Source organism: Nonomuraea sp. NPDC049421 (assembly GCF_040677005.1).
Classification (GTDB): Bacteria; Actinomycetota; Actinomycetes; order Streptosporangiales; family Streptosporangiaceae; genus Nonomuraea; species Nonomuraea salmonea.
This window is the reverse complement of the sequence record NZ_JBFAQA010000007.1, coordinates 1-113,166: the sequence shown is the minus strand read 5'-3', so window position 1 is coordinate 113,166 and position 113,166 is coordinate 1. Positions and strand designations below refer to the sequence as shown.

Genomic DNA, 113,166 nt, shown 5'->3' with positions numbered 1-113,166 from the left:
ACCACCTGGAAGTTCCCCGTCGCGGCCTCGAACCTGCTCAGGTCCTTGATGGACTGCAGCAGCACCGGCTGGCTGCGGTCGATGGTCCGCTCGCCCAGCGGGTCGAGCCACGACCAGGCCAACCGCCCGGCCACCACCAGCAGCACGGCCACGACCAGCAGGCCCGCCGCGAGCCGCCACCACCGGCGCCGACCCGTGGCCACCGCGGGCGGCGTCGTCTGGGAAGTCGTCATGCGAGCATGACTACCCGCTGGGCGATCATCAGTGCCCGCCCTATGGTGACAACTTGGCTCCTTTTAGGAGACGTCCCCGGTGTTGGCCACCGCGCTCACCCCGCCCGCGCCGGGCGTCTGCGGCGCTGACCTGGCGGAACCGCCGGGCGTCGGGTAGACGGGGTAGACGTGGCTCGACTCCGGGGTCGGGCGCACCGACGGGGTCATGCCCGCTTGCGCGGGGCCGCCGCCGAAGTGGGTGCTCGACAGCCGGCAGCCCTGGAAGTCGGTGTAGAACATGCGCAGCCACTCGCGGCGCTGCGGCTCGCTCAGCGAGGAGAACCACTGGGTCGCATATTGGTGCTCGGGCAGCGGGGTGCCCGGCAGCGGCTCGCCGCGCAGCCAGGCCGTGACGATCTGGCGGTAGCCCTCGGCGACCGTGGTGGGGCAGCGGGGCGCCAGCGACTCGACGTACTCGTACGCCGCCTCCTCGGCGAACCCCGCCGACAGGTCGGGCACGTGCACGGGGGCCAGCCCGTTGGCCGGCTTGAGCGCGTCGTCCAGCGGGCGCTGCTCCACCCGCGTGAACGCGGCGGGCGTGCCCGCGAGCCGTGAGGCGATCTGCGTGAACGCCGCCCCCAGCTCGGTCAGCCCCGCCCGCATGCCGGGATGCACGCACACGGTGATGGGCCACTCCTGGCAGCTGTAGGCGATGTCCACCGCCGCGGCCGGCTTCGCCTGGGTCAGCACCCGTGAGACGCCCATGCCGGCCGCGAGCACGGCGAGCAGCGCGCACGCCAGCACCATGGCCTGCCTGGTCACCAGCGCAGCCCAGCCGAGCAGCAGCGCGGCGGTGAGGCCGAGCAGCCAGATCGTCTGGTCGAAGAACGGCGCCCCGCTGAGCCCCTGGAACAGGTCGTACGGCTCGCCGGTGCCCGGCGCGAGCTTGTCGGCCCACCCGCGGTCGTCGGCCAGCCACGAGAACACCCCGTAGCAGGCCAGCCCCGCGATCGGCGGCGTGTACGGCTTCGGCACCACCCATCCGGCCACCCACCCGATCACCGAGTAGAGCGCCAGCCCCGCCATGCCCATGCCGAGCCCCGACAGGCTGAGCCGGCCGGCCTGGTCGGTGAGCACCGTCTTGACGGCGAGCACCAGCACCGTGGCCCCGAACGAGCCCAGCACCACCATCACGATCGCCAGCGGCGCCTTGAGCGCCCGCCACGTCGTGAGCGAGCGCCCGCGCAGCGCGCGGCGCTTGCGCAGCGCCACCCAGGCGGCGAAGGCCGCGGCGACGGGCCCGGTCAGCCGGAGCGAGCCGATGACCGCGGCCACGATGTTCTCCCACGCGTCCACACCCGGGATCAGGACGTTCCACGCCGCGATCAGGCCGACAGCAAGCAGGACGGCAACCGTGACGGCCGCGCTGTGCTTCAGCTCCTCCCGTGAAACGCCCGCGTGCTCACGCACCCTTGTCCCCGTTGACGTTCATCAAGCACCCCCCGTGCCCCTAGGCGATGCGGCCGCCGCGCGGTCCTGGCCCGTCCCCACAGGCCGTGGACTTGGCGTCCGCGTCACCATACGTACGAGAACCATAACTGAGCGTGATGATTGACGTCCGGATTCTTGGTCAAGCAAAGAGAGCTGTCGCTGAGCGTAATCAGACGAACCGGGATGACCGGCGCGCTACCGTATCGCTGTGTCGCAGCCGAAGCCGCTCAACCTGCCGTTCGACCCCATCGACCGCGCCGCGGAGAGCTGGCGCGCTCACTTCGGACCTTCCTCCGCCATGGCCGCCGTTACCTCGATCATGAGAGCGCATCAGATCCTGCTGTCGCAACTTGACTCGCTCCTGAAGCCATACGACTTGACCTTCGCCAGATACGAGGCGCTGGTGCTGTTGACCTTCAGCAGGACGGGCGCGCTCCCGCTGTCCAGGATCGGCGAACGTCTCATGGTTCATCCCACGAGCGTGACGAACACGGTGGACAGGCTGGAGAAGTCCGGGTTCGTGACGCGCCGCCCCAACCCCCGCGACGGGCGCGGCGTGCTCGCCGAGATCACCGAGGCCGGCCGCGACGTCGTGCGCCGCGCCACCGCCGACCTCATGGCCGCCGAGTTCGGCCTGTCGATGTACGCCGAGGACGAACTCCACCGGATGTTCGACCAGTTGCGCACGCTACGGGTGGCGGCGGGTGACTTCCCGGCTTCGTCCATGCGGCAAGATGAAGGGCATGGCGGACTTCTCTAAGCCCGGGTCACTCTACGGAGCGATAGACCTGGGCGCGCGCAAGCAGGCTCTTGAGGCGCAGGCCCGGCGGGAGGCGGCAGGTCCCCAGGCGGCGTCGGCCTCAGTCGTCGATGTGACCGAGGAGACGTTCACGGCCGATGTCATCGAGCGCTCGATGACCGTGCCGGTCGTCCTCGACCTCTGGTCGCCGCGGGCTCCTGGCAGTGCCCAGCTCAGCCCGGTGCTGGAGAAGGTCGTCGGCGACCTGGGCGGCAAGGCCGTCCTGGCGAAGGTCAACGTCGATGCCAGCCCGCAGATCGCCCAGGCGCTGCGCGTGCAGGCCGTGCCGACCGTGCTGGCGATCTTCCAGGGCCAGGCCGTGACCGGCTTCCAGCAGGTGCTGCCCGAGCAGGAGGTGCGGCGCTGGCTGGACGAGCTGATGGGTGCGGTCGAGCAGTTCTACCAGGCCAACCCCGGCGCCAGGCCGCCGGAGGCCGAGGGCGGCGAGCCCGAGGCGCAGGCCGGCCCGCCGGCCGACCCCGACCTGGTGGCGGCCGAGCAGGCCATCGACGCGGCCGACTACGACGCGGCGATCGCGGCCTACGAGCGGCTGCTGGCCCGCGCGCCCGGCGACGAGGACGCGAAGATGGGGCTGGCGGGGGTCAGCCTGATCAAGCGCACCGCCGAGGCCGACCCCGCCGAGGTGCAGCGGCGCCTGCAGGACCCCGACGACCTCGACGCCCAGCTCATGGCCGCCGACCTCGAGATGCTGTCCGGCTCGGTCGACGAGGCGTTCAACCGCGTCATCGCCGTGGTCAAGCGCACCTCGGGCGACGACCGCGACCGGGCGAGAAAGCATTTGCTGGGGCTTTTCGACGCCTTGCCGGCCGAAGACCCATCTTTGGCGAAGGCGCGTAGGGCGTTGGCGAGCGCCCTGTTCTAACCTGGGGATATGCGGGTCGTCACCATATCGGCGACATACGGCACGGCCGGCAACCAGATCGGCCCGGCCGTGGCCGAGCGGCTCGGCGTGCCCTTCGTCGACCGGGCCATCCCCAGCGCGGTGGCCCAGCAGCTCGGCTGCACGCTGGAGGAGGCGCTGGCCCACGACGACCGCGCCGAGCACGGCCTCGGCCGGCTGTTCTCCGGGGCCATGCGGCTGCCCACGGTGACGTTCGGCGGCGTCGACATGTACGTCCCGGGCGCGATGCCGCTCGCGCCCGAGGAGTTCGTCCGCCACACCGAGCGGCTGCTCAAGGAGATGGCCGGCGACCAGGGCGGCGTGTTCCTCGGCCGGGCGGGCGCGGTGGTGCTGGCCGACCATCCCGGCGCCCTCCACGTCCGGCTCGACGCGCCGCTCAAGCGACGCGTCAGGCAGACGGCCACGCTCGCCGAGCTGAGCGAGCGCGAGGCGCAGCGCGTCATCGAGGACAACGACCGGGCGAGGACCGCGTACGTACGCCACTTCTACCGCGTCGACCCGGCCGATCCGTGCCAATATCACCTGGTTCTCGACAGCACCACCATTCCCGTGACAACGTGCGTCGAGCTGATCGTCCTGGCCGCCGAGGCACTGGGTTGACCGAAAGCCCCCTAACATGGGAGGCATTCTTGGTCAGTCCCGAAGGAGCGATTGACGTGGCGACCGTCCCGAGTGTGTCGTACTCCATCACCGTGCGGCTCGAGGTGCCCGCAGGCGGCAAGGCCGTCAGCCTGCTCACCCACGCCGTAGAGTCGGCGGGGGGCGTCGTCACCGCCCTCGACGTCACCAACGCGGGGCACGAGAAGCTCCGCATCGACGTGACCTGCGCGGCCAGGGACACCGACCACGCCCAGGCCATCGTCGACCAGCTCGAGGCCGTCGAGGGCGTCGTCATCCACAAGGTGTCCGACCGCACGTTCCTCATGCATCTCGGTGGCAAGATCGAGATGAAGTCGAAGGTGCCGCTGCGCAACCGCGACGAGCTGTCCATGGCGTACACGCCGGGGGTGGCGCGCGTGTCGATGGCGATCGCGCGCAACAAGGAGGACGCGCGGCGCCTGACCATCAAGCGCAACACCGTGGCCGTCGTCACCGACGGCTCGGCCGTGCTGGGCCTCGGCAACATCGGGCCCGAGGCGGCGCTGCCGGTCATGGAGGGCAAGGCGGCGCTGTTCAAGCGCTTCGCCGGCATCGACGCCTGGCCGATCTGCCTCGACACCCAGGACGTCGACGAGATCGTCCGCACCGTGCAGGTCATCGCGCCCGGGTTCGGCGGCATCAACCTCGAGGACATCGGGGCGCCGCGCTGCTTCGAGGTGGAGCGCCGGCTGCGCGAGCTGCTCGACATCCCGGTCTTCCACGACGACCAGCACGGCACCGCCATCTGCGTGCTCGCGGCGCTCACCAACGCGCTGCGGGTGGTCGACAAGAGCATCGAGACCGTCAAGATCACCATGGCGGGCGCGGGCGCGGCGGGCAACGCCGTGCTGCGGCTGCTGCTGGCGGCCGGCGCCCGCAACGTCGTCGTCTGCGACTACCTCGGCGCCGTCCACAAGGGGCGCGACGACCTCGACGAGTCGCTGCGCTGGATCGCCGACCACACCAACGCCGAGGGCTACGCCGGCGACCTGCGCGGCGCGGTCAAGGGCGCCGACGTGTTCGTGGGCGTGTCCGCGCCCGGCATCCTCAACGGCGACGACATCGCCGCGATGGCCGACGACCCGGTCGTGTTCGCGCTGGCCAACCCCGAGCCCGAGGTCTCGCCCGACGAGGCCCGCGAACACGCCGCCGTGGTCGCCACCGGCCGCTCCGACTACCCCAACCAGATCAACAACGTGCTGGCCTTCCCCGGGGTGTTCCGCGGGCTGCTCGACGCGCAGGCCACCGAGGTGACGCAGGAGATGCTGCTGGCCGCCGCAGGCGCGCTCGCCGCCGTCGTCACCCCCGAGGAGCTGGGGCCCAACTACATCATCCCCAGCGTCTTCCACCCCGACGTCGCCACCGCCGTGGCGGCCGCCGTCCGCGAGTCGGCCGGTGGCCGCGCCCGCGGCTTCACCGAGGCCTGACCTCCCGGGGCGGGGCGCTCAGGTGACCGCCCCGCGAGCGTTTCTCTCCACCAGCCCGACCCGCCCACCGAACCTGGGCCGGTCGGGCTGTTGGCTTGCCGCACCGTTGTGGTGAGGTCAAGGGGAAGGCGACGGCGGCCTGCGGGCAACAACAGGTGACCGACGTCCCGCCGACCACGAGGCCGCGCAATGAATGAGCCGCACCTGGCCGGCCCCCCGGACACCGCCTCACCGTCGCACGACGACGCAGCGGCGATCGAAGGTTCCCGGCAGGACGCTGGACTCCTGGCTGATCATGGACTCGGGCTGGAGCGACGCCAAGCCCGCCCGTCCCGGCTAGGGCCGTCCCATGGCGGTCAGGAGGTCGGGATGGCGGTGGTCAGGGCGGGCATCAGGCGGTAGCTCTCCTGGAAGACCAGGTTGTGTGCGTCGGCGGCGGCGATCGCGCGGAGCAGGTCGAGCTGCCCCGCCGCGTCGGACTCTTCGAAGACGTTCAGCGGCCAGTCGCCGACCGTGTTGCCGCGCAGGTGCGGGTGGTGGAAGTCGCAGCCGAAGTGGGCGACGACCGCGATCGGCTGCTCGCCCGTGGCGCGCTGTTCCGGCCAGGTGAGCGACCACATCGCGTTGAGCCCGCCCTCCCTCGACCGGGTGACGCCGCTCGCGACCACCTCCCCGGTGCCGAGCAGCAGATCGGCGTTCGCCTCGTCGAGCACCCTGCGCGCCACCGGGTCGAGCAGCTCGACGGCTCGGGCGAAGAGGCGTTCCTTGTCGTCCCGCGTGACGGCCTGGCCGTGCACCCCGTCGCGCAGGTCCGTGAAGTGCCTGATCAGGGCTTCGTTCATCGGTGTACGCATGCCCACCCCCTGCCCCGTCCGAGCCCTGCGCCACCTCTGCCCAGGTGCAAATGGTGGTGGGCCGGCCCCGATCGTGACCTCACCCCAGCAGGACGGCGATCCGCTCGCGCACCTCGGCCGTGTCGAGGCCGCGGACGGTCAGGGTCGTGCGGCGGCGTACGACGTCGTCCACCGTGGCCGCCCACTCGTGGTCACGGGCGTAGACCGCCTGCGCCCAGATGTCGGGCCCGTCGGGGTGGATGCGCTCGCCGAGCGCCGGGTCCTCGCGGATGAGCCTGGCCAGGTCGAACGCGATCGAGCCGTAGTGGGTGGCGAGGTGCCTGGCCACCAGCGGGTCCATGCGGGCGTCGCGGTCGCGGTCGGTCCACAGCCGCAGCGCCACCGCGTCGGGGCTGGCCAGGCCGGGCAGCGGCACCGCGGGCAGGATGTCGGCCAGGTCGTCGCCGAGCGGCCGGCCGGGGAGGTGGGCGAGGGTGTCGAGCACGTGCTTGCCGATGTGCCGGTACGTCGTCCACTTGCCGCCCGCCACCGACAGCATGCCGCCGGAGCCCCTGCTCAGCACGGTCTCCCGCTTGGCGGCGGTGACCTCCTTCGGCCCGCCGGGCAGCACCCGCAGGCCGGCGAAGGCGTAGGTGATGTCCTCGCGCCTGAGCTGGGCGTCGCGTACGGAATGGCCCGCCTCGTCGAGGATCTGCGCGATGTCGGCCTCGGTCGGGCGCACGTCGGCGGGGTCGCCCTCGTACGCCTCGTCCGTCGTGCCGAGCAGCAGGTGGTCCTCCCACGGGATGGCGAACGACACCCGGTACTTGTCGATCGGCGTGGTCAGCGCCGCCTTCCACGGCTCGTGCCGGCGCAGCACCAGGTGGGCGCCCTTGGACAGCCGGATGCTCGGCGCGGCGCCCGGGTCCTCCATGCGCCGCAGGTGGTCGACCCACGGCCCGGTGGCGTTGAGCACGAGCCTGGCCGACACCCCGAACTCGGCGCCGTCGAGCCGGTCGCGCAGTTCGGCGCCCGTCACGGTGCCGCCCGTCTTGCGCAGGCCGACGACCTCGGCGTGGTTGAGCACGGTGGCGCCCGCGTCGACGGCCGCGCGTACGGTCATGACGGCCACGCGGGAGTCGTTCATCTGGTGGTCGCCGTAGACGGCGGCGCCCCGCAGCCCCTCGCCGCGCAGCGCCGGCACCTTGGCGAGGGCCTGGTGCGGCGTGATCACCTTGCCCATGCCGTCGCCGAACACCGACAGCGCCGAGTACAGGAACACGCCCGCGCCCAGCTTGGCCGCGCCGTGCGGCCCGCCCTTGTAGATGGGCACCAGGAAGGTCAGCGGCTTGACCAGGTGCGGCGCGATGTCGGCGGCCAGGGCCCGGCGCTCGCGGTGGTTCTCGGCCACCAGCTTGACGTTGCCGGTCTGCAGGTAGCGCAGGCCGCCGTGGACGAGCTTGGACGAGGCGCTGGAGGTCGCGCCGGCGAAGTCGCCCGCGTCCACCATCGCCACCCGCAGCCCGGCCTGCGCGGCCATCCAGGTCACCGAGGTGCCGAGGATGCCGCCGCCGATCACCAGCAGGTCGAAGGTGGTGGTGGAGAGCTCCTGCCGGACCTGCGCCCGGTCGGTGCCGATCGTGGTCGTCATGCGGTCTCCTCCTGCTCGACCCAGTCGAGGGTCCTCGCCACGGCCTTCTTCCAGTTGCGGTATTCGCGCTCGCGGACCTCCTCGTCGATGGCCGGCCGCCACTCGGCCGCCTTGTGCCAGTTGGCGCGCAGGCTGTCGAGGTCGGGCCAGTAGCCGGTGGCCAGCCCGGCGGCGTACGCGGCGCCGAGCGCGGTCGTCTCCGACACCATCGGCCTGATCACCGGCACCGTCAGCACGTCGGCCAGCGTCTGCATGAGCAGGTTGTCGGCCGTCATGCCGCCGTCGGCGCGCAGCGTCGTCAGGTCGAGCCCGGAGTCGGCGTTCATGGCGTCCACGACCTCGCGGGTCTGCCACGCGGTGGCCTCCAGCACGGCCCGCGCGATGTGCCCCTTCGTCACGAACCCGGTCAGCCCCGCGATCACGCCGCGCGCGTCGGAGCGCCAGTGCGGCGCGAACAGCCCCGAGAAGGCCGGGACGAAGTAGCAGCCGCCGTTGTCGTCCACGGTCTTGGCGAGGGTCTCGATCTCGGCCGCGCTGGAGATCAGGCCCAGGTTGTCGCGCAGCCACTGCACCAGCGAGCCGGTGACCGCGATGGCGCCCTCCAGCGCGTACGTGGCCGGGCCTTCGCCGATCTGGTAGCCCACGGTGGTCAGCAGGCCGTGCTTGGAGACGACCGGCTCGTTGCCGGTGTTCATCAGCAGGAAGCTGCCCGAGCCGTAGGTGCTCTTCACCTCGCCGGGGGAGAAGCAGGTCTGGCCGAACAGCGCCGCCTGCTGGTCGCCCAGCGCCGACGCCACCGGCACACCCGCCTCCGTGTGCCCGTAGACCTCGGCCGACGGCCGGATCTCCGGCAGCATCGCGCGCGGCACGCCGAGCGCGGCCAGCAGCTCGTCGTCCCAGGACAGGGTGTGGATGTTCATCAGCATCGTGCGGCTGGCGTTGGTCACGTCGGTGATGTGGCGGCCGGTGAGGTTCCACAGCAGCCAGCTGTCCATCGTGCCGAACAGCACCTCGCCGCGCTCGGCGCGCTCGCGCAGATCGTACGCGTCGAGCAGCCAGCGGATCTTGGGCCCGGAGAAGTAGGTGTGCAGCGGCAGCCCGGCGCGCTCCCTGAACAGCGGCTCCTGCTCGGCCAGCGACCGGGTGAGCGCGTCGGTGCGGGTGTCCTGCCAGACCACGGCGGGGCAGACCGGGCGGCCGGTGGCGCGCTCCCACAGCACGGTGGTCTCGCGCTGGTTGGTGATGCCGAGCGCGGCGATCTGCCCGTCGTCGATGCCGGCCCCGGTCACCGCCTCGGTCAGCACGCCGCGTACGGACTGCCAGATCTCGTCGGCGTCGTGCTCGACCCAGCCGGGGCGGGGGAAGATCTGACGGTGCTCGCGCTGGGCGACGGAGATGATGTGGCCGCCCTGGTCGAAGACGATGCACCGGCTGGACGTGGTGCCCTGGTCGATGGCTGCGATGTACTGGGATCCAGGCACGGGGTTCCTCGCTAGTGCTGCTGGTTCGACATTGTCGAACGGTCTGCGGAACGAATGCTATGTGGTCGCTGGTAGCTGTTCAAGTGTCATCTGGCCAGGTCACGGCTTATCGCCCGGGCCGCGTCGCGGACGTAGGAGACGAACTCCATGTGCAGCTCGCCGCCGGGCGCCAGCCGCTCGACGGCGCCGCGGATGCCGATCGCGCCCACGACGATGCCGCGCGGGTCCTTGATGGGCGCGGCGATGGCCACCTCGCCCTCGGTCAGCTCCTCCATCTCGCACGCCCAGCCGCGCGACCTGACCCCGTCGAGCTCCGCCGCCAGCGCGGCGGGATCGGCCAGCGTGTGCTTGGTGTAGGGCTCCAGAGGGGCCGCGGGCGGCTCGTCGTACGGGTCGTAGGCGAGCAGCACCTTGCCGAGCGCGCTGGCGTGCACCGGCAGGTACGTGCCCACCTGGAGGGTCTGCATGCTGTCGTCGGGCCTGAAGACGTGGTGGATGACCAGGACGTGGTCCTCGTGCAGGGTGCCGATCCAGGCGCTCTCCCTGCTGCGGCCGGCCAGCGCGTCGGCCCAGTTGATCGACCTGCCGCGCAGCTCGTTGACGTCGAGGTAGCTGCTGCCGAGGTGGAGCAGCGTGGCCCCGAGGCGGTACTTTCCCGTCGCCTGGTCCTGCTCGACGAACCCGACGCGCACCAGAGTCCGCAGGATGCCGTGTAGCGTCCCCTTCGGCAGGCCCAGGGCTCTGGCCAGTTCGGCGACCCCGAGCTGTCTCGGGCCGGAGGCGAGCAGCCGCAGGATCGCGGCGGCTCGTTCGACGGACTGAATCGTCTCTCCCACAGGAGCGACACTAGCGCAGTTCCGTTCGGTAATGCCGAACGAGCTGCTAATGAAACAAGAGTTTCGATAATATGGTCGGCTACACGGCGAGGAGACTCGATGGACCAACCCTCCCGTTCCGCGGGAACCGTACGGCCGGGTGGCCGTACCGCGCGGGTGCGCGCCGCCGTCCTGGAGGCCACACAGGACGCGCTGGTCGAGCACGGCTTCCACGCGTTGACCATGGATCAGATCGCGGCCAGGGCGGGCGTCGGCAAGACCACCGTCTACCGGCGCTGGGGAAGCCCCGCCGGCCTCGTGACCGATCTCATGAACGAGTTCGCCAACCAGTCCTCGCCGCACGCCGACACCGGAAGCATCGAGGGCGACCTGCGGGCCAACGCGCTGATGGTGATGGAGGCGCTCAACGACCCGCGGCTCGGTGTCACGCTCCAGGCCGTCATCGCCGCGGCCACCAGCGACGAGCAGGCGGCGCTCGCGCTGCGCACCTTCTATCTGCGCCGCATCGACGAGTGGGCCACCGTCGTGGAGCTCGCCGTCGCCAGGGGCGAGCTGCCCCAGGGCACCCATGCGGAGGAGCTCATCAGAGCCGTCTCCGCGCCGCTCTACTACCGGCTGGTCGTCACGCGCGAGCCGGTCACGCGGGAGGTCGCGGAGGCGTCCGTGGCCCGCGCGCTGGCCGCCGCCAGGGCCGGGGCCTTCGTGACCGCAGGAGACCGCTCTCCCTAGCAGGAGACCGTTCTTCCTAGGACGAGCGCGGCCAGATCGAGCCGTACCACCACAGGATCCCGCCCATCACCACCATGCCGCCCGCCGTCGCGAGCTTGGCCAGGAGATCGGTGGGCGGGCCCGTGAACGGGAGTTGCTTGCGGTGGTGACCCCACGGGCAGTCGTTCTCCAGCCGGGTGGAGTCGATCAGCGTCTCGGGGGTGTTGTCGCTCACCGAGAACGCCTCGATCTCGGCGCCGCTGCCCCTTGTCACCCGTACGTGCCGGACGATCGTCTTGCGCGCCGGGATCGAGCCGCTGGCCACGCTGACCCCGTCGGACTTCAGGTCGAACCTGGCCAGCTGACGGGTCTGGTTGTGCAGGCGTACGGTGGCGCGGCCGGTGCGGCAGGCCACGCCGTCCACCGTCATCGTGAACGGGTCACCGGTGTCGGACCCCGGCCAGGCGTAGGCGGGCAGCGTCAGGAAGAGTAGGAAAGCCCCCAAAGGGAGGCAGACCAGGACGAGACGAGTACCGATGCGCATGTGCTCCCCCCGAATGTGATCTTCGCTACCTAAAGTTCCCAAGCGTGTACGAAAAGTAACATGGGGGGCTCGGGGGAGCGCGCACCCCACCGGAGCCTTCATGATGGAGGTATGGCGGAAGCGATCTACGTCGGCGGTTTGTTGGTGGCGACGCCGCTTCTCGACGACCCCAACTTCCGGCGTAGCGTCGTGCTCATCCTCGAACACGACCACGACGGCGGCACACTGGGCGTCGTGCTCAACAGGCCGAGCGACATCTCGGTGACCCAGGTCCTGCCGGTCTGGGATCCGCTGGTGACCGGGCCGCCGGTGCTGTTCGAGGGCGGGCCCGTACAGACCGACAGCGCGCTTGCGCTCGCCGCCGTGCCGAGCGGCGAGGAGCCGCTGGGCTGGCGCCGGCTGCACGCCGGCACCGACGCGGTGGCCAGGCTGGGCACGGTCGACCTCGACGCGCCCCCCGAGATCCTCCAGGGCGAGATCGCGCAGATGCGCATCTTCGCCGGTTACGCGGGCTGGACGTCGGGACAGCTGGAGAGCGAGATCGCCGAAGGAGCCTGGTACGTCGTCGACTCCGAGGCCGGCGACACCTTCCACGCCGACCCGTCCTCCCTGTGGCGCCAGGTGCTGCGCCGCCAGCGCGGGGAGCTGGCGTTCGTGGCGACCTGCCCCGATGACCCGACGATGAACTGACGACCCGACGATGAACCGAGGCCGGGTCAGGGCTGCTGGTCCCACCCCGGACGCAGGCAGCGCTCGGTCAGCTCCAGCGTCTGCGCCACGCGCTCCTTGATCTCCGCCATCGGGGCGTCGCGGCGCGGGCACTCGAACCCGACCCGCATGGTGGACATCGCGAACGCCACGATCAGGTGAGCGAGCTGGTCCTCGTCGGGGTCGGTGCCGCGGCGGGCGGCGACCTTCCCGGCCAGCCGCCGCTCGGTCTCGGCGCCTCTGGCCGCCGAGAGGCCGACCAGGTGCGGGTGCGACTCGAACAATCTGCGAAGCTTGAGGAACCTCTCCGCGTCCTCGGGCGTTGACTCATCCAGGTCGGCGAGCAAGGCGCGCAGGCCCTGCATGAGCGAGGCGAACGGCGGCTCGTCGTGCGGGCGCTCGGCCAGGGCGTCGAGCATGATCTCCTCGCCGTGGTCGTGAAACCACAGCACCAGGTGATCCTTGCTGGTGAAGTAGCGGAAAAAGGTGCGGGGGGAGATCTCGACGGCCCCCGCGATCTGCTCCACGGTGGTCGATTCGTATCCTTGTTCGAGGAAGAGATCGATCGCCGCGTCGAGGATCGCCAGGCGCGTCTTCTCCTTCTTGCGTTCCCGCAGACCCACGGTCGTCATCTCCTCGACACAAAGCTGTCATAGTGTGCCATAAGTCATAGTCCGCCGACTTTAAGTCAGTTGTGAAGTGTCACCCTGTGCCATAGATTACCGGAGGCTTAGGACTTTTCTGCCCCGGTGTGGGGCGATCTGTGGAAATAGGGGGACTTAATGGCTCACGCGAAGGCGGTCGACGCACCGTCATCGCCCGGCCCGGCCGGCACGGGGACCGGGGGCAACCCGTGGCTCGTTCTGCTGGCGGTCAGTCTGGGCGTCATCATGGTGATGCTCGACGGCACGGTCGTCGGCATCGCCAACCCGGTCATCCAGACGGACCTCAAGGCGTCGCTCTCTGACCTGCAGTGGGTGACCAGCGGGTATCTGCTGGCGCTCGCGGTCTTCTTGATCACCGCCGGCAAGCTCGGTGACCTGTTCGGGCACAAGCGCGTCTTTCTCATCGGTGTGGGGGGCTTCGCCGTCTCGTCGGTGGGCATCGGCTTCAGCGCCGAGCTCGCCGACGTCGTTCCCGGCGTCACGCCCATCGGCGCGCTGATCGGCCTGCGCGTGTTGCAGGGCCTGTTCGGCGCCCTGCTGCAGCCCGCCGCCCTGGCGCTGCTGCGCAGCGCGTTCCCCGGGCCGAAGCTGAACCAGGCGATGGGTGCCTGGGGCGCCATCATCGGCCTGTCCAGCGCGGCCGGCCCGATCGTGGGCGGCCTGCTCGTCGGCGGTGGCAACTGGGAGTCGGTCTTCTTCATCAACGCCCCCGTGGGCGTCATCGCGCTGGTCATGGGCATCCTTCTGATCAAGGAGAACCGCGCCAAGAGCCTGGCCAGGATCGACTGGCTCGGCGTGGTGCTGCTGTCCGGCGCGATGTTCTCGCTGGTGTGGATGATCATCAAGGCCCCCGACTGGGGCTGGGGCGACAGCACGACGCTGACCTTCCTCGCCGTGTTCGTCGTGCTCATCGGCCTGTTCATCTTCTGGCAGAGCCGTGCGAGCCAGCCGCTGGTGCCGCTGTCGCTGTTCGCCAACCCGTCCATCTCCATCGGCACGTTCCTGATGATGATGGTCGCCTTCGCGATGTTCGGCGCGATGTTCTTCCTGGGCTTCTTCTTCCAGGGCGTGCACGGGCTCGAGCCGCTGGACGCCGGCCTGCGCATGCTGCCGATGAGCGCGGGCATGATCGTCGCATCGCCGCTGGCCGGCATGATGCTGAGCAGGTTCGGCCCGAAGATCACCATGGCGGGCGGCCTGCTGATCACCGCGTTCGCGATGTTCCTCATGTCGCGGCTCGGCATCGACGCCTCGTTCATCGAGAGCGGCATCCCGTTCGTGCTGCTGGCCTTCGGCCTCTCGCCGGTCTTCGTGGGCGCCACCGAGATCATCGTCGGCAACGCTCCCGTCGGGCTGAGCGGCGTCGCCGGTGGCGTGCAGCAGTCGGCCATGCAGGTCGGCGGCGCGCTCGGCACCGCGATCCTGGGCGCCGTGATGGCCTCCGAGATCTCCAGCAGGATGCCCGGCTACCTCGGCCCGATCGCCCAGCAGATCCCGCCGGAGCAGATGACGGCGCTGGAGAAGGCCGCCGCCTTCGGTGCGGCGCCGCCCGGGCTGCCCGAGCCCATCGTCAGCGCCGTGCACAACTCCTTCATGGACGGCATGCACCTCGCCTTCGTGGTGAGCACCTGCATCGCGGTGCTGACCGCCGCGCTGACGATGTTCGTCAGGGCCGGCAGGAAGACCGAGGGCGCTCCCGTCCACATGGGCTGATCGCTTCTCACGTACGGCCTCCGTCCCTCACGGGCGGGGGCCGTCGCGCTGTTCGGGGTCCTGGGCGGGCATAAACTCGATGGGGTGAGCACGAAGATCCTTCCAGAGCAGGAGACCACTCCGCGGACGTCGCACGGCGACGGCGATCACGAGCGGTTCGCCCACTACGCGGACAAGCACAAGATCACCGAGAGCATGGTGACCGGCACGCCCATTCGCGCCCTGTGCGGCAAGATCTGGGTGCCCAGCCGCGACCCCAAGAAATATCCGGTCTGCCCGGAGTGCAAGGAGATCTACGAAGGTCTGCCTCCCGGCGGCGGCGAGGGCGACGACAAGCAGTGAGTGTTGCTGTGCGCTAATCCCCACGCGGAGGGTTACGGTCTGTAGCCAGATCGTCTCAAGCCGTGGGGGATATGCATGGTCCGGCGCGCGACCGCCGTCTCGTTGGCATGCCTGCTCGCCGCCGGGCTCATCCCGCCGCTTCCTGACGGATCGGCACCGGGCGCCGGCGCCGCGCTGAGGTCGGGAGCCGCGCCGGCGGATCGATGCGCGGGGCAAGAACACACCGAGCAGCACCCCAGGCACCACGCGAGGCAGCACGCCCAGCACCAAGCTGATCGACATCCGGTGCCCGGTCCTGCCCGTACGCCCGTGCCGCGCTCGCCCAAGCCTGAGGACGTCGCCAAGGTCGTCGGCGAGCTCGGCCGCCGCCTGGCCGGGGTCACCCCGCCGACCCACTTCACCGTGCCCACGCGCGTGCACGTGATCGCCTCTGGCCCTGACCGCCAGGTCTCAGAAGAGACGGTCAAGGCTCAGATCGAGGTGCTCAACGCCGCGTACGCCGGCAGGTTCGGCGGCGTCGACACCGGCGTGCGCTTCCGCCTCGACGACATCTCGGTCCGGCGCAGCGCGACCTGGTTCACCGACCCCGTCGGCAACGAGAAGGTCATGAAGAAGGCCCTGCACGAGGGCGGGGCCGACACGCTCAACCTCTACATCGCCCAGCTCAGCGAGCTCATGCTGGGCTTCGCCAGCTACCCCTACTGGTACGCCGGCGCCCCCGCGCTCGACGGCGTCGTGATCGACTGGCGCAGCCTGCCGGGCGGCGCGATGACCAACTACAACCAGGGCTTCACCGGCGTGCACGAGATCGGCCACTGGCTCGGCCTGTTCCACACGTTCGAGAACGGCTGCCGCGAGCCCGGCGACGGCATCGACGACACGCCGGCCGAGGCCAGGCCCACCGAGGCGTGCCCGCAGGACAAGGACACCTGCGCCGACCGGCCGGGCAAGGACCCGGCGCACAACTTCATGGACTACGCCCACGACCGCTGCATGTGGGAGTTCACCGCAGGCCAGGCGCACCGGATGCACGAGATGTGGGCCGCGTTCCGGGCCTCGTCCGCGGCCTGAACGGGGCGAACTACGATGTCCGGGTGACAGCACCAAAAGCACTCGACACTCCCACAAAACCGCCCGGCATCTTCGACACCGCGTACCGGGCGGCCACGTTAGGGATCCTCCTGGTGGTCACGCTGATCGCCTTCGAGGGCATGTCGGTCGGTGTGGTGATGCCGTCGATCGCCAAGGAGCTGAACGCCCTCGACCTCTACGGCATCAGCTTCTCCGCCTTCCTCATCGCCAGCCTGTTCATGAACGTCGTCTCCGGCCTCTGGTCCGACAAGCGCGGCTACCCGGCGCCGTTCCTGGCCGGGGTGGTGCTGTTCGCGGCCGGCATGGGGCTGGCCGGCGCCGCGTCGTCCGCGGAGATGTTCCTGCTGGCGCGGGTCGTGCAGGGGCTCGGCGGCGGCTCCGCGATCGTCGCCCTGTACGTGATGATCGCCCGCGTCTACCCCATGGACGTGCGGCCCAAGGCGTTCGCCGCGCTGTCGGCCGCCTGGGTCGTGCCCGCCATGGTGGGGCCGTCCGTGGCCGGGTTCGTCGGCGACACGTGGGGCTGGCGTTACGTCTTCTACGGCATCGTCCCGCTGGTCATCCCCGCGCTGGTGATGCTCGTGCCGGCGCTGCGGCTGGGCTCGGCCCACGAGGCCCAGCTCGGCACCGGGCCGCGCTCCAAGCCGGTGGCGATGACGCTGGCCGCCACCTCGACCGCCGGCGGCGCCGGGCTGCTGCTGTACGGCGTGGACGGGCTGCACCGCGACGTCCTGCCCGCCGCGGTGGCGAGCGTGGCCGGGCTGGCGCTGCTCGTCATCGGGCTCTACCGGCTGCTGCCGCCTGGCTCGCTGCTGCTGCGGCGCGGGCTGCCGACGACCGTCCTCATGCGCGGGTTCTTCTCGGCCTCGTTCTTCGGGGTCAACTCCTTCATCCCGCTGGCCCTGCAGGAGGTGAAAGGGTTCGATACCACCGCGGCCGGCATCGCGCTCACCACGGGCGCGCTGGGCTGGTCGGCCGGGGCGTACCTGCAGAGCAGGCAGTCGGCCGACCCGCACAGGCGGATCAGGCTGGGCGCGGGCTGCGTCACCGCGGGCATCCTGGTCAGCCTGCTGTCCGTGCTGCCGGGCGTCACGGGGTGGATCGCCGTACCGGCGTGGATCCTGGCCGGGCTCGGCATGGGCTACGGCATCACCACGACCAACGTCACCGCGCTCAAGCAGTCGCCGGTGAACGAGCAGGGCGCGAACTCGGCCTCGCTGTCGGTCTCCGACCAGCTCGGCTCGGCGCTGTCCGTCGGGATCGGCGGCGCGCTGGTGAACGTGATCGGTCACGCGCCGCAGGAGATCGCCACCGGGTTCCTCGTCATCTCGGGCCTCATGGCGGCCATCGCGCTCAGCGGGACGCTGCTCGCCGGTCGTACGCGCTGAAATTCCGTCCCTCCCGTCACACCGGTCACAGTTCGCCTGTCACCGGTCGCTGGGAGTGATAGGACAGCGGGCGAGGAGGTGACATGGACGATGATCGCCGGGTCTGGCCCCCGCAGCCGGGGCCCAGGCACCGCCGCCCGCCGTCGCCTCCTCCCGACCCGGCCCCGCCCGACGACGTCCCGCCGCCGCGCCCCAAGCGGACGCGGCCGCCGTACCAGGACCAGCAGCGCCAGGTCGAACGACAGCGCGCCGAGCAACACCAGGACCAGCGGCGCCAGGTCGAAGGCCGGCGCGCCGAGCAACACTGGGCGGAGGCCCGCCCCGCCGCGCCCCTGTCCGAGCCGCCGGGCGCCTGGGGGCGCCGCGACGAGCCGCCCGACGACGCGGAGTGGGGCCGCTCCGACGGCTCAGGGTGGGCCCGCACCGAAGACCGGCAGCGGCGGCATCCACTCGACCTGGAGCCGGACGAGTCGTTCTGGAACGAGGACGACCCGGACGACGCGGACGAGCCGTCGTGGAGCGCGCGCATCCGCGGCGCCGCGGGCGGCGCCGCCCGTGACGCCGCCCGCGACGACTCCGACGACCTGCCGCCGTCGGCGCACCTCTACGGCGCTCCCACCGCCCCCAGACAGCGCGCGGGAGGCGTCCGGAGCGGCACGGGGGCGCCGTGGAAGGTGCCGCGGAAGGTGGCCGCCGTGCTGACGGCCCTGGCGGCCGCGGCGGCGCTCGTGGCGGCGGCCACGGTCACCGCCCTGCGCTTCGTCGCCGAGGAGCCCGAGCCAGGCCGCCTGAGCGACCCGCGGGCCGGCGTGACGGCGACACTCCCCGAGGGCTGGCGGACGGACCCGGTGCCCCCGGTCACGGGCTTCACCTCGGTCGCCCGCGACGACGCCGGCGGGCTCGTGATGGCCCGGCCGATGGAGGGGCCGATCGAGGACGCGAAGAAGGCCACGGCCCAGGCCACCGAGCTCTACTCCAAGCTGCTGCTCAAGGGCGACCGCGTGACGGTCGTGGACGACCGCCGCACCCAGGACGGCCACACCCGGGCACTGCGCGCCGAATACCGCGACGTGGTCAACCGGCCGGCGTACCTGCGCGTGATGCTCGTCACTCGCCAGGGCAAGCCGGTGCTGCTCCTCGGGCTGCTCCAGCCCGAGGAGGAAAGCCGCAGGCAGGCACTCGACACGGTGCTGACGAGCCTCCGATAAGCCGCATAGCACGTGAGGAGAACGTTGGCCAGAATCCTCGGCTCACGGCACGTCTTGTCGGTGGGCCCGATTACCCTTGGGTCACTGTGAGAGAGCGAAGCACACCAACCTCAGAGGTGATGCGGTGAGCACCTTCGCCGCGTCCCACCTTTCGCCTTCCTATCCAGACCGCGCCGCATGGGGCACCGCTCCCAAGCTCAGGGCCTGGCAGCAGGAGGCGTTCGACCTCTACTTCAGGCGCGAGCCGCGTGACTTCCTCACCGTGGCGACGCCGGGCGCCGGCAAGACCACCTACGCCCTGCGCATCGCCAGCGAGCTGCTCGCCAACGGGGTGATCAAGGCCATCACCATCGTGACGCCCACCGAGCACCTCAAGCGCCAGTGGGCCGACGCGGCGGGCAAGGTGGGCATCGCCATCGATCCCGAGTTCAAGAACAGCCAGGGCACCACCTCGCGCGACTACACCGGGGTGGCGGTGACCTACGCGCAGGTCGCCATGCATCCCGCGCTCCACAGGGCGCGCACCGAGGCCCGCAGGACGCTCATCATCTTCGATGAGATCCACCACGCCGGCGACGCCAAGTCGTGGGGCGACGGCGTGCGCGAGGCGTTCGAGCCCGCCACCCGGCGGCTGCAGCTCACCGGCACGCCGTTCAGGTCCGACGACAACCCCATCCCGTTCGTCGCCTACGAGGAGGACGGCGAGGGCGTCAAGCGCAGCGTCTCCGACTACTCCTACGGCTACGGCCCCGCGCTCGCCGACGGCGTCGTCCGTCCCGTGATCTTCCTCGCCTACTCCGGCGAGATGAAGTGGCGCACCCGCGCCGGCGACGAGATCGCCGCGACGCTCGGCACCCCGCTCACCAAAGACCAGCTCTCCCAGGCGTGGCGGGCCGCGCTCGACCCCAAGGGCGACTGGATCCGCCAGGTCATGCAGGCCGCCGACCGCCGGCTCACCGAGGTGCGCAGGGGCGTGCCCGACGCGGGCGGCCTGGTCATCGCCACCGACCACGAGACGGCCCGCGCCTACGCCCGCCACCTGCGCAACATCACCGGCGAGGGCGCCACGGTCGTGCTGTCCGACGACCCCGGCGCGTCGAAGAAGATCAAGCAGTTCGCGGCCTCCGAGGACCGCTGGCTGGTCGCCGTCCGCATGGTGTCCGAGGGGGTCGACATCCCGCGCCTGTGCGTGGGCGTCTATGCCACCTCCACCTCGACCCCGCTCTTCTTCGCCCAGGCCGTGGGCCGCTTCGTGCGTGCCCGCAAGCGCGGCGAGACCGCGTCCGTCTTCCTCCCCTCGGTGCCGACCCTCATGGGGCTGGCCAACGAGATGGAGGCCGAGCGCGACCACGTGCTCAACAAGCGGCCACCCGAGGACGGCCTCGACGACACCCTGCTCGACCAGGCCAACCGGCAGAAGGACAACCCCGACGTCCTCGGCGACGAGCTGCCGTTCGAGACCATGGAGACGTCGGCGACGTTCGACCGGGTGCTGTTCGACGGCGGCGAGTTCGGCACGGGCGCCGAGATCGGCTCCGCCGAGGAGGAGGACTTCCTCGGCCTGCCCGGCCTGCTCGAGCCCGACCAGGTGGCCACGCTGCTGCGTAAGCGGCAGTCCGACCAGCAGGCGGCCAGGCGCAAGCAGCAGACCGCCGAGCCCCGGCAGGAGCTCGCGCCCCACGAGCAGATCGCCGAGCTGCGGCGCGAGCTCAACGGCCTCGTCGGCGCCTGGAACCACCGCACCGGCCAGCCCCACGGGGTGATCCACAACGAGCTGCGGCGGGCGTGCGGCGGGCCGCCGATCGCGCAGGCGACGGTGGAGCAGATCCAGGAGCGCATCGCCATGATCCGCCGCTGGGCCACCCAGCGCCGCTGACCCCTCACGGCCGGCGGGCGCGCCCGCCGGCCGAGGCGCAGGTCAGCGAGGGTGGGGATGGCCGTCACGGTACGTGACTATGCGCATTTGGTCACAGAGCACTGGCCTTCTGTTAGAAGCTCGACGGAACCGGCAACAACCACTCTTGGCTGTCTTGGGATACGCAGAAGGACTTTGCCCATGTCGTCTGAGGCCACCGGAAAGCCGACGCTCACCGTCACTTCAGGCCTCTCTCGAAACGCCATCATCGTCAGGATCGAAGGCGAGCTCGACGTCAACGCGTTGCCGATCTTCCAGGAGCACCTGCAGCAGATCTGGGAGCTGCTGCCCCAGCCCTTTCTGATCCTCGACCTCAGCGAGGTCTCGTTCTGCGACTCCATGGGCATGAACGAGCTCGTCCACCTCATGCAGCGCTGCGAGGCGGGCGGCACCAGGCTGGTGCTCGGCGGGGTGCAGGGGGTCATGGCGCGGGTGCTGTCGATCACGGGGCTGCGGCACGCGTTCGAGGTGTACGCCAGGATCGACGACGCGCTGCGGCTGGCCGTCACCCACGCCTGACGCGGCTCAGGCGGCACGTGAGGGGATCGAACGGCCGGTGCGGCCGTCGACCGGCACCACGCCCGTCTCCGCGTGCAGCGGCACCGTCAGCGAGGCGGTGCCGTCCTTCACGTGGACGGGCCGGGTGTAGGTGTGGCGCGAGGTCGCCCGGCCGGGGTGGCCGGCCGCGTACAGCCAGATGAGCAGCTTTTTGCCGCGGGGGAGCACGACGACCTCGGCGGTGCGGCACTCGCCGGAGACCGCGGGCCACGTCAGCACCAGGTGCCGGCTCACGTCGGCGGTGCGGGGGACGGGCGCGCGGCCACGGCAGGCCGGCGCGGCCGGGGTGGCGGCGACGGCCACGGCCTGCGGGGAGGGGTCGGCGGCGGGTGCGGGCGGCGGGCGCAGCGCGCTCATGGCGACGGTGCCCGCCTCCAGCAGGACCAGCGTCACGACGGCGGCGGCGCGGTCGATCGTGGTGCCCCTGACCAGCAACCACAGGGCGAGGGGCCCGAGGACGAGCCAGGCCACGCCGAGGGACAGAGGCAGCATGGAGAACCTCCCACCGCTTGGAAGAGTGATCACTCTCCGTGTTACTCCGGCTTCGGAGCGGGGTCCGCTGTCCTCGATATCACATGACCGCAGCGTTGCAAACTGTGTACGTATCGTGATCGGCTCAGCCGACGGCGGGGGCGCCCTGGAGGGTGATGCCCGCCTCCTCCATCTCCGCCAGCGCCGCCTGCGTCGTCGCGGGCGCCACGCCGGCCGTCAGGTCGAGCAGGACCCGCACCGCGAAGCCGTGCTTGACCGCGTCGAGGGCGGTGGCGCGGACGCAGTGGTCGGTCGCGATGCCCACCACGTCGACCTCCGTGACCCCGCGCTCGCGCAGCCACCGATCCAGCGGCACCTCGTCGCCGGAGGCGCCCTCGAAGCCGCTGTAGGCCGCCTCGTAAGCCCCCTTGCTGAAGACCTCCTCCACCTTCGAGACGTCGAAGCCGGGGTGGAACTCGGCCCCGGACGAGCCGGCCACGCAGTGGGCGGGCCAGCTGGCCGCGTAGTCGGGGGTCTCGGCGAAGTGGTCGCCGGGGGAGATGTGGTAGTCGCGGGTGGCCACGACGTGGTCGTAGGGGTGGCCGGCGACGTGGCGGCTGATCGCCGCGGCCACCTCCGACCCACCCGCGACGGCCAGGCTGCCGCCCTCGCAGAAGTCGTTCTGCACGTCAACGATGATCAACGCGGTGCCCATAGGTAGCACCATACGTCAGGCGAACTCGGTCGGAATCGCCGCGTACCCCCTGCCGAGCTGCAGCGCCTCCTGGGGGAGGGTGGCGACGGCGGCGGCGTGGCGGTCGCGGGCGGCCGACAGCGGCTCGCGGCCGACGACCTCGCCCTCGCGGACGAGCTCGTGCAGCAGCGGCACCCCGCCCTCGGGGACGAGCCCGCCGGTGGTGATCAGCTCGGTGTCGGCGTGGCCGGCCGCGTCGACCATCCGGTACGCGTCCTTGCGCCCCCCGCGCGACGGCTTGCCCACCGACCGCTTGGCCACGGCCTCCAGCTTGCCGGTGGCCGTCTCACGGGCCACCAGCTTGTAGACCAGGGCGGCCGTCGGCACCCCCGAGCCGGTCACCAGGGACGTGCCGACGCCGTAGCCGTCGACGGGGGCGGCGGCCAGCGCGGCGATGGCGTACTCATCGAGGTCGGAGGTGACGAGGATGCGGGTGTCGAAGGCGCCGAGGGAGTCGAGCTGCTCGCGCACCTCCTGGGCGGCGGCGGCCAGGTCGCCCGAGTCGATGCGGACCGCGCCCAGCTTCGGTCCTGCCAGCTCGACGGCGGTGCGCACGGCCTCGGCCACGTCGTACGTGTCCACCAGCAGCGTCGTCTCCGGCCCCAGTGAGGCGATCTGGGCCTCGAACGCGTCGCGCTCGCTGTCGTGCAGCAGCGTGAACGCGTGGGCCGCCGTGCCGGCCGTGGGCACGCCGTACAGGTGGCCGGCCATCAGGTTGGAGGTGGAGGCGAACCCGGCGATGTAGGCGGCTCTGGCGGCGGCCACGGCGGCGTGCTCGTGCGTACGCCGCGAGCCCATCTCGATGATCGGCCGCTTGCCCGCCGCGTTGGTCATGCGGGAGGCGGCGGAGGCGATGGCGCAGTCGTGGTTGAGTATCGACAGCGTCAGCGTCTCCAGCAGCACGGCCTCGGCGAACGTGCCCTCCACGACCATGATCGGGGAGGCGGGGAAGTAGAGATCGCCTTCCAGATAGCCGTAGATGTTGCCGGAAAACCGGTAATCGGCGAGAAACGCCAGGGTCGCCTCGTCCACGACGTGGTGGTCGCGCAGAAAGGTGAGTTCATTGTCACTGAAACGGAAGTGTTCCAGCTCGTCCAGGACGCGCCCGGTACCTGCGACGACGCCGTAACGCCGTCCACCGGGGAGATGCCGGGCGAACACCTCGAAAACCGCCCGCCGGTGCGCCGCGCCGCTGCGCAGGGCGGCCTGCAACATTGTCAGCTCATAGTGATCTGTGAGCAACGCAGTGCTCATGGTCATTCTCACGACTCGAAGACTACGGCCCAGATAGGGCAGACTCGGGGATGTGGGTAGCACCGCTCCAATCGCCGTTGAGCGTCCGTCATCGGACGTCCGGCCCGATCTGCCATGGGTGACCATCGTCTGGAACGACCCCGTCAACCTCATGTCCTACGTGACCTATGTCTTCCAAACGGTCTTCGGCTACACCCGCGAGAAGGCCGAGAAACTGATGCTCGACGTGCATCACAAGGGCAAGGCCGTCGTGTCCAGCGGCACGCGCGAGGAGATGGAAAGGGATGTGCAGATTCTCCACTCCTACGGCCTGTGGGCGACGCTCCAGCCGGACTCGGTCAAGTGAGATCCACGGGTCGCGGCACTCCTACCGGGAAGAGGCACAGGTGAGTTCGGGGTTCTCGCGGGGCAAGGACGGCGGCGTCGTCGCCGAGTTCGAGGCGGCGGAGATCTCGCTGCTGCGCTCGCTGGTCTCCATGATGCTGGGCATCGTCTCGCCGGGTCAGACCAGCGACGACCCGCTCGAACGGGCGCTCGGCATCGGTGACAGCGCGGCGCCGTCCGATCCGGTGCTGGCCAGGCTGTTCCCCTCGGCGTACGAGGACGACAAGGACTCCGCCGAGTTCCGCCGCTACACCGAGGCGACGCTGCGCGACGGCAAGCGGGCCGACGCCCAGACCGTGCACGCCACCGCCAGGGCGGGCCGGGCGGAGCTGTCGGCCGAGGAGGCCCAGGCGTGGCTGCGCTCGCTCAACGACCTGCGCCTGACGCTCGGCACCAAGCTCGACGTGACCGAGGAGGTCCACGACGAGATCGCGGTCATGTCCGAGGACGATCCCCGCTACCCGGCCTACGTCACCTACGACTGGCTGACCTACCTCCAGGACAGCCTGGTCCGGGCCCTCTGGTAGCTTCCGGGCATGCTGTCGATCTCGCAGGAACTGGCTGACAAGATCGTCGCCCACGCCCGCGCCGATCACCCCGACGAGGCGTGCGGCGTCATCGCGGGCCGTAACGGCGTGCCCGAGCGTTTCATCCCGATGGAGAACGCCGAGCGCTCGCCCACCTTCTACCGCTTCGACTCGATGGAGCAGTTCAGGGTGTGGAAGGAGATGGACGAACGCGACGAAGAGCCCGTCGTCATCTACCACTCCCACACGGCCACCGAGGCGTACCCGTCGCGCACCGACGTCTCCTACGCCTCCGAGCCCGACGCCCACTACGTGCTGGTCTCCACGCGGGACGAGAACGAGGTGGAGTTCCGCTCCTACCGGATCCTCGACGGGCAGATCACCGAGGAAGAGGTAAGGTTTCTCCCATGATGGTCAGGCCTGTGCAGAGCTTCCTGTTCGCACACACTCCTGCCGTCGTCGTCTACGACTGTCCGGCGGGCGAACCGCCGGTCTCCCGCCCGTAGGACCTCCGTCCGCGCGTGGCGCTATCGGCGTACGAGCCCATGGAATCCGCACCCCTCCATCGGCGTTGCTGCCGATGGGACGACGACTGACACCTTGAGGAGACTGACCGCGATGGCCATCGAGGTACGCATTCCGACGATCCTGCGCAACTACACCGACGGCGCGAAGGCCGTGAACGCCGAGGGCGCCACGCTCGAAGAGCTGATCAGCAATCTCGAGTCCCGACACCCCGGCATCAAGGACCGCCTGGTCGACGACGGCAGCCTGCGCCGGTTCGTCAACGTCTACCTGAACGACGAGGACGTCCGCTTCCTCGGCGGCCTCGGCACCCCGTTGTCCGACGGCGACACGGTGACCGTCCTGCCTGCCGTCGCCGGCGGATGACATGCGTTTCGACTCGCTGATCGACTCGGTCGGGCGCACGCCGCTGGTCGGGCTGCCCCGGTTGTCGCCCTCCGGCGAGGTGCGCGTCTGGGCCAAGCTCGAAGACCGCAACCCGACCGGGTCGATCAAGGACAGACCGGCGCTCTGGATGATCCAGGAGGCCGAGAAGGACGGGCTGCTCACCCCCGGCTGCACGATCCTTGAGCCCACCAGCGGCAACACCGGCATCTCGCTCGCCATGTCGGCCAAGCTCAAGGGCTACAAGCTGATCTGCGTGATGCCGGAGAACACCTCGGAGGAGCGGCGCCAGCTGCTGCGCATGTGGGGCGCGGAGATCATCTCCTCGCCCGCCGCGGGCGGCTCCAACGAGGCCGTGCGGGTGGCGAAGGAGCTGGCGGCGAAGAACCCGTCGTGGGTGATGCTCTACCAGTACGGCAACCCGGCCAACTGGCGCTCCCACTACGAGACCACCGGCCCCGAGATCCTCGCCGACCTGCCCACGGTCACCCACTTCGTGGCCGGGCTCGGCACCACCGGCACGCTCATGGGCGTCGGGCGCTATCTGCGCGAGCACGTGCCCGACGTGCAGATCGTCGCCGCCGAGCCGCGCTACGGCGAGCTGGTCTACGGGCTGCGCAACGTCGACGAGGGGTTCATCCCCGAGCTCTACGACGAGTCCGTGCTGACCACCCGCTTCTCGGTCGGCTCGGCCGACGCGCTGCGGCGCACCCGCGAACTGCTGGCCGCCGAGGGCATCTTCGCCGGCGTCTCCACCGGCGCGGCGCTGCACGCGGCGCTGGGGGTGGCGAAGAAGGCGGTCAAGGCGGGGCAGCGGGCCGACGTCGTGTTCGTGGTGGCCGACGGCGGGTGGAAGTACCTGTCGACGGGCGCGTACGAAGGCACGCTCGACGAGGCGGAGGAACGCCTCGAAGGCCAGCTCTGGGCCTGACTCCCACGCGAACGCCGGGCGGCCGGTCCCCTCAGGGGCCGGCCGCCTTTCACGTTCTCCCCGGATGGGTCAGTTGAACAGCAGGCGCAGCGAGAACGTCGCCTCGGTGTCGGTCTGGCTGCCGCTCAGGCCGACCGCCCGCAGCACCTCGGCGTTGGCCTTGTCGTCGCCCTGCATCGACGCGAGGTACAGCTTCTCGATCTTGTCGAGGTCGACGAAGATGGCGTAGTTGGCGTCGTCGGCGTTCGGGATGGCCGTCTGGAACGTCTCCGACTCGCCCAGCGTGCCCTCCTCGGCCAGCTTCTTCGCGTAGTCCTGGGAGGTGGCCACGGTGAAGACGCCGTCGCCCGCGACCTTGGCGATCTGCGGCGCGGGCTGGCCGTTCTGCGACATCGCGTTCAGCACCTTGTCCACGATCGCCTGCGCCTTGGCCGCGTCGGTGGCGACCCGGACGCCGCCCTTGATCTGGTTGGTGTCCAGGCCCTCGCTGTCGACGGCGACGGTGAAGTTCTTGCCGACGACGGTGGCGAGGTCACCGGGCAGGCTCAGGCCGAACTGGGTCTTGACCTGCTGCAGCATCTGCGCGACCTGGGTGCCGCCGGTCGCGCTCGCCTGCTTCTCGATCTCGGCCCACTGCTTGGTGAGCACCTGGTCGAGGCCGGAGATCGAGACGGCGCCGGCCGTGGTGGCGGGCAGCGTGCCGATGTTCGCCTTGGGCAGGTCGCCCTCCGGGGCCATGCCCTTGGCGCCGCGCACGACGCCGGCCAGCTCGACGTAGGCGCTGTCGAAGCGCAGCGCGCCGGCGAACCTGGCGTCCTTGATCTGGTCGAGCACCGCGGTCTGGTCGGCCGGGACCTCCTTCTTGGCGAGCTCGATCAGGCCGCCCATGGAGGCCCAGAACGACAGCACGCCCTGCTCCCCGAGGGCGCCCATGTCCTCGCTGAACCCGGCGTTGTCCGACAGGCTGCCCTCGGCCTGGGCGTACTTGGTGGCGAGGTCCTGGGTCGGGGTCAGCAGCGCGTAGTCGTCGCGGAAGGCGATGCCGTACTTGTCGTTCTCCATGATCTTGGCGATGCCGGCCTTGGCGGCCTCCTCGTCCGTGATCTGGATGGCCACCGCGAAGTCGGGCTGCGTCTTGCCCGACGGCATGGCGGCGAAGCCGACGCGGCTGCCCAGCCAGGGGTCCACGTCCTTGGCAAAGTCGATCTTGCTGTCGCCGTCCTCGTTCAGCAGGTCGAACAGCGCCTTACGCGGGTCGTCCCCGGTGAAGGAGTCCTTGGTGGCGGTGAACTTGCTCGCGAGCTGGAACAGCGCGACCTTCTGGTTCGCGGCCGGGTCGAGGTCGAGGCGGGCGTAGGCGATCGCGTCGGCCGGCAGGACGTCGCTCGGCTGGGCGCCGCCGCCGCCGAGTGCGCCCACGGCCCACACCGCGCCGCCGCCGAGCAGGACGACGGCCAGCGCCGCCGCCACCGCGATGATCCAGCTCTTGCGGCCCTTCTTGGCGGGCTCCGCCGGGCCGAAGCCCTCAGGGCCCTGCTGCTGCCAGCCCTGCTGCTGCCAGCCCTGCTGTTGCCAGCCGCCCTGCTGCGGGCCCTGCTGCTCGTACTGCCAGCCCTGCTGCTGCTGTTGCTGCTGGTCCCAGCCGCCCTGCTGGGGGTACTGCTGCTGGGGCTGCTGCTGCCAGCCGCCCTGGGCCTGCTGGCCGCCGTACGGCTGCTGCTGAGGGGGCTGCTGGCCGTACTGGGGGTTGTAAGGGGGCTGCTGGCCGTAGGACGCCTGCTGGCCGTATGCCCCCTGCCCCTGAGCCGGCTGCTGGCCGTAAGGCTGCTGGGGAGGGTAAGGCTGCCCCGGATACTGCGCCGTCGGCGCGCCCTCCGGCTGCTGCCCCTGGTTCCAGTTGTACGCCGTGGTCCGGTCAGGATCCTGGCCATAGGGGGGATTGTTAGCAGACATCACTCAACTCACAATGTGGACTTTTGACCACAGAGAAGGTAGCTGATGTTGCTAGACGGGCGCTTGCAATGTACTGAAGTTGCGATTAGACCCGATTCAGCTCTTTTCTCAGGACATCGATGTACACCTCCCCGCCGCCGTAATCGACGACGTTCTCCCACGGGACGAACGTGCACCCCGCGTACACGACCCGCGCGAGCAGCTGTGACAACCAGGCCGATCGGCCCTGGCGATCACGGGTGAGCCCGAGCAGGAACGGCGCCCGCAGGCCGGAGACGACGAGGCCGTAGACGGTGTGGCTCTGCTGGAGCTCGCCCTTGTGCCTGACCACCCGGATGTCCACCACGAAACCGACCCACACCCCGTTGGAGTCCCAAACGGACTGACCGATGAGTTCGGTGACACTTGCCATGATCAAACGTTGTCAGCCGAATCACGTTTTCGCAGGTAGGCGCGCTGATGGGCGAATGCCCTAGCATGTCTAGAACATAGTTCGGACATGAGGCGGGACTGATGACGAAGTTCGACGAGGCGACGCAGGCGATCAGGGTCGACGAGCACACCTATGACGTCTGTCTCGATCCCGGATACGCGATCGGCGGGCCGCTCAACGGCGGTTATCTGATGGCCGTGATCCTGCGGGCGGCGGTGGACGCCTCGCCGTTCGAGCATCCGGTGAGCACGACGGCGCAGTTCCACAAGGCGCCCGTGGCCGGTCCCGCGCAGGTCGTCGTCGAGCCGCTGAAGGCGGGCAGGACGGTGGCGTTCGCGCGCGCGAGGCTGGTGCAGGACGGCGTGACGCAGATCGAGAGCCTGATCACGACGGCCACGTTGCAGGACGTCGAGCCGATTTATGCTGACGAACCGGCTTTTGGGATGCCGCCCGTCGAGGAGTGCGCCAAGCTGCCCGACCCCAAGCCCGAGTCGGGCATGACCCTCAACGCCCAGATGGAGCTGCGCTTCGACCCGCCCACCATCGGCTGGCTGCACGGCAGGCCCAGCGGCAGGCCCGAGTCGCGGGCGTACTTCAGGATGGCCGAGCCGCAGGACCCCGACCCGTACGTGCTGGCGCTGGCCGTGGACGTGCTGCCGCCGGTCATCTTCTCCTCCGGCTCGCGCGGCTGGGCGCCCACCGTGGACCTCACCTGGCACCTGCGCGCCCTGCCCGCCCCCGGCTGGCTCACCCTGCTCGGCAGCGGCCGGCTGGTCGCCGACGGCTGGTTCGACGAGGAGGTCGAGGTACGCGACTCCACCGGCCGCCTGGTCGCCCAGTCGCGCCAGCTCGCCCGCGTCGGACGAGGCTGAAGGTCGGCCTGTGACCAAGGCAACACCGCATCATGCTCATGTGTCGCAGGTGTGAGCATTCTTACGCAGTGCTGATCGTGCAGGTCGCCTACCCTCAAGAGCGTGCCGGACGCGAGCATTGGGATCTTCGACAGCGGGGTGGGCGGGCTGACGGTCGCGCGAGCGATCATCGACCAGCTGCCCCACGAGTCCATCACCTACGTGGCCGACACGGCCCGCCAGCCGTACGGGCCGAAGCGCATCGCGGAGCTGCGGGCGTACGCGCTGGAGGTCATGGACCACCTGGTCGAGCAGAACGTGAAGATGCTCGTGATCGCCTGCAACAGCGCCAGCGCGGCTGTGCTGCGCGACGCTCGTGAGCGGTACGACGTCCCGGTCGTCGAAGTGATCATGCCGGCCACGCGGCGGGCGGTGCGCGCCACCCGCAACGGCAAGGTCGGCGTGATCGCCACCAGGGCCACCATCGAGTCCATGGCCTACCACGACGCCTTCACCGCCGCCCCCGACGTGCAGCTCACCGGCGTGGCCGCCCCACGCCTGGTCGAGTACGTCGAGCGCGGCGAGACGATGAGCGACGAGCTGATCGAGGTCGTACGCGGCTACCTGGAGCCCGTCAGGGCCGCCGGCTGCGACACGCTCATCCTCGGCTGCACCCACTACCCGCTGCTCGCCGGCGCGATCTCCTACGTCGCCGGCGAGGGGGTCACGCTCATCTCCAGCGCCGACGAGACGGCCAAGGACGTCTATCGGATCCTGCACGACCGCGGACTGGCGGCAGGAGGCGAGGCCACCCCCCGGCACCGTTTCCGTGCCACCGGCGACTCTCTGCTCTTCGCCCGGCTCGGGCGGCGTTTCCTGGGGCCGGAGATCGACGCGGTCGAAGTCGCACCAGTGGGGGGTACTACCTTTAACGGGAGGCCCACATGAAGGTGACCATCGTCGGGTGCTCGGGCAGCTACCCCGGACCCGACAGTCCCGCGTCCTGCTACCTCCTCGAGGCCGACGGGTTCAGGATGGTGCTCGACCTCGGCAGCGGCTCGCTGGGCGCGCTGCAACGCCACATCGGCCTGTACGACGTGGACGCGATCTGCCTGTCCCACCTGCACGCCGACCATTGCCTCGACATCTGCGGTTACCACGTGGCCAGGACGTACGGGCCGGCCGCGCCCTACCCGCTCGTCCCCGTCTACGCCCCGGCCGACGCGCCGCGGCGGCTGGCGGGCGCGTACGGCATGCCGGAGGAGCCCGCGCTGGAGACGGCCTTCGAGTTCGTCCCGCTGCGGCCTGGCTCGTTCGAGATCGGCCCGTTCACGCTGACCGCCGGCCTGGTCAACCACCCGGTCGAGGCGTACGGCTTCCGCGTCGCCAACGGTGGCAGGAGCGTCGCCTACTCCGGCGACACCGGCGAGTCGCAGGAGCTGGTCAAGCTGGCGACGGGCACCGACCTGCTGCTGTGCGAGGCGTCGTTCGTCGAGGGCCCCGACCTGCCGCCCGACCTCCACCTGACCGGCCGGCAGGCGGCCGAGCACGCCGCGAAGGCGGGCGTCGGCCGGCTCGTGCTGACCCACCTCGTGCCGTGGAACGATTCGGCGACCGTGCTGGAGGAGGCGTCGGCGGGCGGCTTCGCCGGGCCGGTCGAGCTGGCCCGCAGCGGCGCCGTCTACGAGCTGGCCTGAGCCCGGCCCGTTCGCGAGCCCGTCACCGGTGAGGCCGCGCGTCGGCGAAGTCGCGCATCCGCGGCAGCGGCGAGAACAGCAGCGGCACGAACGCCACCGCCCTGCCCACCATCAGCAGCCACAGCGCCTGCCGCACCCCGATCTGCTGCGCCACGATGCCGCCGAGCAGCGCGCCCAGCGGCATCACGCCCCACGTCACGAACCGCACGGACGCGTTCACCCGGCCGAGCAGGTGATCCGGGGTGACGGTCTGGCGATAGGTGCTCTGACCGACGTTCGACATGGCCGCGGCCCACGAGATCCCCATCGAGGCGAGCGCGAAGCAGACCACCCGCCAGTCGGGCTGGGTCAGCGGCAGCAGCAGCCCGAACGGCGCCCCGACGGCGGTGGCCACCAGGGTCGTCCTGGCGCTGCCGAACCTGCGCGACAGCCAGCCGCCGGTCAGGCCGCCCAGCACCCCGCCGATGCCCCCGGACATGAGTAAGGCCCCGACAGCGCCCGGGGCCAGCTTGACCGTCTCCGCCAGGAACAGCACCGACAGGCCGAGCACGCCGCTCACGCACAGATTGCCGAGCGCGGACGAGGCGCCGAAGGCCCGCATCAGGCGGTCCTGCCACACGTACGCCAGTCCTTCCCTGATGCCCCGCAGCATCGGGCCGCGCTCGGTGTCGGCCGGCGGCTTGTCCGGCACCTTCACCGTGGACAGGAAGAACACTGACGCGAGCGCCCCTAGAGCGGTGGTCAGGACCGTCCGGGGCGCGCCGAGTAACTGCACCAGCGCCCCGCCCACGCCGGGGCCGGCGAGGAACGCGCTCGCCCGTACGGTCTCCAGCTTCGCGTTGCCGTCGCTGAGCTGCGTGGTGCTGACCAGGTTGGGCAGGTACGTCGAGTCGGCCACGTCGTTGAACACCTGTGAGACGCCCGCCAGCAGCGCCACCACGAACAGCAGCTCGATGCTGAGCAGGTCGAGACCGGCCGCCAGCGGGATGCTGCCGAGCAGCACGAACCGCGAGAGGTCCGACGCCATCATGACGCGGCGTTTGCGCAGCCTGTCGACCCACACCCCCGCAGGCAGACCGAGCAGGAGGAACGCCACCGTCTGCAGCGACGACAGCAGACCGACCTGAGCCGGACCGGCGTGCAACGTCATGACCGCGACGAGCGGCAGCGCCACACGCGAAACGTTCGCTCCGAGTTCGTTCGCGGCGTGCGAGCTGAGGAACCGGAGGAAGTCAGGGTTACGCAACACCCCCGTTGTCATTGCGTAAGGATCCATGTGGCGGACACATTTGGTCAAGCGTGCGGTGGCGCGGAGATAGGGTGATCTGTATGTCCCGACAGGATGGCCGCAGTATGTCTCGACAGGATGGCCGCAACCCTGACCAGCTCCGTCCCATCACCATCACCCGGCAATGGCTGGCCCACGCCGAAGGATCGGTGCTGGTCGAATTCGGCGGCACCAAGGTGCTGTGCGCGGCGTCCGTGCAGGACAGCGTCCCTCGCTGGCGCAGGGGCAGCGGCCAGGGCTGGGTTACGGCCGAATACGCGATGCTGCCGCGGGCGACCAATACTCGTAACGATCGCGAATCGGTCCGCGGGAAAATCGGCGGGCGCACCCACGAGATCTCCCGGTTGATCGGTCGGTCGCTGCGGGCCTGCGTCGATTACAAGGCGCTGGGGGAGAACTCCATCCTGCTCGACTGCGACGTGCTGCAAGCCGACGGCGGCACCAGGACGGCCGCCATCACCGGCGCCTACGTCGCGCTCGCCGACGCCGTCGCGTGGATGCGCCAGCGCCGCATGTGCCCGGGCGAGCCGCTCATCGGCTCCGTCGCGGCCGTGTCCGTCGGCGTAATCGGCACCGTCCCGATGCTCGACCTCTGCTACGGCGAAGACGTCGCCGCCGAGACCGACATGAACGTCGTGATGACCGGCGACGGCCGCTTCGTCGAGGTGCAGGGCACCGCCGAGGGCACGCCGTTCGACCGGGGCGTGCTCGACCAGCTCCTCGACCTCGCCGTCACCGGCTGCGCCGAGCTGACCCTGCTGCAGCAGGAGGCGCTGGCGTCATGAAGATCGTGCTGGCCACCCGCAACGCGGGCAAGATCGCGGAGCTGCGCCGCATCCTCGACGGGTTCGACATCGTCGGGCTCGAAGAGTTCCCCTCGATCGGCGAGGTCGCCGAGACCGGGGTCACGTTCGAGGAGAACGCCCTGCTCAAGGCGCACGCCGTGGCTCAGGGCTCCGGCCTGCCCGCCGTCGCCGACGACTCGGGGCTCTGCGTCGACGTGCTCAACGGCATGCCCGGCGTCTTCTCGGCCCGCTGGGCCGGCCGCCACGGCGACGACCAGGCCAACCTGGAGCTGCTGCTCGCCCAGATCTCCGACGTGCCTGAAGACAAGCTCACCGCCCACTTCGCCTGCGCCGCCGCCCTGGCCCTGCCCTCGGGCGAGTACCGCGTCGCGAGTGGCACCCTGCCCGGCCGCCTGGTCAGGACACCCCGGGGCACCAACGGCTTCGGCTACGACCCGATCCTGGTCCCCGAGGGCGAAGAGCGCACCACGGCGGAAATGGCCCCCGAGGAGAAGGACGCGATCAGCCACCGCGGCCGCGCCTTCCGCGCCCTCGCCCCCATAGTCAAAACCCTCCTCACCACCTGACCCCACCCGGCCTTCGTGCTTTCGGCGGTGATGGGGTGGCTTTTCCACCCCACCCGGCCTTGTGCTTTCGGCGGTGATGGGGTGGTTTTTCGACCCCACCTGGCCTTCGTGCTCGCGGCGGTCGGTGCCTGTGGGGCGATCGCTTTGCGGCGTTCGCGGTTGATGCGTTGCCGGAGACGCCGTCCGCAATAATCCGTTTGTCGGTCACGACAGCCCGCTGTCAGTATGAGGGCCCATGCATCACCCTCTTGACACGCTGGACTGGCCGATCTTCACCGAGCGGCTGCTGTTGCGCCGGGCTGCCCCCGACGACGTGGACGCGACGTGGGCCTTCCGGCAGCTGCCGGAGACCCACGAATGGATCACGGCCGCCACAAAGACCTACGACGACTACCGCCAGCGTTTCCTGCGCGAGGAGCGCCTCGCAGACCTGCTCATCGTGGAACTGGACGGCCGGGTGATCGGCGACCTGATGCTGAGGGTCGAGGACGGTTGGGCCCAGGAAGAGGTCGCTGACCAGGCAAAGAACGTCCAGGGAGAGCTCGGGTGGACGCTCGATCCCGCCTACGGCGGCCAGGGCTACGCCACCGAAGCGGTACGCGCCCTCATCGACATCTCCTTCAAGCGTCTTGGCCTGCGCCGCCTGCACGCGGACTGCTTCTATGACAACGAACCCTCGTGGCGGCTGATGGAGCGGGTCGGGATGCGCCGCGAACAGCACACGGTGAGAGACTCACTCCACCGCACCAAGGGATGGGTCGACGGTCTCTCATACGCGCTCCTGGCCGAGGAATGGCCCGCGCTCGGAGGGCACCCGTAACCATCGCGTAAGAAACCTCCGAGGTGCGGGGGCGTAGCGTCGGGTTGTGATGAGGAATGTGAGCGTTCCCGCTTGGGCGGGCGGGCTTGTGGGGCTGGTGTCGGGTGGTGTGGCACTCGGGGTCGCGCAGCTCGTGGCCGGGGCCGTCGGGCCCGCGGCGTTTCCCGTGGTGGCCGTCGGAGACGCCGCCGTCGACGCGGCGCCCGCGCCGCTCAAGGATTTCGCCATCGCCGCGTTCGGCGAGAACGACAAGGCCGTGCTGGTCGGTGGCGTGCTGGTGGTGCTGGCCGTAGTGGCGGCGCTCATCGGGGTGCTGGCCAGGCGTCGGCTCAGCCTGGGGCTCGCCGGGTTCGCGGTGTTCGGGGTGGTCGGGCTGCTGGCCGTGCTCACCAGGCCCGACACGGGGGTGCTCGACCTGCTGCCCACCGTCGTGGGCACGCTCGCCGGCGCGTGGGCCCTCAGATGGCTGCTACGCCGCGCCACCACGTTCACCCCCGCCCTGGCGCCCGACCCCGCCTACGAGCGCGCCCCCCAGGCCGCGATGGTGCCGGGCAGGTCTGCGGACGATGACGACGCGCGGCTCGAAGAGGCGCCCGAACAGGGGCCGGAGGACGAGCCCGAGCGTCCTGCAGTGATGCGGGCCGGTGGCTGGGTGCCCGAGTTCGACCGGCGGCGGCTGCTGACCGGCGTCGCCGGCGGCGTGGTCGTGGCGGGCGCCGCGACCTGGCTGGGCCGGGAGTTCGGCGGCCGGCAGGCGGTGGACGCCGCCAGGACCAGCGTGGCCCTGCCCAAGCCCGCCACCCCGGCCAAACCGCTCCCCGCGGGCGTCGACTTCAAGCTCCCCGGCCTGTCGCCGTTCGTCACGCCGAACAAGGACTTCTACCGGGTGGACACCGCGATCGTCGTCCCCCAGGTGGACCCCAACGACTGGACGCTGCGCATCCACGGCCTGGTCGACCGTCCCGTCGAGCTCACCTACGCCGACCTCCTGGGACGCCCGCTCACCGAGGCCGACGTGACGCTGACCTGCGTCTCCAACGACGTGGGCGGCCCGTACGTCGGCAACGCCCGCTGGCTGGGCGTGCGCATGGCCGACGTGCTGCGCGAGGCGGGCCTGCGTTCCGACGCCGACATGCTGCTGTCCACCTCCGCCGACGGCTTCACCTGCGGCACCCCGGTGGACGTCGTCATGGACGGCCGCGACGCGCTGTTCGCGATCGCGATGAACGGCGAGGCGCTCCCGGTGGACCACGGCTTCCCGGTACGTCAGGTGGTGCCCGGCCTGTACGGGTACGTCTCGGCGACCAAGTGGGTCGTGGACATCAAGGTGACCAGGTTCGACGAGGACGAGGCGTACTGGACGCCGCGCGGCTGGGCCGCCAAGGGCCCGATCAAGACCCAGTCGCGCATCGACATCCCCGGCTACGGCGACCGGCTCAAGGCGGGCCGCACCACGATAGCCGGGGTGGCCTGGGCGCAGCACACCGGCGTGGACGCGGTCGAGGTGCGGGTGGACAGCGGCCAGTGGCGGGTGGCGAAGCTGGCCGAGGTGCCGGGCCCGGACACCTGGCGGCAGTGGTCGATCGACTGGGACGCGACCCCTGGCGAGCACGCGATCCAGGTACGCGCGACCGACGCGGCCGGGCGTACGCAGACCGTCCAGCTCGCCCCGCCGGCTCCCGACGGCGCCACCGGCTGGCACACGGTCACCGTGCAGGTGAGCTGAGGTATGCCCCGTTTGCCCAGGTAGAGCGGCTAGCTCGGACGGAGAATCTCTCCGACTTCGCCCCCTTGTCACCGCGTCGCCTCTACGATCGTTCGTTGAAGCATGACAGGAGGCAGGCCGTGTTCCGCGAGCACAAGCCGAGTGTCCGATGGGTTCTTCCCGATGGCCGATACAACCCCGTCGTGGCCGACGGGATGCGGTGGCTCGACTACGAGCACGCCGCCGAGACCGATGCCGACTCGCCTGCAGCCCCCTCGGCCGGGTCCTCGGCCGGGTCCTCGGCCGGGTCCTCGGCCGGGTCCTCGGCCGGGTCCTCGGCCGGGTCCTTCGCTGCCGAGCCTCTGATCGCCGCCGAGGACGGTGACTGGTTCGACGGGCCGCGCCGGCCGCCCAGGCTGGCCGAGAGCCGCCCGTACGGCGTGCCGGGCGGGCTCGCGCAGCCCGACCCGCAGGTGGAGCGGGACCTCGCCGACGCCGTACGCGGCGGCGCCCGCTTCCCCGACCCGCGCGGCACCTGGGTGCGCCTGGTCAACGGCGGCGGGCCCGCCGACGACCCGTTCCGGGCCTCCAACGCCGCCGACTGCGCGCTGGCCGTGCTGTCCACCTGGCACGGCGAGCCCGCGGCGGCCGCGCCCCGGCTGCCCGAGTACGACCGGATCGGCCGTCCCGTGCTGACCGGCGAGCAGGGGAGTGTGGCCAGGATCGAGAGCTGGGTGGGCCACCGTCTGCAGTACGCCGGGCAGGGACGGCACGCCTACCCGATGATCGCCCACCGGCTCGTCGAGGCCGGTCACGGTGCGAGCGCCGTGATCGTGGTGCGCTGGCCGGGCGGCGGGAGTCACGCCTGGAACGCGGTCAACTTCGACGGCGAGGTCATCTGGATCGACGCGCAGCGGGGTCACATGTCGGTCGAGCCGCCGTACCGGACGGTGACCGGGGTGTTCTGCGTGATCCTCGACCGGTGGGGGCGGCCGCGATGAACCTGGAGCAGGCAAGGGCGCTGGCCGAGGAGTACTTCAACGGGGTGCGCCCGCCTGAGGAAGCGGTCCCCGTGGGCGTCTACGGCTTCGAGGGCGGCTACGTCGGCTGGGTCCGCGACCTGGAGCCCGACGACCCGGCCAGCCTGCCGGAGACGGCCGGCGGCGCCTGCATCGTGATCGACCGGGCGACCGGCGAGGTGGTGGCGCGCCCGCTGCTGGACGTGGAGACCGTCGCGGAACTGTGGCCCGGCCGCACCCCCCGCTGACCCCCCGAAGGGGTGTGGGATGCACGGCGAGGCCGGGCGTCGCCCCCATCGGACGCCCGACCCGCTTCGTACCCTCTAACCGGCTTTTTCGGGTTTATTCAACAATGTCGTTATTCGTCCGAAGTTAGCCGGCCGCGAGCGATCCCACGATGGACGCCCGCGCCGCCCGCCGCGCCGGGATCACGGCCGCCAGCACCCCCGCCGCCCCCGACAGCACCACGAACAGCAGCACCTGGGGGACGGGCACCGCGTACTGCGAGCCTTCCAGCATCGCCCGCATCGCCGCCCACCCGAAGACGAGCCCGAGCGCGACGCCCACCAGCGCCCCGATCAGCCCGAGCACCAGCGCCTCGACGGACAGCATCCGGCGCAGCTGCGGCCGGGTCAGGCCGAGCGCGCGCAGCAGGGCGGACTCGCGGGTGCGTTCGTGGACGGACAACGACAGGGTGTTGGCGATGCCGAGCAGCGAGATGAGGATGGCGAGCCCGAGCAGCCCTGTCATGATCATCAGCACCATGTCGAGCGTCTCGTCGAACTGCCCGCGTACCTCCGTCGCGCTGTTGACCATCACGGTCGGATAGGGCGCCGTGGCGGCGTCCACCACAGCGCGGGCCCGCGCGGCGGGCACGCCGTCCTTGATCGTGACCAGCACCTGCGCGTCGGGCACCGCGCCGAAGTAGGCGTCGAACGCGCGCTCGGGCACGGTGACGGCGGGCAGCATCGTCTGGTCGCCGTCGAGCAGCGCGACGATCCGGAGGGAGACCGTGCCCGCCCGCTTGGTCGCGAGCGTCGCCGTGCCGCCGAGCCGCAGCCCGAGCCGGGCCGCCGTCCGGCCATCGACCGCGACCTGCCCGGCCGCGAACCCGCGCAGGGACCCGGCCGTCACGTAGGGCGCCACGTGCCCGGCGAACGTCCCCACGCTCTGCGTCCTGCCGCCGAAGCCGGCCTCGACCCTGCGGATCTGCCCCACCGACGCCAGCTCGGGCCGGGTGCGCAGTTCCTCGCCCACCGAGCGCGGGATGAGCGGCTCGCGTTCCTGGTCGATCAGCAGGTAGTCGACGGGGAACTGGTCGTCCAGCTTGGCCGTCATGGTGAGCCGGGTCGAGGCGGTGATCACGGAGATGAGGGTCATCAGCGTCACCCCGATCGTCAGCGCGACCGTGGTGGTGGCCGCCCGCCTGGGGTTGCGGACGGAGTTCTGCACCGCGAGCTTGCCCGGCACCCCGAACGAGCGGCGCGGCACCCACCCCACGACCGCGCTCAGCGGCCTGACCAGCACAGGCCCGAGTATCAGCACCGCCAGGAACGTCAGCATGCCCCCGGCCATGACGACGACCAGCGCGACCTGCCCAGGGGGCAGCGCGAACGCGCCCGCGCCGGTCGTACCGGCTCCTGCCAGCAGGAAGAGCGCCGCGAACAGCATCCGCGCCCGCCCGGCGCGGAACGTGCGCTCCTCGGGCTCGCTGCGCAGCGCCGCGACCGGCGCCACGCGGGTCGCGGACCTCGCGGGCAGCACCGCCGCACCCACCGTGACCAGCACGCCCACGGCCAGGGCGATGCCGGCGGTGACGGGGGAGAGCGTGACGGCCGCGTCGGTGGGCAGCGAGGCCTCCAGCGCGCCGAGCACGGTCAGCGTGAGCGCGGCCAGGCCGTACCCGGCGGCGAGACCGGCCAGCGAGGCCAGCAGGCCCACGGCGGCCGACTCCAGCAGCACCTGGGAGAAGACCTGCCCCCGCGTCGCCCCGATGCAGCGCAGCAGCGCCATCTCGCGGGTGCGCTGGGCGACGAGGATCGTGAAGGTGTTGTAGATGACGAGCGCGGCCACCAGCATCGCGACGAGCCCGAACAGCAGCAGCCCCACCGTGAGCAGCCGGGTGTCCACGCCGGCGGACGCGGCCAGCGCGTCGGCCAGCTCGGCCCCGGTCCTGACCGTGTACGAGCCGCCGGCCGCCGCCGCGACGGCCTGCTTCAGCCCGGGACCGGAGCCCTTGACGTCGATCTCGGCGTACCCCTTGGCGCCGGTCATGCGCCGCGCGGTGTCCGTGGTGAAGCCGACCGCGCCGGTGAAGGCGAGCTCCTGGTCGAGCCCGGTGTCGATGAGCCCGACCAGGCGGAAGGCGTGCGGGCTGCGGCGGGAGTCGAGCACGGTGATCGTGTCGCCGAGGCGCAGGCCCTGGGCCTCGGCGGTGTTCTCGTCCAGGACGGCGGCCTGGTCGTCGGTGCCGGGCCCGGTGCCCGCGACCACGTCGGTACGGTCGAGCGGCCCGGTGACGACCGAGACGGCCGTGGTCGGCAGGGTGCCGACGGCCTTGCCGTCCTTCCCGAGCAGGGGCGCGGGGCCGCGGACGATGCCCTGCGCCTCGGTGACGCCAGGCAGGCTCCTGATCCGGTCGAGCAGGCCGGCGGGCAGCGGCTCGCCGGACGGGTCGCCGGAGCCCTTGGGCAGCACGGCCACGTCCACCTTGCCCGCGTCGGCGGTCACCCGCTGGGCGAAGCCGGCCTCGACGGTGTCGTTCAGCACGAACGTGCCCGCGATGAAGCCCACCCCGAGCAGGATCGCCAGCGACGTCAACAGGAACCTCAGCCGGTGCGCGCGCAGCCCGGCCAGCGTGGTCCTCAGCACCTCACGCCTCCAGCCGGACGAGCGTGTCCAGCACGGACTGCGGCGTCGGCGCGGCGACCTCGGTGACCAGCTCGCCGTCGCGCAGGAAGACCACGCGGTCCGCGTACGAGGCCGCCACCGGGTCGTGCGTGACCATGACGATGGTCTGGCCCAGCTCGCGTACGGACGTCCGCAGGAACGCCAGCACCTCCGCGCCGCTGCGCGAGTCGAGGTTGCCGGTGGGCTCGTCGGCGAAGATGACCTGCGGCTTGCTGATCAGCGCCCTGGCCACCGCCACCCGCTGCTGCTGCCCGCCGGACAGCTCGGCGGGCCGGTGCGCGAGCCGCTCGCGCAGCCCGACGGTGTCGATGACCCGCTCGAACAGCGTCTCGTCGGCCTGACGGCTCGCGATGTCGAGGGGCAGGCGGATGTTCTGCTCGGCGGTCAGCGTGGGCAGCAGGTTGAACGCCTGGAAGATGAACCCGATCCGCTCGCGGCGCAGCAGCGTCAGCCTGCGGTCGCTCAGCCCGGTCAGCTCGACGTCGCCGACGTGCACGGTGCCGGAGGTGGCCGTGTCGAGCCCGGCCAGGCAGTGCATGAGCGTCGACTTGCCGGACCCGGACGGCCCCATGATCGCGGTGAACGCCCCCGTGGCGAAGGACACGCTCACCCCGCGCAGCGCGTGGACCTGGGCGTCGCCCTGGCCGTACACCTTGGTCAGTTCTGTTGCCACCACGGCGGCCGCTGCCTGCCGCCGGGTCTCGGTGAGCGTCACGTTCACTCCTTGGTCGCGGGGGTCGTGGAACGCGACCAACGCTAGGAGCGGAAATGTCCCTTTCCCTGGGCCTTGAGGAGGGACTTCGTGTGCGCCGCCAGATGACCCCGGGTCAGCCTTCCGGCCGATGCGCGGGCGATTGCGCGGGATGTTGTGCCGGCTGTTGTGCGGGCTGTTGTGCGGGCACGATCAGCCCCGCCTCGTACGCGTACACGACCGCCTGCGCCCGGTCCCGCAGCCCCAGCTTGGCCAGCACCCGGCCGAGGTGCGTCTTGACCGTCGCCTCCGCCACCTCCAGGCGGGCCGCGACCTCCGTGTTGGACAGGCCGCGCGCCACCATGAGCAGCACCTCGCGCTCGCGCGGCGTCAGGTCGCCCGCTCCGGGCGGCGCCTGCCCGCTGGGGAGCTGGGCGGCGAAGCGGTCGAGCATGCGGCGCAGCGTGCTCGGCGACATGACCGACTCGCCCGCGTGCACCACCCTGATCGCGCTGACCAGGTCGGCGGGCGGCACGTCCTTGAGCAGGAACCCGGCCGCGCCCGCCTTGACCGCCGCGAAGGCGTACTCGTCGAGGTCGAACGTGGTCAGGATGAGCACCCGCGGCCCTCTGACCAGCCTGGTGGCCTCCACGCCGTCCATGACCGGCATGCGGACGTCCATGAGCACGACGTCCACCTCGACCCGCTCCAGCAGCCTCAGGGCCGCCGCGCCGTCGCCCGCCTCGGCCACCACCTCGATGTCGGGCTGCGCCCCGAGCACCATCCTGAAGCCGGCCCGCAGCAGCTCCTGGTCGTCGACCAGCATTACCCTGATCACGCCGCCTCCTTCGCCAGGGGCAGCCTGGCCAGCACCTCGAAGCCGCCGCCCTGGCGCGGGCCCGCCGACACCGCGCCGCCGTACATGCCGGCCCGCTCGCGCATGCCGATCAGGCCGTGGCCGCCGGCGCCGCGCGGGGCGGCGGCGCCCCTGCCGTCGTCGGTGACCCGGACGAGCACGTCCGTGCCGCTGTAGTCGATCTCGACCGTGGCGCTGACGCCGGGGCCGCCGTGCTTGAGCGCGTTCGTCAGAGCCTCCTGGACGATGCGGTAGACGGCGAGCTGCTGGCCCTCGGGCAGCTCGGCCGGCGTCCCCGCGACGCGCAGGCTGGCGGGCACCGCGAAGCCGCTGACCAGCTCGTCGAGCTGGCCGAGACCGGGCTGCGGGGTGTAGTCGGTGGGCGCGCTCTCGTTCTCGCGCAGCACGCCGACCAGCCTGCGCATCTCGGCCAGCGCGGCCCTGCCGGTGGCCGAGATGGTCGTGACGGCCGCGCGGGCCTGGTCGAGGTCGGTGCCGAGGGCGTAGTTCGCGCCGTCGGCCTGCACCACCATGACGCTGACGTTGTGGGCCACGACGTCGTGCAGCTCCCGCGCGATCCTGGCCCGCTCGGCCGCCGCGGCCATCCTGGCCTGCTGGTCGCGCTCGCGCTCGGCGCGCTCGGCGCGTTCCTCCAGGCTCTCCAGGTAGCGGCGGCGGGTATTGGCGTACAGGCCGGTCAGCCAGACCGTCACCACGAAGATCGAGCAGCTGAAGAACATGCCGAACGTGGGGCGGTACCAGTTGACCATGGCCAGCGCCACCCCCAGCTCCGCCACCAGGCAGGCCGCCACCGCCCAGCGGAACAGGCACTGCGAGGCCACCGCGTAGAGCGCGACCAGCACGGCCAGGTTGGCGGGCACCGGGGCCAGGCCGGCCAGCCACTGCCCGAAGCTGACCAGCGCGACGGCCGAGAACGCCGGCAGCGGGCGGTCGCGCCACACCAGCGGCAGCAGCAGGAGCGCCGTCAGAGCGAGGTAACCGGGCAGGCCGGGCGCGGAACCGCCGCCCAGCTGCGCGGAGCCCTCCGCCGCCACCCCGGTCAGGACGCAGAACAGCGCCAGAGGGCTCGCCCACAGGGCGTTGGCCAGCTTCTCGTGGCGTCGCGACCACGCCCGTACCCTGCCGAACACATCCTCACGATATGCAGCGCACCCGAAGCTTCTGTCCGCCTGAAGGCTGAAGTGTGAGTACGACCCAGGTCTTACATGACGGGGAGCTTACGCACGGCTTACGGTGTATTTGGCATTCTCATTACCGGGAGCGCCCCCTGCGGGGCGAGTAAAGGGAGATCGTGATGGCGGATCATGATCGCGATGCCGGGTCGCGCGGCGGTGAGGAAGCGCCGCGCGACCCGAGTCCCGTTCAGCCGGCTCTGAAGTACGGCGAGCAAGCCGATCAGGCGTACGCCGAGATCCCTCCCACGCAGCCCGTCGACTGGGAGACGCCGCGGAGCGGCGGCCGTCGCGGGTCCAGGGTGCTCATCGGCGCGGGACTCGTCGGGCTGCTCGCGGGAGCTCTGATCGGCGGTGTCAGCGTGGCCGCCGTCAACGACGCCGGCCATGATCACGGCAGGTTCGACGTCTGGTACGACATGCCGCGCCCGGACCGGTTCCGTGTCCACGCCGTGCCCGACGTGAGCTGCTGGGAGCGCGAGAATGAGGTGCGCTGCAGTGCGCCCTCGCCGCCCCGCGTGCCGCGACCGCCGCGCCCCGACGACGCCCCCGCGGCGCCCGTCGCGCCCGCCTACGACGACTGAGAAACGGCCGGTCAGAGGCGCGGATACACAAATCGTTCGTAGGGCCGGTGGGATTCGAACCCACACTAACAGCCACCTAAAGACTGCGCCTCTGCCATTGGGCTACGACCCCTTTGCCATTGCCATGCCCCGGGAGTTTCGGTCGGGAAATGACAATTCGGGCACGGGAAGTGCCACGTGCCGCCAATCTTACCGCCTGCGTACGCGATCCGGCGCCCGCCCGGTCGGCGGCGTTATCACACGAATAACGCCGCCCGCCGGAGCGTTCTAGGCGAGGCCGAGCTTCTTCTTCAGCGAGGCCACGTGACCCGTCGCCTTCACGTTGTAGAGCGCCTGCTCGATCTTCCCGTCGCCGTCGATGACGAACGTCGAGCGGATCACGCCCACGACCTCCTTGCCGTACAGCTTCTTCGTGCCGTAGGCGCCGTAGGCCTGGTGGACGGTCAGCTCGGGGTCGGACAGCAGGGGGAAGGTCAGCGCGTCGCGCTCGGCGAACTTGGCGAGCTTGGCCGGCTTGTCCTTCGACACGCCGAGGACGACGAAACCCTCGTCGGTCAGCTGCCCGAGGTTGTCGCGGAAATCGCACGCCTGCTTGGTGCAGCCGGGGGTCATCGCGGCGGGGTAGAAATAGAGGATCACGCGCTTGCCGCGGTAGGCGTCGAGCGAGACGGTGCCGCCGTCGGCGGTGGGAAGCGCGAACTCGGGTGCGGCGTCGCCGGGCGCGAGCTTGGATTCTGTCACTGGGGCCCTCCTGATTAACTGCCACCAACCTACCGGCCCGACTCGCTGTGCGGCCGCCGTGCCGTCCGGGGCGCCGACCTGACAGACTGATCACGACCAGAACGAACGCCTCGCCGCTGAGGGCACGCGTACGGTCGAAAGGAGAGCCATGGCTGACACCGATCCCGATGAGCTGGAGCGGCAGATCGCGCGGACGCGCGCGGAGTTGGCGCGGACGGTCGACGCCATCGCCGACCGGGTGAGCCCGAAGCGGGTCGCCGAGCGCACGGTGGAAGACGTCAAGACCAGGGCGGGGCACTTCGTCGCGTCGGTGGGTGACGCGCTGGGGGTGACGGCCAGGCCCGCGGAGTTCGGCGACAACCCCGACGAGATGTGGGACGACGAGCGGCCCGACCTGGGGCCGGTGCTGATCGGGATCGGCGCGGTGCTGGTCGTGGGGGCGGCCATCGTGCTCATGCGCCGCCGCCGCAAACGCCGCTGACCGCTCAGCCGCTGACCGCTCAGAGGAACGTGCGCCCCTCGCCCCGGTAGGTCGGCACCGACTCCACCAGCGCGTCGCCCTCGACCAGGTGCAGCGTGTCGAAGCGCTCGCACAGCTCGCCCGCCTTGGCGTGCCGGAAATAGACCCGGTCGCCGATCCGCAGGTCCTCGGCCGCCTGGCCGAGCAGCGGGGTCTGCACCTCGCCCGCGCCTTCGTCGGGCGCGTAGTGCAGCCCGGCCGGCAGGTACGGCTGCGGCGCCCTGCTGGGCTCCGGTGAGCCCGAGGCGATGTAACCGCCGCCGAGCACGGCGACGACGTCCCTGGCCGGGCGGCGTACGACGGGCAGCGCGAAGAGCGCGGCGGGCACCCCGGTGAACGCGCGGTAGAAGTCGAAGAGCCGCGGATGGAACAGTCCTGACCCGGCGGCAACCTCGGTGACGGCCTTCTCGCGGACGGTCCGCTCGACGCTGCCGGTGCCGCCGCCGTTGACGAACTCGAGGTCGGCGACCTGGCGTACGGCGTTGACGATCCTGCCCCTGCGCAGCACGAGGTCCCTGGCGGAGCGGGCCTGCATGAGCCTGATGAGCTGGGTGTAGGCGGCGTTGCCCGGTGGGTCGTCGCCGACCCCGGCGATCTGCGCCTCGTACGCCAGCAGCCCGGCGAGGCGGAGTCCCGGCCGCTTGGCGATGCTCGCGGCGAGGTCGGCCGCCTGGTCGGGCTCGCGGACGGGGGAGCGCAGCGCGCCGGCCCTGAACCTGCCGCCGAAGGCGACGAAGCCGGCGTCGATGTCGAGGCAGAGCCTGATCTCGGCGCGCGGCCGGACGCCCGCCACGGCGGCCTCGATGAAGTCGAGGTGGGCGGCCGAGTCGACGGTGACGGTGATGCGTTCTGCGGCCCGCGCGTCGCCCGCGAGTGCGGCCAGGGCGTGCCGGTCGGCGGTGGGGTAGGCGACGAGGATGTCGGTGTGGCCGTGCCCGGCGAGCCAGAGCGCCTCGGGCAAGGTGAAGGCCATGAGGCCGCGGAAGCCGTCCATGGCGAGGACACGGTCGAGGAGTGCCCGGCTGCGTACGGACTTGGTGGCCACTCTGATGGGCTTGCCGGCGGCGCGGCGTACGAGGCCGGCGGCGTTGGCCCGCAGGGCGGCGAGGTCGAGCAGCGCGAACGGCGGTTCGAGGGCTGCGGTGGCCCGGTCGTACCGCTGCCGGTCATCCATACCGGCAGCGTATCCGCATATCGGGCAAATGAACATGAGGCTTGTTCGTGTTAGTTGCGGTCCCCGTAATGATCGGGCAAACCGGCGGCGAGGGCGCGGTACCGCCCCGGCGCCCTGCATGTACGTCTGTCGGTGTGATGACCACGCTTCAGCAGCTCCTGCCCGGTGCCGTCGTCGCCCCGCGGAACACCGGGCTGCGCCGGGCGTCCAGGGCGCTGCGGCCGGCGCGTACCGTCCCCGGCGCCCTCGTGGCGCTCACGCTGGCCACCGCGCTGGGGGCGACCGCGGCCGAGGTGGTCGCCGCGCTGCTCGGCAGGCCGCTCGGCTGGGTGCCGGTCAACGAGCTGATCGAGCTCGCGGGCCGCAGCACCTGGCCGGAGCTGGAGACCGTGGCGATGGGCCTGGCCGGAGCGGGCGCGCTCATGCTGCTGCTCGCGATCATGCCGGGACGTACCCGGCTGGTGCCGGTGGAGACCGACGACCCGCTCATCGTCATCGGCATCACCCGCGCGGGCCTGCGCCGCACCCTGCGCGCCGCCGCCCAGCAGGTGGCCGGCGTGGACCGGGCGAGCGTCAGGCTGCGCCGCCGCACGATCGAGGTCACGGTCATGACCAGCGGGGAGAGTTCGGGCCAGATGCTCAGGCAGGTCGGCACCGTGGTGGGCGACCGCCTGTCCGGCGTCGGCACGTTGAGCACCTGCGAGGTCGTCGTCCGTCTGCGCAGGAGGGCCGCCTGATGCGCCAGTACGCGGGCAACCGGGTGGGCCTCGCCGTCGTCGGGGCGATCCTGCTGGCACTCGGCGGGTACGCGTGGCTGCGCGGCCAGAACCGCTTCTTCGACCTGCCGCCGGGCGCCAGGGTGCTGCCGGCCGCCGCCAGGAAGACGCTGGCCGAGGAGCCGTGGCCGCTCTGGTTCGTCGCCTTCGCCCTGCTGTTCCTGACCCTGCTGGCGCTGCGCTGGCTGCTGCTGAGCCTCGGCTGGGGCCGCCGCGGCACCCACAACGGCACCGGCACCGCGATGCTGTTCGTCGGGCTCAAGGGCGTGGACGGGCTGGGCAGGGCAGGCGTCCGGGTGGCCGCCGACGGCCTGCGCATCGGCCTGACCTGCCCGGCCGCCGCCGACGTCGGCGCGATCGTGAGCAAGCTGGACCAGGACATCGTGGGGCGGATCCGCCGCGAGGTCCGCGACGACGAGTGCCCCGCCGTGGTCCGCCTGCACGTACGGCGTCAGGTCAGCACTCGATCACGTTGACCGCGAGGCCGCCGCGCGAGGTCTCCTTGTACTTGTCGAGCATGTCGCGGCCGGTGTCGCGCATGGTCTTGATGGCCCGGTCGAGCGAGACGAAGTGCTTGCCGTCGCCGCGCAGCGCGATCCTGGCCGCGGTGATCGCCTTGTTGGAGGCCACCGCGTTGCGCTCGATGCACGGGATCTGCACCAGGCCGCCGATCGGGTCGCAGGTCAGCCCCAGGTTGTGCTCGATGCCGATCTCGGCGGCGTTCTCCACCTGCTCGGGCGTGCCGCCCAGCGCCTCGGTGAGCCCCGCCGAGGCCATCGAGCAGGCCGAGCCCACCTCGCCCTGGCAGCCCACCTCGGCGCCGGAGATCGAGGCGTTCTCCTTGAACAGCACCCCGATCGCGCCCGCCGTCAGCAGGAACCTGATGACACCGTCGTCGTCGGCGTGCGGGACGAACCGGGTGTAGTAGGTCAGCACGGCCGGGATGATGCCGGCGGCGCCGTTGGTCGGGGCGGTGACGATCCGGCCGCCCGCCGCGTTCTCCTCGTTGACGGCCAGCGCGAACAGCGTCACCCAGTCCATCGCCTGCAACGGGTCCTTCTCCGGCGGCTCGGACTGCAGGCGGCGGTGCAGCTGGTTGGCGCGGCGCTTGACCTTGAGGCCGCCGGGCAGCACGCCCTCCTTGGCGATGCCGCGCGTGACGCACTCGGACATGACCCGCCACAGGTTCATCAGGCCGCCCCTGATCTCCTCCTCGGTGCGGCCGAACGCCTTCTCGTTCTCCAGCATCAGCGCGGAGATCGACAGGCCGGTGGCGGAGCAGTGCTTGAGCAGCTCCTCGGCGGTGGTGAACGGGTAGGGCAGGACGGTGTCGTCGGGCTTGATGCGGTCGGCGCCGGTGGCCTGCTCGTCCACCACGAAGCCGCCGCCGACGGAGAAGTAGACCTTCTCCCGCAGCCGCTCGCCCGAGGCGTCCCAGGCGGTGAAGCGCATGCCGTTGGGGTGCTCGGGCAGCGAGATCTTGCGCTCGAAGACGAGGTGCTCGCCGACGACGAACGGGATCTCATGAGTGCCGAAGAGCGAGACGGTGCCCGACTCGCGCATGGCGGCGATGCGGGCGTCCACGGTGTCGACGTCGACCAGCTCGGGCTTGTCGCCCGACAGGCCCAGCAGGACGGCCTTGTCACTGCCGTGGCCCTTGCCGGTCAGGCCGAGCGAGCCGTACAGGATGACCTCCACGCGGGACACCTGGTCGAGCAGGCCGTCCTGGTGCAGGCCGCGGGCGAACTTGTGAGCGGCGGCCATCGGGCCGCCCGTGTGGGAGCTCGACGGGCCGATGCCGATCTTGAAGAGGTCGAAGACGCTGATCGCCATTGATGTGCGCCCTTCATGAAGGGCCGGGGCCCGGCTCGGCGGGCCCCGGCGGGTGGGTCAGGAGTCGCCCGCGGTCAGGGCGGTGTACTCCTCAGGCGAGAGCAGTTCCTCGGGGTCGCCCTCCACGCGGACCTTGAACATCCAGCCCTCGCCGTACGGGTCGCTGTTGGCCAGGCTCGGGTCGTCCACGACCGCCTGGTTCACCTCGACGACCTCACCGCCGACCGGCGTGTAGATCTCGTTCACCGACTTGGTCGACTCCACCTCACCGATGGAGTCACCCGGCTCGACGTTGCTGCCGACCTCGGGGAGCTGCACGTAGACGACGTCACCAAGGGAGTCGGCGGCGAAGGCCGTGATGCCGACGGTCACGGTGACGCTGTCCTCGACACCGCGCACCCACTCGTGCTCCTTGGTGTAGCTCAGGTCGTCAGGGATGTTGCTCACTTGTTCCTCCTGTAAAAGGGCAGCTCGACCAGGTCCACAGGTTCATGGCTGCCCCGGATGTCCACAGCCAGGCCTGAATCGGCGCCGGTGTCCACGTAGGCCATCGCGATGGGCTTGCCCAGGCTCTGGGAAGGCGCACCGCTGGTGACCTCGCCGACGACGGCGCCGTCTCGGGTGACCGGGTAACCGTGGCGCGGCACCCGGCGGCCCCGCGCGACCAGGCCGACGAGCCGGCGTCGTGGCTGGTCGTCCTTGACCGCCTCGAGCGCAGACCGGCCGACGAAGTCACCGGGCTTGTCGAATTTCACCACCCTGCCCAGCCCCGCGTCGAACGGGGTCAGCTCCGCGTCGAGCTCGTTGCCGTACAGCGGCATGCCCGCTTCAAGGCGGAGCGTGTCGCGGCTGGACAGGCCCGCGGGCTTGAGCCCGTACGGCTCGCCGGCCGCCGTGAGCGCGTGCCAGAGCGGGACGGCGTCCTCGCCCGCGACGAACAGCTCGAAGCCGTCCTCGCCGGTGTAACCGGTACGGGCGAGGAGCGCCTGCCGGCCGTCCACCGTGCCGGGCAGGCCGGCGTAGTACTTGAGCCCGGCCAGGTCGGCGTCGGTGAGCGTGGCCAGGATCTCCTGCGAGCGCGGGCCCTGGACGGCGATCAGCGCGTACCGGTCGGAGCGATCCTCGACCACCGCGTCGTACGCCTTCGCGCGCTCCTGCAGCTCGCGGGCCACCTTCTCGTAGTTGGACGCGTTCGCCACGACCATGAACTCCTCGTCACCGAGCCGGTAGACGATGAGGTCGTCGAGCACGCCGCCGTGCTCGTTCACGATCATGGTGTAGCGGGCCCGGCCGACGGCCAGCGCCGACAGGTGGCCGACCAGCGCGTAGTCGAGCGCCTCGGCGGCCTGCGGGCCGGTCAGGAAGATCTCGCCCATGTGCGACAGGTCGAACAGACCGGCCGCCTCGCGGACGGCCCGGTGCTCGGCGGACTCGCTGCCGTACCGGAGGGGCATGAGCCAGCCGGCGAAGTCGGTCAGGGTGGCGCCGAGGCTCTCGTGAACGTCTCGGAGCGGTGTCGGTCGGGACATTGGACGCACCTCAGGACAGGAGTGGATGCCAGCATCCTCCCCCTCTGTCATCGGTGCCTGAGAGCTTCGCCCGATTTTTGCCGGACTTTCACCTTCGGCGAGGCCCCGAGGGCCTGCTTTCCAGAGACACCGTAGCCGTGCGGTCCTTTGCCTTGAGAGGTTCGCGGGGAGGGCTTGCTCCTTCAGGGGCCCTGACCGGCTGTCAGGGCACTCTCCCGCACGGTTTCGTCGGTGATGTCCGCCAGCCTAGTGGGGATATGGGGCTGTTGTCGCGTTCGTGGTTCAACAGGCCGCGACCAGCGTCTCGAAGAGCGCCCGATCCTCCGCCACCTCCGGGTGCCACTGCACCGCCATCGCGAACCCGGCCCCCTCCAGCTCCACCGCCTCGACCGTGCCGTCCGCCGCCGTCGCGGTGACCGACAGGCCGGGCGCGAGCCGGTCCACGCCCTGGTGGTGGTAGTGCGGCACCGGCAGCGGCTCCGTGCCCAGCGCCTTCGCCAGGCGCGAGCCGGGGACGGGCGTCACCGGCAGGTCGCCGAAGCGGCCGGGCCCTGGACAGTGGCCGGTGTGGCCCACGACGTCCGGCAGGTGCTGGTGCAGGCTGCCGCCGAGCGCCACGTTCAGCACCTGGAGCCCCCGGCAGATGCCCAGGTAGGGCAGCCCGGCGTCGAGCGCCGCGCGCAGCAGCGCGAACTCGGCCTCGTCGCGGAACTCCCGCACGTAGCCGGTGCGCTCGTGCGGGGCCGCGGCGTACCTGGCCGGGTCGATGTCGCCGCCGCCCGCCAGCACGAGCCCGTCCAGCCGGCCCACGAGCGCGGCGGGCGCACCGGCCGGCGGCAGCACGACCGGCTGCCCGCCGGCCGCCGCCACCTTCTCCACGTACGCGTACGGCAGCAGCGCGGCGGGCGTGTCCCGCCACACCGTGAACGTGGCCTGCTCGACGTAGCAGGTGATGCCGATGACCGGACGCCGCATGGCGTGCCCCCCTCTAGAGCGGCGTGACGTACGCGCCGGAGATGCCGCCGTCCACCAGGAACTCGCTGGCCGTGACGAACGAGGCGTCGTCGCTGGCGAGGAACGCCACCGCCGCCGCGATCTCCGACGCCTCCGCGAAGCGGCCCACCGGCACGTGCACCAGCCGCCGCTGCGCCCGCTCCGGGTCCTTGGCGAACAGCTCCTGGAGCAGGGGCGTGTTCACCGGGCCTGGACACAGCGCGTTCACTCTGATGCCCTCCCTGGCGAACTGCACACCCAGCTCGCGCGACATCGCGAGCACGCCGCCCTTGGAGGCGGTGTAGGAGATCTGCGAGGTCGCCGACCCCATCACCGCCACGAACGACGCCGTGTTGATGATCGAGCCCTTGCCCTGCCGCCGCATGTACGGGATGACGTGCTTGCAGCACAGGTAGACGCTGGTCAGGTTCACCTCCTGGACGCGGCGCCAGGCGTCGATGCCGGTCTCCAGGATCGAGTCGTCGTCGGGCGGCGAGATGCCGGCGTTGTTGAAGGCGATGTCCACGCTGCCGTACGTCTCGTACGCGGTGGCGAACATGCGCACCACGTCGTCCTCGTTCGTGACGTCGGCCCGTACGAACAGGCCGCCGACCTCGCTCGCGGCCTGCTTGCCTCCCTCCTCGTCCACGTCCGCGCAGACGACCTTGGCGCCCTCCTCGGCGAACCGGCGGGCCGTGGCCAGCCCGATGCCGCCCGCCGCTCCCGTGATGACCGCCACCCGATCCTGCAACCGCTGCATCCCGTGTCACTCCGTTGCGATGAAGACGTTCTTGACCTCGGTGAACGCCGCAAGGGCGTCGGCGCCGAGCTCCCTGCCGAGTCCGGACTGCTTGAAGCCGCCGAACGGGGTCCAGTAGCGGACGGAGGAGTGGGAGTTGACCGACAGCGCCCCCGACTCGACGGCCCTGGCCACCCGCAGCGCCCGCCCCACGTCGCGGGTCCAGATGGAGCCGCTCAGCCCGTACGGGGTGTCGTTGGCGATGCGGACGGCGTCGGCCTCGTCCTCGAACCTGGCCACCGACAGGACGGGCCCGAAGATCTCCTCGGTGAACGCCCGGTCGGTGACCTCGGGGGTCAGCACGGTGGGCGGGAACCAGTAGCCCCTGCCCTCGGGGCACGAGCCCCTCAGGTAGGGGTCGCCGTCGACGAAGCTCGCGACGCGGGCCAGGTGCTCGGCGCTGATGAGCGGGCCCATCTCGGTGGCCTCGTCGCGCGGGTCGCCGACCTTGACGCCCAGCACGGCCGGGGCGAGCAACGACATGAACTCGTCGTACACGCTCGACTGGACGAGCAGACGGGAGCGGGCGCAGCAGTCCTGGCCCGAGTTGTCGAACACCGCGTACGGCGCCGTCGCCGCCGCCTTCTCCAGGTCGGCGTCGGCGAAGACGATGTTGGCCGACTTGCCGCCCAGCTCCAGCGTCACCCGCTTGACCTGGCGCGCCGCCGACGCCGCGATCTCCTTGCCCACCTCGGTCGACCCGGTGAACACGATCTTCGCCACGCCGGGGTGCTCGACCAGGCGGGCGCCCGCGACCTCCCCTGCCCCAGGCAGCACCTGGAGCACCCCCTCGGGGAGGCCCGCCGCCAAGGCCAGCTCGGCCAGCCTCAGCGCCGTCAGCGGGGTCCACTCGGCCGGCTTCACGATCACCGTGTTGCCGGCCGCCAGCGCGGGGGCCACGCCCCACGACATGATCAGCATCGGGAAGTTCCACGGCACGATGACCCCGACCACGCCGAGCGGCTCGTGGAAGGTGACGTCCACGCCGCCCGCGACCGGGATCTGCCTGCCGTGCTCGCGCTCGGGCGCGCCCGCGTAGAAGTGCAGCACGTCGCGTACGGCGCCGGCCTCCCAGCGGGCGTTGCCGATCGGGTGCCCGGCGTTGGCCAGCTCAAGCTCGGCCAGCTCCGCGCCGTGCGCGTCCACCAGGTCCGCGAACCTGCGCAGCAGCCTCGCCCGGTCACCCGGCGCGACCGCGCGCCAGCCCGCGTACGCCTTCCTGGCACGCTCCACGGCCCGATCGACCTCGGCCGCGTCAGCGAGCTCGACGTCGGCCAGCACCTCTTCCGTGGCCGGATTCACGATCTTCATGCGAGCCCGTCACATCCGCTCGAAACCACGGAACATCTCCCAGTCCGTCACCGCCGCGTCGAACGCGGCCAGCTCCACCCGCGCGTTGTTGGCGTAGTGCTCGACCACGTCCTCGCCGAACGCCTCCTTGGCCAGCTTCGACCCCTCGAACACGGTCAGCGCCTCGCGCAACGTCGCCGGCACCCGCTCCGCCCCCGAGGTGTAGGCGTTGCCCGCGTACGGATCCTCCAGCGGCAGCTCCGCGTCGATGCCGTGCAGGCCCGCCGCGATCAGCCCCGCCACCGCCAGGTACGGGTTCACGTCGCCGCCCGGCACGCGGTTCTCCACCCGCAGCGACTGGCCGTGGCCCACCAGGCGCAGCGAGCAGGTGCGGTTGTCCACGCCCCACTTGAGCGCGGTGGGGGCGAAGCTGCCCGGCACGAAACGTTTGTAGGAGTTGATGTTGGGGGCGTACAGCAGGGTCAGCTCCCGCATCGCGGCCAGCTGCCCGGCCACGAAACCGGCGCCCAGCTGGGAGAGCCCGTACGGCCCCTCGCCCGCCATCACCGGGTCGCCGTCCACGCTGCGCAGCGAGATGTGGATGTGGCAGGAGTTGCCCTCACGCTGGTTGGGCTTGGCCATGAAGGTGATCGACCGGCCCTCCTGGGCGGCGATCTCCTTGGCCCCCGTCTTGTAGATGACGTGGTTGTCGCAGGTCGCCAGCGCCTCGGCGTAACGGAAGGCGATCTCGTGCTGGCCGAGGTTGCACTCGCCCTTGGCCGACTCGACGTAGAGGCCCGCGCCCTCCATCTCGCGCCTGATCCGGCGCAGCAGCTTCTCGACGCGGCCGGTGCCGAGCAGCGAGTAGTCGACGTTGTAGAGGTTCGCGGGGGTCAGGTCACGGTACGCGCGGCGCCAGGCGTCCTCGTAGGTGTCGTCGTAGATGACGAACTCCAGCTCCGTGCCGACGTACGCGGCCAGGCCCCGCTCCTGCAGCCGGGCGAGCTGTCGGCGCAGGATCTGGCGCGGCGAGGCGGTCACCTCGGCGCCGCCCTCCCACGCGAGGTCGGCCATGACCAGCGCGGTGCCCTCGTGCCAGGGCACCCGGCGCAGCGTGGACAGGTCGGGCTTCATGACGAAGTCGCCGTAACCCCGCTCCCAGGACGACATGGCGTAACCCGGGACGGTGTTCATGTCCACGTCGACGGCCAGCAGGTAGTTGCAGCCCTCGGAGCCGTGCTGCAGCACCTCGTCGAGGAAGTAGCGCGCGGACAGGCGTTTGCCCTGCAACCTGCCCTGCATGTCGGCGATCGCGAGGAGCACGGTGTCGATCCGGCCGGCGGCGAAGTCGTCGCGCAGCTCGGTCACGGACAGGAACCCGCTGCTCGCTCGATCGCTCACGCTACGTCGCTCCGATCTGGCCTGACGCGCTTTCCCGCTGATTGGGCTAGTCTCAGACCATTGATGTGCATGGTGGGATCACTTGTCAAGGCCTGAGGACACGTTGGACGAGTCGGCGCGTTTGATGACGGTGTTGCGGCCGGTCAGGGCCGGCAACGCCTTCGAGGAGACGGTCGAGCGGCTGCTCCAGGCGATCAAGCTCGGCGTCGTCCCGCCGGGGGGCAAGCTGCCGCCCGAGCGCGAGCTGGCCGTCCAGCTCGGCATCAGCCGGGTCACCCTCCGTGAGGCCATCAGGGCGCTGTCCGACGCCGGGTACCTCGACGTGCGCAGGGGGCGCTATGGCGGGGCCTTCGTGACGTACCGGCCGCCCGAGCCCGACGCAGGCAAGGCCCGCGAGGCCCTCCAGGAGATGGGGGCCGACGAGCTGTCCGACGCGCTCACCTTCCGGCTCGCCCTCGAATGCGGCGCCGCCCAGGTGCTCGCCGCCTCGCCGCTCAGCGACGCCACCCGCGAGGCGCTGCTGCGCCGGCTCACCGAGCTGAACGCCGCCGGGCTCGACGACTACCGCCGGCTCGACACCGCCTTCCACCTGTCCATCGCCGAGCTGACCGGCTCTTCCCTGCTCGCCGCCGGCTGCGCCGACGCCCGCTCCCGGGTCAGTGACCTGCTCGACGCCATCCCCATGCTGCAGGTCAACCTCGACCACGCCGCCGTCCAGCACCGGGCCATCGTGGACGCCATCCTCGCCGCCGACCCCGACGCCGCCAGGCGGGCCGTCGCCGAGCACCTGGAGGGCACCGCCGCGCTGCTGCGCGCGTTCCTGGCGTGACCCGACCGGTTTGTGCGGCTCGTACCATCGATCTCAAGGGTCATGGGGCACTGGTTTCAGCACAGCATCGTCGCCACAGGACGGCTTCCGCTGTTCTGCTACTTCGTCATGCTCATCGTGGCCTTCATCGCCACCCGCATCAACGTCCGGCTGATCAGGGCGAAGATCGGCTGGTTCCGCAACTTCACCGTCGGCGAGATGCACATCCACCACGTGGTTTTCGGTGTCGTGCTCATGCTGATCGGCGGCGTCGCGCTCATCGTCTCGCCCGGCTCCCAGGTCGGCACCGCCGTCGCCGCGTCCGTCTTCGGGGTGGGGTCCGCGCTCGTGCTCGACGAGTTCGCGCTCATCCTGCACCTGCACGACGTCTACTGGGAGGAGGAGGGGCGCACGTCGGTCGACGCCGTGTTCATCGCGATCGCCGTCAGCGGGCTGCTGCTCATCGGCCTGCGGCCCCTCACCTGGGACTACGGCACCCCTGTCGTCAACCCGGCGGCGCTCATCGTGGCCAACCTCGTCCTCGCCGTCGTCACCCTGCTCAAGGGCAAGATCTGGACGGGCATGGCCGGGCTGTTCGTCCCACCCATGCTGCTGGTGGGCGCCCTCCGGCTGGCCCGCCCCGGGTCGCCGTGGGCCCGCTGGTTCATCGCCGGGCGGTCGCCCCGCAAGCTCGCCAAGGCCGTACACCGGGAGGAACGGTGGCGCCGGCCGGTCATCCGGGCGAAAATCGCCTTCCAGGAGTTCCTCTCCGGCCGCCACGACCTCCCCTCCACCCGCCGCCCCCGCCGCTCCCGAACGTGAGCCGTCCAACGGTGATCTCGGGACGGCTCGGTGCACCCGTGACATGGCCTTGAAACGGACACAGGACCTACGGCTGGACGCGGGATCGGGACCTACTGCCGGACACGGGGCTCACAGTGCGGCCATTGAGCGCAGGGCCAGCCCCGCGCCCAGGACGATCACCATCGCAGCCGTCCCCATCGGCGCCAGGCCCGACAACCGCGCGGCCAGCCGCCGTCCCTTGGCGGCCCGCCGCTCCAGCCGGTCCACGAGTTTGACGAGGAGCAGACCGGTCACGGTGAGCGTCGCGGCCATCCCGAGACCGTAGGCGGTGACCAGCGCCACCCCGAACCAGGTCCGGCCGAGCGCGATCGCACCGAGGAGCACGATGAGCGCCGACGGACTCGGCACCAGCCCGCCAGCCACCCCCAACCCCACCAACCCACCCCGCCTACCACCGTGCGCGTGCGTGTGCGCGTGCCCGTGGGTGTGGCCGTGGCCAGAAGTGTGGGTGTGGTTGTGGTGGTCTTCTGGGGGGTGGCGGGTGGTGAGGAGGAGGCGGAGGCCGATCAGGGCGATCAGGGCGCCGCTGGCCACGCCGAGCCAGCTCAGCACCGTCTCGCCGGCCAGCGCCGTGAAGACGGTCAGCAGCAGGCCCACCACCAGCACTCCGGCCGTGTGGGTGGCCGTCACCGTCGCGCCCACCACCAGGGCGTCGCGTGGGCGTCCACGGCGCCCGGCCAGGTACGCGGCCATGATGGTCTTGCCATGGCCCGGGATCAGCGCGTGCCCTGCCCCGAGGACGACCGCCAGCCCCACCGCCAGCAGCCCCAACGGCACCGTCAGCGTGTCCGAGCCGATCAGCGCGGTGAACGTACGATCCAGGGCGGCCAGCGCATCCCCGACCGGCCCGCCGATCTCGATCCCCGGCCCGCCGGGCAGCGTGGCGTTGACCTCGTCTCCTGTGACGCCGGGCTCGGGTCCCGTGCCGCCGGGTAGCGCCTCGCCGGGCTTGGCTTTGCGGCTGTCGGGCGGCGTGGCGGCGGTTTCGTTTCCTTCGCCCCTGGGTGGTGTGGTGTCGCGCGACGGTGGTGGGACCGTGGCGGGGGAGACGGTGAAGGTGGCGGTGCGTTGGTCGAGGGGGGCCGTCAGGAGGTCGTCGGGGTAGGTGCGCAGTTCCTGGCTGATGCTCGTCGCAGGTACCGAGGAGGTGGTCAGGCGGACGCCGTTACCGGTGGCGGTGATCTCGCGCCAGCCGAGCCTGTCCTGCTCGAACCCGTCGGTGAAGGTCACGGCCCCTGATGCGCGGACCTCGGCGACGAGCCGGCAGGACAGGCGGCTGGTTCGCAGCCCGCCCTCACCGGGCGCGTACGCGAACGCCGCGGACTCCACCCGCCACGGCACCACCCGGCCCGCCACCTTGAGCCGGTGGGCGGCGGCCAGCGCGGCGCACCGGCGGGCGGCGTAGGCGGACCCGGCGGCGCTCACCTCCTGCTCCGCCTGAACAGTGGGCAACTCGGCCAGATCCACGACGGCGAGGTTCCGGACGTGGGAGGGCGTGACCCGCAGCCCGTTGTAGTGATTGACCGTGAACCGCCCCAGGGGATGCGCCACCACGCCGACCTGCGGCGCGCTCGCCTGAGCGGCGGCCGTGTCGCCGGGCAGCAGCGCGGCCCCCAGGGACAGGCCCAGGAACAGGAGGGTGGTGATGGCGAGGAGGAGGGCGCGGCTCATGAGAACCTCGCCAGGGCCGGGAGGCCGGGGTCGAAGCCGCGGCCGGAGTGCGCGTCGGAGGCCTTGGTGAGGCCCAGGGATTGTTCTATGCGGGTGCGGTGGTAGGTCAGTAGCGGGTTTTTCCAGCCTGTTCCGGTGGCGCGTTTTGCGTAGGGGAGGGCTTTCTCGGGGGTGCCGGCCTTGAAGAGGGACCAGGCCAGGGCGTCGGCGGCCACCAGGTTGGGGTTGCGGGTGTACTCCGCCCTTGCGTGGCGGACGGCGGCTTTCGGGTCGCCGTGGTCGGCTTCGAACTCGGCCCAGGTCAGGTCGTCGCGCACTCCGGCCGCCTCGTAGAGCTTGCGCTGGGCTTCCAGGAGGGTCCAGTCGGCGGGGAGGCCGGCTTTGATGCGGGTCTCGCCCTGCTCGATGAGGTACTGGGGGAGGGGGAGCCGTTGGACCACCTGGTCGTACAGGGACAGGGCTTCGGTCAGGCGGCCGTCCAAGGCGGCGACCTTGGCCTGGCCTGCAAGAGCCGGGGTGTAGGCGGGGTAGGCGCTCAGGGCGTCGGCGTAGTGGCGGGCGGCGGTTTCCAGGTCTCCCTCGTGGAGGGCCAGTTCGCCCTGGTAGTAGCGGGCGTAGGCGCGGTCGGCGGGGAGCCAGGCGTCCTCGTGGGCGTAGTCGAGGTACGTGCGGGCCGTCTCCACGTCCCCGCGCAGCTCGGCGGCGTAGGAGGCGCGGGTGAAGGCGGCCACGCCCGGGCGCAGGGCCATCATCGCGTCCACGGCCTGCTGGGCGGCGCGCAGGTCGCCCAGCTGGGTGCGGGCGTCGGCGAGCACGCCGTACGCGGCGGCGGCGTACGGGTTGGCGTCGACGGCGCTCTCGGCCAGCTCGGCGGCCCTGGCGAACTCGTGCCTGGCCGCCGCCAGTGCGGCCTGCCCCGTGAGCACCGCGTCGTCCTTCGGGGCGATCCTCGCGGCCGTGGCGAGTGCGCCTTCCGCCTTCGTGTACGCGGATGGGTCGCCGGTGAGGCGGGCCTGGTCGATGTGGTGGGTGGCGAGCTCGGCCCAGCCCCTGTGGTCGCCGGGCAGCCGTCTGAGCCGTTCCTGCAGAGTCTCCCGGCGTTCCTGCAGGGTCTCGGTCTCCCGGCGGGATGGGTCGGCCGCCGGCGCGGGCGTCGGGGCCGAGGAGAACGAGACGAGGGTGATGAGCACCGCCCCTACGAGGGCGAGTCCGGCGAAGAGGGCGAGGGCACGCATGTGGCTGGGCTCCAGAGGAGGATGCGGGGGCCGTGAGTCTCCACGGGGGCGCGGGTGGTCGTCATGAGGTGTGCGGAGTGGATTGTGTGGGTGTGCGCGGCGGGTGGGGGCGCGTTGCGTGGGGGTGCGCGGGGTGTGTTGTGAGGGTGGCGGGTGCGGTGCGGTGTGAGAGTCCCGCGTGGGTGGGGTGAGCCGGCCGGCTGTGACGGGGGCACGGCCGGCCGGCTCCTTTCCTGTGGCGGCAGACGTTGGGAGACGGGAGGTCTGCCGCCGGGGGAGGACCGGCCGGTTCGGAGAGGAGACCGGCCGGTCGACGATGGTCAGCGCTGGTTGACGGCCACGTTGCTCGGCAGCGGGATGTACGGGAACGCCGGCAGCATCGGCTTGTCGTTGCCGTCCACCTTGTCCGTCAGGCCGGCCACCAGCTTGCCGGTCTGCGCGGCCCCGGCCACGGCCTGGAGCGAGATGTCCACGACGTCGTCGGTGAGCCGCCGGCCGTTCGGGAAGCCCTGGAGGTCACCGCCGAGCACGCCGAGCCGGTTCGGGTCCTTGGCGGGCGGGATCGACATGTTGAGCCGGAGCATCTCCGAGGGCCGCAGCTTGCCGGCGTCCTTGTTGAGCACCTGCGAGTTGAGGTCGGCCTTGATGGGGCCGTTCTGCTTGGCGATGCCGGTCAGGAAGATCTCGACGAGGTCGGCGCGCGGGGTGGCGGGCGCCTTGATGCCGTAGACGGCCTGCAGCAGCCTGGCCACCTCGGGGTCGGTGACGCGGTCCACGAGCACCTTGACGCCGGCGTCCTTGGACGGGTCGAGCGCGTTGTAGGCGTCCTTGAGCCCGGCGGAGGCCACCAGCTCGTTGACCAGCGGGTTGCACAGGCGGGAGACCTGCACGTACGAGCTGCCGTTGAACTTGTCGGTGGTGGAGCAGACGCCGATCACGGGGTTGCGCTTGGGGTCGCCCTTGAGCGCGACCTCGGCGGCGGGGACCTGGACGGCCACGCTGTTGACGTTGTAGCCCTTGAGCGTGTCCTGGCCGACGAGGGACAGGTTGCCCCCGTACAGGAAGTCGAACACGCGCAGGTCGAGGAAGAACGCCTCGTCCGACTGCCCGGCGAAGCTCTTGCCGCCGCCCGGCAGGGTCTTGATGGCCTGGTCGCGCAGGGCGCCGTAGTCGGGCATCGAGGCGCGGCCGACGTTGCTGGGGGCGACGACGCCGTCGGAGACCAGCGTCCTGGTCCCGCCCTGGGTGATCCGCTTGAGCGTGTAGCGCTGGCGGAAGAGCAGGTTGGGGTCGTCGAGCGAGGTGACGGGGCCGTTGTTGTAGAGGAACGTCGTGGTGCCGCGTCTGTCCTCGTTGCGGAACGACCACTGGTAGGTGATGTCCGTCTTGGCGTCACCGTCGTTGTCGATCTTTATGTTGTACCGCGACCTGGTGGCGAACGGGTAGAAGTTCGGGCCGCCGTTGGGCTCCTCGAACGGGATCCAGTTCGCCATCAGGGTCACGGTGCCGGCTTTGTCGGGGCTCACGAACGCGTACACGTCGGTGTTGTCGTGCTGAGGGTCCCCCGAGATCATCGGGGCTTCGCGGTGCGAGGAAGCGTCGCCGGAGTCGGTGCGGAACGCGGCCAGGGACGACGCGGCGACCGCTGCGGCGAGGCCAAGTCCGACTAGAGCGCGCCGGTTGATCCGGAGCTCCATGTTCGGTCCTTTCGAAGGGCTGATCGTGACGTACGAGGGATCCGGCCGGGTTCCTCGACGCCCTATTCGTCCGGCGGCGGCCGTTGGATGCAGGAGATTTCAGCTCCTCCTCAAGGAGGAGATGTCAACCAAAGTTGACATACTCAGGTCGTCAATTTAGGTTGACCCGTGTCGGGGGTGCGGTTCGCGTGGTCCCGTTCGTTGGGCAAGTCGAGAAATGTCGTGAGAGGAGATGTGGTGGTCAAGGAGTTGCTCGCCTACCTGCGCCCGCACAGGAAGATCCTTCTTGTGGGCGGGCTGCTGGGCCTGATCGGCTCGGCGGCGGGCCTCGCGATGCCGTTGCTGGCGAAGTACGTCGTGGACGCCTTCGGCCAGAACGGCTCCCTGGCCGGGCCGTTACTCGGGCTGACCGTCGCGGTGCTGGTCGGCGCCGTGGTCTCGGCCGGAGGTGGCTATCTGATGGAACGTACGGGCGAGGGCATCGTGCTCGGCGCCCGCCGCAGGCTCGTGGACCGGATGTTGCGGCTCAGGGTGGCCGACGTGGACCGGCTCAAGCCCGGCGACCTGCTGTCGCGGGTGACCGGTGACACGACGTTGCTGCGCTCGGTGCTCACCAACGGCGTCGTGGACTCGGTCAGCTCGGCGTTCATGCTGGTCGGCGCCATCGTGCTGATGGCCGCCATGGACGGCGTGCTGCTGCTCGTCACCCTGCTCGTCGTGGTGGTGATCGGCGGGCTGGTCGCGCTCATCATGCCGCGCATCCAGCGGGCGCAGACGCAGGCGCAGGAGGCCGTGGGCGAGATGGGGGCCGTGCTGGACCGGGCGCTGCAGGCGTACCGGACGGTCAAGGCCAGCGGCGCGGAGGAGCGGGAGATCGCCGAGGTCGGCGTGGCCGCCACGCGCGCCCGCGACCGCGGGCTGCAGGTCGCCGGCTGGACGTCGCTCGCGGGGGTGGCGACGTGGATGGCGGTGCAGATCGCGTTCCTCGCCGTGCTGGCCGTCGGCGGCGCGCGGGTCTCGTCGGGCACGCTGGAGGTCTCGTCGCTGATCGCGTTCCTGCTCTATCTGTTCTACCTGGTGCCGCCGATCGGGCAGCTCGTGCAGGGCGGGGTGCAGCTGCAGCAGGGGCTGGCCGCGTTGCGGCGGATCAAGGAGGTCGAGGACCTGCCGGCCGAGCCCGCAGGCGTCGTCCCGAGCGAGGACGCCAGGCCGATCGGGGTGCAGTTCCGCGACGTCGTCTTCCGGTACGGCGAGGACCGGCCCGTCGTGCATGACGGCGTCACCTTCGAGGTGCCGCCCGGCGGCCTGACCGCGCTGGTGGGCCCGTCGGGAGCGGGCAAGTCGACGGTGTTCGCGCTGCTCGAACGCTTCTACGAGCACCAGGGCGGGCAGATCCTGGTGGACGGCCGCGACATCCGCGACTGGCCGCTCGGCGAGCTGCGCGCCGCGCTCGGCTACGTCGAGCAGGACGCCCCCGTCCTGGCCGGCACGCTGCGGGAGAACCTGCTCTTCGCCGCACAGGACGCCACCGAGGAGGAGCTGCGGGCGGCGATCGCGCGCACCAGGCTGGACGACCTCGTCGCCCGGCTGCCCGACGGGCTGGAGACCCCGGTCGGCCACCGCGGCGTGCTGCTGTCCGGCGGCGAGCGGCAGCGCGTGGCCATCGCCAGGGCGCTGCTGCGCAAGCCCAGGCTGCTGCTGCTCGACGAGGCCACCTCCCAGCTCGACGCGGTCAACGAGCTGCGGCTGCGCGAGGTCATCGCCGAGGTCGCGGCGGAGACCACGGTGCTGGTCATCGCGCACCGCCTCTCGACGGTGACGGGCGCCGACCGGATCGTGGTGATGGAGGGCGGCGGCGTACGCGCGGTCGGCAGCCACGACGAGCTGGTGGGCTCCGACGAGCTCTACAGGGAGCTGGCGGCCACCCAGTTCCTGGTCGGCTGACGGTGCCTGACCAGGGATAACGTTGCCCATGGGGAGTGGGCGCACGGGTGGGCGGGATGAGAACGGCGGGTCCTGTGCGTTGAGGGTGGCGTGGCGGACGGATATCACGGTGGGCTTGAGATGCTGCTGGATGGCCGGAGGCTGTCGCCCGTACAGCACAGGATCGCCGACTACCTCAGTGAGCACCTCGACGAGGCGATCTTCCTGTCGAGCGTCGAGCTGGCCGAACGGGCCGGGGTCAGCCAGCCCTCCGTGACCCGCTTCGCGATGGTGCTGGGCTTCACCGGCTACCCCGAGCTGCGGCAGGCGCTGCGCCCCCTCGTGCTCGGCGGGGGCGCGGAGTCGCCGCACGAGAGCCTGCTGCGCACCGCCATCGACTGCGAGATCCGCAACCTCGCCGCGCTCAGGGAGCGCCTGTCCCACTTCCCGCTCAAGGAACTGGGCGAGCACCTCGCCGCCACCGAGCCGCTGCCGGTGCTGGGCCTGCGGGCCTCGTGCGGGCTGGCCACCACGTTCGCCTACTACGCCCGCCGCATTCATCCCGACGTGCGGCTGCTCGTCCACGGCGGCTCCGAGCTGGCCGAGGGGCTGCACGCGGCCCAGCGGGCGGGCGCCGAGTGGGTGGTGGCCGTGGTGCTGCCGCGCTATCCCGCCGAGACGTTGCGGGCCCTGGAGTACGCCACCAAGCTCGGCCTGCGGGTCGCCGCCATCACCGACAGGGTGGGGCTGCCCGCCGAGGTCGTGCTCGACGCGCCCGTGGGCGACGGCTTCGTCTTCAACTCACACGCCGCGCCGCTGATGCTGGCCATGGCGCTGGTGGAGGCCATGGCCGAGGCCGTGCCGCTGCGGACGCGGGCCAGGCTGGAGGAGTACGAGCGGATGACCGAGGAGACCGGCACCTTCCTGACCGGCGACCCCGCCTGACCGCGGCGGCGGACAGGCCTCAAGGCCCGTGCCCAGCCCGCCGTGCGCCCGCGCGGCGGTCAAGGTCAATAAGCTGCCGCCATGACTGAACGACCGAAGGCGCTGGTCACCGGCGCCTCCCGAGGGGTGGGCGCGGCCGTCGCGCGGGCCCTGGCCTCCACCCACGACGTCCTGCTCGGCGGCCGTGACGAGCAGGCGCTGGCCGCGCTCGCCGCCGAGCTGCCCGGGGCGCGGCCCTGGCCGGTGGAGCTGACCGGGGTCACGCAGGCCGACGTCGCGGACATCGACCGGCTCGACGTGCTCGTCCACAGCGCCGGCGTGGCCACCCTCGGCCGCATCGCCGACCAGAGCGCCGACGCCTGGCGGCGCACGTACGAGGTCAACGTGGTCGCCGTCGCCGAGCTGACCAGGCTGCTGCTGCCCGCGCTCAGGCAGGCGGGCGGACACGTCGTGTGCGTGAACTCGGGCTCCGGGCAGCGGGCCAACCCCGAATGGGGCTCGTACGCGGCCAGCAAGTTCGCCCTGAAAGCGTTCGCCGACGTGCTGCGGCTGGAAGAGCCTCTGCTCAGGGTCACCACCGTCTATCCCGGCAGGATCGCCACCGACATGCAGCGGGGCGTGCGGGCGTACGAGGGCGGGGAGTTCGAGCCCGAGCGCTACCTGCGGCCGGAGAGTGTGGCGCGGGCCGTCGTCGCGACGATCAACGCGGGGCCCGACGCGCACCTCACCGAGCTGACCCTGCGTCCCAGGGGCGGTCCGGTGAACTGAGCCCACGCACGCGCGACCGTGGGGACGTAGGGTGGCCCCGGCCTCCCCTCCTGGCAGGGCGGCCCGGCCCATCCCTCGTTCACCAGGGGTTTCAGCGCGCTCTCCTCCTTGAGGAGGACATCCAGAACCCTCCCGCAGACGTAGTGCTTTAGGGAATCTTTGCTTCTGGCCGGACGTTGGCCGGGTATAGAACGCAGCTGCGGAACGAGGTGCCAGGGGATGGCAAGGCCTACGGGGAGTCGCACGCAGGAGCAGCACGTCGCCGAGCGCGATCTGCTGGGGACCTACCTGGCCGAGATCGGCCGGGTCCCGCTGCTCACGGCGGAGGAGGAAGTGGAGCTCGCCAAGCGGATCGAGGCGGGCCTGTTCGCCGAGCAGCTGCTCGACAGCGGGGGCACGGAGCCGCGCATCGGGGACGCGGCCGACGAGGAGCTTGAGCGGCTGGCCATTTCCGGCCGGCGGGCCAAGGAGGAGTTCATCCAGGCCAACCTGCGCCTGGTGGTGGCGGTGGCCAGGAAATACTCGGGCCGGGGGATGCCGCTGATCGACCTCGTCCAGGAGGGGAACCTGGGCCTGGTGCGGGCGGTGGAGAAGTTCGACTACCGGCGGGGTTACAAGTTCTCGACCTACGCGACGTGGTGGATCAGGCAGTCCGTCGGCCGGGCCATCCACGAGCAGGCCCGCCCGGTGCGGCTGCCCACCCACGCGGGGGAGCAGATGACCCGGCTCATGCGGGTCAGGCGCGACATGCTGGCCGAGTTCGACGTCGAGCCGACCGACGACGATCTCGCCGGCATCCTCGACCTGCCGATCGAGCGGGTGCGCGAGCTGCGGCGCTGGGCGTCCGACCCGGTGTCGTTGCAGCTCGGCGTGGGTGACGAGGACGAGACCGAGCTGGGCGACATGATCGCCGACGAGACGTGGGCCGATCCCGAGCAGCAGGCCATCGACATCCTGGAGCGTGAGCGGCTCGACCAGTGGCTCACCGGCCTCGAGGGACCGACCAGCGAGATGCTGCGCTGGCGCTACGGGCTGGTCGACGGGCGCGAGCACACGCTGACCGAGGTGGGCGAGCGTTACGGCATCGGCCGCGACCGCGCCCGCCGCATCGAGCGCGACGCGCTGGCCCGCCTGCGCAAGATGGCCACGGCCGCCGCCTGACGACCGAGCCGAGGGCCCGCTGACGTCCCCGAGGGGGAGGTGCGTCGGCGGGCCCTAGGCTTTGTGCATGCATGTGGAGATTCTGCGCCGTTATCCCGTGAAGTCGATGCTGGGCGAAGAGCTGGCCGAGAGCGTGGTGAGCGAGCGCGGGCTGGCCGGTGACCGGGCGCGGGCGGTGCTCGACGTGGCCACCGGGAAGATCGCCAGTGCCAAGAATCCACGGTTGTGGCGGCGGCTGCTCACCCTCGAAGGCGCTCGGGTGCCCGGTGACGCCGAGCTGTCGGAGCTGCTCGGGCGCGAGGTGCGGGTGATCGACGTGCCGCCGGAGGGGGCCGAGCTGGAGCGGTCGGTGCCGGAGCGGGTGCTGGCCGAGGGGATCGAGGCGGAGGTGCCGTACACGGTGGGGACGCTGGGGGCGGGCGCTCCCGCGGGCACGTTCTTCGACTTCGCGCCCCTCCACCTCATCACCACCTCCGCCCTCGGCGCGATCGGCACGCTGGGGCCGCGCGGGCGGGTCGAGGACGTGCGCTACCGGCCCAACCTGGTGATCGCCACCGAGGGGGAGGGGTTCGTCGAGAACGGCTGGGTGGACCGGCGGCTGCGCGTCGGCGACGAGGTGGAGCTGCACGTCATCGTGACCAGCCCGCGCTGCGCGATGCCGACGCTGGAGCACGGCGCGCTGGCCCGCGACACCGACGCGCTGCGCACCGTGGCCAGGCACAACCGGGTGCCGGTCTTCGACATGGGGCCGCAGCCGTGCGCCGGCGTCTACGCGCGGGTGACCCGCCCCGGCCGCGTCAGGAAGGGCGACCAGGTCACCCTCATCTGAACGCCCCGGCCCACACCCTTGGGGTCACGCCAGCGGGGCGAGGTGCTTGTCGAGGTCGTCGAGGATCTTGCCGGCGGCGGTGACGCCGATGCCGGTCATCCAGATCTCGTCATCCACGTTGTGGGCGTTGCCGGACTTGACCGCCGCGAGGTTCTTCCACAGGGGGCCGCCGGTGACCTCGGCCTGCGCCTTGGCGGCGTTCTCCCCGTACGCGCTGTAGAAGATCGCGTCACCGTCGGCCTTCGCGATGTTCTCCTGGCTCAGCTTGCCGAAGCGCCGGTCCTCCTGGTCGTTGAGCTGCTGCACCTCGGGCCGCGGGATGCCGGCGTCGCCGACGACGATGCCGCTGAACGACTGCGGCCCGTACATCCTGATCTCGGTCGGCATGAACCGGACGATGCTGACCTGCAGCTTGGAGTACTTGGCGCCGACCTCCTTCGCCCGTGTCCCGTACGCCGTCAGCAGCTGCTGCGCCTGCTCCTTCTTGCCCAAAGCCTCGGCGTCGAGCAGGAAGTTCTCCTTCCAGGTGATGCCGACCCGCTCGGTGAACACGGTCGGGGCGATCTTGGAGAGCTTGTCGTAGAAGGCGGCCTGGCGGAACTTCGAGCCGAGGATGAGGTCGGGCTTGAGCGCGATGATGGCCTCGACGTTCGGCTGCTGGAGGGTGCCGACGGGCTTGGTGCCGGCCAGGGCGGAGCCCAGGTATTCGGGCCAGGTCTGGTTCTCCTGGGCCTGGGCGGCTCCGACGGGCGCGAGGCCGAGCGAGACCATGGAGTCGAGCTTGTCGGTGTCGAGCACGACGACCCGCTTCGGCGTCATGGGCACCTTCGTCTCACCCATGGCGTGCTTGACGGTACGGGTGGGGCCCGCGTCCTCGGCCGTGGTGGACGTGCCACAGGCGGCGAGGGCGAGAACGGGCAGCATGGCGGCGATGGCCAGGCGTAGGCGCATGGGCGTTCCTTGATCGTTAGGTAAGGCAAACCTAAGTATCGCACGGACGATATTGCCGTGCTCAAAAGCGCTCTGTGAGACGTCCGAAACGCGTGCGAAACACCTCTGCGCCGAGATTCACGAATGTGAAACACACCTGGTCGAGCCACGAAACCCCGGGCGAACACGCTGTGGCCACACGTCACATGTAAGGAGGGTCGCGTCGTGAAGATCGACAGCGGCACGACTGCCTGGATGCTCGCGGCCACCGCGTTGGTGCTGTTGATGACACCGGGCCTCGCGCTTTTCTACGGGGGCATGACCAGGGCCAAGAGTGTCCTGAACATGATGATGATGTCGTTCGGCGCCATCGTCGTCGTGAGCATCGCCTGGATGCTCTACGGTCACTCACTCGCTTTCACAGAGAACCCCAGTTCAGCGCTCAACACCTTCGTCGGCGGCTTCGACGCCCTGGGCCTGCAGAGCCTGGTGAACACCGCGACCAGTGACGACGGCACCGGCATGCCGAGCCTCGTCTTCTCCGCCTTCCAGATGACGTTCGCCATCATCACCGTCGCGCTGATCAGCGGCGCCATCGCGGACCGCGCGAAGTTCGGCGCCTGGATGCTGTTCGGCGTCATCTGGGCCACGATCGTCTACTTCCCCGTCGCCCACTGGGTGTGGGGCGGCGGCTGGCTCAACTCGATGGGCATCGAGGACTTCGCGGGCGGCACGGTCGTCCACATCAACGCCGGAGCCGCGGCGCTCGCGCTGGCGCTGGTCCTCGGCAAGCGCCAGGGCTGGCGCAAGGAGCCGATGCGGCCGCACAACCTCACGCTGGTGCTGCTCGGCGCGGCGCTGCTGTGGTTCGGCTGGTTCGGCTTCAACGCCGGCTCCGAGCTGGTCGTCGACGGCATCGCCGGTCTGGCCTTCATGAACACGCAGGTCGCCACCGCGGTCGCGGTCGGCGCCTGGCTCACCGTGGAGAAGCTGCGTGACGGCCACGCCACCAGCCTCGGCGCCGCCTCCGGCGCGGTCGCCGGTCTGGTCGCCATCACCCCCGCCTGTGGTTTCGTCGACCCCTGGGCGGCCATGCTCATCGGCCTGCTCGCCGGCGCGGTCTGTGCCTACGCCGTGGGCCTGAAGTACAAGCTCGGCTACGACGACTCGCTCGACGTGGTCGGCGTGCACCTGGTCGGCGGCGTGATCGGCGCGGTCGCGCTCGGCTTCGTGGCCGCCTACCCCGCCACCGATGAGCAGAGCGAGGGCCTGTTCTACGGCGGCGGCTTCGGCCAGCTCGGGCTCCAGGTGCTCGGCCCGGTGGCCGTGGGCCTCTACTCCTTCGTCATCACCTGGATCATCGGGAAGATCATCGACAAGACGATGGGCTTCCGCATCAAGACCGAGGACGAGGTCACCGGCATCGACATCACCACGCACGCCGAGACCGGCTACGACCTCGGCACCGTTCACGCCTCCGGCGTGAGCTCCCCCAACGGCCCCGTCACGGCTCCCGCCACGAAGAAGGTGGACGCATGAGGCTCATCACCGCGATCATCAAGCCCTTCAAGCTCGATGACGTGAAGGCCGCGCTCGAACAGTTCGGCATCAAGGGCATGACGGTCAGCGAGGCCAGCGGCTACGGCCGGCAGCGCGGCCACACCGAGGTCTACCGCGGCGCCGAGTACCAGGTCGACCTGGTGCCCAAGGTACGCCTCGAGGTCCTCATCGAGGAGGACGACGCCGAGGACGTGATCGACGTCATCACCAAGGCGGCGCACACCGGCAAGATCGGCGACGGCAAGGTCTGGTCCGTGCCCGTCGACACCGTCATCCGGGTACGCACCGGCGAACGGGGTCCGGAAGCCCTGTGATGAATCCGCGGCGAAGCGCGGGCGCCCTCCCGGGGGCGTCCGCGCGGAGCGAGGCCCGACCGGCCGACGACGTCCGGCGGGGGGTTCACAGGGGGAAGGACCCGAGGCGAAGCCCGGACGAGGGCGTCCGGGCGGAGCTCTGCAAGGGGGCACTGCAGTGAGGGGAGAGGCCCGTTCGTACGCCGCGGCCCGCAAGGAGCGGACCGCGGACACCGACCGCTGGCTCAAGGATCTCTTCCGCACGGCGAGCGACGGCGACCAGGTCTCCCTGGTCGCCGTCGGCAGCCTGGGAAGGGGGGAGCCGGCGCCGGGCAGCGACCTCGACCTGGTGCTGCTCCACACCGGCCGCGCCGACGTGGCACGGATCGCCGACCGGATCTGGTATCCGATCTGGGACGCGGCGGTCGGTCTCGACCACTCCGTGCGCACGGTGGAAGAAGCGGTCTCGGTCGCCAGGCAGGACCTCAAGGCGGTGCTCGGCCTGATCCAGGCCAGGCACGTGGCCGGCGACCCCGATCTGACCAGGAAGGCCAGGGAGGCGGTGCTGGCCGAATGGCGGGCCGACTCGCGGCGCCGGCTCGGCGAGCTGCGGGAGGCCGCCGACCAGCGGGCGCAGGTCAGCGGGGAGCTGGCGTTCCTGCTGGAGCCCGATCTCAAGGACGGCCGCGGCGGGCTCCGCGACGTCCAGGCCATGCAGGCGGTGGCCGCCGCATGGGTCGCCTCGGCCCCCGGACCGCGGGCGCGCGAGGCGTACGAGTTCATCCTCGACGTGCGGCACGCGCTGCACGTCGTCACCGCCCGCGGCACCGACCGCCTGGCGCTCCAGGAGCAGGACGCGGTGGCCGGGCTGCTCGGCCTGCTCGACGCCGAGGCGCTGATGCGCCGGCTGGCCGAGGCGGGCCGCACGATCTCCCACGCCTTCGACGCGACCTGGCGCACCGTTGACAGGCTGGTGTCAGGCCCGGCTCCACGCGGGCGCCGCCCGCTGGCCGACGGCGTGGTGGAGCACGGCGGCGAGGTGGTCCTCGCGAGGGGGGTCGATCCGCGCAAGGATCCCGTCCTCGTGCTGCGCGCCGCGGCCGCCGCGGCCGACTCGGGGCTGCCGCTCGCGCCCGCGACGGTCTCCGTGCTCGCAGCTCAGTCGGCGCCGATGCCGGTGCCCTGGCCCGAGGAGGCCCGCGACGCGCTGGTGTCGATCCTCGGCGCGGGCCGCGCCGCCGTGCCCGTGTGGGAGGAGCTCGACCAGGCGGGCATCCTTGTCAAGTTGCTTCCTGACTGGGAGCGCGTACGCCACCGCCCCCAGCGCAACCCGATCCACCGGTTCACGGTCGACCGTCACCTGATCGAGGCCGCGGCCAACGCCGCCAGCCACACCCGCGAGGTCTCCAGGCCCGACCTGCTGCTGATCGCGGCGCTGCTGCACGACGTCGGCAAGGGCTGGCCTGGCGACCATTCGGCGACCGGCGAGGTGGTGGTCCGCGACATCGCGACCCGCATCGGCCTGCCGCCCGCCGACGTCGAGACGCTGGCCACCGTCGTACGCCACCACCTGCTGCTGCCCGAGACCGCCACCCGCAGGGACCTCGACGACCCCGTCACGATCGAGAAGGTCGCGGGCACGGTCGGCTCGCGCGAGGTGCTCGACCTGCTGGCCGCGCTGGCCGTCGCCGACGGCATCGCGACCGGGCCGGCCGCCTGGAACTCGTGGAAGGCCGGCCTGCTGGCCGACCTGGTCCGCCGGGTGCGCTCGGTGCTGGCCGGCTCGCCCCCGCCCAAGCCGCCGACGCTCTCGCCCGAGCAGGCCGGTCTCGCCCGCCACGGAGGTGGGGCCGTCCGGGTGCACGGGGGTGCGGTCACGGTCGTCGCGCCCGACCGGGTGGGGCTGCTGTGGAGCGCCGCCGGCGTGCTGTCGGCGCACCGGCTCGTGGTGCGCTCGGCGTCGTCGGCGTCCGCCGGTTCGACGGCGGTGATCGAGTTCTCCGTCATCCCCGAGTACGGCTCCCCGCCGGACCCCGCGACCCTCGAAGCCGATCTCCGTCTCGTCCTTGCCGGCCGTCTTGACATAGAGCAACGACTGGCCCGCCGCGCGAGGGCCGTCAGGCCGCCCCGCGTACCGGTCGCTCCACCCCGTGTGACCTTGGTTGATGACGCCTCTGCCACCGCCACGGTGGTCGAAGTCAGGGCCCATGACAGGCCGGGGCTCCTGTGGCGCATCGGACGGGCGTTCGGTGAGTGCGGTCTTGACGTGAGGGCCGCTCGCGTGGAGACTCTCGGCGCGGAGGCGGTGGACGTCTTCTACGTTGTGGACCGCGCTGGTCGCCCCCTCAGCGACGACGCGCAAAGGGCCCAAGTCCGCGATCAAGTCCTTGCCGCACTGCGATAACCAACAACACACGACAACCGGTCACGTTTGTAACGATTGTGTCCGATATGCCTGTTAAGTCAGATGCTGCGGATACCTTGTGGACGGTCTGACGACCCGTTGCGGACGGGACGATTGAGGGGTAGCGGGAGCGGTGACTACGGGGAATTCGGGCAGCGGCACGGCCGCGCAGCCAGACCGCGCGAAGCGGCTGCTGCAGCGGCTCGGCCTGCGGAACTGGCGGGTGCGGTGGCGGCTCACCGCGCTCATCCTGGTGCCGACCATCGCCGCCGTCGTGCTCGGGGGAGCGCGTGTGGTGGGCTCGGTCCAGAGCATCGCCGTCTATGACCGCACGGCCACCGCGGCCGAGCAGGCCGGCCGCGTCCGCGACCTGGTGCAGGCGCTGGGGCTGGAGCGCGACACAGGCGGCTGGGTCGGCGCGAGCCGGGCCATGCGCAAGAAGCTCGCCACGCCGCTCGCCCAGCGCAAGGCCGCCGTGGACACGCTGGTCAAGGCCGTCCGCGCGGACCTCGACACCATGGACGAGTCCTACGGGCCCCGCGTGGTCAAGGCCGCCGAGCAGGTCAGGTACGACCTGGGCCGGCTGGCCAAGATCCGGGAAGAGGGCCAGAAGAACACCATCCGCTACGACTTCCTCACCGACACCCTGATCAAGCTGCACGACGAGCTTTCGCTGATGTCGGACGACTCGCAGATCGTCGGCCAGTTCCGCGGCCTGAGCGCGCTCGTCGCGGCCAAGGAGGAGATCTCCCGCCAGCGCGTCCAGCTCCTGCAGGCGTCCTACGACGCCGCGAGCGTGGACGCCAAGGAGGTCGAGCAGTTCATCGCCTCCAACGCCCGCCAGCAGAGCGACATCGCCACCGTGGGCGCGGAGGCCGGCGTCGAGGTCGGCCTGGAACTGTCCAAGGCGCTGGCCTCCAAGCCCGAGTACGTCAACATCCAGCTCACCAAGTCCCGCGCGATCGCGCTGGTCAGCGGCAAGGAGCCGGGCGCCCGCATCGTCGACAACCTGATCTCGGCCAGGGCCGAGCGGCAGGAGTGGTTCGACAGCAACACCGCCGCCATCGACCTGCTGCACGGCATCGAGAAGGGCCTGGCGGACAAGGTGAACCTGCGCAGCCAGGAGCTGCGCTCGCAGGAGATCCGCAACGCGATCATCGCGGGGATCCTCATCCTCGCGCTGCTCGCGGTCGTGCTGCTGCTCACCGTGGCCATCGCCCGCTCGATGGTCGGCCCGCTGCGGCGGCTGCGTACCGAGGCGCTGGAGGTGGCCGGGTTCCGGCTGCCCGACGTGGTGCGCCAGCTGCGCGTCAGCGGCGACCCCGCCTCCGTACGCGAGGTGCAGCCCATCGCCGTGGACGGCGACGACGAGATCGGCGAAGTGGCCAGGGCCTTCGACCAGGTGCACCGGCAGGCGGTCCGCCTGGCGGGCGAGGAGGCCGAGCTGCGCAGCAACATCAGCTCGATGTTCGTCAACCTCTCCCGCCGCACCCAGACGCTGGTCGAGCGGCAGATCTCGCTCATCGACGGCCTGGAGAAGGGCGAGCAGGACGGCGGCCGGCTGGCCGACCTGTTCAAGCTCGACCACCTGGCCACCCGCATGCGTCGCAACTCCGAGAACCTCCTGGTCCTCGCCGGCCACGACGCCACCCGCCGGCGCAGCCAGCCGGCCAAGCTGGTCGACGTCGTCCGCGCCGCGCTGTCGGAGGTCGAGGGCTACGAGCGCGTCCAGGTGCGGGTGCACCGCGCCACCTCCGTGCTCGGCAGCTGCGCCAACGACCTCGTCCACCTGGTCGCCGAGCTGGTCGAGAACGCCATCCAGTTCTCCCCGAGCAACTCCCAGGTCACCGTCACCAGCAGCCTCATCGAGGGCGGCGGCGCCCTGCTGTCGGTCACCGACAGCGGCATCAGCATGACCGAGGAGGAGCTGGCCGAGGCCAACCGCCGCCTGGCCGAGCCGCCCGTCGTGGACGTGTCGGTCTCCCGGCGCATGGGCCTGTTCGTGGTCGGCCGCCTCGCGCTGCGCCACGGCATCCGGGTGCAGCTGCGCAAGGGCGAGGGCAACGGCCTGATCGCCATGGTGCTGCTGCCGCCGACGCTGATCGCCGACGGCACCCAGCAGCAGCCGCTGCCGCAGCGGCCCGCGTTCGGCGGCGGGACCGTGCCGTCGCAGGCGGGCGCGCCCGTGCAGAACGGGTCGTTCCGGTCGTTCGCCAGCTTCGACTCCTTCGACGCGGCGGGGCCGCGCGCGGGCTCCTTCGACAACGGGCACCGGCCAGGACCCGGCACGTTCGACAGCGGCCCTGCGCGGCAGGGTCCCTCGACGTTCGACAGCGGTCCCGTGCGGCCCGGCGCCTCGACGTTCGGCGGCGGTCCCGCACCGCAGGGCCCGTCCGCGTTCGACGCCGGGCCAGGCAGGCAGGGGCCTTCGTCCTTCGACGGCGCTCCCGGCCGTCCGGCCGACGGGCCGGCGCGCCCAGTGAACGGGCCCGTCAACGGGCCCGTCAACGGGGGCCAGGTCAGGCCGGGCGGCCTGCCCAGGCGCTCGCCCGGCTCATTCGACGGCGCGCCTGGACAGGGGCCGGGGTCCTTCGACGGCGCGCCACCGCAGGTACCGCCGGCGAACGGCGGTCCTGCGGCCCCCCAGACCGGGCCCCAGACCGGGGCGCGGTCGTTCGACGGCGGCCCCTCGTACGGATCGTTCCCCTCCGACCCGGGCCGTGCCGGGGTCAACGGCTTCACCGCCGACACCGACGGCGGCGCCTACCGCAGGCGTCAGGGGACGTACGACTCCGGCGCCTACCCCTCGTACCCCAGTGCTCCTCCCGCCGCATCTGGTAATGGCGCGTTCCAGACGCCGCCGCCCTCGTCCTACTCGACCAACGACGTGCGTACGCCCGACCCGGCCCCCTCGGCGGACACTCCGTCTGAGCAGGGGCGGGAGGACTACCTGCCGATCTTCGCCGCGGTGGAGTCGGCCTGGTTCCGCAGGCCGCCGGGCGAGGCGGCGGAGGGGCCGGGAGAGTCCACGGCCGCGCACGCCGTACCCTCTGGTGAGGAAGCGTGGCGGACGGCCGCGGACGCCGGCTGGCAAGCGGCGAAAGCGGCCGCCGAGCCAAGCCTCGGTGGCATCACCGCCGCCGGGCTCCCCAAGCGCACCCCCAAGGCCAACCTGGTGCCTGGCACGGCGAACAGCCGGCCCGCGCAGGCACCGCAGCAGCAGGAGCAGCGGCAGGCACCGCCGCCGCCTCCGGTCTCCGCTGACCGGATCCGCAGCAGGCTGGCCAGCTTCCAGCAGGGTGTGCGCAGGGGTCGCCAGGAGATTCGTGGACAGGAGGACAAGAGTGAGTAAGCGTCCCGCCGGGGAGGATGCGTGACAACCCTTAGCAGTGAGGCCAACAGGTTCGACTGGCTGATCACCGACTTCGTCCGGCACACGCCCGGAGTGGCCCATGCCGTCGTCGTCTCGGCCGACGGGCTCTGCCTAGCCGCGTCCGAGGGGTTCCCGCCGGACCGGGCCGACCAGCTCGCCGCGGTCTCCGCGGGGCTGCTGAGCCTGACCGTGGGCGCGTCGCGGGTGTTCGAGGGCGGCGCGGTGACGCAGACCGTGGTCGAGATGCAACGTGGTCTGCTGCTCGTCATGGCCATCAGTGACGGCTCGGTGCTCACGGTCCTGGCGGGTCCTGATTGTGACATGGGACTCGTGGCGTACCAGATGACGTTGCTGGTAGACAGGGCTGGACAGGCACTGACGCCGGCCCTGCGCGCGGAACTGCAGGCCGCCAGGACCCGGTGATGTGATGGAACTGATGGGAGCGGGCCGTGTACGGCGCTGACGGAATCGGGGAAGAGGAGCCCCTGTTCCGTCCTTACGCGGTGACGGGCGGCAGGTCTGAGCCGCGCTACCACCTCGCGATGGAGACGTTGATCTCGTCGATGTCGATCCCGGACGACGAGATGGCCATGCTCACCCCCGAGCAGGAGGCCATCATGCAGCTGTGCAGGTCGTTCCGGTCGGTCGCCGAGATCTCGGCCCTGCTCCGCGTCCCGCTGGGCGTGGCCAGGGTGCTCGTGGCGGACATGTCAGACGAAGGGCTCGTCCGCCTGCACCAGCCACGCCTCAGCCAGGGACAGCCAGACCTCAACATGCTCGAAAGGGTGCTCAGTGGACTACGCAGGCTCTAGCCCCGGCCTCACGTCGACGAAGATCGTCGTCGCCGGTGGTTTCGGCGTCGGGAAGACGACTTTCGTGGGGGCGGTGTCCGAGATCCTCCCGCTCACCACGGAAGCGGTGATGACCGACGCGTCCGCGGGCATCGACGATCTCGGCCTGACCCCGAACAAGCAGACCACGACCGTGGCGATGGACTTCGGCCGGCTCTCGCTCGACCGTGACCTGATCCTCTACCTGTTCGGCACGCCCGGACAGCACCGGTTCTGGTTCATGTGGGACGACCTCGTGCGCGGCGCCATCGGCGCGGTGGTGCTGCTCGACACGCGCCGCCTGGCCGACAGCTTCCCCGCCATCGACTACTTCGAAGAGGCCAAGCTGCCCTTCGTGATCGGGGTCAACGGCTGGGACGGCCAGTTCCCGCACTCCGACGACGAGGTCAGGGAGGCGCTGGCGCTGTCGCCGCAGGTGCCGATCGTGCGCACTGACGCGCGTAACCGCGAGTCGGTCAAGGCGACGCTGATCTCGCTGGTCGAGCACGTCGTCCGCCTGCGCGCCGCCCCCGCCGCCTACTGAGCCTGCTGAGCCGCCTGCTGAGCCGCCTACTGAGGCGCGAAGGGCCGCACGCGCGGCCCGCTGAGGCCTGTACCGAGCCGGCGTGCTGGAGTCTCAGCCGCCGGTTCGCTGCTTCACCAGGGCTTCGATGCCGTCGAGGACGCGCTGGAGCCCGAACTCGAAGGCGTGTTCCGGGCTGTAGGCCGAGTTGAGCGCCTCGCCCGCCGCCTGCCCGACCCGGGAGGCGGTGGGGAAGCGCGCCGGGTCGGCGATGCGGCTGAGGAAGGGCGCGTGCGCGGCCCACCACTGCTCGTCGCTCAGCCCCGTCATGCTCTCGGCCTGCGCGGCCTCCACGGCGCCCCTGGCGGTGCCGTGCACGAAGCCGGTGATCAGGGTGATCACCGAGTCCATCTCGACGTCGGTCAGGCCGATGCCGTCGACCGCGTTCAGCTCGTAGTCGTACTTGGCCGTGAGGTTGGGGCCGAGCACCGGCCGGTTCGCCGCCACCTGCAGCAGCCAGGGGTGGCGCAGGTAGAGCGCCCAGTTCTCCCTGGCGATCTGCTCCAGCCTGCCCCGCCAGCCGCCCGGCACGTCCGCCGGTCTGTCGGTCTCGCCGTAGACCGTGTCGAGCATGAGGTCGAACAGTTCCGGCTTGCCCGGCACGTACGTGTAGAGGGACATCGTCCCGACGCCCAGCCGCTCGGCCACCCGGCGCATGGACAGCGCCTGCAGTCCTTCGGCGTCGGCCACCTCGATGGCGGCGCGCACGATCCGCTCGACGCCCAGCTCCGGCTTGCCCTTGCGGCCGGTGGGCTCGCTCGTGCGCCAGAGCAGCGCGAGGCTGCGCGCCGGGTCGCCCTTGCCCGAGTACTCAACGCTCACCTTCGTACGGTACACCGTACGGTTGCCGCGTCCTGCCGTATGCTGTACGGTACGTCGTACGGCAAGCGAGGAGGCGGCATTTGACAGCGGTACGCGTACGGGGACTGCGCAAGACGTACGGCGAGAAGGCGGCACTCGACGGCATCGACCTCGACGTGGCCCCCGGCACGGTCTGCGGGCTGCTGGGCCCCAACGGCGCCGGCAAGAGCACCACCGTGCGCATCCTCACCACCCTCCTGCGCCCCTCGGCCGGGCGCGCGGAGGTGGGCGGCTTCGACGTGGTCACCCAGCCCCGTCAGGTACGCCGCACGATCGGCCTGGTCGGCCAGCACGCGGCGGTGGACGAGCTGCTGACCGGGCGGCAGAACCTGGAGATGTTCGGCCGGCTGCACCACCTCGGCGGCAGGCAGGCCCGTGCGAGGGCGGCCGAGCTGCTGCAGCGCTTCGGGCTTGAGCACGCCGGGCCGGCCAAGGAGTACTCCGGCGGCATGCGCAGGCGGCTCGACCTGGCCGCGAGCATGATCCTGGCGCCGCCCGTGCTGTTCCTGGACGAGCCGACCACGGGGCTCGACCCGCGCAGCCGCACGGAGATCTGGCGGGCGGTGCGCGACCTGGTGGCGGGCGGCACCACGGTGCTGCTGACCACCCAATACCTGGAGGAGGCCGACCAGCTCGCCGACCGCATCGCGGTGATCGACACCGGGCGGGTGGTCGCCGAGGGCACGCCCGACGCGCTCAAGAGCAAGATCGGCGGCGACCGGCTCGACGTGGTCGTCCGCGACCCGCGGCGCCTGGCCGAGGCGGCCGCGATCATCGAGCGAGTGGCCGGCGCCCCCGCCGAGCAGGACCGGGACGCCGCCCGCCTGAGCGCCCCGGTGAGTGATCGCGTGCGCACGCTCACCGAAGCCTTGAACGCGCTGGCCGCGGCCGGCATCGAGGCCGAGGACGCCGCCCTCCGCCGCCCCACCCTCGACGAGGTCTTCCTGCACCTCACCGGAGGTGAGCGCCGATGACGGCGACGACGCTGCGCTGGGCGATCGTGGACGGGTGGACGATCGCCCGGCGCGATCTGATCCACTGGGCCAACCAGCCGATGACGGTGGTCTTCGGGGTGGCCTTCCCCATCGTCATCACCCTGGCCTTCGGCTACCTGTTCGGGGGTGCGGTGCGGGTGCCGGAGGGGGCCGGGTACTTCGCGTTCCTCATGCCCGGCATGTACGGCATGACGATGCTCTTCGGCCTCAGCTCCACCATGATCGCCGTCACCACCGACGCGGCCAAGGGTGTCACCGACCGGTTCAGGTCACTGCCCATGGCGCCCTCCGCCGTGCTCACCGGCCGGGCCGTAGCCGACCTGCTGCACTCGGTCCTGATCCTGGCCGGCCTGCTGCTCTGCGGCCTGGCGGTCGGCTGGCGCCCGGAGACGCTCCCCGGCGCGGCGGGCGCGGTCGGCCTGCTGCTGTTCCTGCGCTTCTCGCTGCTGTGGGCGGGCGTCTACCTGGGGCTGCGCACCAAGGACCCGGGGGCGGCGGTGGCGATCCAGACCATGGAGTTCCCCATCGGCTTCCTGTCCAACGCCTTCGTCGCCCCCGCCACCATGCCGGGCTGGCTCGGCGCCGTCGCCGAGTGGAACCCGCTGTCGGCGACGGTGGCGGCGGCCAGGGAGCTGTTCGGCAACCCGGGCTGGGGCGGCGACTCCTGGGTGGCCCAGCACGCCGTGCTGATGGCTCTCCTCTGGCCGGCCGTCATCACCGTCGTCTTCTTCACCCTGTCCGTCCGCCGCTACCAGCGGCTGGACAGGTGAGGTCAGCGGGCCCTGTAGAACTCCACCGGCTCGGGCGGTAGCGGGGTGTTGCCGAGGATGAGATCGGCGGCCTTCTCGGCGAGCATCATCACGGGGGCGTAGATGTTGCCGTTGGTGACGTACGGCATGGCCGAGGCGTCCACCACGCGCAGCCCGTCGAGGCCGTGCACCCGCATGGTCTCGGGATCCACGACCGACTGCTCGTCGGTGCCCATCTTGCAGGTGCACGACGGGTGCAGCGCCGTCTCGCCGTCCTTGGCGACCCAGGCCAGGATCTCCTCGTCGGTCTGCACCCGCGGGCCGGGGGAGATCTCGCCGCCGTCCAGGTCCGCCCAGGCGGGCTGGGACAGGATCTTCCTGGCGTGCCTGATCGCCTCCACCCACTCGCGGCGGTCCTGCTCGGTGGACAGGTAGTTGAAGCGCAGCGCGGGCTTGTGCCGGGGGTCGGCGGAGGTGATGCGGACGGAGCCGCGCGCGTCGGAGTACATCGGCCCGATGTGCACCTGGTAGCCGTGCCCGCCGGCCGGGGCCGTGCCGTCGTAGCGTACGGCGATGGGCAGGAAGTGGAACATCAGGTTGGGGTAGGCCACCTCGTCGTTCGAGCGGATGAAGCCCCCTGCCTCGAAGTGGTTGGTCGCGCCAGGCCCGCCGCGCAGGAACAGCCAGTTGGCCCCGATGAACGGCCGCCGCCACATGGCCAGCGAGGGCTGCTGGGAGACCGGCTGGGTGCAGGCGTGCTGGACGTAGACCTCCAGGTGGTCCTGGAGGTTCTCGCCGACGCCCGGCAGGTCGTGCACGACCTCGACGCCGAGCGGTTCGAGCAGCGCGCGCGGCCCGACCCCCGACAGCTGGAGCAGCTGCGGGGTGTTGATGGCGCCGCCGCACAGGATGACCTCGCCGGCCTCGATGCGCTCGCCGCCGCACAGCACACCGGTCGCGCGGGTGCCGTCGAAGAGCACCTTCTCCACGAAGGCGCGGGTTCGCACGGTCAGGTTCTTGCGCCTGCGTACGGGATGCAGGTACGCGCGGGCGGCGCTGAGCCTGCGGCCCCGGTGGACGGTGCGGTCGAAGGCGGCGAAGCCCTCCTGGCGGTAGCCGTTGACGTCGTCGGTCAGCGGGTGCCCGGCCTGCTGCACGGCCGCGAAGAACGCCGCGAACAGCGGGCCGTGGGCCGGGCCGCGCTCCAGCTTGAGCGGCCCCTCGCCGCCGCGGAAGTCGGTGCCGGGGTCGGCCAGGCAGGTCTCCATGCGCTTGAAGTAGGGCAGGCAGTGGGCGTAGTCCCAGCTCTTCATGCCGGGGTCGGCGGCCCAGCGCTCGTAGTCGAGCGGGTTGCCGCGCTGGAAGATCATCCCGTTGATGCTGCTCGAGCCGCCCAGCACCTTGCCGCGGGCGTGGTAGATGCGCCGGCCGCCCATGTGCGGCTCCGGCTCGGACTCGTACTTCCAGTCGTAGAAGCGGTTGCCGATGGGGAACATCAACGCGGCCGGCATGTGGATGAAGACGTCCCACAGGTAGTCGGGACGCCCTGCCTCCAGCACCAGCACCGACGTCGAGGGGTCGGCGCTCAGCCGGTTGGCCAGGGCGCTTCCGGCGGAGCCGCCGCCCACGATGACGAAGTCGAACCTCAACGCGGAATCCAGTCCTTCCACACGATCTTGTTCTCTTGCACCCACCGCTCGGCGGCCTCTTCGGCGGTCATCCGCTCGTTGATCATGTCGCTCGCCACGGCGTTCTGGTCGTCGTTGGTCCAGGTGAAGTTGCGGACCAGCTCGTACGCCTGCCCGCCCGTCTCCGCGAACCGCCGGCTGACGATCTTGTCCAGCAGGTACGGCGGATAGTCGCAGGCGACCTTCGCCGGGTCGCTGTCACAGCCGACGGCGTAGGGCGGCAGCGCCACCTTGACGAGTTTGATCTTGCTGAAGAGCCATTGCGGTTCGTAGAAATACATCAGCAGCGGCGTCCGATTCTTCGTCGCCTCCTGCGCCGCCTTGATGAGCGCCGCCTCGCTGCCGGAGTAGACGACCTTGTAATTGAGCCCGAGATTCTTGACGAGAGCCTCGTCGTTGGTGACGAATGTCGGATCTCCGTCGAGCACTTGTCCGGCATTTCCGGTTTTCTCGGTCCGGAAGAGGGCGGCGTACTTATTGAGGTTTCGGTAGTCCGTAATGTCGGGATACTTCTTGGCCATCCACTCGGGCACGTACCACCCGATGACGCCTTTGTTGCCCGTCAGCCCCGCCGACAGCGCGACCTTCTTCTCCTCGATGTACTCCTTCTTCAGGTCGTTGTGACCCCAGCTCTCCACGATCACGTCGACCTTGCCCGACTCGAAATCCCGCCAGGACTGGTCCTCTTTCACGGCCCGCTTGTTCACCTCGTAGCCCAGCTCGTGCTCCAGCAGGTAGCCGAGCACGGCGGCCTGGGCCTCGTACCCGACCCAGCCGTGCACGTCGATGTTCACGGTCCCCTTGGCCTTGGCCGTGGTCTCGGGCTCACCGCTGGAGCAGGCGGTCAGCAGCAGGGCCGCGACGAGCGGGCCGGCGAGCGTCTTGATTCGGATCATGATGAGGTCTCCGGGAACCGCGCGCCCGCGCCGGGCGGGCGCGCGGTCATGGGGGTCAGGAGGGGGTCACTTGGGGATCCAGGCCTGCCACTTGGCGGGGTTGGCCTCGACCCACTTCTTGGCGGCTTCCTCGCCGGTCATGCCGCCGTTGGTCATGTCGTCGGCCACGGCGTTCTGGTCCTCGTTGGTCCAGGTGAAGTTCTTGACCAGCTCGTACGCCTTGCCGCCGGACTGCGCGAACTTCGTACTGACGATCTTGTCGAGGTCCATCTCCGGGTAGTCGCAGGCCACCTTCTTCGGGTCGGCGTCGCAGCCCTCGGTGTACGCCGGCAGGTTCACCCGGACCAGCTCGGTCTTGCTGAACAGCCAGTGCGGGTCCCAGAAGTAGAACAGCAGCGGCTTCTTCTGCTCCTGCGCCTGCTGGGCGCTCTTGATCAGGGCCGCCTCGCTGCCGCCGACCACGACCTTGTAGTCGAGCTTGAGGTTCTTGATCAGCGCCTCCTCGTTGCTGACGTACGAGGGGTCGCCGAACAGCAGCTGGCCCTTGCCGCCCGACTCGGAGGTCTTGAACAGCTCGGCGTACTTGTTGAGGTTCTTGTAGTCGGTGATGCCGGGGTGCTCGTCGGCCATCCACTTGGGGATGTACCAGCCGATGACGCCCTTGTTGCCGGTCGAGCCGGCCTCCTGCGCGGTCTTCTTCTCCTCGATGAACTGCTTCTTCAGGTCGGGGTGACCCCAGTTCTCGATGATGACGTCGACGTCGCCGGTCTCGAAGCCCTCCCAGGCGAGCTGCTCCTTGATCTCGGGCAGCTCCACCTCGTAGTTCAGCTCGTTCTTCAGCAGGTACGCCACGACGTTCGCGCTGGCCTCGTACCCGACCCAGGGGTTGATGGCGATCTTCACGGTCCCGGCGGACCCGCCGGAGGCGCTGGCCCCGGCCGCCGGCGCGGAGGCGCTGGGTGAGCTCTCCACGGTGGCCCCGCCGCATCCGGCGGCGAGCCCCAAGGCGAGCAGGCCTGCGAGCAGGCGAATCTTCATGTGAACTTCCTCTTTCGGGGGGACGGGCGCCTGGTGTCGGCGCCCTGCGTGATGCGGTCGAGCATGACGCCGAGCAGCACGGTCGCGATGCCGGCCACGAAGCCCATGCCGAAGTCGGTCCGCTGGGAGAAACCGGCGACCACGTCGTAGCCGAGGGCCCCCGCCCCGACCAGACCGCCGACGACGACCATGGCCAGCGTCATCACGATGCCCTGGTTGGCCGCGAGCAGGATGGCGCGCCTGGCCATCGGCAGCTGCACCTTCCACAGCAGCTGGCCGGAGGTGGAGCCGGCCGAGGCGGCGGCCTCGACGACGGTCGCGGGCACGCCCTTGATGCCGTCCTCGACCAGGCGCACCACCGGCGGCACCGCGTAGATGATGGACGCGAAGATCGCGGTGAACCGGGTGGTGCCGAACAACGCGAGCGCCGGCAGCAGGTACACGAACGCGGGCATGGTCTGGGCGGCGTCCAGCAGCGGGCGCTGGATGGCGGAGTAGCGCGGCGAGCGGGCCGCCGCCACGCCGAGCAGCAGCCCGATGAGCAGCGTGGCCAGCACCGCGACGGCGACCGTGGTCATCGTCTGCATGGTGTGCTCCCACACGCCGAGCAGCGCGATGCCGAGCAGGCAGGCCAGCGAGACGAGCGCCGGGCGCGTGCCGCTGACCCGCCAGGCGAGGCTCAGCACCGCGAGCGCGACCAGCCACCACGGCGCGGCGGTGAGCAGCGACTCCAGCGGGTTGAGCAGCGCGTGTGAGGTGACGTCCTTGATGAACGTGGTGACCGGGTACCAGCTCGTCTCGGCCCAGCTCACGGCCGCGTTGACCTCGGCGACGACGTTCACCGTCAGGCTCTCCGGCCAGATCGGCGGCAGCACGGGGATGAGCGCGAGCCCGGCCACGCCCAGCACGCCCGCGCCGACGAGGTCGGTCCTGCGCAGCTTGGCGTGCGCGTCGCGGCGGGCGACCGCCATCATCATCCGGTCCAGCATCACCGCCATGATCACGATGGCCACGCCCGCCGGGAGCATGATGCCGACCTGCGCCCGCGACAGGCCGCGGATGATGTCGCCGCCCAGGCCGGGTGCCGAGATCAGGTTCGCGATGACCACCATTGACAGCGCCATCATGATGGTCTGGTTGATGGCCAGCGCCATCGTGGAGCGGGCCAGCGGCAGATAGACCTTGACCAGCGTCTGCCGCCTGGTGGCGCCCAGCGAGGTGGACGCCTCGACCGCCGTGGGGGAGACCGACGAGATCGCCAGCGCGGTGATGCGGATGGCGGGCGGGATCGCGTAGATCATCGTGGCGATGGCCCCCGCGGGCGCCCCGATGTGGAAGAACAGCGCGAGCGGCGCCAGGTAGGCGAACGTCGGCATGATCTGCATGACGTCGAGCACCGGGGTGATCGCCCGCCGCGTCCGCGCGGACAGGCCCGCCCACACCCCGATCGGGATCCCGATCGCCAGCGACAGCAGCACCGCCACCCCGACCAGGGCCAGCGTGTCGACGCTCGACTCCCACAGCCCGAGCACGCCGAACGCGCTCACGCCGCCGAGCGCGAGCAGCGCGATCCGCCAGCCGCCCGCCAGCCAGGCCAGGGCGCCCATGACGCCGGTGATGCCGGGCCAGCCGAGCGCGTACAGGGTGGTCTGGAACAGGGTGTAGAGCTGGCCCACGAAGAGCCTGATGTAGTTGAGGAAGTACAGGAAGAGCGGGTTGTCGTTGCGGTGGTCGTCGATCCACTCGCGCAGCTCGGTCACCGCGAGGAACTGCGGCGCCTCCTTGTCGTGCGGCAGCGTCCCCGAGCCGCGGAAGACCAGGTACGCCGCCACGAACAGCACCGCCACCCCGGCGGGGGCCGCCCACCTCGGCAGGCCGAGCCTGGAGGGCGTGGTGACGGCCGTGCTGCTCATGCCGGCGCCTTCACGGCGGGGTCCTGACCGGCCAGGAAGCCCAGTAAGTCGACCCGGTCCACGACGCCGGCCAGCTCGTCGCCGTCCACGACCTTGATCGGGCGGGAGGAGCCCGACGCGACACCGATGGCGTCCTTGATGACCGTGGTGACGGGAAGTTCCGGCCCGTCGAGCGGCTCGCCCGGCTCGGGGTCGCGGCAGATCCAGCGCAGGGTCAGCACGTGGCTGCGCGGCACGTCGCGGACGAAGTCGGCCACGTAGTCGTCGGCCGGCGCGCCCACGAGCTCCTCCGCCGTGCCGAGCTGCACGATCGAGCCCGCCCGCATGATCGCGATGCGCTCGCCCAGCTTGAGCGCCTCCGACAGGTCGTGAGTGATGAAGACCATGGTCTTGCCGACCTCGCGGTGCAGCCTGATCACCTCGGCTTGCATGTCGCGCCTGATCAGCGGGTCGAGCGCGCTGAACGGCTCGTCGAACAGCATCACCTGGGGCTCCACGGCCAGCGCCCTGGCCAGGCCGACGCGCTGCTGCATGCCGCCGGAGAGCTGGTCGGGGTAGGCGTCGGCGTAGCCGTCGAGGCCGACGAGCGAAAGGATCTCGGCGGCCCGGGCGTGCCTGTCGGCCTTCGCGGCGCCCTGGATCTCCAGCCCGTACGCCACGTTGTCGATGACCTTGCGGTGCGGCAGCAGGCCGAAGTGCTGGAAGACCATGCTGACCTGGTGGCGGCGGATCTCGCGCAGGCGGGCGGGGGAGGCGGCGCCGACGTCCTCGCCGGCGATCGTGACCTGGCCTGCTGAGGGCTCGATGAGCCTGGTGAGGCAGCGGACGAGGGTGGACTTGCCGCTGCCCGACAGGCCCATGACCACGAAGACCTCGCCGGGGCGTACCTCGAAGCTCACGTCGCGGACGGCGGCGGTGCAGCCGGTCTTCTCCCTGAGCGCGGCAGGGTCCAGATGTCTGTCATCACTGTCCAGCACCTTTTGCGCCTTCGGCCCGAAGATCTTCCAAAGGCCCGCAACGGTGATTGCCGCGTTGCCGGGAGAATCTCCCACCCTCGCCTCCTCGTTTGACGTGGCTCAACATATGTGGTGAATAGCGTGATTCTCAACGGCGTGACCTTCCGGAGATCACTGCGCGCCGGTCGTGTTACGCGATTGGAACGAGCAAATCGCCCATAAGCGGACATTTATCTTGTTAAAGGTTTATTTCGTGCCGCGAGTACTTCCCGCATGGAGCGCCAGCTTCTATCCTCATGAGTCACGCAGACCATCATTTGTCGCGTTATGTTCGCTTGGCCACAAGCCATGTGATGTGTTCCAATTACCCGGCACTTGCTGATTTCCCCAGGGCACACGGCCCGCATATAGGCCGATTCGACGAGGTGCGTTCGGTGAGTACACAGGTGGGCGTCAGGCAGGCCAGCGAAGGTGGCTGGCGGCTGCGCAATTGGCGTGTCCGCGCGCGGCTCGTGGCCCTCATCCTGGTACCGACCGCCGCCGCCGTCCTGCTCGGCGGCGTCCAGGTGCTCAACTCGACCTCCGCGGCCTCCGACTACGCCAGGACGAACCAGTTCGCCCGCCTGTCCGCCGAACTCGGCGAGTTCACCCACCTCGTCTCCACCGAGCGCGCCAGAACCGCCTGGTACATCGCCCGCGACCGGCCCGCCGACGCCTTCGCCGAGGTGCAGTCCCACATGGCGCAGGTGGACCTGTCGGCCAAGCAGGTACGCGACGTCGCCCAGGCCCTGCTCGCCGACGCCACCGGCCGCACCGCCGACCAGCTGGAGAACCTGCTCAACCGGCTCAACGACCTGACCTCCCTGCGCCGCCAGGCCCTGGACGCCAACCTGCTGCCGGGACCGGCCGTCGAGCTTTACACCGTGATCGTCAACGGCCTGCTGTCGGTGCACAACGAGCTGGTCAAGGGCAGCGTGGACGACGAGCTGTTCCGCCAGACGCGCATGCTCGACGCGCTCGCGCGGGCCAAGGAGAGCGTGTCGTACCAGCAGGCCCTCGTCGTCGTGGCGCTGGTCGAGGGCGCGTTCGAGCCGGAGGCGCTGAAGAAGCTGCTCGGCGAGCAGTCCAGGGAGGCCAACGAGCGCAGGGGCTTCGCCGCCGAGGCCACCGCGGAGGAGCGCCGCCTGTTCGACGAGACCGTCAACGGCCGCTCCGCCGACCGCATGTTGTTCCTGCGCGAGCTGGTGCTCATCAGGGCCACCACCGGGCTGCCGCTGCGCGGCCTCGACCTCGCCAGGAAGGACGACGCCAAGGAGTGGTTCGACGCGTCGAGCGTGGTCGTCGACTCCATGCGCAAGGTCGAGCAGCGCCAGGCCGAGGGCATCGTGCAGCGCAGCGAGGCGCTCAGCTCCGACGAGCGGCAGCGCGCCGTCATCACCGCCGCCGCCGTGCTCGCCCTGCTGGTGGCCGTGCTGCTGATCACGACCGGGGTGGCGCGCTCCCTCGTACGCCCCCTGCGCCGCCTGCGCGGCGAGGCCCTGGAGATCGCCGGCAGGCGGCTGCCCGACTTCGTCCAGCACCTGCGCGAGTCCCGCGACGGCGCGGTGAACGCCGAGGTGCCGCCCATCGGCATCTTCACCAAGGACGAGGTGGGCGAGGTCGCGCGGGCCTTCGACGAGGTGCACCGCGAGGCCGTGCGGCTGGCCGGCGACGAGGCCAAGCTGCGCTCCAACGTCAACGCCATGTTCGTCAACCTGTCCAGGCGCAGCCAGACCCTGGTCGAACGGCAGCTCACGCTGATCGAGAAGCTGGAGCGCGGCGAGCGCGACGACGCCAGGCTCGGCGACCTGTTCAAGCTCGACCACCTCGCCACCCGCATGCGGCGCAACAGTGAGAACCTGCTCGTCCTCGCCGGCCAGGAGGCCGCGCGCAAGTGGACGGAGCCGGTCGAGCTGATGGACATCGTCAGGGCCGCGCTGGGCGAGGTCGAGAGTTACGACCGGGTCAGCATCCAGGTCCAGTCGGACGTCGCCATCGCCGGGCAGGCCGTCACCGACGTGGTGCACCTGCTCGCCGAGCTGGTCGAGAACGCCGTGTCGTTCTCCTCCCGCGACACCAAGGTCATCATCTCAAGCAGCCGCATCGACGGCGGCAGCCTGCTGCTGTCGGTCACCGACCACGGCATCGGCATGACGGCCGACGAGCTGGCCGAGGCCAACTGGCGTCTTGCCAACCCGCCCGTCGTGGACGTGTCGGTGTCGCGGCGGATGGGCCTGTTCGTGGTCGGCCGGCTGGCGCTGCGGCACAACATCAGGGTGCAGCTGCGGCGGCAGGACATCGGCGGGCTGACCGCCATGGTGCTGGTCCCGCCCGCGCTGCTCACCGGCGTGCCGGGGCCGGTGCCGGGAGCGGGACAGCGGCACCGGGCACCTCGTCCGACCGACGCGCCGACGCACGCGCCTGCGCACGCGGCCCCTGCTCCGCGGTCCATGCCGTCGTTCTCCGGCGGGCATCCGTCCTTCGACACCGCGGCCCCGCCGTCGTACGAGAGCGTCCCGTCCTACAACCCCCCGCCCGCGAGCCAGGACGCGGCCGACTCGTCGTGGTTCAGCGTCACCCACACCCACTCGCACTCGGTGGAGCAGGCCCCACCGGAGCCGGTGACGTCCTTCCCCGACCCGCTGAGCGCGCCCGCCGCCGAGCTGGGCATCGCCCCGCCGCAGGCACCCCCGGCTCAGGAGCCCGCTGTCGAGGTGAGCGGCTGGTTCAGCAGGTCGGCGCCCACCGCCGACCACCGCGACCCGTCCTGGTCGTCCCCCGCCGACCAGGGCTGGCAGGCCGCGGGCGCCGCCGCCGAGCCGGTCAGGAACGGCACCACGAACTCCGGCTTGCCGAAGCGGACCCCGCGCGCGAACCTGGTACCGGGGACCGCGAACCCGCAACCTCCGCCCGTTCCCGCTCCTCCGGTGTCCCCTGACCGGCTGCGCAGCCGGCTCGCCAGCTACCAGCAGGGCGTACGCAAGGGACGTGCCGAGCTCGAGGAGGACGCATGAAGGAGCTGAGCCAGGCCGCCAGAGACGTCAACTGGCTGGTCACCGCCTTCGTCGAAGAGATCCCCGGTGTGGCGCACGCGGTGGTGGTCTCGGCCGACGGGCTCCCCATGGCCTACTCCAGGGGCTTCCCCCAGGATCGCGCCGACCAGCTCGCCGCCATCGCGGCCGGTCTGGTGAGCCTGACGGCGGGGTCGGCGCGGGTGTTCGGGGGTGGCGAGGTCACTCAGACCCTCGTGGAGATGCAACGCGGTCTGCTGCTGGTGATGGCGATCAGCGACGGATCCTGCCTCGCGGTGCTGGCCGCGCCCGACTGCGACATGGGCCTGGTCGCCTACCAGATGACGATCCTGGTCGAGCGCGCGGGGCAGGTGCTCACTCCTGCCGTGCGAGCGGAGCTGTCCTCCGTGCGCCCCTGGTGATGGGAGTGAACCTTGGCATCGTGGCACAACGGGGAAGAGGAGCCCGAGCGCAGTTCGCTCGTCCGCATGTACGCCGTCACCGGCGGCCGCACCACGCCACGGACGAACCTCGCCATGGAGGCCCTCGTGTCATCGGCCACCTCGGCGCAGCTGGGCATGACGTACACGCGGGAGTACCGTGCCATCAGCGAGCTGTGCCGCCAGGTGCGCTCGGTGGCGGAGATCTCGGCGCTGCTCAGCGTGCCGCTCGGGGTGGCGCGGGTGCTGGTCGCCGACATGGAGGCGGACGGGCTGGTCAAGGTGTACCAGCCTCAGCTTGAGGCGGGCCTGCCTGACAGGGGCCTGCTCGAAAGGGTGCTCAGTGGACTTCGAAGGCTCTAGCCGGCTCACCTCCACCAAGATCGTCGTGGCGGGCGGATTCGGCGTGGGCAAGACCACGTTCGTCGGCGCGGTGTCGGAGATCATGCCGCTCACGACCGAGGCCGTGATGACGGACGCCTCGGCCGACATCGACGACCTCGGCCACACGCCGGGCAAGACGACCACGACCGTCGCCATGGACTTCGGCCGGCTCTCGCTGGCCCAGGACCTCATTCTCTATCTGTTCGGCACGCCGGGGCAGCACCGGTTCTGGTTCATGTGGGACGACCTCGTGCGCGGCGCGATCGGGGCCGTCGTGCTGGTCGACTCGCGGCGGCTGGCCGACAGCTTCCCCGCCGTCGACTACTTCGAGAACTCCGGCATCCCGTTCATCATCGGGCTGAACGGCTGGGACGGCGCGTTCCCGCACGCCGAGCACGAGGTGCGGGAGGCGCTGACGATCTCCGGGCACGTGCCGATCGTGCGGACGGACGCGCGGGCCAGGCCCGCGGTCAAGCACACGCTGATCACGCTGGTGGAGCACGCGCTCACCGTACGGTCGGCATGAGACCCCGCTACCGCGCCGACCACCAGTAGGCCGCCACCAGCTCGGCCACCAGCGTCTCCGTGAGCAGCGCGACGTCGGGGTCGTCGTCGTGGACGTAGCGGATCGCCGTGGCGGCGTCCTTCACCTCGCCGCCCACGGTGACCACCGTCGAGCCGCGCTCGCGTACCCAGTCCATGGCCTGCTCGTCGTAGCGGGAGCCGGGGAAGAGCAGGGCGCGGTAGTCGAGCGTCTTGGTGAGGTAGACGTCCACGTGCGACCAGTCGCCGCTCTCGCAGGCGTCGGCCGGGCGGCGCGGGCCCTCCCTCAGCATCAGCGCCGACTGCTCGGCCGACGACAGGCGCTCGGCGGGGGCGATCGTGTAGACGCCGTCCGGGCCGTCGAGCAGCTCCATGGTCAGCGGCAGCCACTCGTCCCTGCGCTCCAGCAGGTCGGCGGTGGCCTCGGCGACCCGCTCGACCAGGGCGGGCAGGCCGTGCGCGCGGCCGGTGAGCCGGCTCTCCAAGGCGAGCAGCAGGGCCAGCGTGTGCTGGAACGTACGGCAGGCGACGCCGCCGCGCTCCTCGCCCGCCCGCATCTCCACCACCAGGTCGGCGCCCTGCGTGATCGGGGAGCCCGGCTGGTTGGTGAGCGCCGCGACGAAGGAGGGGCCGCCCGCGTACGCCTCGATCGCGTCGAGCGTCTCGCGGCTGCCGCCGGTGGCCGAGATCGGCACGACCAGGGTGCCCTTGGCCGGTGGGAGTGCGGTGGCGGCGGAGGCGTACTCGGCGAAGGCGGACACCCCGGCGGCGCGCAGGCGCCGTGCGGCCACGCCCGCCGCGTAGCGGGAGCTGCCCATGCCGAGGAACAGCACCCGGTCGACGCCCTGCGGCAGCCCGGCCCAGGGGTCGGCCGTCCTGAGCGCGGCGGCGAGGTCGGCCAGCGCCTGCGGCTTGGACTCCAGGTCGGTCAGGTAGAGCTCGGATTTCACGCGTTGTTCTCCTCAGGTTTCCGCGCCGGGTTCGGCGCGGGGGTCGCCGCGGGGGTGTCTGCAGGGGTGTCTGCGGACGTCTTCTGGGCGTCGTACCAGGTGTGCAGGACGCCCATGGGGGCGTAGCGCCAGCGGGGCAGGTGGCGGGCGGCATAGATCAGCTCGCGGCACTCCTGCTCCACCTCGAACGGCCGGATCAGCCGCTCGTCCAGCAGGCCGGGACGGTGCCGCGCGGCCAGCCGGTCGCGGTAGGCGGCGAGCAACGCGGCGCGGGCGCGGCGGGCCCACGCGGCGGCCTGGCCAGGAGGGGTGCCGCGGCGCTTGATCGCGACCTGGGCCACGTGTTCCAGGCTGGTGGTGAGCTGCGCCACGTCACGGGCGGCCGACTGGCGGGGGTCGGCGTCGGCCACCGTGGGGTTGCCGTCGAAGTCGATGACCGCGTAGCCGTCGCGCCACTGGAGAATCTGACCGACGTGCAGATCCCCGTGAATCCTGATCAGCGGCGTGCTGACGGGCGTGGTGAGGGGCGCGGTCAGGCTGCCCAGCTCCCGCCGCATGACCTCGGCCTGCTCGGCAAGCCAGACCCCGTCCTCGCCGTCGGTCACCGCCAGCGCCTCGGCCAGCGCCGCCTCCGCCCGCTCCGCAAGCCTCGCCCCGAGCGGGGCCGACAACCCGGGGGCGGTCCCTTCCGCCGGTGCCGTCGCAGGGGAGTCGGGGAGGGTGGACAGGGCGAGGTGGAGGTCGGCGGTGAGGCGGCCGACGGCGGCGGCGAACGCCGTGGTGCCGGCGACGGCCTCGTCCACGCACCACTCCCAGCCGTCCCTGGCGTCCGGCAGGTAACCGGTCACCAGGGCGAGGAGGTGGTCGCGGCCGTCCACCACGCCGGTCAGAGCCGCGTAAGGAGGGGCGGTGTCGTTGAATCCGGCCTCAACCAGATGAGCGAGGATGTCGGGGGTGGGATGCGGCAGTGGCGCGGGAGGGGTGAGCCACTTCACCACGACCCGCTCGTCCACGATCACCGAGTGGTTCGTCTGGTCGACGTGCGCACCGAAATCGCGCTCACCTGGGACCCCAGTGTGGAGATCTGCAGGACCGTACGAGAGGGTGGGCAACGGCAGAAATCGTCGTACGGACAGCGGCTCCGGCGCCTCCTCCCCGAGGTGCGCCACGAGAGCGGCGCTGAGTCCGCGATCTCGTGGGGTGAGCGGCCTCTCACCGAGCGAGATCACTCGCCGGTGTATTGAATCCCAATTCAACTCGTGGACCAAACTTCCAGGTAGCAATGTCATCAAAAGTCTTGCTCATGTTGATTTCTGCTGCAACACTCCTGCTCTGGTCGGCTGTGTCCGGTAAGGTCGCGCGACCCCTCTTACATCTCAATTTCAGAAGGAGTAGCGGCCGTGTCCCGTTCCCGGTTCACCCGTCGTCTCCCGGCCACCGTCGCGGTGGTCGGCCTCGCGCTTGCCGTCGCGGCGTGCGGCGGTGGGGCCTCGTCAAGTTCACAGGAGACGACGGGGGCGGCGGCCGAGCTCAAGCCCAACGCGGACCTGACGAAGCAGTCGTTGCAGGTCACGGTCTGGGATGGCTACCTGCCCAAGGAGCTGGCCGACAGGGTCAAGTCGACCCTCAAGGTCAAGGACATCAAGATCCAGCTGCACGACACCAACGAGACGGCGATGACCAAGCTCACCGCCCCCGGTGACAGCGGCATCGACGTGGCGTTCGTGTCCGGCCAGTACGCCCAGGCGCTCAACGCCATGGGCCTGCTGGAGCCGATCCACCCCGAGCTGATCCCCAACCTGGCCAACCTCTACCCCGAGGCCACCCAGCTGTCCTACGACAAGGGCAACAAGTACTCCGTGCCCTACACCTGGGGCACCACCGGCATCTGCTACCGCAAGGACCTCGTGAAGAAGGTCCCGGACAGTTGGAACGATATTCTCAAGCCCGCCGCCTGGGCCGAGAAGAAGGTCACCATGATGACCACCGAGCGCTGGCTGGCCCTGCCCGCGCTCAAGGCCCTCGGCTACTCGGTCAACACCGACAAGGACGAGGAGATCGAGAAGGCCCGCGAGCTGCTGGTCGAGCAGAAGCCGCACCTGCTCACCTACGACGACACCACCTTCGGTGACCGCCTGGTCAACGGCGAGGCCGTCATGGTCGAGGCGTGGGACGGCTGGTGCCCGACCACCGACCCCAAGGGCAACATCGGCTTCGCGAACCCGAAGGAGGGCAGCGACCTCTGGGTGGACACGATGGTGATCCTGAAGTCCTCCAAGAACAAGGAGGCCGCGCACGCCCTGATCAACTACATCCTGAGCCCCGAGGTGCACAGCTGGGCGGCCGTGAACATCAACTACAAGGTCCCCAACAAGGCGGCCATGGAGCAGGTGAAGATCCCCAAGGGCTCGCTGCTCGGCATCGCGCCGGACAAGCTGCTCGACGGTGAGTCGATCATCGACCTGGGCCAGGCGTCCACCAAGTACACCCGCCTGTCCGCCGACATCCAGGCGAAGTAGTTGTCGTTGTAGTGAAGTCAGAGGTCAAGGCCCGGCCGGCGTCCCGCTCACGAGGGCGTCGGCTGGGCGCGTTCGTGTTCCTGACGCCCGGGCTCGCCTACCTGCTGGTGCTGCTGCTGGTGCCGCTGGCGCTGGTGCTCAGCTACACGGTGTTCCAGCGAGGGCGCTTCGGCGGCGTCGTCTACGAGTTCACCACCGAGAACTTCAGCCGGCTGATCGACCCGCTCTACTTCGGCGTGGTGCTGCAGTCGCTGAAGATCGCGGCGGTGACGACCGTGATCGCGTTGCTGATCGGCTATCCGACGGCGTACCTGATCGCGCAGCTGCCGCGCAAGTGGAAGACCATCGCGCTGGTCGCCGTCGTGCTGCCGTTCTGGACGAACTTCATCATCCGCGTCTACGCGTGGATCATCCTGCTGAGCGGCCCAGGGCTGATCAACAGGGCGCTGAACGTCTTCGGCATCGAGCCCTTGGAGCTGCTCTACAACGACGGCGCGATCGTGACGGGGCTGCTGTACTCGTACCTGCCGCTCATGGTGCTGCCGCTGTACGCCGCGATCGAGCGGCTCGACCCGCAGCTGCGGGAGGCGTCGGCCAACCTGGGCGCCTCGGCGTTCACCACGTTCAGGAAGGTCACGCTGCCGCTGACCATCCCCGGCGTGCTGACCGGGAGCATGTTCGTGTTCGTGCCGAGCCTGGGCAACTTCGTCATCCCCGAGCTGCTCGGGGGCAGCAAGTCGATCATGGTGGGCAACCTCATCAGGCAGCAGTTCCTGACCGCGCGCGACTGGCCGTTCGGCTCGACGCTGGCGCTGGCGGTGATCGCGATGCTGATCGTGCTGCTCATGATCCAGGCCTGGGTGACGCGCCGTGCGTAGGTCAAAGCTCCTGTACGTGCCGTTCTGGGCCACGTACGTCTTCCTCTACCTCCCGATCGCCGTCCTGGTCGTGATGTCGTTCAACGCGGGCGACTCGGCGTACAGCTTCGACGGCTTCAGCCTCAAGTGGTACGGCGAGCTGGCCCGCGACGACCGGGTCCTGTCCGGCGTGGTGAACACGCTGATCGTGGCCGCGGGCTCCACGGTGATCGCCACCGTGCTCGGCACGCTGCTGGCCGTCGGCCTGGTCCGGCACACCAGGTCCAAGGTGCTCGAGGCGGTCGCGCTGATGCCCGCCGTGCTGCCCGACCTGGTGATCGCCATCGGCCTGCTGATCCTGTACGGGACGATCCAGCTCACGCTCGGCCTGTACTCGGTCGTGCTGGCCCACGGCGTGTTCGCGATGGCGTTCGTGGCGGCGGTGGTGCGCACCCGGCTGACGGGCGCGGACACGTCGCTGGAGGAGGCGTCACGTGACCTCGGCGCGGGACCGGTCACCACGTTCATGAAGATCACGCTGCCGCAGCTGATGCCGGGCATCGTGGCCGGCGCGCTGCTGGCGTTCACGCTGTCGCTGGACGAGTTCGTGATCGCGTTCTTCACGATCGGCAACAGCGACCAGACGCTGCCGATCGTCATCTACTCCATGATCCGATTCGGGGTCACTCCGAAGATCAATGCGCTGGCCGCGATCGTGCTGCTGGTGAGCTTCACGGCCGTGATCGCCGGGCAGCGCCTGACCAAGATCGGGGAATCGCGTGCTCAAGATTGACGGGATCACCCGGAAGTTCGGCAGTGTCACCGCGCTGGACGACGTCTCGCTGGAGATCGAGCAGGGGGAGTTCTTCGCCCTGCTCGGGCCCTCCGGCTGCGGGAAGACCACACTGCTGCGCATCATCGCCGGGTTCGAGACGCCCGACGCGGGCGGTGTCACGCTCGACGGGGAGGACCTGCTGGCCAAGCCGCCGAACCGGCGGCCGATCAGCCTCATGTTCCAGTCGTACGCGCTGTTCCCGCACATGACCGTGGCGAAGAACGTCGCGTACGGGCTGGAGCGGGAGAAGCTGCCCCGCCAGGAGATCAAGCAGCGCGTCGGCGAGGTGCTGGAGACGGTGGGCCTGTCGGCGCACGCGGGGCGCAAGCCCGCGCAGCTGTCCGGCGGCCAGCGGCAGCGCGTGGCGCTGGCCCGTTCCATCGTCAAGCGGCCCCGGCTGCTGCTGCTCGACGAGCCGCTGTCGGCCCTGGACAAGAAGGTCCGCGCCGACATGCAGCTGGAGCTCAAGCGGCTGCAGCACGAGGTGGGCATCACGTTCGTGGTCGTCACGCACGACCAGGAGGAGGCCATGTCGCTGGCCGACCGCATCGCGGTCTTCGACAGCGGCCGGGTCTGCCAGGTGGACGAGCCCATCGCCCTCTACGAGCGCCCCCGCTCGCCCTTCGTGGCCGGCTTCGTCGGCGCCAACAACCTGTTCACCGGCACCGCGAGCGGCCTTGAGGGCATCAAGAGCACGACGTTCGGCATGCTCGCCGGCACGCCGCTGGACGAGCTGGAGGCGGGCGCGGAGGCGCTGCTGGCGGTCCGGCCGGAGAAGATCGAGCTGGCCGGGGAGAGCGCCACCAGGGGGCTGCCCGGCACCGTGCTCGACGTCAGCTTCTACGGCGGCGTCTCCCACCTGTCGGTGCAGGTCCAGGGCCAGGACAAGCCGGTGCTGGCCGCCGTCCAGGGCGCCGGCACGATCAAGGCGGGTGCCAAGGTCAAGGTGCGCTGGAACGCCGAGGACGCGGTCATCATGGCGGCAGGTCAGTGAACCAGGTCGTTGCCCGTCGCCGCGCGGGCGTAGGACAGGATCAGCTCGGCCGCCTCGGCCGGGCCGATCAGGGGGTGCCTGGCGGTGATGCGGTAGCCGTAGGCGTCCTCCAGGGCCACCAGGTTGCGGGCGATCGTCACCGAGTCGGCGCTCAGCCTGAAGACGCCCAGCGCGGCCCCGGTGTCCAGGATCGCCTGGTACATCGAGACCTGCCGGTCGTACAGGGAGGTGAGCAGCACGCCGTAGACCCGGTTGCGACCGGCGGCCCCGCCCAGCTCGTTGAGCAGGCGCACGTCGGGGTCGAGCGGCCCGGTGGGCAGCCCCGACCTGATCGTGACGACCAGCTTCTCGACCGGGTCGGTGATCGTGGCGAGCTGGCGCAGCCGCTGCTCGTAGAAGCGCTCCATGCCCGCCTGCTGCGCCTCGACCAGCAGCTCGCTGAGGTCGGGGTAGTGGTAGAGCACGGCGCCGGAGGTCAGCCCGGCCTCCTCGGCGACGTGCGAGAGCTGTACACCGTCGATGCCATGGCGGATGATGGCCCTGCGTGCGGCTTCGATCAAGTCGATGCGCCGGTCACTGCGGCTCTTGCGCTGAGCCACCCTCACCACCTTCACTCCTTAGGCCACTGTTCAGTTGGCCGTTGACCATAGTGCCCTTAACTTGACCTTCACGCTAGATCCCTTTTTGAATTCACCTTCAAAATGACGAGTTCTCCCGGAGCCTCGATGTCTCTCACCTTCCTGTTCATGCCGGAAAGCGCGTACGGACCGACCAACAACTCCATCGGAATCGGCGACATCCTGCGCAAGCGCGGCCACCGCGTCGTCTTCGCCGCCGAGGCCTCGTGGAAGGGCAAGCTCGAAGCGCTCGGCTTCGAGGAGGACCTCGTCGACCTGGCCCCGCCGTCCGAGGAGGAGCAGGACCCAGGCCAGTTCTGGAAGGACTTCATCCGCGAGACCGCGCCGGAGTACCGCAAGAGCACCCGCGAGCAGCTCGAGACCGTCACCAAGCCCATCTGGGCCGAGCTCATCGACGGGGCGAAGTACTGCGAGCCGCAGCTCAAGGCCATCATCGAGCGGGTGAACCCGGACGTGATCATCGAGGACAACGTGCTCACGTTCCCGGCCCTCATCACCGCCGGGAAGAAGTTCGTGCGCATCGTCTCCTGCCAGCCGCTGGAGGTGCGCGGCCCGAACATCCCGCCGGTCTTCTCCGGCCTGCCCGCGAACGACCGCTCCGAGTGGGACGCCTTCCGCGCCGAGTACGAGCGCACCCACCGCGAGCTGTGGACCGCCTACAACGCGTGGTGCGTCGAGCAGGGCACCCCGCCGCTGCCCGACCTCGACTTCATCCACGAGGGCGACCTGAACCTCTACGTCTACCCGGAGATCCTCGACTACGTCGCCGAGCGTCCCCTGGGCCCGTCGTGGCACCGGCTCGACTCCTCGGTGCGCGAGACCGAGCAGGACTTCGAGCTGCCCTTCGAGCGCAACGAGCACGCGCTGATCTACTTCTCGCTCGGCTCGCTCGGCTCCGCCGACGTGGGCCTCATGCAGGGGGTGATCGACGTGCTGGGCACCACCCCGCACCAGTACGTCGTCTCCAAAGGCCCGCTGCACGAGGAGATCAAGCTGCACGACAACATGTGGGGCGAGGAGTTCCTCCCGCAGACTAAGATCATCCCACTGTGTGACTTGGTCATCACCCATGGCGGCAACAACACGACCACCGAGGCGCTGCACTTCGGCAAGCCGATGATCCTGCTGCCGCTCTTCTGGGACCAGTACGACAACGCCCAGAGGGTCGATGAGCTCGGCTACGGTGTCAGGCTCTCCACCTACACCTTCGCCGACGAAGAACTCACAGGGGCGATCGCGAAGCTGCTCGGCGACACCGAGCTGCGGGCGCGGCTCGCCGCCGCGGGCGAGGAGATCAGGCGCCGCGACGGCCTGCGCAAGGCCGCCGACCTGATCGAGCAGCTCGGCCAGTAGCACGACCCGAAAGTTGAAGTCTTCCTGATGCGCGAACTGATCAACCCCGCCACCGGCCTGCCCTTCGCCGAGGTCCCCGACACTCCTGTCGAGGAGGTCGCGAAGGCGGTCTCGGCCGCGCGCGCGGCCTACGAGGAGTGGTCGCAGGCCACTCCCGGCGATCGTGCCCGGGTGCTGCTGCGCCTGGCCGACCTGGTGGAGGCCGAGGCCGAGGAGCTGACCAGGCTGGAGGTCGAGGAGACGGGCAAGCCGGCGGCGGTCTTCCGCGACGGCGAGCTGCCCTTCGCCGTCGACAACCTGCGCTTCTTCGCCGGGGCCGCCCGGTCGCTGGAGGGCACGGGGGCCGGGGTGTTCAGCGCCGGCTACACCTCGGTCCTGCTGCGCCGCCCCGTCGGGGTGGTGGGGTCGATCGCGCCGTGGAACTTCCCGTTCGTGATGGCGGTCTGGAAGGTCGGTCCCGCGGTGGCCGCGGGCAACGCCGTGGTGATCAAGCCGGCTCCCCAGACCCCGCGTACGACGCTGCGCCTGGCCGAGCTGTTCGGCGCGGCGGGCGCCCCCGAGGGCCTGGTGCAGGCGGTCACCGGCGGCGCCGAGGTCGGCCAGGCCCTGGTCACCGAGCCCGGCGTGGACATGGTGAGCGTCACCGGCTCCACCGAGACCGGCCGCGCCGTCATGACCGGCGCGGCGGCCACGCTCAAGCGGGTCCACCTCGAGCTCGGCGGCAAGGCGCCCGCCCTGGTGTTCGAGGACGCCGATCTGGCGGAGATGGCCCGTGGCGTGGCCATGGGGGCGACGTACAACACCGGCCAGGACTGCACCGCGGCCACCCGCGTCTACGTCGCCAGGGAGGTCTACGGCGACGCGGTGGAGGCGATCAAGGAGACCCTGGCCGGCATCACCGCCGGCGACCCCTGGGACCCGGCGACGGACATCGGCCCGCTGATCTCCGCCGCGCACCGCGACCGCGTGCACGGCTTCGTGGAGCGGGCCGGAGGGCGCGTTCTGCACGGCGGCTCCCCGATCGGGGGCTCCGGCTTTTTCTATCCACCCACGCTTGTGGCCGATGTCGCACAGACCAGCGAGATCGTCCAAGGTGAGCTGTTTGGACCGGTCCTGGTCGCGCTGCCGTTCGACGGCGAGGACGAAGCGGTCCGGCTGGCCAACGACACTAGATACGGTCTCGCCTCGTCGGTGTGGTCGCGTGACGTGGCTCGCGCGATGCGCGTATCACACCGGCTGGACGTGGGAGTGACCTGGGTCAACGACCACCTGCCCATCGCCAGCGAGGCTCCGCACGGCGGGGTGAAGGGCAGTGGGTTCGGCAAGGACATGAGCCAGGAGGCGGTGCAGGAGTACTCGGTGACGCGGCACCTGATGGTGAAGCATGCGGCACCGGCCGAGCGGGATTCGTTCCGCCCCGCCTGAAAACGTGGTGGCGCTATCGTGCCCAAAGTGCCTCTTTGGGCGCATGTGATGGGATATGTTCGGTTGGCCGATCTGGTACGGGTTGTGTTCCAATTACCCGGCCGGACAGAATCCCATGCGCCACACGCGTGTCTGATTTTCTTCGAGCACGTACCGGCGAGAGGTTGCGAGACTCAGTGAGGACGAAAGACCCCAGGCACACCAGGTCGGGGGAGTACACAGGCGGACGGTTCCGGCTGGCGAACTGGCGTGTGCGCTCAAGGCTGGTCGCGCTGATCCTCATCCCCACCGTCGTGGGTGTGCTGCTCGCCGGCGTCCAGCTGGCCAACGCCATCGGCACCAGCGCCGAGTACCAGCGGCTCACCCAGGTGGCCGAGCTGGTGCAGCGCGTGGGCGGCCTCAACCACGAGCTGGCCAGGGAGCGCACGCTCACCGCCTGGTACGTCGCCGACCGCCGCAGGGGCGGCCGCCTGGTGCAGCTCAAGACCCAGCGGCAGGCCACCGACAAGGCCAAGCAGCAGGTGCTGTCGTCCGCCGCGGCCATCGACGCCTCCCACTCCACCCGCGTGCGCGACGGTGTCAGGAACATGCGCCGCTGGCTCGACGGTCTCGACAGCCTCCGGGAGTCGATGACGGGCAGCGTCCCCGCCCGAGCCGTCGTCGGCACGTACAGCACGATGATCGGAACGTTCTCCACGCTGCAGGGCGACCTCGGCGACGGCGTCAGCGACGACGCCCTCCAGGGTGACGTGGCCGCGCTCGGCTCGCTGCAGCGGATGAAGGAGGAGACCGCGCGCCAGCAGATCCTGCTCATCAACATGCAGCTGCAGCGCGGGACCAAGGTCGACAGCTCCGACTGGTCGGACTTCCTCGGCTCCTGGGACAAGCAGCAGACCGAGCTGACCTCGTTCGAGCTGGAGGCCGCCGCCCAGGACCTCAAGAACTACCGCGACACCGTCAAGGGCCCGCAGGTCGACCTCGCCGACGCCATGCGGCAGCGCGCGCTCGCTCAGGTGAGCGCTACCAACCGCATCCGCGACCTCGACGTCACCACCAACCGCGACCTCAACGAGTGGTACGAGAGCACCACCACCGTCGCCAACGCGATGCGCAAGGTCGAGGACGGCCTGGCCACGAAGATCGTGACGACGACCCGCGACCTGAGCGCGACCGAGCAGCGCAACGCCATCATCTCCGGTGCGCTGATCCTGGTCCTGCTGCTCCTGGTCCTCATCATCACCACCCGCGTGGCCGGCTCGCTGGTCCGCCCGCTGCGCCGGCTGCGTGCCGAGGCGCTGCAGGTCGCCACGACCCGGCTGCCCGAGACCGTCCGCGTGCTGCGCGAGTCGGGTGAGGGCGCGCAGGTGCCCGAGGTGCCGTCGGTCGGCGTCAACACCCGTGACGAGATCGGTGAAGTGGCGCGGGCGTTCGACGAGGTCCACCGCGAGGCGATCCGGCTGGCGGGCGACGAGGCCAAGCTGCGCGCCAACGTCAACTCGATGTTCGTCAACCTCTCCCGCCGCAGCCAGACGCTGGTCGAGCGGCAGCTGCAGCTCATCGAGGGCCTGGAGCAGGGTGAGGAGGACGAGCAGCGGCTCGCCAACCTCTTCCGTCTCGACCACCTGGCCACCCGCATGCGGCGCAACAGCGAGAACCTCCTGGTCCTCGCCGGCCAGGAGGCCGCGCGCAAGTGGAGCGAGCCGGTGCCGCTGGTCGACATCGCCCGCGCCTCGCTGTCGGAGGTCGAGGGCTACGAGCGGGTCCAGATCCAGATCCCGTCCGGCACCCAGATCGTCGGCCCCGCCGTCACCGACGCCGTCCACCTGCTCGCCGAGCTGATCGAGAACGCCATCTCCTTCTCCCCGCGCGAGAGCAAGGTCACCGTCACCAGCACCCCCGCCGAGGGCGGCGTGCTGGTCACGATCAACGACCAGGGCATCGGCATGAGCCAGGAGGAGCTGGCCGAGGCCAACTGGCGCCTGGCCAACCCGCCGGTCGTGGACGTGTCCGTCTCCCGCCGCATGGGCCTGTTCGTGGTCGGCCGCCTGGCCCTGCGCCACGGCGTCCGCGTCCAGCTCAGCATGCGCGAGCACGGCGGCCTGAGCGCCCTGGTGATGATGCCCGACATGCTCATCAGCAACGGGCAGGGCAGCCAGCAGGGCCAGTACGAGGCGTTCACCACGTTCGACCCGAGCTCGCTCGGCCAGCCGTCGCGCAACGGTCACCCGTCGTTCGACGACATGCCCGACCAGGTGATGGACACGCAGTGGCCGGGCTCGCTGCCCGCGCCGGGCACCGGCAACTGGCCGTCGTTCGGCGAGCAGCAGCCGTCCTTCCCCGACCCGGCACAATCCTTCCCCGACCCGGCGCCGTCCGCGTTCGGCGACCAGCCGTCGGTCTTCGGCGGCGACCAGCCGCCCGCGTTCGGCGAGCCGCCGCGGGCCGAGGAGCCGCGCTGGCCGTCGTTCGCCGAGGAGTCGCCCGCTCCGCAGAACAACGTGCCGCAGCAGCCCCTGGGCGAGCAGCGCTGGCCGTCCTTCGCCGACGAGCAGCCGTCCGCGGCCGAGCCGAAGCCGTTCGCGGAGAACCGGTGGCCGTCGTTCGCCGAGCAGCCGCCGCCCCTGCAGAACGACGAGCCGCAGTGGCCGTCCTTCGCCACCGAGCCGCCCCAGCAGCAGCCGCAGCAGGAGGAGCCGCGCTGGTCGTCGTTCGCCGACCCGGCGCCCCGCAGGTCGCTGTTCGAGTCGGACGACCGGGTCAAGCCCCAGTTCGGCGACGGCTACCGCTCGCCGTTCGCCGACGAGCCCAAGCCGGCCGACCAGTTCGAGCAGAACGGGCACTCCGCCTACAACCCGTTCGGCCCCGGCGACTACTCCTCCCAGGACATGACCGGTCCGCTCCCCGCGGTGCGCAACTCGCCGATGGAGGAGCAGAACGAGGAGTTCCTGCCGATCTTCTCCTCGGTCGGGTCGGACTGGTTCCGCCGTCCCGACCCGGAGGTGCTCAAGCCGCGCCACGAGATCGAGCCCGAGTCCGAGCACGAGATCACCGCGGTGCACCCGCCGGTGACCGACGGGCCGCCGCCGCAGGCGGCCGCTCAGGGCGGCCCGAGCCAGGGCCCGGCTCAGGGCGGCGTGAGCAGGTCCGGGCTTCCGCAGCGCAAGCCGGGAGCGTCGGGCGTGGGCGCGTCCTGGTCATCGCCCGCCGACTCCGGTTTCCAGGCGGCACAGGCCGCGGTCCAGCCGCAGCAGGGCGGCACGACGCAGTCGGGCCTGCCGCGCCGCGTTCCCAAGGCCAACCTGGTGCCCGGTACGGCCAGCCTGGCCGAGCCCCAGGCGACCTCACCAGCACCGCAGATCTCACCCGAGCGGTTGCGCAGCCGGCTCTCCAGCTTCCAGCAGGGTGTCCGGCAAGGCCGGGCGTTCACCCGCGGAGAAGAGAATGAGGAGGACAAATGAGAGAAATGAGCCAGGGAGCGCGTGGCATCAGCTGGCTGATCACGGACTTCGTGAACAACGTGCCAGGCGTCGCCCACACGGTCGTGGTGTCGTCTGACGGGTTGCCGCTGGCCTTCTCCGAGGGTTTTCCCAAGGACCGGGCCGACCAGCTGGCCGCCGTGGCCTCCGGCGTGATCTCCTTGACCCAGGGCGCCGCGCGGGTTTTCGAGGGCGGTATGGTGACCCAGACCGTTATCGAAATGCAGCGTGGGCTCTTGATGATCATGTCGATCAGTGATGGATCCTGCTTGGCCGTCCTGGCGGCTCCCGACTGCGACATGGGTCTGGTCGCGTACCAGATGACGTTGCTGGTCGAGCGGGCCGGTCAGGTGCTGACGCCGGCCGTACGCGCTGAGCTGCAAGCGGCCCGCCCCCGCTGAATCGGGCGGTGACAGGAGAACATGGTGTCAGGTCAGCAGGGTTGGGCTGGTGATAGCACTCCGCCGCATCCGGCGGCTCCCCGTCCGCAGAAGCCGAGCTCCTTGGTACGGCCCTATGCCGTGACCGGGGGGCGCACGGCGCCGCGGATGAAGTTCGCCATGGAGGCACTTGTGTCCTCCGTGACGTCTGAATACCAAGACATTTCCCTACTAAGTCCGGAGTATCAGGCGATCATTCAGCTGACTCGGAACGTCCGGTCGGTTGCCGAGATCTCCGCCCTTTTACGCCAGCCTCTTGGCGTGGTCCGGGTGCTGATCGCCGACATGGCGTCGGAAGGCCTGATCCGCGTGCACCAGCCTGCGCTGGACGCGGGAAAGCCGGACCTCAACTTGCTCGAAAGGGTGCTCAGTGGACTTCGCAGGCTCTAGCCCCGGCCTAACCTCGACGAAGATCGTCGTGGCCGGGGGCTTCGGCGTGGGGAAGACGACATTCGTGGGTGCGGTCTCGGAGATCCTGCCGCTCACCACGGAGGCGGTCATGACGGACGCCTCGGCGCACGTCGACGACGTCTCGCTCACGCCGAACAAGACGACCACGACCGTCGCGATGGACTTCGGCCGCGTGTCTCTGGACCGCGACCTGATTCTGTACCTGTTCGGCACGCCCGGGCAGCACCGGTTCTGGTTCATGTGGGACGACCTCGTACGCGGCGCCATCGGCGCGGTCGTCCTCGTGGACACCCGCAGGCTCGCCGACAGCTTCCCGGCCATCGACTACTTCGAAGAGGCCAAGCTGCCCTTCGTGATCGGCATCAACGGCTGGGACGGCCAGTTCGCGCACGCCGAGGACGAGATCAGGGAGGCGCTGTCGATCGGCGACCACATCCCGATCGTGCGGCTCGACGCCCGGCAGCGCGAGTCGGTCAAGTCCACCTTGATCACCTTGGTGGAGCACGCCCTGACCCGCCACATGCACTCGCCGGTCTGACGACACGACAGGGTGCCGCCCGATCGCCGGGCGGCACCCTGCTCTGTCGTGAACGGCTAGACCGTGGCGTGGCCGCGGACGAGCCGGCCGACCTCGGCGCGCAGGTGCACGAAGTCGGGGTGCTCGCGGGTGCTGATCTGGTCGCGCGGGGCGGGCAGGTCCACCTTGAGGTCGCCCACGACGTGCGCCGGCGCCTTCGACAGCACGACCACCCGGTCGCCCACGTAGACGCTCTCGTCGATGTCGTGGGTGATGAGCACGATCGTCATCTGGTGGTGGCCGCGCACCTTCAGCACCAGGTCTTCGAGGTCCTCCCTGGTCTGGGCGTCCACCGAGCCGAACGGCTCGTCCATGAGCATCAGCGTGGGCCGGTAGGCCAGGGCCCGCGCGATGGCGACGCGCTGCTGCATGCCGCCGGAGAGCTGGAACGGGTATTTGCGCCCCGCGCCCTCCAGGCCCACCGACTCCAGCGCCTCCTGGGCGGCTTCGCGCCGCCGGCGCTTGTCCATGTCCTTGCGGCGCAGCGGCAGCGCCACGTTGTCGGCGACCGACATCCAGGGGAACAACGAGCGGCTGTAGTCCTGGAAGACCACGGCGAGGTTGTCGGGCGTCTGGCGGACCAGGTTGCCCTCGACCTTGACCTGCCCGCCCGTCGGGGTGATCAGGCCGGCGATGGAGCGCAGCAGCGTGGACTTCCCGCAGCCCGACGGGCCGACGATGCAGAGCAGTTCGCCCTCGGCGACGCTCAGGTTGAGTCCTTCGATGGCGTGGTGCGCGTTGGGAGTACCGCCGCCGTACACATGGGAAAGGTTCTCTATCTCGAGCAATGGAATTCCTAGGGGGGCGAGACCGCGGGCAGTGCGGCAACTCTTTCAGAGTCGGAAATGACTCTAGCGGAGCGGTAAATGGGGGACATGTCAGTCAAGTAAACCTGGTCAGGGCGTGATCTTACTCTCGCCGGGACGTCACTGCCATCGGCCGTTCACACACTCCAGGACTCCCTTTCGTTGAGGGCGCGCACGTCCGCGTCGGAGATGCGCCGCTGCGCGCCCGCCATGGCGGCCAGCTCCTCCTCGGTCAGCACGTCGCCGATCTCGGTGAACCCGTCGGGCGCGCGCTCGGTCACCAGCGTGACCGTCTCGTCGATGGGCAGCGTCCGGTGCGCCAGCACCAGCTCCGACGTGGGCGGGCGGCGCTCCTCCTCGTACGCCGCGAGCGCGCTTTCCGGGTCGTCGTACGTCGCCAGGCACCGGGCCAGCACCCGTGCGTCGAGCACCGCCTGGGACCCGCCGTTGGAGCCGATCGGGTACATCGGATGGGCGGCGTCGCCGAGCAGCGTCACCCGTCCGCGCCCCCATTGCGGCAGCGGATCACGATCGACCATCGGATATTCGAGTATCCGGTCGGTGGCGGAGAGCAAAGCATGGATGTCGGCGGGGCGGTACTTCCATGACGAGAAATGCGCCAGCACCTCCGCCATTCTTCCCTCGCGGTACCAGTCGGCCTCGGGAGCGGCTCCTGGCTCGCCGACCTTCACCTCGGCCACCCAGTTGATCAGCCGCGGATTACGCGCCGAGATGTGATAAGTGACGAATTTCCCGGCCCGGTTGGAGCCGCCCACCAGGACGGTGGCGCCGTCCAGGACGGGCTCGCCCTCCGCCACCCCGCGCCACATCCGGATCCCCGACCACAGCAGCGGGCCGCCCGCCGGCCAGAGCCGCGCCCGCACCGCCGACTGCACGCCGTCGGCGCCGACCAGCACGTCGGCCCGCTCCTCGACCACCCGGCCGCCCTCGCGCAGCGTGATGCGCACGCCGTCGCCGCCCTGTGCGAGGTCCTCGAACCTGACGCCCGTGCGCACCGGCACGCCCCGCTCCTCGACCGCCGCGAGCAGCGCGAGCTGCAGCTCGCCGCGGTGCACGCTGTACTGGGGCCACCGGTAGCCGGCCGACCTGCCGCGCGGCAGGGCCAGGATGACGTTGCCGTGCCGGTCGGCGAAGGTCATGAACGTCGTCTCCACCCCCAGCTCCGCCAGCGCGCCGCCGAGCCCCAGCTCGGTCAGCTCGCGTACGGCGTGGGGCTGCAGGTTGATGCCCACACCGAGCGGCCGCAGCGAGCGGGCCGCCTCCACCACCACACAGTCGAGCCCGGCGGCGTGCAGGCTCAGCGCCGTGCCGAGCCCCCCGATGCCGCCGCCCACGATCATCGTCCGCACCCCAGGGACTCTAACCGACGAGGTCCCTGGCGGCGTGGTGCCAGGCGAGCACGCGCCGCTCGACGACCAGGAACAGCTCGTTGAGCAGGTAGCCGAGGATGCCGAGCAGCACGATCCCGGCCCACATGGCGGGCAGGTCGAACGTCGAGTACGCGTCGGTGAGCTGGAAGCCGATGCCGTTGGTGGTGCCGGGCAGCAGCTCGGAGAAGACCATGACGATCAGCGACAGCGACAGGGCCAGCCGCAGCCCGGCGAACATCTTGGGCAGCGCGGAGGGCACGACCACCCGCAGCAGCCGCTCGGCCCGCGACAGCCGGAACGCCTGGCAGGTCTGCAGGTGCAGCGGCTCCACCGAGCGGGCCCCGTCGGCGGTGTTGAGCAGCACCGGCCAGACGATGCTGAAGACGATGAACGCCAGCTGCATCCGCATCCCGAAGCCGAACACCACGAGGAACACCGTCACCAGCGCCGGCGGCGGGATCGCGCGCAGGAACTGCAGCACGCCGTCGAGGTAGTCGTACACCCGGGCCGACAGGCCGATCGCGAGGCCGAGCAGCACCCCGGCGAGCGCGCCGCCGGCGAAGCCCAGCGCCATCCTGCCCAGGCTGGGCAGGATGTTGCCGATGGCCGCGTCGGTCAGGAAGAGCGTGGCGGGCGAGCCGGAGAACCACATGGCGTGCATCCGGGTCACGATCGTGCTCGGCGTCGGGAAGAACGGGCTGGCGGCCAGCAGTGTGGCCACCTCCCACACCGCGACCAGGCCGGCCAGCACGAGGACGCGGAAGACGGCCGTACGCATGCCTCTCCTCCTCATGCGCGCTCCCCGAGCTGCTCGTGGTGCCAGCGGAAGGCGCGCCGCTCCACCCAGACCAGCAGGGCGTTGACGGCGACGCCGAACAGGCCCACCCAGAACACCCCGGCCAGGATGTCGGTCATGCGGGCGGGCACCGCGATGCCGGCGAAGAAGATGAACACGCCGATGCCCTCGCCGCGGCCCGCCACGATCTCGGTGCTCACGGTGAGGATGAGCGCCACCCCCGCGGCCAGCCTGACGCCCGTCAGGATGAAGGGCGCCGAGCTCGGCAGGCTGACGCGCAGCAGCACCGACAGGGGGCCGAAGCCGTACGAGCGCAGCGACTCCTTGGCCAGGGGGTCGACGCCGCGCAGGCCGTACATGGTGTTGTAGAGGATGGGCCAGAGCGAGGCGTAGACGACGAGCGCGACACGGTGCTGCAGCCCCGTGCCGATCACCAGCGCCACCAGCGGGATCAGCGCGACCGACGGGATCGGCCGCAGGAACTCCAGCACCGAGCGGGTGGCCGCGTCGATGATCGGCACGCTGCCCAGCAGCAGGCCGAGCGGCACCGCGAGCACGGCCGCCAGGCACAGCCCGATCGCCCAGGCGAGCGCGCTGGTCAGGGCGTGGGCCTGGAAGGCGGAGTCGGCCAGCAGCGTGACCGCGCGGGCGACGATCTCGCTGGCGGGCGGCAGGAACTCGGGGTCGGCGAGCCCTGTCCTGCTGAGCAGCTCGATCAGCGCGGCGAAGGCGAGCGCCCCGGCCGCCCGGCGCGACCACCGGGTGGCCGGCGACGCCGGGCGGGCGGGGGACAGGGTCTGGGCGCTCACCCGGACGTGGTGGGCGACATGAGCGTCTTGACGTCGATGGCCTTCGTCAGCCACTTGGCCTCCAGCATCCAGTCGGCCACCCGCTGGAGGCGGACCGGGTTGTCGTTGCTGGAGAAGTAGGGGAAGGTCACCGTGGCGGCCGTGGCCGCGTCGATCTGCGTGAAGTTGGGCAGCACCTTGGCCACGACCTCGCGGTTGTTGGCCATGAGCTTGCCCGCGTTGTGGATGGCCCGCTGGAAGGCCGCGGCGGTCTTCGGGTTCTCGTCGTACCACTCCTGGGTGCCGACGTAGCCGGAGATGGGGAACTCGGCCGCGGGACCGGAGGCCGGGTCGAGGATCTTGCGGGCGCCCATGGTGGCCGTGGCGGCGGTGACCATCGGCTCGCCGAGGTAGGCGGCGTCGATCTGGCCGCCCTTCCACGAGGGCATGATGTTCTGGAACGTCACCTGGACGTACTTGATGGTGGCGGGGTCGACGTTGTTGGCCTTGAGCACCTGGGTCAGGGCCAGCTCCTGGAAGTTGTGCAGGACGTTGACGTTGATCGTCTTGCCCTCCAGGTCCTTCGGCGTCTTGATGGGCGAGTCGGGCAACGCCATGATGCTGAGCGAGTCGGGGGCCGCGCGAGAGCCCTCGGCCAGGATGCGCAGCTTCAGCGCCTGCTTGTCATGGGCGGCGAACATCGACACATAGTTGCCGAACATCGCGTCGATCTCACCCTTGACCAGCATGGGAATGGCCTCGGGAGCGGCCTGGACGACCTGTGGCGTCACCTCCAGGCCCTCCTTCTCGAACAGGCCCTGGTCGATGGCCACGTAGATGGCGGCGCTGTCGATCGCCGGCAGCGTGGCGATCTTGAGCTGGGTCTTCTCGAGCCCGCCCGCCGCGTCCGCGGAGGGAGGGGCGCTGGTGTTCGGGTCGCCGCCCGAGCTGCACGCCACGGCACCGAGCGTCAAAGCGAAGCCGATGATGGCGGCCCTGGCGGAACGGCCAAGCCTCATGTCAGGGACTCCCTTCGGATGGAGCCAAGGGGGGAACCGGGCGGCTTTCTGCTCCCGGGGGCTGTGTGCCTGACGCACAACAGAGATCGACGGTAGCACCAATTGCCGGTCATTTATCGGAAAGCAGACACTTGAGGTTGCAATGTCTGTTTGCCGCTCTATCGTGAAATTTTGGCGGCCGTACGAGATCTTGACGTTTGTCTGTTTTGGGAAAGGGGTGTCAGCCGGGACTTCCGTTACTCATGATGCCGGTCGTTCGATCTCTGTCCGCGAGTCGGGAGGTGGCTCGCGGGACGATCTCCTCTTGCCTGTTTCCGCTGGTCGTAGGTGGTCTACCGATTCTGTCATATTTTCTGGACATCTAGGGACAAACACCTCATCGGGGCACTAGTAGTGGTTGGAGCTTCCCCACCCGTGTGCTCAAATGACGCTTATCTCGATATGTCGCCGTACGAAATGTGCCCCACCTGCAATACCGCTGGTCCACCCGAGAATTTCCCTCAAAGGGCGAGAGGTTGCGAAGGCAAGTGAGAACGCAGAACGCTGAAGCTTCCGCTGACCGCGAGCCGCACGGCCATCAGAAGCGACGGCTGTCCAAACCTTCCTCCGGCAGGTTCGGACTGGGGAACTGGCATGTCCGGTCGCGCCTCATCGCGCTGATCGTCGTGCCGACCGCCGTCGCCGTCGGCCTGGGCGGGCTGAACGTCATCACCTCGCTCAGCGACGCCCGCACCTACCAGACCCTCAGAGAGGTCGCCGAGCTGAGCCAGCAGCTCGGGGCCGTCACCCACGAGCTCGGCTTCGAACGCGACGAGACCGCCCTCTACATCGCCCAGGGCCGGCCCGAGAACCGCGAGGCACAGCTGCGCACCACCTACAGCCAGGTGAACGGCCTCATCGACGAGGCCAAGCAGCAGGCCAACGCACTCGGCGACTCCCATGGCGAGGCCGTGCGCCCGGTGCTGCGCCGGCTGGAGGAGATCCCGACGCTGCGCGAGACCGCGGTCAACGGCAAGATCCAGCCGCTGCCGATGATCAGGAAGTATTCGGAGATCATCTCGGCGCTCCTGCAGTTCCACGACCAGGTGGGCCAGGTGGCGGTGGACGACGAGGTGGCCGACTCCGCCAGCGCGATGGCGGCCATCTCCAGGGCCAAGGAGCAGGCGTCCAAGCAGCGCGGCATCCTCGCCAGCGCGCTGGACAAGAAGGGCTTCGACAGCGGGGAGCTGGACGCGCTCACCGACGCCAAGTCGCGCGAGGAGAGCGAGGAGACGCTCTTCGCCACGCTGGCCACCCTCGACCAGCTCGAGCTCTACCGCAACACCGTCGTCGGCAGGGACGTCGACCAGACCGACCTGTTCCGGCTGCGCGCGATGGCGCAGGCGACGGAGGGCAGTGAGGAGCTGAGCATCAGCGGCCGCGCCGACCGCGACGTGGCGACCTGGGTGGACGTCAGCACCGGCAAGATCGACGCTCTGCGCACCGTGGAGCGCGAGCTGTCGTCCTCGGTCATCCTGCGGGCCAGGGGCCTGGAGGAGGGCGCCAACCGCTCGGCGATGATCTCCGGCGGGCTCATCCTGCTGCTGCTGATCGTGGTCATCGCGATCATCTCGCTCATCGCCCGCTCGCTCATCAGGCCGCTGCGCCGGCTGCGCCGCGAGGCGCTCGACATCGCCGGGCAGCGCCTGCCGGAGACCGTACGGCAGCTGCGCGAGAGCAGCGACGGCACGATCGGCCCCGTCGCGCCCATCGGGGTGGACACCCACGACGAGATCGGCGAGGTCGCGCGGGCCTTCGACGAGGTGCACCGTGAGGCGGTCCGGCTGGCGGGGGAGGAGGCGCGGCTGCGCAGCAACGTCAACGCGATGTTCGTGAACCTGTCGCGCCGCAGCCAGACGCTGGTGGAGCGGCAGATCACCCTCATCGACGGCCTGGAGCAGGGCGAGCAGGACGAGCAGCGGCTCGGCAACCTGTTCAAGCTGGACCACCTGGCCACCCGCATGCGGCGCAACAGCGAGAACCTGCTCGTGCTGGCGGGCCAGGACCCGCCGCGCCGCTGGAGCCAGCCGGTCAAGATCGTGGACGTGGCCCGCGCCTCCCTGTCGGAGGTCGAGAGCTACGAGCGGGTCGTGCTCCAGGTGCCCGACGGCGTGTCGGTGGCCGGTCAGGCCGTCAACGACGTCATCCACCTGCTGGCCGAGCTGGTCGAGAACGCGCTGTCGTTCTCGCCGCGCGAGACCAGGGTGACGGTGTCGGGCAGCAGGATCGACGGCGGCGGCGTGATGCTCTCCATCACCGACTCCGGCATCGGCATGACCCAGGAGGAGCTGGTCGCCGCCAACGAGCGGCTGATGGAGGCGCCCAGCGTGGACGTCTCCGTCTCCCGCCGCATGGGCCTGTTCGTGGTCGCCAGGCTGGCGCACCGCCACGGCATCCGCGTCCAGCTCCGCCCGCACAGCTCGGGCGGCCTGACCGCGATGGTGCTCATCCCCGAGAACATGCTGGGCTCCCAGGCGCCGAACTTCAGCGGCATGCCGTCCTTCTCCGGCAACCAGCCGCCGGCCCTGGCGGGCGCGGCGAGCGGCGGGCCGCGAGGGGACGAGCCGTACTCGGGGCCGCATCCCGCACCGCCCGCCACGGACTGGCCGCAGCCACCCGCGATGCAGTACGGCCCCGGGCATCCGTCCTTCCCGTCGAGCCCGGAGTTCGGCTCCGGCTGGCCGTCGCCCAACCCGGAGGGCTCGGCCAGCTGGAGCCCGCCCCCGCAGGCCCAGGACGCCGGATGGAGCGCTCCTCCCAGCCAGGACGCCGGCGCGGGATGGGGCTCGCCCCCGTCAGGAGCGCCGGGCCAGGACCCCGCCTGGGGCGCCACCCCGCCGGCCAAGGACGGCGCCGCATCGTGGGGCACGCCTCCGGCGTCCGGCCAGGACTCAGGCGGCTCGTGGGGCTCGCCCTCGTGGCAGCCCGACCCCACCGCCTGGCCTGCCGAGCCGCACGCGGGCGACGTGTGGACGCCGCCGCGCAACGCCTGGAACGGCGAGAACGGCCTGCCCAGGCGGCCCACGCCCGAGGCGCCGCCCGGCGGCTGGGGCAAGGACACCATGCCGCCGCAGCGGCCCGGCTTCGAGTACCAGTCGGAGCCCGGACTCGGCGGCGACCCGCCGCCGCGCACCGACGACCACCTGCCGATCTACTCGGCGGTGGAGTCGGCCTGGTTCGGCGCCAACGGCGCGAGCTGGGGCTCCTCCAAGGCGGACGCCGCATGGAGCGCGGCGGAGGCGGCCGCCCGCGAGCCCACCCGCGACGGCGCCACGGTGAACGGCCTGCCCAAGCGGGTCCCCAAGGCGAACCTGGTGCCCGGCTCGGCCGACACCGCCGCCTCGCCCAAAGGCGTCTCGCCCATGCCGACCGTCTCGCCCGACCGGGTGCGCAACCGGCTGTCGAGCTTCCAGCAGGGCTTCAGAGCAGCACGTGACGACATCACCGAGGGCAGGGCGTTCCCCTCTGGTCCCTCAGGCTCTAAGGAGAACGAAAGGGAGGAGGACGCATGAACGATCTCAGCCACGCGGCGCGTGGAGTCGACTGGCTGATCACCGACTTCGTCAACACGGTCCCCGGCGTCGCGCACGCGGTGGTGGTCTCGTCCGATGGTCTGCCGTTGGCGGCGTCGGCGGGTTTTCCTGCTGATCGTGCTGATCAGCTGGCTGCGATCGC

108 protein-coding genes, 1 tRNA gene and 1 riboswitch (1 of these 110 only partly in view) are annotated in these 113,166 nt (G+C 70.7%); of the genes, 63 read left to right on the top strand and 46 right to left on the bottom strand.

Annotation, left to right across the window (positions count from 1 at the left end; translation table 11 throughout):
• Positions 1–233 carry the 5' portion of a DUF4230 domain-containing protein gene (locus AB0K18_RS14460; protein ID WP_364914475.1) on the bottom strand. The gene continues 439 nt to the left of window position 1, outside the view, so only the first 233 of its 672 coding nucleotides appear in the window; its start codon is at positions 231–233; its stop codon lies off the left edge, out of view.
• A 63-nt stretch (positions 234–296) separates the two neighbouring features.
• Positions 297–1,682 carry a hypothetical protein gene (locus tag AB0K18_RS14455; RefSeq protein ID WP_364914474.1) on the bottom strand — a complete coding sequence of 462 codons (1,386 nt, stop codon included), beginning with the start codon at positions 1,680–1,682 and terminating at the stop codon, positions 297–299.
• Between the two features lie 229 nt (positions 1,683–1,911).
• Here AB0K18_RS14455 and AB0K18_RS14450 point away from each other — a divergent pair, with 229 nt between their 5' ends.
• From AB0K18_RS14450 to AB0K18_RS14435, 4 genes are read left to right on the top strand one after another with little or no spacing between them, the layout of a single operon-like run.
• The gene (locus tag AB0K18_RS14450; protein ID WP_364914473.1) at positions 1,912–2,463 is read left to right on the top strand and encodes a MarR family transcriptional regulator; all 552 of its coding nucleotides are present in this window, start codon (positions 1,912–1,914) and stop codon (positions 2,461–2,463) included.
• Positions 2,447–3,385 carry a tetratricopeptide repeat protein gene (locus tag AB0K18_RS14445; RefSeq protein WP_364914472.1) on the top strand — a complete coding sequence of 313 codons (939 nt, stop codon included), beginning with the start codon at positions 2,447–2,449 and terminating at the stop codon, positions 3,383–3,385. Before AB0K18_RS14450 ends, AB0K18_RS14445 begins: the two co-directional genes overlap by 17 nt.
• 9 nt (positions 3,386–3,394) lie before the next feature.
• Complete coding sequence (locus AB0K18_RS14440; protein ID WP_364914471.1) at positions 3,395–4,024, top strand: cytidylate kinase-like family protein; 630 nt, start codon at positions 3,395–3,397, stop codon at positions 4,022–4,024.
• A 56-nt stretch (positions 4,025–4,080) separates the two neighbouring features.
• A complete protein-coding gene (locus tag AB0K18_RS14435; protein WP_364914470.1) occupies positions 4,081–5,490 on the top strand; it encodes an NAD-dependent malic enzyme in 1,410 nt (469 codons plus the stop codon).
• 356 nt (positions 5,491–5,846) lie between these two features.
• Here the strand turns inward: AB0K18_RS14435 and AB0K18_RS14430 are convergent, their stop codons facing one another.
• The 4 genes from AB0K18_RS14430 to AB0K18_RS14415 form a co-directional block, all read right to left on the bottom strand.
• Positions 5,847–6,344, bottom strand: a complete 498-nt coding sequence (locus AB0K18_RS14430) for a hypothetical protein (protein WP_364914469.1) — start codon at positions 6,342–6,344, stop codon at positions 5,847–5,849.
• A gap of 79 nt (positions 6,345–6,423) precedes the next feature.
• Entirely contained in the window at positions 6,424–7,974 is a 1,551-nt protein-coding gene (locus tag AB0K18_RS14425) for a glycerol-3-phosphate dehydrogenase/oxidase (RefSeq protein WP_364914468.1), read from the bottom strand.
• A complete protein-coding gene (glpK, locus tag AB0K18_RS14420; RefSeq protein ID WP_364914467.1) occupies positions 7,971–9,455 on the bottom strand; it encodes a glycerol kinase GlpK in 1,485 nt (494 codons plus the stop codon). The genes AB0K18_RS14425 and glpK overlap by 4 nt, the downstream gene beginning before the upstream one ends.
• Positions 9,456–9,541: 86 nt before the next feature.
• Positions 9,542–10,291: an IclR family transcriptional regulator gene (locus tag AB0K18_RS14415; protein ID WP_364914466.1), complete on the bottom strand. Its 750-nt coding sequence runs from the start codon at positions 10,289–10,291 to the stop codon at positions 9,542–9,544.
• Positions 10,292–10,390: 99 nt separating this feature from the next.
• Here AB0K18_RS14415 and AB0K18_RS14410 point away from each other — a divergent pair, with 99 nt between their 5' ends.
• On the top strand, positions 10,391–11,020 hold the full coding sequence (locus tag AB0K18_RS14410) for a TetR/AcrR family transcriptional regulator (protein WP_345397680.1): 630 nt from the start codon (positions 10,391–10,393) through the stop codon (positions 11,018–11,020).
• 16 nt (positions 11,021–11,036) lie between these two features.
• Here AB0K18_RS14410 and AB0K18_RS14405 read toward each other — a convergent pair whose 3' ends face one another.
• A complete protein-coding gene (locus AB0K18_RS14405) occupies positions 11,037–11,543 on the bottom strand; it encodes a hypothetical protein (RefSeq protein ID WP_364914465.1) in 507 nt (168 codons plus the stop codon).
• Between the two features lie 111 nt (positions 11,544–11,654).
• Here AB0K18_RS14405 and AB0K18_RS14400 point away from each other — a divergent pair, with 111 nt between their 5' ends.
• Positions 11,655–12,233 carry a YqgE/AlgH family protein gene (locus tag AB0K18_RS14400; RefSeq protein ID WP_364914464.1) on the top strand — a complete coding sequence of 193 codons (579 nt, stop codon included), beginning with the start codon at positions 11,655–11,657 and terminating at the stop codon, positions 12,231–12,233.
• 26 nt (positions 12,234–12,259) lie between these two features.
• Here the strand turns inward: AB0K18_RS14400 and AB0K18_RS14395 are convergent, their stop codons facing one another.
• Entirely contained in the window at positions 12,260–12,883 is a 624-nt protein-coding gene (locus tag AB0K18_RS14395; RefSeq protein WP_364914463.1) for a TetR family transcriptional regulator, read from the bottom strand.
• 150 nt (positions 12,884–13,033) lie between these two features.
• Between AB0K18_RS14395 and AB0K18_RS14390 the strand changes: the two genes are divergently transcribed.
• From AB0K18_RS14390 to AB0K18_RS14360, 7 genes are all read left to right on the top strand, one after another.
• Positions 13,034–14,629 (top strand): DHA2 family efflux MFS transporter permease subunit, encoded by a 1,596-nt coding sequence (locus tag AB0K18_RS14390; protein ID WP_364914462.1) that lies wholly within the window; start codon positions 13,034–13,036, stop codon positions 14,627–14,629.
• Positions 14,630–14,713: 84 nt separating this feature from the next.
• A complete protein-coding gene (locus AB0K18_RS14385; RefSeq protein ID WP_237101223.1) occupies positions 14,714–14,971 on the top strand; it encodes a DUF3039 domain-containing protein in 258 nt (85 codons plus the stop codon).
• A 285-nt stretch (positions 14,972–15,256) separates the two neighbouring features.
• Entirely contained in the window at positions 15,257–16,042 is a 786-nt protein-coding gene (locus tag AB0K18_RS14380; RefSeq protein WP_364914461.1) for a zinc metalloprotease, read from the top strand.
• A 23-nt stretch (positions 16,043–16,065) separates the two neighbouring features.
• A complete protein-coding gene (locus AB0K18_RS14375) occupies positions 16,066–17,451 on the top strand; it encodes an MFS transporter (protein ID WP_364914460.1) in 1,386 nt (461 codons plus the stop codon).
• A gap of 83 nt (positions 17,452–17,534) precedes the next feature.
• Positions 17,535–18,659, top strand: a complete 1,125-nt coding sequence (locus AB0K18_RS14370; protein ID WP_364914459.1) for a hypothetical protein — start codon at positions 17,535–17,537, stop codon at positions 18,657–18,659.
• A gap of 124 nt (positions 18,660–18,783) precedes the next feature.
• Positions 18,784–20,535 carry a DEAD/DEAH box helicase gene (locus AB0K18_RS14365; protein ID WP_364555601.1) on the top strand — a complete coding sequence of 584 codons (1,752 nt, stop codon included), beginning with the start codon at positions 18,784–18,786 and terminating at the stop codon, positions 20,533–20,535.
• 180 nt (positions 20,536–20,715) lie between these two features.
• Entirely contained in the window at positions 20,716–21,093 is a 378-nt protein-coding gene (locus AB0K18_RS14360) for an STAS domain-containing protein (protein ID WP_364914458.1), read from the top strand.
• Between the two features lie 6 nt (positions 21,094–21,099).
• On the opposite strand, the gene AB0K18_RS14355 is transcribed toward AB0K18_RS14360, so the two are convergent.
• The 3 genes from AB0K18_RS14355 to AB0K18_RS14345 all read right to left on the bottom strand — a co-directional run bounded on the left by AB0K18_RS14355 (position 21,100) and on the right by AB0K18_RS14345 (position 23,617).
• Complete coding sequence (locus AB0K18_RS14355) at positions 21,100–21,624, bottom strand: hypothetical protein (RefSeq protein WP_364914457.1); 525 nt, start codon at positions 21,622–21,624, stop codon at positions 21,100–21,102.
• A 124-nt stretch (positions 21,625–21,748) separates the two neighbouring features.
• Positions 21,749–22,318, bottom strand: coding sequence for a nicotinamidase (locus tag AB0K18_RS14350; RefSeq protein WP_364914456.1), 570 nt, complete (start codon positions 22,316–22,318; stop codon positions 21,749–21,751).
• Between the two features lie 15 nt (positions 22,319–22,333).
• Positions 22,334–23,617: a nicotinate phosphoribosyltransferase gene (locus AB0K18_RS14345; protein ID WP_364914455.1), complete on the bottom strand. Its 1,284-nt coding sequence runs from the start codon at positions 23,615–23,617 to the stop codon at positions 22,334–22,336.
• A gap of 46 nt (positions 23,618–23,663) precedes the next feature.
• On the opposite strand from AB0K18_RS14345, the gene clpS reads away from it, so the two are divergent.
• From clpS to AB0K18_RS14320, 5 genes are all read left to right on the top strand, one after another.
• The gene (gene clpS, locus AB0K18_RS14340) at positions 23,664–23,957 is read left to right on the top strand and encodes an ATP-dependent Clp protease adapter ClpS (RefSeq protein ID WP_345397727.1); all 294 of its coding nucleotides are present in this window, start codon (positions 23,664–23,666) and stop codon (positions 23,955–23,957) included.
• Positions 23,958–23,997: 40 nt separating this feature from the next.
• Positions 23,998–24,522, top strand: a complete 525-nt coding sequence (locus tag AB0K18_RS14335; protein ID WP_345397730.1) for a DUF2017 domain-containing protein — start codon at positions 23,998–24,000, stop codon at positions 24,520–24,522.
• 9 nt (positions 24,523–24,531) lie between these two features.
• On the top strand, positions 24,532–24,933 hold the full coding sequence (locus AB0K18_RS14330) for a M67 family metallopeptidase (protein ID WP_345397733.1): 402 nt from the start codon (positions 24,532–24,534) through the stop codon (positions 24,931–24,933).
• Between the two features lie 207 nt (positions 24,934–25,140).
• A complete protein-coding gene (locus AB0K18_RS14325) occupies positions 25,141–25,413 on the top strand; it encodes a MoaD/ThiS family protein (RefSeq protein ID WP_345397736.1) in 273 nt (90 codons plus the stop codon).
• A gap of 1 nt (position 25,414) precedes the next feature.
• Positions 25,415–26,362: a cysteine synthase gene (locus tag AB0K18_RS14320; RefSeq protein WP_364914454.1), complete on the top strand. Its 948-nt coding sequence runs from the start codon at positions 25,415–25,417 to the stop codon at positions 26,360–26,362.
• A gap of 69 nt (positions 26,363–26,431) precedes the next feature.
• Here the strand turns inward: AB0K18_RS14320 and AB0K18_RS14315 are convergent, their stop codons facing one another.
• Both AB0K18_RS14315 and AB0K18_RS14310 read right to left on the bottom strand, forming a co-directional pair.
• On the bottom strand, positions 26,432–28,315 hold the full coding sequence (locus AB0K18_RS14315) for a DUF3352 domain-containing protein (RefSeq protein WP_364914453.1): 1,884 nt from the start codon (positions 28,313–28,315) through the stop codon (positions 26,432–26,434).
• Between the two features lie 85 nt (positions 28,316–28,400).
• Positions 28,401–28,727 (bottom strand): hypothetical protein, encoded by a 327-nt coding sequence (locus AB0K18_RS14310; RefSeq protein WP_364378715.1) that lies wholly within the window; start codon positions 28,725–28,727, stop codon positions 28,401–28,403.
• A 101-nt stretch (positions 28,728–28,828) separates the two neighbouring features.
• Here AB0K18_RS14310 and AB0K18_RS14305 point away from each other — a divergent pair, with 101 nt between their 5' ends.
• From AB0K18_RS14305 to AB0K18_RS14295, 3 genes are all read left to right on the top strand, one after another.
• On the top strand, positions 28,829–29,620 hold the full coding sequence (locus AB0K18_RS14305; protein ID WP_364914452.1) for a thioesterase family protein: 792 nt from the start codon (positions 28,829–28,831) through the stop codon (positions 29,618–29,620).
• A gap of 102 nt (positions 29,621–29,722) precedes the next feature.
• Positions 29,723–30,547 (top strand): glutamate racemase, encoded by an 825-nt coding sequence (murI, locus tag AB0K18_RS14300; RefSeq protein ID WP_364378709.1) that lies wholly within the window; start codon positions 29,723–29,725, stop codon positions 30,545–30,547.
• Positions 30,544–31,296: an MBL fold metallo-hydrolase gene (locus tag AB0K18_RS14295; RefSeq protein WP_364914451.1), complete on the top strand. Its 753-nt coding sequence runs from the start codon at positions 30,544–30,546 to the stop codon at positions 31,294–31,296. Before murI ends, AB0K18_RS14295 begins: the two co-directional genes overlap by 4 nt.
• A gap of 22 nt (positions 31,297–31,318) precedes the next feature.
• Here the strand turns inward: AB0K18_RS14295 and AB0K18_RS14290 are convergent, their stop codons facing one another.
• Complete coding sequence (locus tag AB0K18_RS14290) at positions 31,319–32,557, bottom strand: MFS transporter (protein WP_364914450.1); 1,239 nt, start codon at positions 32,555–32,557, stop codon at positions 31,319–31,321.
• Positions 32,558–32,649: 92 nt separating this feature from the next.
• Here AB0K18_RS14290 and rph point away from each other — a divergent pair, with 92 nt between their 5' ends.
• The 6 genes from rph (at position 32,650) to AB0K18_RS14260 (ending at position 37,748) form a co-directional block, all read left to right on the top strand.
• Positions 32,650–33,369 carry a ribonuclease PH gene (gene rph, locus AB0K18_RS14285; protein WP_364914449.1) on the top strand — a complete coding sequence of 240 codons (720 nt, stop codon included), beginning with the start codon at positions 32,650–32,652 and terminating at the stop codon, positions 33,367–33,369.
• A complete protein-coding gene (rdgB, locus tag AB0K18_RS14280; protein WP_364914448.1) occupies positions 33,366–33,956 on the top strand; it encodes an RdgB/HAM1 family non-canonical purine NTP pyrophosphatase in 591 nt (196 codons plus the stop codon). The genes rph and rdgB overlap by 4 nt, the downstream gene beginning before the upstream one ends.
• A 235-nt stretch (positions 33,957–34,191) precedes the next feature.
• Positions 34,192–34,776 carry a GNAT family N-acetyltransferase gene (locus AB0K18_RS14275; RefSeq protein ID WP_364914447.1) on the top strand — a complete coding sequence of 195 codons (585 nt, stop codon included), beginning with the start codon at positions 34,192–34,194 and terminating at the stop codon, positions 34,774–34,776.
• Between the two features lie 58 nt (positions 34,777–34,834).
• Positions 34,835–36,502, top strand: coding sequence for a molybdopterin-dependent oxidoreductase (locus AB0K18_RS14270; RefSeq protein WP_364914446.1), 1,668 nt, complete (start codon positions 34,835–34,837; stop codon positions 36,500–36,502).
• A 95-nt stretch (positions 36,503–36,597) separates the two neighbouring features.
• A complete protein-coding gene (locus AB0K18_RS14265; protein WP_364914445.1) occupies positions 36,598–37,482 on the top strand; it encodes a toxin glutamine deamidase domain-containing protein in 885 nt (294 codons plus the stop codon).
• On the top strand, positions 37,464–37,748 hold the full coding sequence (locus AB0K18_RS14260; RefSeq protein WP_364555629.1) for a hypothetical protein: 285 nt from the start codon (positions 37,464–37,466) through the stop codon (positions 37,746–37,748). The genes AB0K18_RS14265 and AB0K18_RS14260 overlap by 19 nt, the downstream gene beginning before the upstream one ends.
• A 124-nt stretch (positions 37,749–37,872) precedes the next feature.
• On the opposite strand, the gene AB0K18_RS14255 is transcribed toward AB0K18_RS14260, so the two are convergent.
• The 4 genes from AB0K18_RS14255 to AB0K18_RS14240 all read right to left on the bottom strand — a co-directional run bounded on the left by AB0K18_RS14255 (position 37,873) and on the right by AB0K18_RS14240 (position 43,108).
• Positions 37,873–40,371, bottom strand: a complete 2,499-nt coding sequence (locus AB0K18_RS14255) for an FtsX-like permease family protein (RefSeq protein ID WP_364914444.1) — start codon at positions 40,369–40,371, stop codon at positions 37,873–37,875.
• A gap of 1 nt (position 40,372) precedes the next feature.
• Complete coding sequence (locus AB0K18_RS14250; RefSeq protein ID WP_364914443.1) at positions 40,373–41,125, bottom strand: ABC transporter ATP-binding protein; 753 nt, start codon at positions 41,123–41,125, stop codon at positions 40,373–40,375.
• Between the two features lie 112 nt (positions 41,126–41,237).
• On the bottom strand, positions 41,238–41,939 hold the full coding sequence (locus tag AB0K18_RS14245) for a response regulator transcription factor (protein ID WP_364914442.1): 702 nt from the start codon (positions 41,937–41,939) through the stop codon (positions 41,238–41,240).
• Entirely contained in the window at positions 41,936–43,108 is a 1,173-nt protein-coding gene (locus AB0K18_RS14240) for a histidine kinase (protein ID WP_364914441.1), read from the bottom strand. Before AB0K18_RS14240 ends, AB0K18_RS14245 begins: the two co-directional genes overlap by 4 nt.
• A 164-nt stretch (positions 43,109–43,272) precedes the next feature.
• On the opposite strand from AB0K18_RS14240, the gene AB0K18_RS14235 reads away from it, so the two are divergent.
• A complete protein-coding gene (locus tag AB0K18_RS14235) occupies positions 43,273–43,734 on the top strand; it encodes a hypothetical protein (RefSeq protein ID WP_364914440.1) in 462 nt (153 codons plus the stop codon).
• A gap of 39 nt (positions 43,735–43,773) precedes the next feature.
• On the opposite strand, the gene AB0K18_RS14230 is transcribed toward AB0K18_RS14235, so the two are convergent.
• Both AB0K18_RS14230 and bcp read right to left on the bottom strand, forming a co-directional pair.
• Positions 43,774–43,846: transfer RNA gene (locus AB0K18_RS14230), tRNA-Leu, on the bottom strand.
• Positions 43,847–44,001: 155 nt separating this feature from the next.
• Positions 44,002–44,475 carry a thioredoxin-dependent thiol peroxidase gene (gene bcp, locus AB0K18_RS14225; RefSeq protein WP_364914439.1) on the bottom strand — a complete coding sequence of 158 codons (474 nt, stop codon included), beginning with the start codon at positions 44,473–44,475 and terminating at the stop codon, positions 44,002–44,004.
• Between the two features lie 148 nt (positions 44,476–44,623).
• Here bcp and AB0K18_RS14220 point away from each other — a divergent pair, with 148 nt between their 5' ends.
• The gene (locus AB0K18_RS14220; RefSeq protein ID WP_364914438.1) at positions 44,624–44,956 is read left to right on the top strand and encodes a DUF3618 domain-containing protein; all 333 of its coding nucleotides are present in this window, start codon (positions 44,624–44,626) and stop codon (positions 44,954–44,956) included.
• Positions 44,957–44,975: 19 nt separating this feature from the next.
• On the opposite strand, the gene AB0K18_RS14215 is transcribed toward AB0K18_RS14220, so the two are convergent.
• Positions 44,976–46,169 (bottom strand): alanine racemase, encoded by a 1,194-nt coding sequence (locus AB0K18_RS14215; protein ID WP_364914437.1) that lies wholly within the window; start codon positions 46,167–46,169, stop codon positions 44,976–44,978.
• Positions 46,170–46,306: 137 nt separating this feature from the next.
• Between AB0K18_RS14215 and AB0K18_RS14210 the strand changes: the two genes are divergently transcribed.
• The gene (locus AB0K18_RS14210; RefSeq protein WP_364914436.1) at positions 46,307–46,906 is read left to right on the top strand and encodes a DUF6286 domain-containing protein; all 600 of its coding nucleotides are present in this window, start codon (positions 46,307–46,309) and stop codon (positions 46,904–46,906) included.
• A complete protein-coding gene (locus AB0K18_RS14205) occupies positions 46,906–47,421 on the top strand; it encodes a hypothetical protein (RefSeq protein WP_364914435.1) in 516 nt (171 codons plus the stop codon). Before AB0K18_RS14210 ends, AB0K18_RS14205 begins: the two co-directional genes overlap by 1 nt.
• On the opposite strand, the gene AB0K18_RS14200 is transcribed toward AB0K18_RS14205, so the two are convergent.
• The 7 genes from AB0K18_RS14200 to AB0K18_RS14170 form a co-directional block, all read right to left on the bottom strand.
• Positions 47,402–48,778, bottom strand: a complete 1,377-nt coding sequence (locus AB0K18_RS14200; protein ID WP_364914434.1) for an L-serine ammonia-lyase — start codon at positions 48,776–48,778, stop codon at positions 47,402–47,404. The genes AB0K18_RS14205 and AB0K18_RS14200 overlap by 20 nt on opposite strands.
• Positions 48,779–48,835: 57 nt before the next feature.
• The gene (gene gcvH, locus AB0K18_RS14195; protein ID WP_364914433.1) at positions 48,836–49,225 is read right to left on the bottom strand and encodes a glycine cleavage system protein GcvH; all 390 of its coding nucleotides are present in this window, start codon (positions 49,223–49,225) and stop codon (positions 48,836–48,838) included.
• Positions 49,222–50,307, bottom strand: coding sequence for a glycine cleavage system aminomethyltransferase GcvT (gene gcvT, locus AB0K18_RS14190; protein ID WP_364914432.1), 1,086 nt, complete (start codon positions 50,305–50,307; stop codon positions 49,222–49,224). Before gcvT ends, gcvH begins: the two co-directional genes overlap by 4 nt.
• A 130-nt stretch (positions 50,308–50,437) precedes the next feature.
• Positions 50,438–50,535, bottom strand: a riboswitch (glycine riboswitch).
• A gap of 54 nt (positions 50,536–50,589) precedes the next feature.
• Positions 50,590–51,282 carry a gamma-glutamyl-gamma-aminobutyrate hydrolase family protein gene (locus AB0K18_RS14185; RefSeq protein ID WP_364914431.1) on the bottom strand — a complete coding sequence of 231 codons (693 nt, stop codon included), beginning with the start codon at positions 51,280–51,282 and terminating at the stop codon, positions 50,590–50,592.
• 13 nt (positions 51,283–51,295) lie between these two features.
• Positions 51,296–52,060, bottom strand: coding sequence for a 3-oxoacyl-ACP reductase (locus AB0K18_RS14180; protein ID WP_364914430.1), 765 nt, complete (start codon positions 52,058–52,060; stop codon positions 51,296–51,298).
• A gap of 6 nt (positions 52,061–52,066) precedes the next feature.
• Positions 52,067–53,410 (bottom strand): aldehyde dehydrogenase family protein, encoded by a 1,344-nt coding sequence (locus AB0K18_RS14175; protein WP_364914429.1) that lies wholly within the window; start codon positions 53,408–53,410, stop codon positions 52,067–52,069.
• Between the two features lie 9 nt (positions 53,411–53,419).
• On the bottom strand, positions 53,420–54,790 hold the full coding sequence (locus AB0K18_RS14170) for a glutamine synthetase family protein (RefSeq protein ID WP_364914428.1): 1,371 nt from the start codon (positions 54,788–54,790) through the stop codon (positions 53,420–53,422).
• 124 nt (positions 54,791–54,914) lie between these two features.
• Here AB0K18_RS14170 and AB0K18_RS14165 point away from each other — a divergent pair, with 124 nt between their 5' ends.
• Both AB0K18_RS14165 and AB0K18_RS14160 read left to right on the top strand, forming a co-directional pair.
• The gene (locus AB0K18_RS14165; protein ID WP_364914659.1) at positions 54,915–55,619 is read left to right on the top strand and encodes an FCD domain-containing protein; all 705 of its coding nucleotides are present in this window, start codon (positions 54,915–54,917) and stop codon (positions 55,617–55,619) included.
• A gap of 42 nt (positions 55,620–55,661) precedes the next feature.
• Positions 55,662–56,420 (top strand): hypothetical protein, encoded by a 759-nt coding sequence (locus AB0K18_RS14160; RefSeq protein ID WP_364914427.1) that lies wholly within the window; start codon positions 55,662–55,664, stop codon positions 56,418–56,420.
• Between the two features lie 111 nt (positions 56,421–56,531).
• Here AB0K18_RS14160 and AB0K18_RS14155 read toward each other — a convergent pair whose 3' ends face one another.
• The 3 genes from AB0K18_RS14155 to AB0K18_RS14145 form a co-directional block, all read right to left on the bottom strand.
• Positions 56,532–58,133 carry a sulfite exporter TauE/SafE family protein gene (locus AB0K18_RS14155; protein WP_364914426.1) on the bottom strand — a complete coding sequence of 534 codons (1,602 nt, stop codon included), beginning with the start codon at positions 58,131–58,133 and terminating at the stop codon, positions 56,532–56,534.
• Complete coding sequence (locus AB0K18_RS14150; RefSeq protein ID WP_364914425.1) at positions 58,130–59,368, bottom strand: hypothetical protein; 1,239 nt, start codon at positions 59,366–59,368, stop codon at positions 58,130–58,132. The genes AB0K18_RS14155 and AB0K18_RS14150 overlap by 4 nt, the downstream gene beginning before the upstream one ends.
• Positions 59,369–59,688: 320 nt before the next feature.
• Positions 59,689–61,065 carry a DUF4331 domain-containing protein gene (locus tag AB0K18_RS14145; RefSeq protein ID WP_364914424.1) on the bottom strand — a complete coding sequence of 459 codons (1,377 nt, stop codon included), beginning with the start codon at positions 61,063–61,065 and terminating at the stop codon, positions 59,689–59,691.
• Between the two features lie 237 nt (positions 61,066–61,302).
• Between AB0K18_RS14145 and AB0K18_RS14140 the strand changes: the two genes are divergently transcribed.
• The 5 genes from AB0K18_RS14140 to AB0K18_RS14120 all read left to right on the top strand — a co-directional run bounded on the left by AB0K18_RS14140 (position 61,303) and on the right by AB0K18_RS14120 (position 66,691).
• Positions 61,303–63,009, top strand: coding sequence for an ABC transporter ATP-binding protein (locus tag AB0K18_RS14140; protein ID WP_364914423.1), 1,707 nt, complete (start codon positions 61,303–61,305; stop codon positions 63,007–63,009).
• A gap of 120 nt (positions 63,010–63,129) precedes the next feature.
• Positions 63,130–63,933 (top strand): MurR/RpiR family transcriptional regulator, encoded by an 804-nt coding sequence (locus AB0K18_RS14135; protein WP_364914422.1) that lies wholly within the window; start codon positions 63,130–63,132, stop codon positions 63,931–63,933.
• 81 nt (positions 63,934–64,014) lie between these two features.
• Positions 64,015–64,701, top strand: coding sequence for an SDR family oxidoreductase (locus tag AB0K18_RS14130; RefSeq protein WP_364914421.1), 687 nt, complete (start codon positions 64,015–64,017; stop codon positions 64,699–64,701).
• A gap of 219 nt (positions 64,702–64,920) precedes the next feature.
• Positions 64,921–65,862, top strand: coding sequence for a sigma-70 family RNA polymerase sigma factor (locus tag AB0K18_RS14125; RefSeq protein WP_364914420.1), 942 nt, complete (start codon positions 64,921–64,923; stop codon positions 65,860–65,862).
• Positions 65,863–65,929: 67 nt separating this feature from the next.
• The gene (locus AB0K18_RS14120; protein WP_364914419.1) at positions 65,930–66,691 is read left to right on the top strand and encodes an MOSC domain-containing protein; all 762 of its coding nucleotides are present in this window, start codon (positions 65,930–65,932) and stop codon (positions 66,689–66,691) included.
• 24 nt (positions 66,692–66,715) lie between these two features.
• Here AB0K18_RS14120 and AB0K18_RS14115 read toward each other — a convergent pair whose 3' ends face one another.
• Complete coding sequence (locus tag AB0K18_RS14115; RefSeq protein WP_364914418.1) at positions 66,716–67,642, bottom strand: iron-siderophore ABC transporter substrate-binding protein; 927 nt, start codon at positions 67,640–67,642, stop codon at positions 66,716–66,718.
• A gap of 204 nt (positions 67,643–67,846) precedes the next feature.
• Between AB0K18_RS14115 and AB0K18_RS14110 the strand changes: the two genes are divergently transcribed.
• From AB0K18_RS14110 to AB0K18_RS14080, 7 genes are all read left to right on the top strand, one after another.
• Positions 67,847–69,160: an ammonium transporter gene (locus AB0K18_RS14110; RefSeq protein WP_364914417.1), complete on the top strand. Its 1,314-nt coding sequence runs from the start codon at positions 67,847–67,849 to the stop codon at positions 69,158–69,160.
• Positions 69,157–69,495: a P-II family nitrogen regulator gene (locus AB0K18_RS14105; RefSeq protein ID WP_345397847.1), complete on the top strand. Its 339-nt coding sequence runs from the start codon at positions 69,157–69,159 to the stop codon at positions 69,493–69,495. The genes AB0K18_RS14110 and AB0K18_RS14105 overlap by 4 nt, the downstream gene beginning before the upstream one ends.
• 157 nt (positions 69,496–69,652) lie before the next feature.
• The gene (locus tag AB0K18_RS14100; protein WP_364914416.1) at positions 69,653–71,878 is read left to right on the top strand and encodes a [protein-PII] uridylyltransferase; all 2,226 of its coding nucleotides are present in this window, start codon (positions 69,653–69,655) and stop codon (positions 71,876–71,878) included.
• A gap of 133 nt (positions 71,879–72,011) precedes the next feature.
• Entirely contained in the window at positions 72,012–75,230 is a 3,219-nt protein-coding gene (locus AB0K18_RS14095; RefSeq protein ID WP_364914415.1) for a nitrate- and nitrite sensing domain-containing protein, read from the top strand.
• Positions 75,231–75,251: 21 nt separating this feature from the next.
• Positions 75,252–75,674 carry a roadblock/LC7 domain-containing protein gene (locus tag AB0K18_RS14090; RefSeq protein ID WP_364914414.1) on the top strand — a complete coding sequence of 141 codons (423 nt, stop codon included), beginning with the start codon at positions 75,252–75,254 and terminating at the stop codon, positions 75,672–75,674.
• Between the two features lie 26 nt (positions 75,675–75,700).
• A complete protein-coding gene (locus AB0K18_RS14085; RefSeq protein WP_345397859.1) occupies positions 75,701–76,063 on the top strand; it encodes a DUF742 domain-containing protein in 363 nt (120 codons plus the stop codon).
• Positions 76,044–76,625 carry an ATP/GTP-binding protein gene (locus tag AB0K18_RS14080; protein WP_364914413.1) on the top strand — a complete coding sequence of 194 codons (582 nt, stop codon included), beginning with the start codon at positions 76,044–76,046 and terminating at the stop codon, positions 76,623–76,625. The genes AB0K18_RS14085 and AB0K18_RS14080 overlap by 20 nt, the downstream gene beginning before the upstream one ends.
• A gap of 93 nt (positions 76,626–76,718) precedes the next feature.
• Here AB0K18_RS14080 and AB0K18_RS14075 read toward each other — a convergent pair whose 3' ends face one another.
• Entirely contained in the window at positions 76,719–77,486 is a 768-nt protein-coding gene (locus AB0K18_RS14075) for a TetR/AcrR family transcriptional regulator (RefSeq protein WP_364914412.1), read from the bottom strand.
• Positions 77,487–77,566: 80 nt separating this feature from the next.
• On the opposite strand from AB0K18_RS14075, the gene AB0K18_RS14070 reads away from it, so the two are divergent.
• Together AB0K18_RS14070 and AB0K18_RS14065 are read left to right on the top strand one after the other, a co-directional pair.
• Entirely contained in the window at positions 77,567–78,499 is a 933-nt protein-coding gene (locus AB0K18_RS14070) for an ATP-binding cassette domain-containing protein (protein ID WP_364914411.1), read from the top strand.
• A complete protein-coding gene (locus AB0K18_RS14065; RefSeq protein ID WP_364914410.1) occupies positions 78,496–79,290 on the top strand; it encodes an ABC transporter permease in 795 nt (264 codons plus the stop codon). The genes AB0K18_RS14070 and AB0K18_RS14065 overlap by 4 nt, the downstream gene beginning before the upstream one ends.
• Positions 79,291–79,292: 2 nt before the next feature.
• Here the strand turns inward: AB0K18_RS14065 and betA are convergent, their stop codons facing one another.
• The 5 genes from betA to AB0K18_RS14040 form a co-directional block, all read right to left on the bottom strand.
• Entirely contained in the window at positions 79,293–80,918 is a 1,626-nt protein-coding gene (gene betA, locus AB0K18_RS14060; RefSeq protein ID WP_364914409.1) for a choline dehydrogenase, read from the bottom strand.
• On the bottom strand, positions 80,915–81,853 hold the full coding sequence (locus AB0K18_RS14055; RefSeq protein WP_364914408.1) for an ABC transporter substrate-binding protein: 939 nt from the start codon (positions 81,851–81,853) through the stop codon (positions 80,915–80,917). The genes betA and AB0K18_RS14055 overlap by 4 nt, the downstream gene beginning before the upstream one ends.
• 66 nt (positions 81,854–81,919) lie before the next feature.
• Positions 81,920–82,891 carry an ABC transporter substrate-binding protein gene (locus tag AB0K18_RS14050; protein ID WP_364914407.1) on the bottom strand — a complete coding sequence of 324 codons (972 nt, stop codon included), beginning with the start codon at positions 82,889–82,891 and terminating at the stop codon, positions 81,920–81,922.
• Positions 82,888–84,804 carry an ABC transporter permease subunit gene (locus AB0K18_RS14045; protein ID WP_364914406.1) on the bottom strand — a complete coding sequence of 639 codons (1,917 nt, stop codon included), beginning with the start codon at positions 84,802–84,804 and terminating at the stop codon, positions 82,888–82,890. The genes AB0K18_RS14050 and AB0K18_RS14045 overlap by 4 nt, the downstream gene beginning before the upstream one ends.
• On the bottom strand, positions 84,801–85,856 hold the full coding sequence (locus tag AB0K18_RS14040) for a glycine betaine/L-proline ABC transporter ATP-binding protein (RefSeq protein ID WP_364914405.1): 1,056 nt from the start codon (positions 85,854–85,856) through the stop codon (positions 84,801–84,803). Before AB0K18_RS14040 ends, AB0K18_RS14045 begins: the two co-directional genes overlap by 4 nt.
• A 338-nt stretch (positions 85,857–86,194) precedes the next feature.
• Here AB0K18_RS14040 and AB0K18_RS14035 point away from each other — a divergent pair, with 338 nt between their 5' ends.
• The 4 genes from AB0K18_RS14035 (at position 86,195) to AB0K18_RS14020 (ending at position 90,160) form a co-directional block, all read left to right on the top strand.
• Positions 86,195–88,813, top strand: a complete 2,619-nt coding sequence (locus AB0K18_RS14035) for a nitrate- and nitrite sensing domain-containing protein (protein WP_364914404.1) — start codon at positions 86,195–86,197, stop codon at positions 88,811–88,813.
• Positions 88,810–89,232 carry a roadblock/LC7 domain-containing protein gene (locus AB0K18_RS14030; protein WP_345397892.1) on the top strand — a complete coding sequence of 141 codons (423 nt, stop codon included), beginning with the start codon at positions 88,810–88,812 and terminating at the stop codon, positions 89,230–89,232. Before AB0K18_RS14035 ends, AB0K18_RS14030 begins: the two co-directional genes overlap by 4 nt.
• 66 nt (positions 89,233–89,298) lie before the next feature.
• Positions 89,299–89,613: a DUF742 domain-containing protein gene (locus AB0K18_RS14025; RefSeq protein ID WP_345409593.1), complete on the top strand. Its 315-nt coding sequence runs from the start codon at positions 89,299–89,301 to the stop codon at positions 89,611–89,613.
• Positions 89,594–90,160, top strand: a complete 567-nt coding sequence (locus AB0K18_RS14020) for an ATP/GTP-binding protein (protein WP_364914403.1) — start codon at positions 89,594–89,596, stop codon at positions 90,158–90,160. The genes AB0K18_RS14025 and AB0K18_RS14020 overlap by 20 nt, the downstream gene beginning before the upstream one ends.
• Before the next feature lie 7 nt (positions 90,161–90,167).
• Here the strand turns inward: AB0K18_RS14020 and AB0K18_RS14015 are convergent, their stop codons facing one another.
• Together AB0K18_RS14015 and AB0K18_RS14010 are read right to left on the bottom strand one after the other, a co-directional pair.
• Positions 90,168–91,127, bottom strand: coding sequence for an SIS domain-containing protein (locus tag AB0K18_RS14015; RefSeq protein ID WP_364914402.1), 960 nt, complete (start codon positions 91,125–91,127; stop codon positions 90,168–90,170).
• Positions 91,124–92,146, bottom strand: a complete 1,023-nt coding sequence (locus tag AB0K18_RS14010; protein ID WP_364914401.1) for a hypothetical protein — start codon at positions 92,144–92,146, stop codon at positions 91,124–91,126. The genes AB0K18_RS14015 and AB0K18_RS14010 overlap by 4 nt, the downstream gene beginning before the upstream one ends.
• A gap of 381 nt (positions 92,147–92,527) precedes the next feature.
• Between AB0K18_RS14010 and AB0K18_RS14005 the strand changes: the two genes are divergently transcribed.
• The 4 genes from AB0K18_RS14005 (at position 92,528) to AB0K18_RS13990 (ending at position 96,332) form a co-directional block, all read left to right on the top strand.
• On the top strand, positions 92,528–93,646 hold the full coding sequence (locus AB0K18_RS14005) for a spermidine/putrescine ABC transporter substrate-binding protein (RefSeq protein WP_364914400.1): 1,119 nt from the start codon (positions 92,528–92,530) through the stop codon (positions 93,644–93,646).
• 74 nt (positions 93,647–93,720) lie between these two features.
• Positions 93,721–94,524, top strand: a complete 804-nt coding sequence (locus tag AB0K18_RS14000; protein ID WP_364914399.1) for an ABC transporter permease — start codon at positions 93,721–93,723, stop codon at positions 94,522–94,524.
• The gene (locus AB0K18_RS13995; protein WP_364914398.1) at positions 94,517–95,296 is read left to right on the top strand and encodes an ABC transporter permease; all 780 of its coding nucleotides are present in this window, start codon (positions 94,517–94,519) and stop codon (positions 95,294–95,296) included. The genes AB0K18_RS14000 and AB0K18_RS13995 overlap by 8 nt, the downstream gene beginning before the upstream one ends.
• A complete protein-coding gene (locus AB0K18_RS13990) occupies positions 95,283–96,332 on the top strand; it encodes an ABC transporter ATP-binding protein (protein WP_364914397.1) in 1,050 nt (349 codons plus the stop codon). The genes AB0K18_RS13995 and AB0K18_RS13990 overlap by 14 nt, the downstream gene beginning before the upstream one ends.
• Here the strand turns inward: AB0K18_RS13990 and AB0K18_RS13985 are convergent.
• Positions 96,326–96,940, bottom strand: a complete 615-nt coding sequence (locus tag AB0K18_RS13985) for a TetR family transcriptional regulator (RefSeq protein ID WP_355421419.1) — start codon at positions 96,938–96,940, stop codon at positions 96,326–96,328. The two genes, AB0K18_RS13990 and AB0K18_RS13985, sit on opposite strands and share 7 nt — an antisense overlap.
• A gap of 117 nt (positions 96,941–97,057) precedes the next feature.
• On the opposite strand from AB0K18_RS13985, the gene AB0K18_RS13980 reads away from it, so the two are divergent.
• The 6 genes from AB0K18_RS13980 (at position 97,058) to AB0K18_RS13955 (ending at position 104,613) form a co-directional block, all read left to right on the top strand.
• Positions 97,058–98,323: a glycosyltransferase gene (locus tag AB0K18_RS13980; RefSeq protein ID WP_364914396.1), complete on the top strand. Its 1,266-nt coding sequence runs from the start codon at positions 97,058–97,060 to the stop codon at positions 98,321–98,323.
• A gap of 27 nt (positions 98,324–98,350) precedes the next feature.
• The gene (locus AB0K18_RS13975) at positions 98,351–99,748 is read left to right on the top strand and encodes an aminobutyraldehyde dehydrogenase (protein ID WP_364914395.1); all 1,398 of its coding nucleotides are present in this window, start codon (positions 98,351–98,353) and stop codon (positions 99,746–99,748) included.
• Between the two features lie 176 nt (positions 99,749–99,924).
• On the top strand, positions 99,925–103,206 hold the full coding sequence (locus AB0K18_RS13970; RefSeq protein ID WP_364914393.1) for a nitrate- and nitrite sensing domain-containing protein: 3,282 nt from the start codon (positions 99,925–99,927) through the stop codon (positions 103,204–103,206).
• A gap of 5 nt (positions 103,207–103,211) precedes the next feature.
• On the top strand, positions 103,212–103,625 hold the full coding sequence (locus AB0K18_RS13965) for a roadblock/LC7 domain-containing protein (protein WP_201760494.1): 414 nt from the start codon (positions 103,212–103,214) through the stop codon (positions 103,623–103,625).
• 21 nt (positions 103,626–103,646) lie between these two features.
• Positions 103,647–104,054, top strand: coding sequence for a DUF742 domain-containing protein (locus AB0K18_RS13960; RefSeq protein WP_245956307.1), 408 nt, complete (start codon positions 103,647–103,649; stop codon positions 104,052–104,054).
• Positions 104,035–104,613, top strand: coding sequence for an ATP/GTP-binding protein (locus tag AB0K18_RS13955; protein WP_355421430.1), 579 nt, complete (start codon positions 104,035–104,037; stop codon positions 104,611–104,613). The genes AB0K18_RS13960 and AB0K18_RS13955 overlap by 20 nt, the downstream gene beginning before the upstream one ends.
• 56 nt (positions 104,614–104,669) lie before the next feature.
• On the opposite strand, the gene AB0K18_RS13950 is transcribed toward AB0K18_RS13955, so the two are convergent.
• The 5 genes from AB0K18_RS13950 to AB0K18_RS13930 all read right to left on the bottom strand — a co-directional run bounded on the left by AB0K18_RS13950 (position 104,670) and on the right by AB0K18_RS13930 (position 109,452).
• Positions 104,670–105,413 carry an ABC transporter ATP-binding protein gene (locus tag AB0K18_RS13950; protein WP_364914391.1) on the bottom strand — a complete coding sequence of 248 codons (744 nt, stop codon included), beginning with the start codon at positions 105,411–105,413 and terminating at the stop codon, positions 104,670–104,672.
• A 182-nt stretch (positions 105,414–105,595) separates the two neighbouring features.
• Positions 105,596–106,819: a flavin-dependent oxidoreductase gene (locus AB0K18_RS13945; RefSeq protein WP_364914658.1), complete on the bottom strand. Its 1,224-nt coding sequence runs from the start codon at positions 106,817–106,819 to the stop codon at positions 105,596–105,598.
• Positions 106,820–106,838: 19 nt separating this feature from the next.
• The gene (locus AB0K18_RS13940; RefSeq protein WP_364914389.1) at positions 106,839–107,627 is read right to left on the bottom strand and encodes an ABC transporter permease; all 789 of its coding nucleotides are present in this window, start codon (positions 107,625–107,627) and stop codon (positions 106,839–106,841) included.
• Between the two features lie 11 nt (positions 107,628–107,638).
• The gene (locus AB0K18_RS13935; protein WP_364914387.1) at positions 107,639–108,454 is read right to left on the bottom strand and encodes an ABC transporter permease; all 816 of its coding nucleotides are present in this window, start codon (positions 108,452–108,454) and stop codon (positions 107,639–107,641) included.
• A complete protein-coding gene (locus AB0K18_RS13930) occupies positions 108,451–109,452 on the bottom strand; it encodes an ABC transporter substrate-binding protein (RefSeq protein ID WP_355421442.1) in 1,002 nt (333 codons plus the stop codon). The genes AB0K18_RS13935 and AB0K18_RS13930 overlap by 4 nt, the downstream gene beginning before the upstream one ends.
• 665 nt (positions 109,453–110,117) lie before the next feature.
• Here AB0K18_RS13930 and AB0K18_RS13925 point away from each other — a divergent pair.
• Complete coding sequence (locus AB0K18_RS13925; protein ID WP_364914384.1) at positions 110,118–113,003, top strand: nitrate- and nitrite sensing domain-containing protein; 2,886 nt, start codon at positions 110,118–110,120, stop codon at positions 113,001–113,003.
• On the top strand, positions 113,000–113,166 hold a 167-nt coding region (locus AB0K18_RS13920; protein ID WP_364384619.1), incomplete at its 3' end, for a roadblock/LC7 domain-containing protein. The genes AB0K18_RS13925 and AB0K18_RS13920, both read left to right, overlap by 4 nt.

Coding starts and splice junctions, on each gene's coding strand:
- AB0K18_RS14445 (WP_364914472.1), top strand. CDS start 2,447: ATGGCGGACTTCTCTAAGCCCGGGTCACTCTACGGAGCGATAGACCTG.
- AB0K18_RS14440 (WP_364914471.1), top strand. CDS start 3,395: ATGCGGGTCGTCACCATATCGGCGACATACGGCACGGCCGGCAACCAG.
- AB0K18_RS14430 (WP_364914469.1), bottom strand. CDS start 6,344: ATGCGTACACCGATGAACGAAGCCCTGATCAGGCACTTCACGGACCTG.
- AB0K18_RS14425 (WP_364914468.1), bottom strand. CDS start 7,974: ATGACGACCACGATCGGCACCGACCGGGCGCAGGTCCGGCAGGAGCTC.
- AB0K18_RS14410 (WP_345397680.1), top strand. CDS start 10,391: ATGGACCAACCCTCCCGTTCCGCGGGAACCGTACGGCCGGGTGGCCGT.
- AB0K18_RS14405 (WP_364914465.1), bottom strand. CDS start 11,543: ATGCGCATCGGTACTCGTCTCGTCCTGGTCTGCCTCCCTTTGGGGGCT.
- AB0K18_RS14400 (WP_364914464.1), top strand. CDS start 11,655: ATGGCGGAAGCGATCTACGTCGGCGGTTTGTTGGTGGCGACGCCGCTT.
- AB0K18_RS14395 (WP_364914463.1), bottom strand. CDS start 12,883: ATGACGACCGTGGGTCTGCGGGAACGCAAGAAGGAGAAGACGCGCCTG.
- AB0K18_RS14390 (WP_364914462.1), top strand. CDS start 13,034: ATGGCTCACGCGAAGGCGGTCGACGCACCGTCATCGCCCGGCCCGGCC.
- AB0K18_RS14370 (WP_364914459.1), top strand. CDS start 17,535: ATGGACGATGATCGCCGGGTCTGGCCCCCGCAGCCGGGGCCCAGGCAC.
- AB0K18_RS14360 (WP_364914458.1), top strand. CDS start 20,716: ATGTCGTCTGAGGCCACCGGAAAGCCGACGCTCACCGTCACTTCAGGC.
- AB0K18_RS14355 (WP_364914457.1), bottom strand. CDS start 21,624: ATGCTGCCTCTGTCCCTCGGCGTGGCCTGGCTCGTCCTCGGGCCCCTC.
- AB0K18_RS14350 (WP_364914456.1), bottom strand. CDS start 22,318: ATGGGCACCGCGTTGATCATCGTTGACGTGCAGAACGACTTCTGCGAG.
- AB0K18_RS14345 (WP_364914455.1), bottom strand. CDS start 23,617: ATGACCATGAGCACTGCGTTGCTCACAGATCACTATGAGCTGACAATG.
- AB0K18_RS14330 (WP_345397733.1), top strand. CDS start 24,532: ATGCTGTCGATCTCGCAGGAACTGGCTGACAAGATCGTCGCCCACGCC.
- AB0K18_RS14325 (WP_345397736.1), top strand. CDS start 25,141: ATGGCCATCGAGGTACGCATTCCGACGATCCTGCGCAACTACACCGAC.
- AB0K18_RS14320 (WP_364914454.1), top strand. CDS start 25,415: ATGCGTTTCGACTCGCTGATCGACTCGGTCGGGCGCACGCCGCTGGTC.
- AB0K18_RS14315 (WP_364914453.1), bottom strand. CDS start 28,315: ATGTCTGCTAACAATCCCCCCTATGGCCAGGATCCTGACCGGACCACG.
- AB0K18_RS14310 (WP_364378715.1), bottom strand. CDS start 28,727: ATGGCAAGTGTCACCGAACTCATCGGTCAGTCCGTTTGGGACTCCAAC.
- AB0K18_RS14305 (WP_364914452.1), top strand. CDS start 28,829: ATGACGAAGTTCGACGAGGCGACGCAGGCGATCAGGGTCGACGAGCAC.
- AB0K18_RS14295 (WP_364914451.1), top strand. CDS start 30,544: ATGAAGGTGACCATCGTCGGGTGCTCGGGCAGCTACCCCGGACCCGAC.
- AB0K18_RS14290 (WP_364914450.1), bottom strand. CDS start 32,557: ATGACAACGGGGGTGTTGCGTAACCCTGACTTCCTCCGGTTCCTCAGC.
- rph (WP_364914449.1), top strand. CDS start 32,650: ATGTCTCGACAGGATGGCCGCAACCCTGACCAGCTCCGTCCCATCACC.
- rdgB (WP_364914448.1), top strand. CDS start 33,366: ATGAAGATCGTGCTGGCCACCCGCAACGCGGGCAAGATCGCGGAGCTG.
- AB0K18_RS14275 (WP_364914447.1), top strand. CDS start 34,192: ATGCATCACCCTCTTGACACGCTGGACTGGCCGATCTTCACCGAGCGG.
- AB0K18_RS14235 (WP_364914440.1), top strand. CDS start 43,273: ATGGCGGATCATGATCGCGATGCCGGGTCGCGCGGCGGTGAGGAAGCG.
- AB0K18_RS14220 (WP_364914438.1), top strand. CDS start 44,624: ATGGCTGACACCGATCCCGATGAGCTGGAGCGGCAGATCGCGCGGACG.
- AB0K18_RS14215 (WP_364914437.1), bottom strand. CDS start 46,169: ATGGATGACCGGCAGCGGTACGACCGGGCCACCGCAGCCCTCGAACCG.
- AB0K18_RS14210 (WP_364914436.1), top strand. CDS start 46,307: ATGACCACGCTTCAGCAGCTCCTGCCCGGTGCCGTCGTCGCCCCGCGG.
- AB0K18_RS14205 (WP_364914435.1), top strand. CDS start 46,906: ATGCGCCAGTACGCGGGCAACCGGGTGGGCCTCGCCGTCGTCGGGGCG.
- AB0K18_RS14200 (WP_364914434.1), bottom strand. CDS start 48,778: ATGGCGATCAGCGTCTTCGACCTCTTCAAGATCGGCATCGGCCCGTCG.
- gcvT (WP_364914432.1), bottom strand. CDS start 50,307: ATGTCCCGACCGACACCGCTCCGAGACGTTCACGAGAGCCTCGGCGCC.
- AB0K18_RS14185 (WP_364914431.1), bottom strand. CDS start 51,282: ATGCGGCGTCCGGTCATCGGCATCACCTGCTACGTCGAGCAGGCCACG.
- AB0K18_RS14180 (WP_364914430.1), bottom strand. CDS start 52,060: ATGCAGCGGTTGCAGGATCGGGTGGCGGTCATCACGGGAGCGGCGGGC.
- AB0K18_RS14175 (WP_364914429.1), bottom strand. CDS start 53,410: ATGAAGATCGTGAATCCGGCCACGGAAGAGGTGCTGGCCGACGTCGAG.
- AB0K18_RS14165 (WP_364914659.1), top strand. CDS start 54,915: ATGACGGTGTTGCGGCCGGTCAGGGCCGGCAACGCCTTCGAGGAGACG.
- AB0K18_RS14160 (WP_364914427.1), top strand. CDS start 55,662: ATGGGGCACTGGTTTCAGCACAGCATCGTCGCCACAGGACGGCTTCCG.
- AB0K18_RS14155 (WP_364914426.1), bottom strand. CDS start 58,133: ATGAGCCGCGCCCTCCTCCTCGCCATCACCACCCTCCTGTTCCTGGGC.
- AB0K18_RS14150 (WP_364914425.1), bottom strand. CDS start 59,368: ATGCGTGCCCTCGCCCTCTTCGCCGGACTCGCCCTCGTAGGGGCGGTG.
- AB0K18_RS14145 (WP_364914424.1), bottom strand. CDS start 61,065: ATGGAGCTCCGGATCAACCGGCGCGCTCTAGTCGGACTTGGCCTCGCC.
- AB0K18_RS14135 (WP_364914422.1), top strand. CDS start 63,130: ATGCTGCTGGATGGCCGGAGGCTGTCGCCCGTACAGCACAGGATCGCC.
- AB0K18_RS14130 (WP_364914421.1), top strand. CDS start 64,015: ATGACTGAACGACCGAAGGCGCTGGTCACCGGCGCCTCCCGAGGGGTG.
- AB0K18_RS14125 (WP_364914420.1), top strand. CDS start 64,921: ATGGCAAGGCCTACGGGGAGTCGCACGCAGGAGCAGCACGTCGCCGAG.
- AB0K18_RS14120 (WP_364914419.1), top strand. CDS start 65,930: ATGCATGTGGAGATTCTGCGCCGTTATCCCGTGAAGTCGATGCTGGGC.
- AB0K18_RS14115 (WP_364914418.1), bottom strand. CDS start 67,642: ATGCGCCTACGCCTGGCCATCGCCGCCATGCTGCCCGTTCTCGCCCTC.
- AB0K18_RS14105 (WP_345397847.1), top strand. CDS start 69,157: ATGAGGCTCATCACCGCGATCATCAAGCCCTTCAAGCTCGATGACGTG.
- AB0K18_RS14065 (WP_364914410.1), top strand. CDS start 78,496: ATGACGGCGACGACGCTGCGCTGGGCGATCGTGGACGGGTGGACGATC.
- AB0K18_RS14055 (WP_364914408.1), bottom strand. CDS start 81,853: ATGATCCGAATCAAGACGCTCGCCGGCCCGCTCGTCGCGGCCCTGCTG.
- AB0K18_RS14050 (WP_364914407.1), bottom strand. CDS start 82,891: ATGAAGATTCGCCTGCTCGCAGGCCTGCTCGCCTTGGGGCTCGCCGCC.
- AB0K18_RS14045 (WP_364914406.1), bottom strand. CDS start 84,804: ATGAGCAGCACGGCCGTCACCACGCCCTCCAGGCTCGGCCTGCCGAGG.
- AB0K18_RS14030 (WP_345397892.1), top strand. CDS start 88,810: ATGAAGGAGCTGAGCCAGGCCGCCAGAGACGTCAACTGGCTGGTCACC.
- AB0K18_RS14025 (WP_345409593.1), top strand. CDS start 89,299: ATGTACGCCGTCACCGGCGGCCGCACCACGCCACGGACGAACCTCGCC.
- AB0K18_RS13980 (WP_364914396.1), top strand. CDS start 97,058: ATGTCTCTCACCTTCCTGTTCATGCCGGAAAGCGCGTACGGACCGACC.
- AB0K18_RS13975 (WP_364914395.1), top strand. CDS start 98,351: ATGCGCGAACTGATCAACCCCGCCACCGGCCTGCCCTTCGCCGAGGTC.
- AB0K18_RS13965 (WP_201760494.1), top strand. CDS start 103,212: ATGAGCCAGGGAGCGCGTGGCATCAGCTGGCTGATCACGGACTTCGTG.
- AB0K18_RS13960 (WP_245956307.1), top strand. CDS start 103,647: ATGGTGTCAGGTCAGCAGGGTTGGGCTGGTGATAGCACTCCGCCGCAT.
- AB0K18_RS13945 (WP_364914658.1), bottom strand. CDS start 106,819: ATGATCGTGGGCGGCGGCATCGGGGGGCTCGGCACGGCGCTGAGCCTG.
- AB0K18_RS13940 (WP_364914389.1), bottom strand. CDS start 107,627: ATGCGTACGGCCGTCTTCCGCGTCCTCGTGCTGGCCGGCCTGGTCGCG.
- AB0K18_RS13930 (WP_355421442.1), bottom strand. CDS start 109,452: ATGAGGCTTGGCCGTTCCGCCAGGGCCGCCATCATCGGCTTCGCTTTG.